This is a genomic window from Ferribacterium limneticum (genome assembly GCF_020510565.1).
GTDB classification, from domain to species: Bacteria; Pseudomonadota; Gammaproteobacteria; order Burkholderiales; family Rhodocyclaceae; genus Azonexus; species Azonexus limneticus_B.
Genome location: NZ_CP075189.1, coordinates 567,645 through 682,987, shown reverse-complemented (window position 1 = coordinate 682,987; position 115,343 = coordinate 567,645). Strand labels below are relative to the sequence as shown.

105 protein-coding genes and 1 tRNA gene (2 of these 106 cut by a window edge) are annotated in these 115,343 nt (G+C 58.8%); 42 read left to right on the top strand and 64 right to left on the bottom strand.

Annotated elements, in window-relative coordinates; translation table 11 throughout:
• Positions 1-1,173 carry the 5' end (the start) of a hybrid sensor histidine kinase/response regulator gene (locus tag KI610_RS03255; RefSeq protein ID WP_226497259.1) on the bottom strand. The gene continues 1,986 nt to the left of window position 1, outside the view, so the window shows 1,173 of its 3,159 coding nt (coding positions 1-1,173); it begins with the start codon at positions 1,171-1,173; the stop codon falls past the left edge of the window.
• 228 nt (positions 1,174-1,401) lie between these two features.
• Between KI610_RS03255 and KI610_RS03250 the strand changes: the two genes are divergently transcribed.
• The 6 genes from KI610_RS03250 to KI610_RS03225 all read left to right on the top strand — a co-directional run bounded on the left by KI610_RS03250 (position 1,402) and on the right by KI610_RS03225 (position 6,798).
• Entirely contained in the window at positions 1,402-1,989 is a 588-nt protein-coding gene (locus tag KI610_RS03250; protein WP_226497258.1) for a hypothetical protein, read from the top strand.
• Between the two features lie 8 nt (positions 1,990-1,997).
• Positions 1,998-3,146, top strand: coding sequence for an efflux RND transporter periplasmic adaptor subunit (locus tag KI610_RS03245; RefSeq protein ID WP_226497257.1), 1,149 nt, complete (start codon positions 1,998-2,000; stop codon positions 3,144-3,146).
• Positions 3,147-3,150: 4 nt separating this feature from the next.
• A complete protein-coding gene (locus KI610_RS03240) occupies positions 3,151-3,864 on the top strand; it encodes an ABC transporter ATP-binding protein (protein ID WP_226497256.1) in 714 nt (237 codons plus the stop codon).
• Positions 3,865-3,892: 28 nt separating this feature from the next.
• A complete protein-coding gene (locus KI610_RS03235; protein ID WP_226497255.1) occupies positions 3,893-5,101 on the top strand; it encodes an ABC transporter permease in 1,209 nt (402 codons plus the stop codon).
• 2 nt (positions 5,102-5,103) lie between these two features.
• A complete protein-coding gene (locus tag KI610_RS03230) occupies positions 5,104-6,303 on the top strand; it encodes an ABC transporter permease (RefSeq protein WP_226497254.1) in 1,200 nt (399 codons plus the stop codon).
• 69 nt (positions 6,304-6,372) lie between these two features.
• Entirely contained in the window at positions 6,373-6,798 is a 426-nt protein-coding gene (locus KI610_RS03225) for a MaoC family dehydratase (protein ID WP_226497253.1), read from the top strand.
• 107 nt (positions 6,799-6,905) lie between these two features.
• Here KI610_RS03225 and KI610_RS03220 read toward each other — a convergent pair whose 3' ends face one another.
• Positions 6,906-7,955 (bottom strand): pseudouridine synthase, encoded by a 1,050-nt coding sequence (locus KI610_RS03220; RefSeq protein WP_226497252.1) that lies wholly within the window; start codon positions 7,953-7,955, stop codon positions 6,906-6,908.
• Between the two features lie 131 nt (positions 7,956-8,086).
• Entirely contained in the window at positions 8,087-8,431 is a 345-nt protein-coding gene (locus KI610_RS03215; protein ID WP_226401668.1) for an FKBP-type peptidyl-prolyl cis-trans isomerase, read from the bottom strand.
• 130 nt (positions 8,432-8,561) lie between these two features.
• Here KI610_RS03215 and rplU point away from each other — a divergent pair, with 130 nt between their 5' ends.
• The 4 genes from rplU to proB all read left to right on the top strand — a co-directional run bounded on the left by rplU (position 8,562) and on the right by proB (position 11,419).
• Positions 8,562-8,873, top strand: coding sequence for a 50S ribosomal protein L21 (gene rplU / locus KI610_RS03210; protein WP_117609584.1), 312 nt, complete (start codon positions 8,562-8,564; stop codon positions 8,871-8,873).
• A gap of 17 nt (positions 8,874-8,890) precedes the next feature.
• Complete coding sequence (rpmA, locus tag KI610_RS03205) at positions 8,891-9,154, top strand: 50S ribosomal protein L27 (RefSeq protein ID WP_117609585.1); 264 nt, start codon at positions 8,891-8,893, stop codon at positions 9,152-9,154.
• A gap of 67 nt (positions 9,155-9,221) precedes the next feature.
• Positions 9,222-10,298 carry an Obg family GTPase CgtA gene (gene cgtA, locus KI610_RS03200; protein WP_226497251.1) on the top strand — a complete coding sequence of 359 codons (1,077 nt, stop codon included), beginning with the start codon at positions 9,222-9,224 and terminating at the stop codon, positions 10,296-10,298.
• On the top strand, positions 10,298-11,419 hold the full coding sequence (proB, locus tag KI610_RS03195; RefSeq protein WP_226497250.1) for a glutamate 5-kinase: 1,122 nt from the start codon (positions 10,298-10,300) through the stop codon (positions 11,417-11,419). The genes cgtA and proB overlap by 1 nt, the downstream gene beginning before the upstream one ends.
• Before the next feature lie 70 nt (positions 11,420-11,489).
• Here the strand turns inward: proB and KI610_RS03190 are convergent, their stop codons facing one another.
• Positions 11,490-12,104, bottom strand: coding sequence for an OmpW/AlkL family protein (locus KI610_RS03190; RefSeq protein ID WP_226497249.1), 615 nt, complete (start codon positions 12,102-12,104; stop codon positions 11,490-11,492).
• Between the two features lie 299 nt (positions 12,105-12,403).
• On the opposite strand from KI610_RS03190, the gene KI610_RS03185 reads away from it, so the two are divergent.
• A complete protein-coding gene (locus KI610_RS03185; protein WP_226497248.1) occupies positions 12,404-14,551 on the top strand; it encodes an O-linked N-acetylglucosamine transferase, SPINDLY family protein in 2,148 nt (715 codons plus the stop codon).
• Between the two features lie 384 nt (positions 14,552-14,935).
• Here the strand turns inward: KI610_RS03185 and KI610_RS03180 are convergent, their stop codons facing one another.
• The 5 genes from KI610_RS03180 to KI610_RS03160 all read right to left on the bottom strand — a co-directional run bounded on the left by KI610_RS03180 (position 14,936) and on the right by KI610_RS03160 (position 20,747).
• Positions 14,936-16,018, bottom strand: a complete 1,083-nt coding sequence (locus KI610_RS03180; protein ID WP_226497247.1) for a porin — start codon at positions 16,016-16,018, stop codon at positions 14,936-14,938.
• 173 nt (positions 16,019-16,191) lie between these two features.
• The gene (trpC, locus tag KI610_RS03175; RefSeq protein ID WP_226497246.1) at positions 16,192-16,980 is read right to left on the bottom strand and encodes an indole-3-glycerol phosphate synthase TrpC; all 789 of its coding nucleotides are present in this window, start codon (positions 16,978-16,980) and stop codon (positions 16,192-16,194) included.
• The gene (trpD, locus tag KI610_RS03170) at positions 16,977-18,005 is read right to left on the bottom strand and encodes an anthranilate phosphoribosyltransferase (protein ID WP_226497245.1); all 1,029 of its coding nucleotides are present in this window, start codon (positions 18,003-18,005) and stop codon (positions 16,977-16,979) included. The genes trpC and trpD overlap by 4 nt, the downstream gene beginning before the upstream one ends.
• Positions 18,002-18,574 carry an aminodeoxychorismate/anthranilate synthase component II gene (locus tag KI610_RS03165; protein WP_226497244.1) on the bottom strand — a complete coding sequence of 191 codons (573 nt, stop codon included), beginning with the start codon at positions 18,572-18,574 and terminating at the stop codon, positions 18,002-18,004. Before KI610_RS03165 ends, trpD begins: the two co-directional genes overlap by 4 nt.
• A 187-nt stretch (positions 18,575-18,761) precedes the next feature.
• Complete coding sequence (locus KI610_RS03160) at positions 18,762-20,747, bottom strand: O-linked N-acetylglucosamine transferase, SPINDLY family protein (RefSeq protein ID WP_226497243.1); 1,986 nt, start codon at positions 20,745-20,747, stop codon at positions 18,762-18,764.
• A 191-nt stretch (positions 20,748-20,938) separates the two neighbouring features.
• Here KI610_RS03160 and KI610_RS03155 point away from each other — a divergent pair, with 191 nt between their 5' ends.
• The 8 genes from KI610_RS03155 to KI610_RS03120 all read left to right on the top strand — a co-directional run bounded on the left by KI610_RS03155 (position 20,939) and on the right by KI610_RS03120 (position 30,822).
• Positions 20,939-21,949, top strand: a complete 1,011-nt coding sequence (locus tag KI610_RS03155) for a glycosyltransferase family 2 protein (RefSeq protein ID WP_226497242.1) — start codon at positions 20,939-20,941, stop codon at positions 21,947-21,949.
• Positions 21,946-23,409, top strand: coding sequence for a glycosyltransferase family 39 protein (locus tag KI610_RS03150; RefSeq protein WP_226497241.1), 1,464 nt, complete (start codon positions 21,946-21,948; stop codon positions 23,407-23,409). The genes KI610_RS03155 and KI610_RS03150 overlap by 4 nt, the downstream gene beginning before the upstream one ends.
• Positions 23,390-24,079 (top strand): phosphatase PAP2 family protein, encoded by a 690-nt coding sequence (locus KI610_RS03145; protein ID WP_226497240.1) that lies wholly within the window; start codon positions 23,390-23,392, stop codon positions 24,077-24,079. The genes KI610_RS03150 and KI610_RS03145 overlap by 20 nt, the downstream gene beginning before the upstream one ends.
• A gap of 299 nt (positions 24,080-24,378) precedes the next feature.
• Positions 24,379-25,803, top strand: coding sequence for an aspartate ammonia-lyase (aspA, locus tag KI610_RS03140; protein ID WP_226497239.1), 1,425 nt, complete (start codon positions 24,379-24,381; stop codon positions 25,801-25,803).
• A 299-nt stretch (positions 25,804-26,102) separates the two neighbouring features.
• Positions 26,103-27,401 (top strand): dicarboxylate/amino acid:cation symporter, encoded by a 1,299-nt coding sequence (locus KI610_RS03135; protein WP_226497238.1) that lies wholly within the window; start codon positions 26,103-26,105, stop codon positions 27,399-27,401.
• Positions 27,402-27,489: 88 nt separating this feature from the next.
• Positions 27,490-28,245, top strand: a complete 756-nt coding sequence (locus KI610_RS03130) for a sulfite exporter TauE/SafE family protein (protein ID WP_226497237.1) — start codon at positions 27,490-27,492, stop codon at positions 28,243-28,245.
• Between the two features lie 204 nt (positions 28,246-28,449).
• Complete coding sequence (locus KI610_RS03125) at positions 28,450-29,511, top strand: asparaginase (protein WP_226497236.1); 1,062 nt, start codon at positions 28,450-28,452, stop codon at positions 29,509-29,511.
• A gap of 135 nt (positions 29,512-29,646) precedes the next feature.
• Positions 29,647-30,822, top strand: a complete 1,176-nt coding sequence (locus KI610_RS03120) for a porin (protein WP_226497235.1) — start codon at positions 29,647-29,649, stop codon at positions 30,820-30,822.
• A gap of 95 nt (positions 30,823-30,917) precedes the next feature.
• Here the strand turns inward: KI610_RS03120 and KI610_RS03115 are convergent, their stop codons facing one another.
• From KI610_RS03115 to rpe, 13 genes are all read right to left on the bottom strand, one after another.
• Positions 30,918-31,583 carry a hypothetical protein gene (locus KI610_RS03115; RefSeq protein ID WP_226497234.1) on the bottom strand — a complete coding sequence of 222 codons (666 nt, stop codon included), beginning with the start codon at positions 31,581-31,583 and terminating at the stop codon, positions 30,918-30,920.
• Positions 31,584-31,652: 69 nt separating this feature from the next.
• Positions 31,653-31,994 carry a type II toxin-antitoxin system RelE/ParE family toxin gene (locus KI610_RS03110; RefSeq protein ID WP_226497233.1) on the bottom strand — a complete coding sequence of 114 codons (342 nt, stop codon included), beginning with the start codon at positions 31,992-31,994 and terminating at the stop codon, positions 31,653-31,655.
• The gene (locus tag KI610_RS03105; protein ID WP_226497232.1) at positions 31,994-32,269 is read right to left on the bottom strand and encodes a type II toxin-antitoxin system Phd/YefM family antitoxin; all 276 of its coding nucleotides are present in this window, start codon (positions 32,267-32,269) and stop codon (positions 31,994-31,996) included. Before KI610_RS03105 ends, KI610_RS03110 begins: the two co-directional genes overlap by 1 nt.
• A 169-nt stretch (positions 32,270-32,438) precedes the next feature.
• Complete coding sequence (locus KI610_RS03100; RefSeq protein WP_226497231.1) at positions 32,439-33,758, bottom strand: sigma-54-dependent transcriptional regulator; 1,320 nt, start codon at positions 33,756-33,758, stop codon at positions 32,439-32,441.
• Entirely contained in the window at positions 33,755-35,680 is a 1,926-nt protein-coding gene (locus KI610_RS03095) for a sensor histidine kinase (protein WP_226497230.1), read from the bottom strand. The genes KI610_RS03100 and KI610_RS03095 overlap by 4 nt, the downstream gene beginning before the upstream one ends.
• 78 nt (positions 35,681-35,758) lie before the next feature.
• Complete coding sequence (locus KI610_RS03090; RefSeq protein WP_226401722.1) at positions 35,759-36,403, bottom strand: MarC family NAAT transporter; 645 nt, start codon at positions 36,401-36,403, stop codon at positions 35,759-35,761.
• A 20-nt stretch (positions 36,404-36,423) separates the two neighbouring features.
• The gene (locus KI610_RS03085) at positions 36,424-37,152 is read right to left on the bottom strand and encodes an amino acid ABC transporter ATP-binding protein (RefSeq protein WP_226497229.1); all 729 of its coding nucleotides are present in this window, start codon (positions 37,150-37,152) and stop codon (positions 36,424-36,426) included.
• Between the two features lie 22 nt (positions 37,153-37,174).
• On the bottom strand, positions 37,175-37,858 hold the full coding sequence (gltK, locus tag KI610_RS03080) for a glutamate/aspartate ABC transporter permease GltK (RefSeq protein ID WP_226497228.1): 684 nt from the start codon (positions 37,856-37,858) through the stop codon (positions 37,175-37,177).
• The gene (locus KI610_RS03075; RefSeq protein ID WP_226497227.1) at positions 37,858-38,595 is read right to left on the bottom strand and encodes an amino acid ABC transporter permease; all 738 of its coding nucleotides are present in this window, start codon (positions 38,593-38,595) and stop codon (positions 37,858-37,860) included. Before KI610_RS03075 ends, gltK begins: the two co-directional genes overlap by 1 nt.
• Before the next feature lie 64 nt (positions 38,596-38,659).
• On the bottom strand, positions 38,660-39,559 hold the full coding sequence (locus KI610_RS03070) for a glutamate/aspartate ABC transporter substrate-binding protein (RefSeq protein ID WP_226497226.1): 900 nt from the start codon (positions 39,557-39,559) through the stop codon (positions 38,660-38,662).
• Positions 39,560-39,824: 265 nt separating this feature from the next.
• Positions 39,825-41,300 (bottom strand): anthranilate synthase component I, encoded by a 1,476-nt coding sequence (gene trpE / locus KI610_RS03065; RefSeq protein WP_226497225.1) that lies wholly within the window; start codon positions 41,298-41,300, stop codon positions 39,825-39,827.
• 122 nt (positions 41,301-41,422) lie between these two features.
• Positions 41,423-42,103 (bottom strand): phosphoglycolate phosphatase, encoded by a 681-nt coding sequence (locus tag KI610_RS03060; RefSeq protein WP_226497224.1) that lies wholly within the window; start codon positions 42,101-42,103, stop codon positions 41,423-41,425.
• The gene (gene rpe, locus KI610_RS03055) at positions 42,103-42,804 is read right to left on the bottom strand and encodes a ribulose-phosphate 3-epimerase (protein WP_226497223.1); all 702 of its coding nucleotides are present in this window, start codon (positions 42,802-42,804) and stop codon (positions 42,103-42,105) included. Before rpe ends, KI610_RS03060 begins: the two co-directional genes overlap by 1 nt.
• Before the next feature lie 40 nt (positions 42,805-42,844).
• Here rpe and apaG point away from each other — a divergent pair, with 40 nt between their 5' ends.
• Together apaG and KI610_RS03045 are read left to right on the top strand one after the other, a co-directional pair.
• Positions 42,845-43,228, top strand: a complete 384-nt coding sequence (apaG, locus tag KI610_RS03050) for a Co2+/Mg2+ efflux protein ApaG (protein ID WP_226497222.1) — start codon at positions 42,845-42,847, stop codon at positions 43,226-43,228.
• Positions 43,225-43,818, top strand: coding sequence for a class I SAM-dependent methyltransferase (locus tag KI610_RS03045; protein WP_226497221.1), 594 nt, complete (start codon positions 43,225-43,227; stop codon positions 43,816-43,818). Before apaG ends, KI610_RS03045 begins: the two co-directional genes overlap by 4 nt.
• Here KI610_RS03045 and ydiK read toward each other — a convergent pair.
• The 4 genes from ydiK to KI610_RS03025 all read right to left on the bottom strand — a co-directional run bounded on the left by ydiK (position 43,768) and on the right by KI610_RS03025 (position 49,943).
• On the bottom strand, positions 43,768-44,904 hold the full coding sequence (gene ydiK, locus KI610_RS03040; protein WP_226497220.1) for an AI-2E family transporter YdiK: 1,137 nt from the start codon (positions 44,902-44,904) through the stop codon (positions 43,768-43,770). The genes KI610_RS03045 and ydiK overlap by 51 nt on opposite strands.
• Before the next feature lie 23 nt (positions 44,905-44,927).
• On the bottom strand, positions 44,928-46,154 hold the full coding sequence (gene argJ, locus KI610_RS03035; protein ID WP_226497219.1) for a bifunctional glutamate N-acetyltransferase/amino-acid acetyltransferase ArgJ: 1,227 nt from the start codon (positions 46,152-46,154) through the stop codon (positions 44,928-44,930).
• A 60-nt stretch (positions 46,155-46,214) separates the two neighbouring features.
• Complete coding sequence (secA, locus tag KI610_RS03030; protein ID WP_226497218.1) at positions 46,215-48,923, bottom strand: preprotein translocase subunit SecA; 2,709 nt, start codon at positions 48,921-48,923, stop codon at positions 46,215-46,217.
• Positions 48,924-49,022: 99 nt separating this feature from the next.
• Entirely contained in the window at positions 49,023-49,943 is a 921-nt protein-coding gene (locus KI610_RS03025; protein ID WP_226497217.1) for a M23 family metallopeptidase, read from the bottom strand.
• A gap of 10 nt (positions 49,944-49,953) precedes the next feature.
• Between KI610_RS03025 and KI610_RS03020 the strand changes: the two genes are divergently transcribed.
• The gene (locus tag KI610_RS03020; RefSeq protein ID WP_226497216.1) at positions 49,954-50,388 is read left to right on the top strand and encodes a DciA family protein; all 435 of its coding nucleotides are present in this window, start codon (positions 49,954-49,956) and stop codon (positions 50,386-50,388) included.
• Here the strand turns inward: KI610_RS03020 and KI610_RS03015 are convergent.
• From KI610_RS03015 to KI610_RS02890, 26 genes are all read right to left on the bottom strand, one after another.
• Positions 50,375-50,563 (bottom strand): hypothetical protein, encoded by a 189-nt coding sequence (locus KI610_RS03015; protein ID WP_226497215.1) that lies wholly within the window; start codon positions 50,561-50,563, stop codon positions 50,375-50,377. The genes KI610_RS03020 and KI610_RS03015 overlap by 14 nt on opposite strands.
• Before the next feature lie 6 nt (positions 50,564-50,569).
• On the bottom strand, positions 50,570-51,487 hold the full coding sequence (gene lpxC / locus KI610_RS03010) for a UDP-3-O-acyl-N-acetylglucosamine deacetylase (protein WP_226497214.1): 918 nt from the start codon (positions 51,485-51,487) through the stop codon (positions 50,570-50,572).
• An 83-nt stretch (positions 51,488-51,570) separates the two neighbouring features.
• Positions 51,571-52,752, bottom strand: coding sequence for a cell division protein FtsZ (gene ftsZ, locus KI610_RS03005; protein ID WP_226497213.1), 1,182 nt, complete (start codon positions 52,750-52,752; stop codon positions 51,571-51,573).
• A 38-nt stretch (positions 52,753-52,790) separates the two neighbouring features.
• The gene (gene ftsA / locus KI610_RS03000; protein WP_226497212.1) at positions 52,791-54,020 is read right to left on the bottom strand and encodes a cell division protein FtsA; all 1,230 of its coding nucleotides are present in this window, start codon (positions 54,018-54,020) and stop codon (positions 52,791-52,793) included.
• 4 nt (positions 54,021-54,024) lie between these two features.
• A complete protein-coding gene (locus tag KI610_RS02995) occupies positions 54,025-54,765 on the bottom strand; it encodes a cell division protein FtsQ/DivIB (protein WP_226497211.1) in 741 nt (246 codons plus the stop codon).
• Positions 54,766-54,773: 8 nt separating this feature from the next.
• A complete protein-coding gene (locus KI610_RS02990) occupies positions 54,774-55,679 on the bottom strand; it encodes a D-alanine--D-alanine ligase (protein ID WP_226497210.1) in 906 nt (301 codons plus the stop codon).
• A gap of 57 nt (positions 55,680-55,736) precedes the next feature.
• On the bottom strand, positions 55,737-57,128 hold the full coding sequence (gene murC, locus KI610_RS02985; RefSeq protein ID WP_226497209.1) for a UDP-N-acetylmuramate--L-alanine ligase: 1,392 nt from the start codon (positions 57,126-57,128) through the stop codon (positions 55,737-55,739).
• Positions 57,125-58,183 carry an undecaprenyldiphospho-muramoylpentapeptide beta-N-acetylglucosaminyltransferase gene (gene murG / locus KI610_RS02980; protein WP_226497208.1) on the bottom strand — a complete coding sequence of 353 codons (1,059 nt, stop codon included), beginning with the start codon at positions 58,181-58,183 and terminating at the stop codon, positions 57,125-57,127. The genes murC and murG overlap by 4 nt, the downstream gene beginning before the upstream one ends.
• Positions 58,180-59,343, bottom strand: coding sequence for a putative lipid II flippase FtsW (gene ftsW, locus KI610_RS02975; protein WP_226497207.1), 1,164 nt, complete (start codon positions 59,341-59,343; stop codon positions 58,180-58,182). The genes murG and ftsW overlap by 4 nt, the downstream gene beginning before the upstream one ends.
• Positions 59,340-60,692 (bottom strand): UDP-N-acetylmuramoyl-L-alanine--D-glutamate ligase, encoded by a 1,353-nt coding sequence (gene murD, locus KI610_RS02970; RefSeq protein WP_226497206.1) that lies wholly within the window; start codon positions 60,690-60,692, stop codon positions 59,340-59,342. The genes ftsW and murD overlap by 4 nt, the downstream gene beginning before the upstream one ends.
• A complete protein-coding gene (mraY, locus tag KI610_RS02965) occupies positions 60,692-61,795 on the bottom strand; it encodes a phospho-N-acetylmuramoyl-pentapeptide-transferase (RefSeq protein ID WP_226497205.1) in 1,104 nt (367 codons plus the stop codon). Before mraY ends, murD begins: the two co-directional genes overlap by 1 nt.
• Positions 61,795-63,162 (bottom strand): UDP-N-acetylmuramoyl-tripeptide--D-alanyl-D-alanine ligase, encoded by a 1,368-nt coding sequence (locus tag KI610_RS02960; protein WP_226497204.1) that lies wholly within the window; start codon positions 63,160-63,162, stop codon positions 61,795-61,797. Before KI610_RS02960 ends, mraY begins: the two co-directional genes overlap by 1 nt.
• Positions 63,159-64,646 (bottom strand): UDP-N-acetylmuramoyl-L-alanyl-D-glutamate--2,6-diaminopimelate ligase, encoded by a 1,488-nt coding sequence (locus tag KI610_RS02955; RefSeq protein WP_226497203.1) that lies wholly within the window; start codon positions 64,644-64,646, stop codon positions 63,159-63,161. The genes KI610_RS02960 and KI610_RS02955 overlap by 4 nt, the downstream gene beginning before the upstream one ends.
• Positions 64,643-66,391: a peptidoglycan D,D-transpeptidase FtsI family protein gene (locus tag KI610_RS02950; RefSeq protein WP_226497202.1), complete on the bottom strand. Its 1,749-nt coding sequence runs from the start codon at positions 66,389-66,391 to the stop codon at positions 64,643-64,645. Before KI610_RS02950 ends, KI610_RS02955 begins: the two co-directional genes overlap by 4 nt.
• Positions 66,391-66,648, bottom strand: coding sequence for a cell division protein FtsL (gene ftsL / locus KI610_RS02945; protein WP_226497201.1), 258 nt, complete (start codon positions 66,646-66,648; stop codon positions 66,391-66,393). The genes KI610_RS02950 and ftsL overlap by 1 nt, the downstream gene beginning before the upstream one ends.
• Complete coding sequence (gene rsmH / locus KI610_RS02940) at positions 66,648-67,574, bottom strand: 16S rRNA (cytosine(1402)-N(4))-methyltransferase RsmH (protein ID WP_226497200.1); 927 nt, start codon at positions 67,572-67,574, stop codon at positions 66,648-66,650. The genes ftsL and rsmH overlap by 1 nt, the downstream gene beginning before the upstream one ends.
• Complete coding sequence (gene mraZ, locus KI610_RS02935; protein ID WP_226401794.1) at positions 67,571-68,017, bottom strand: division/cell wall cluster transcriptional repressor MraZ; 447 nt, start codon at positions 68,015-68,017, stop codon at positions 67,571-67,573. Before mraZ ends, rsmH begins: the two co-directional genes overlap by 4 nt.
• A gap of 306 nt (positions 68,018-68,323) precedes the next feature.
• Positions 68,324-70,231 (bottom strand): diguanylate cyclase, encoded by a 1,908-nt coding sequence (locus KI610_RS02930; RefSeq protein ID WP_226497199.1) that lies wholly within the window; start codon positions 70,229-70,231, stop codon positions 68,324-68,326.
• Between the two features lie 135 nt (positions 70,232-70,366).
• Positions 70,367-71,071: a DsbC family protein gene (locus tag KI610_RS02925; RefSeq protein WP_226497198.1), complete on the bottom strand. Its 705-nt coding sequence runs from the start codon at positions 71,069-71,071 to the stop codon at positions 70,367-70,369.
• A 9-nt stretch (positions 71,072-71,080) separates the two neighbouring features.
• Complete coding sequence (locus KI610_RS02920) at positions 71,081-72,244, bottom strand: UbiH/UbiF family hydroxylase (RefSeq protein WP_226497197.1); 1,164 nt, start codon at positions 72,242-72,244, stop codon at positions 71,081-71,083.
• Positions 72,245-72,284: 40 nt separating this feature from the next.
• On the bottom strand, positions 72,285-72,572 hold the full coding sequence (locus tag KI610_RS02915; protein ID WP_226497196.1) for a hypothetical protein: 288 nt from the start codon (positions 72,570-72,572) through the stop codon (positions 72,285-72,287).
• Positions 72,573-72,704: 132 nt separating this feature from the next.
• Positions 72,705-73,004 carry an HU family DNA-binding protein gene (locus KI610_RS02910; RefSeq protein WP_226401804.1) on the bottom strand — a complete coding sequence of 100 codons (300 nt, stop codon included), beginning with the start codon at positions 73,002-73,004 and terminating at the stop codon, positions 72,705-72,707.
• Positions 73,005-73,228: 224 nt separating this feature from the next.
• A complete protein-coding gene (locus KI610_RS02905) occupies positions 73,229-73,876 on the bottom strand; it encodes a NapC/NirT family cytochrome c (RefSeq protein ID WP_226498501.1) in 648 nt (215 codons plus the stop codon).
• Positions 73,876-74,319, bottom strand: a complete 444-nt coding sequence (locus tag KI610_RS02900; RefSeq protein ID WP_226497195.1) for a nitrate reductase cytochrome c-type subunit — start codon at positions 74,317-74,319, stop codon at positions 73,876-73,878. The genes KI610_RS02905 and KI610_RS02900 overlap by 1 nt, the downstream gene beginning before the upstream one ends.
• Positions 74,320-74,405: 86 nt before the next feature.
• The gene (gene napA, locus KI610_RS02895; protein ID WP_226497194.1) at positions 74,406-76,919 is read right to left on the bottom strand and encodes a nitrate reductase catalytic subunit NapA; all 2,514 of its coding nucleotides are present in this window, start codon (positions 76,917-76,919) and stop codon (positions 74,406-74,408) included.
• Complete coding sequence (locus KI610_RS02890; protein ID WP_226497193.1) at positions 76,916-77,242, bottom strand: chaperone NapD; 327 nt, start codon at positions 77,240-77,242, stop codon at positions 76,916-76,918. Before KI610_RS02890 ends, napA begins: the two co-directional genes overlap by 4 nt.
• Positions 77,243-77,460: 218 nt before the next feature.
• Here KI610_RS02890 and ahpC point away from each other — a divergent pair, with 218 nt between their 5' ends.
• Positions 77,461-78,024, top strand: a complete 564-nt coding sequence (ahpC, locus tag KI610_RS02885) for an alkyl hydroperoxide reductase subunit C (protein WP_226497192.1) — start codon at positions 77,461-77,463, stop codon at positions 78,022-78,024.
• Between the two features lie 121 nt (positions 78,025-78,145).
• Positions 78,146-79,711: an alkyl hydroperoxide reductase subunit F gene (gene ahpF, locus KI610_RS02880; RefSeq protein WP_226497191.1), complete on the top strand. Its 1,566-nt coding sequence runs from the start codon at positions 78,146-78,148 to the stop codon at positions 79,709-79,711.
• Positions 79,712-79,798: 87 nt separating this feature from the next.
• Here ahpF and KI610_RS02875 read toward each other — a convergent pair whose 3' ends face one another.
• The 6 genes from KI610_RS02875 to KI610_RS02850 form a co-directional block, all read right to left on the bottom strand.
• Positions 79,799-81,286, bottom strand: a complete 1,488-nt coding sequence (locus KI610_RS02875; protein WP_226497190.1) for an ArnT family glycosyltransferase — start codon at positions 81,284-81,286, stop codon at positions 79,799-79,801.
• A 21-nt stretch (positions 81,287-81,307) separates the two neighbouring features.
• Positions 81,308-81,907 carry a hypothetical protein gene (locus tag KI610_RS02870; RefSeq protein WP_226497189.1) on the bottom strand — a complete coding sequence of 200 codons (600 nt, stop codon included), beginning with the start codon at positions 81,905-81,907 and terminating at the stop codon, positions 81,308-81,310.
• A complete protein-coding gene (locus KI610_RS02865; protein ID WP_226498500.1) occupies positions 81,904-82,281 on the bottom strand; it encodes a GtrA family protein in 378 nt (125 codons plus the stop codon). Before KI610_RS02865 ends, KI610_RS02870 begins: the two co-directional genes overlap by 4 nt.
• Positions 82,274-83,227, bottom strand: a complete 954-nt coding sequence (locus KI610_RS02860) for a glycosyltransferase (RefSeq protein ID WP_226497188.1) — start codon at positions 83,225-83,227, stop codon at positions 82,274-82,276. Before KI610_RS02860 ends, KI610_RS02865 begins: the two co-directional genes overlap by 8 nt.
• Positions 83,224-84,207 (bottom strand): UDP-glucuronic acid decarboxylase family protein, encoded by a 984-nt coding sequence (locus tag KI610_RS02855; RefSeq protein WP_226497187.1) that lies wholly within the window; start codon positions 84,205-84,207, stop codon positions 83,224-83,226. The genes KI610_RS02860 and KI610_RS02855 overlap by 4 nt, the downstream gene beginning before the upstream one ends.
• A gap of 430 nt (positions 84,208-84,637) precedes the next feature.
• Positions 84,638-84,865: a hypothetical protein gene (locus KI610_RS02850; protein ID WP_226497186.1), complete on the bottom strand. Its 228-nt coding sequence runs from the start codon at positions 84,863-84,865 to the stop codon at positions 84,638-84,640.
• A gap of 556 nt (positions 84,866-85,421) precedes the next feature.
• Here KI610_RS02850 and KI610_RS02845 point away from each other — a divergent pair.
• The 8 genes from KI610_RS02845 (at position 85,422) to KI610_RS02810 (ending at position 98,932) form a co-directional block, all read left to right on the top strand.
• Positions 85,422-85,799, top strand: coding sequence for a hypothetical protein (locus tag KI610_RS02845; RefSeq protein ID WP_226497185.1), 378 nt, complete (start codon positions 85,422-85,424; stop codon positions 85,797-85,799).
• Positions 85,800-86,036: 237 nt separating this feature from the next.
• On the top strand, positions 86,037-87,161 hold the full coding sequence (locus KI610_RS02840) for a PIN domain-containing protein (RefSeq protein ID WP_226497184.1): 1,125 nt from the start codon (positions 86,037-86,039) through the stop codon (positions 87,159-87,161).
• 167 nt (positions 87,162-87,328) lie between these two features.
• Positions 87,329-88,222, top strand: a complete 894-nt coding sequence (locus KI610_RS02835) for a helix-turn-helix transcriptional regulator (protein ID WP_226497183.1) — start codon at positions 87,329-87,331, stop codon at positions 88,220-88,222.
• A complete protein-coding gene (locus KI610_RS02830; protein WP_226497182.1) occupies positions 88,219-94,536 on the top strand; it encodes a DUF4011 domain-containing protein in 6,318 nt (2,105 codons plus the stop codon). The genes KI610_RS02835 and KI610_RS02830 overlap by 4 nt, the downstream gene beginning before the upstream one ends.
• Positions 94,537-94,888: 352 nt before the next feature.
• A complete protein-coding gene (locus tag KI610_RS02825; protein ID WP_226497181.1) occupies positions 94,889-96,214 on the top strand; it encodes an HAD domain-containing protein in 1,326 nt (441 codons plus the stop codon).
• The gene (locus KI610_RS02820; RefSeq protein WP_226497180.1) at positions 96,211-97,113 is read left to right on the top strand and encodes a bacteriophage abortive infection AbiH family protein; all 903 of its coding nucleotides are present in this window, start codon (positions 96,211-96,213) and stop codon (positions 97,111-97,113) included. Before KI610_RS02825 ends, KI610_RS02820 begins: the two co-directional genes overlap by 4 nt.
• 137 nt (positions 97,114-97,250) lie before the next feature.
• Positions 97,251-97,850, top strand: a complete 600-nt coding sequence (locus tag KI610_RS02815; RefSeq protein ID WP_226497179.1) for a hypothetical protein — start codon at positions 97,251-97,253, stop codon at positions 97,848-97,850.
• Complete coding sequence (locus tag KI610_RS02810; protein WP_226497178.1) at positions 97,847-98,932, top strand: helix-turn-helix domain-containing protein; 1,086 nt, start codon at positions 97,847-97,849, stop codon at positions 98,930-98,932. Before KI610_RS02815 ends, KI610_RS02810 begins: the two co-directional genes overlap by 4 nt.
• Positions 98,933-99,144: 212 nt before the next feature.
• Here the strand turns inward: KI610_RS02810 and KI610_RS02805 are convergent, their stop codons facing one another.
• On the bottom strand, positions 99,145-99,984 hold the full coding sequence (locus tag KI610_RS02805) for a DUF6694 family lipoprotein (RefSeq protein ID WP_226497177.1): 840 nt from the start codon (positions 99,982-99,984) through the stop codon (positions 99,145-99,147).
• Between the two features lie 368 nt (positions 99,985-100,352).
• Here KI610_RS02805 and KI610_RS02800 point away from each other — a divergent pair, with 368 nt between their 5' ends.
• Positions 100,353-100,523 (top strand): helix-turn-helix transcriptional regulator, encoded by a 171-nt coding sequence (locus KI610_RS02800; RefSeq protein WP_404827458.1) that lies wholly within the window; start codon positions 100,353-100,355, stop codon positions 100,521-100,523.
• 5 nt (positions 100,524-100,528) lie between these two features.
• Here the strand turns inward: KI610_RS02800 and KI610_RS02795 are convergent, their stop codons facing one another.
• The 3 genes from KI610_RS02795 to KI610_RS02785 form a co-directional block, all read right to left on the bottom strand.
• Positions 100,529-101,449, bottom strand: coding sequence for a recombination directionality factor (locus tag KI610_RS02795; RefSeq protein WP_226497175.1), 921 nt, complete (start codon positions 101,447-101,449; stop codon positions 100,529-100,531).
• A 73-nt stretch (positions 101,450-101,522) separates the two neighbouring features.
• Complete coding sequence (locus tag KI610_RS02790) at positions 101,523-102,530, bottom strand: YqaJ viral recombinase family nuclease (RefSeq protein WP_226497174.1); 1,008 nt, start codon at positions 102,528-102,530, stop codon at positions 101,523-101,525.
• Positions 102,531-102,617: 87 nt separating this feature from the next.
• Complete coding sequence (locus tag KI610_RS02785; RefSeq protein WP_226497173.1) at positions 102,618-103,844, bottom strand: DUF932 domain-containing protein; 1,227 nt, start codon at positions 103,842-103,844, stop codon at positions 102,618-102,620.
• An 826-nt stretch (positions 103,845-104,670) separates the two neighbouring features.
• Between KI610_RS02785 and KI610_RS02780 the strand changes: the two genes are divergently transcribed.
• The 3 genes from KI610_RS02780 (at position 104,671) to KI610_RS02770 (ending at position 107,373) form a co-directional block, all read left to right on the top strand.
• Positions 104,671-105,039, top strand: coding sequence for a helix-turn-helix transcriptional regulator (locus tag KI610_RS02780; protein WP_226497172.1), 369 nt, complete (start codon positions 104,671-104,673; stop codon positions 105,037-105,039).
• A gap of 103 nt (positions 105,040-105,142) precedes the next feature.
• On the top strand, positions 105,143-106,270 hold the full coding sequence (locus KI610_RS02775; protein ID WP_226497171.1) for a hypothetical protein: 1,128 nt from the start codon (positions 105,143-105,145) through the stop codon (positions 106,268-106,270).
• 14 nt (positions 106,271-106,284) lie between these two features.
• Positions 106,285-107,373, top strand: coding sequence for a hypothetical protein (locus KI610_RS02770; protein ID WP_226497170.1), 1,089 nt, complete (start codon positions 106,285-106,287; stop codon positions 107,371-107,373).
• Positions 107,374-107,416: 43 nt separating this feature from the next.
• On the opposite strand, the gene KI610_RS02765 is transcribed toward KI610_RS02770, so the two are convergent.
• Both KI610_RS02765 and KI610_RS02760 read right to left on the bottom strand, forming a co-directional pair.
• On the bottom strand, positions 107,417-108,697 hold the full coding sequence (locus tag KI610_RS02765; protein ID WP_226497169.1) for a tyrosine-type recombinase/integrase: 1,281 nt from the start codon (positions 108,695-108,697) through the stop codon (positions 107,417-107,419).
• A 145-nt stretch (positions 108,698-108,842) separates the two neighbouring features.
• Positions 108,843-108,919, bottom strand: a tRNA-Met gene (locus KI610_RS02760).
• A gap of 130 nt (positions 108,920-109,049) precedes the next feature.
• Here KI610_RS02760 and miaB point away from each other — a divergent pair.
• From miaB to KI610_RS20060, 6 genes are all read left to right on the top strand, one after another.
• Positions 109,050-110,387: a tRNA (N6-isopentenyl adenosine(37)-C2)-methylthiotransferase MiaB gene (gene miaB / locus KI610_RS02755; RefSeq protein ID WP_226497168.1), complete on the top strand. Its 1,338-nt coding sequence runs from the start codon at positions 109,050-109,052 to the stop codon at positions 110,385-110,387.
• The gene (locus tag KI610_RS02750) at positions 110,368-111,384 is read left to right on the top strand and encodes a PhoH family protein (protein WP_226497167.1); all 1,017 of its coding nucleotides are present in this window, start codon (positions 110,368-110,370) and stop codon (positions 111,382-111,384) included. Before miaB ends, KI610_RS02750 begins: the two co-directional genes overlap by 20 nt.
• Positions 111,356-111,805, top strand: coding sequence for an rRNA maturation RNase YbeY (ybeY, locus tag KI610_RS02745; RefSeq protein WP_226497166.1), 450 nt, complete (start codon positions 111,356-111,358; stop codon positions 111,803-111,805). Before KI610_RS02750 ends, ybeY begins: the two co-directional genes overlap by 29 nt.
• A gap of 5 nt (positions 111,806-111,810) precedes the next feature.
• Positions 111,811-112,662, top strand: a complete 852-nt coding sequence (locus KI610_RS02740) for an HlyC/CorC family transporter (protein ID WP_226497165.1) — start codon at positions 111,811-111,813, stop codon at positions 112,660-112,662.
• 10 nt (positions 112,663-112,672) lie between these two features.
• A complete protein-coding gene (gene lnt, locus KI610_RS02735; RefSeq protein ID WP_226497164.1) occupies positions 112,673-114,115 on the top strand; it encodes an apolipoprotein N-acyltransferase in 1,443 nt (480 codons plus the stop codon).
• A 189-nt stretch (positions 114,116-114,304) separates the two neighbouring features.
• Positions 114,305-115,343 carry the start of a methyl-accepting chemotaxis protein gene (locus KI610_RS20060; protein WP_319004202.1) on the top strand. The gene runs 1,184 nt beyond the window's last position, so 1,039 of the gene's 2,223 nt are visible here — the first part of the coding sequence; the start codon lies at positions 114,305-114,307; the stop codon falls past the right edge of the window.

Below are 115,343 nucleotides of genomic sequence, written 5' to 3'. Positions count from 1 at the left end.
CTTGCCGGCTTCGATTTTCGAAAAGTCGAGGACGTCGTTCAAAATCCCGAGCAGCGAGCGGGCTGCCGTGTGAATCTTGGAAACATAGTCGTGCTGCCTTGGCGGCAGGCCGGACTTGAGGGCCAGGTAGGCCATGCCAAGAATCGCATTCATCGGCGTCCGGATTTCATGGCTCATGTTGGCCAGGAAAATGGATTTTGCTTCGGCCGCCACTTCAGCCCGCGCCCGGGCCTGACGCAAGGAGCGCTGGACCAGTTCGCGTTGTGCGATGTCAGCCTCGATGGCCGCCGCCATGCTGTCGATGGTCGCGGCCAGGGCCTGGACCTCCTCAACCCCCTTGAGGTCACCGACGCGCTCGCTGAATGACTTTTCGGCCAGCGCCGTTGCCGTCCGGTGCAAGGCAGTCAGGGGTGCCAACAGATGCCTTTTCAGGTAGCCATAACTGAGCACCATGACGACGCCGGCAGCAAGCAGCAGGAGCAGAGCGGCAACGATCCAGCGCAGCAGATGCTCGCCGGCCCGCCCCAGATTTTTTGTCGTTCGCTGGTCAACCTGGTTGGTCAGCTCATCGACCGCGATAGCCAATTCGGCCCGCAGCTTCAAATAGCGCGCCTCATGCAGCAAGGCGTTGGCAAAATCGTGCTGCGGCTCTGCCTCCGATACAAATTCGCGTTTTACCGGATCATACAAACCCTGCGTCGCAGCAAAGGCAATCTGCTCGACTTGCTTCATCTGGTCGGTGATCTGAAATACCCGGCGGAGGACAGTCACCTCTCCCGCGTCGAATCCAAGCAGACTGGTCCGCTCGGCCAGCGCGACACCGGCACCAGTGGGGGGCGGCACATAGGCCATCGTTCCGCCGATGACCTGCTCCCAGAAGGTTTCCGGTACGGAATCCGGGGCTTTCTTCGTACCCTCGCGGATGGCCAGAATGTCGTAGTAATAAATAAGGTAGCGCGGATTGGCCGTACTAACGTAGGAGCTGACCAGCCGGCTGAGCAAATCGACCTCGTGGCGCACCGAGCCCATGAGCGCCATCGAATCCTGGCGATGCTTTGTCGCATCACGGGCGTCGTCGTACGCCGAGAGCGCACCCAGCGTCGCGCCGGCGATCAGGGCAAGCACCCCGGCCAGTGCGATCAATACGCTGAAAAAGGCTTTCCGCAGGTTCATTTAAACAAAACGCAACGAGGCAGCACGGCCCCCTTCGCAAATCCGGAAGCGAAGGCAACAACGAAAGCCTCTGAATGCCCTCCCTGCGTATATTTTTCCAATTTGCATCATATTCCAGTTTGCATATATTTTGGCATTTCGATTCCCTGCTCTGCATGCTTCGATTGGCCAAAGGCGGGCTATCATTCAGAATAGCGACATTCCCCCTCCCCTTAAGCCTTAAGGTCCATGGACAATCTGATCAAGGACACTGCAACGCTGGAGCTCTTCTGCTGGCTCGAACCGGGCGCCGAGCTGCCGGGCTGGGACATTCTCAAGGGCAGCCCCTTCGGCGGCACACTGGCTTCCCCCGAAGGCGGGGCGCCGACGCCCGGCGACCAGTTGCTGTCGGTGCAGAATTATTTTGCCGAATACCATCTTGAGTATTTCCGGCAACGTCGCTACAACCATTTCCCGAGCCGCCTGCATGCCCTGCTCCAGTTCGCCACGCGGACCGATGCGACGACCTTCCGCATCAAGCACCCACAAAAGGTCTTCGGCAAGAACCTGGCTTGCTCGCGCACCAAGGGCGCCTACATCTGCTCCTTCCATGACGCCAGCTGGCTCGACTATCTGCGCCTGCCGCACAGCCTGTCGCTCAGCGCCCTCGACGAAGTGGCCGACCACTACTGGTCGGGCCGCACCGTCGAAGAAATCGGCCTGACTTTCATGAATGAGCCGTGGCAGGAACCGCCGGTCATCGAGGCGCTTTACCAGGGCGCCCTCGAGCCAGTCTGGGGCCACGAACAATCCGGCTGGCTGCCCGGGTTTCGATAGGAAATACCATGCGTCGCATCGCCATCATCCTTGCCGTCATCGTCATCATCGGCCTTGGCCTGTTCTTTTTCACCCGCCCGAAACCGATCCCGGTGGTGCTCAAGGAGGTGGCCGAAGGCAAGGTCGAGGCAACACTGGCCAACACCCGGGCCGGGACCGTCGAGGCCTGCCAGCGTACCAAGCTGTCGACGATCATCGGCGGGCGCATCGAATACCTTGGCGTCAAGGAAGGCGACAAGGTCAAGAAGGGGCAGTTGCTGCTCAAGTTGTGGAACGACGACCAGCAGGCGCAAAGCGCGCTGGCTCAGGCGCAGATCACGCTGAGCGCCAAACGCAGCGAAGAAGCTTGCATTGCTGCGGTCAACGCCGAAAAAGAGGCAAAACGGCAATCCGAGCTGCGCGTCAAAGGTTTCGTTTCGACGAGCAAGGAGGAAGCGGCGCGCACCGACGCCGAGGTTCGCCGCGCCGCCTGCACGACGGCCAAGGCTGACGTTGCCCAGGCCGAAGCCAAGTTCAGGGCAACCCGTGTCGAGCAAGGCCGTGTCGCGCTCTACGCACCGTTCGATGGCATCGTCGCCAAGATCGTCGGTGAACTCGGTGAATACTCGACGCCCTCGCCGCCGGGCGTACCGACGCCACCGGCCATCGACCTGATCGACGATTCCTGCCTCTACGTCAAGGCGCCGATGGACGAGGTCGATGCGCCGAAGATCCAGGTCGGCCAGCCGGTACGTATCACGCTCGATGCCCTGCCCGGCAAAATACTGCCCGGCAAGGTGCGCCGGGTGGCGCCCTATGTTTCCGCCGTCGAAAAGCAGGCGCGAACGGTCGACATCGAGGTCGATTTCGAAAAACCGGCCGAGGCTGGCAAGCTGCTCGTCGGCTACAGCGCCGACGTCGAGATCATCCTCTCCGGCCGCGACCAGGTGCTGCGCATCCCGACCGCCGCCATTCAGGAAGGTGGCAAGGTGCTGGTTTTCAACGCCGATAGCGGCAAGCTCGAAGAACGACTGATCAAGGCTGGCCTGGCCAACTGGGAATACACCGAGATTCTCGAAGGGCTGAGTGCCGGTGAGCGCATCGTTACTTCGCTCGACAAGGAAGGCGTCAAGGCCGGCGCCAAGGTGACGCCGGACGAAAAAACCAAGGCGAACTAGGCGCATGCCGCTGATCGAACTCTCCAGAATCGAACGTCGCTTCCTGCTCGGCGACACCACGGTCAACGCGCTGGCCGGGCTCAATTTGCAAATCGAGGCCGGCGAATACGTTGCCGTGATGGGGCCTTCCGGTTCCGGCAAATCGACGCTGCTCAATCTCCTCGGCCTGCTCGACCGGCCGAACGAAGGCACCTACCAGCTCGAAGGCCGCGACGTGACAACCCTGTCGCCCGACGAGCAGGCGACCGTACGCAGCACACGCATCGGCTTCGTTTTCCAGAGCTTTCACCTCGTGCCACGGCTGACGGCTGCAGAGAACATCGCGCTACCGATGACGCTGGCCGGCATCCCGGCGGCCGAGCGCAACAAGCGCGTCGCCCAGGCGCTCAAGGATTTCGGCCTGGAAAACCGCGCCGACCACAAACCCGACCAGCTTTCCGGCGGCCAGCGCCAGCGCGTCGCCATCGCCCGCGCCACGATCATGCAGCCGGCGCTGATCCTGGCCGACGAGCCGACCGGCAATCTCGACCGCCATACCGGCGAAGAGGTGGTCAACCTGCTCGAAGCGCTCAATGCCAAGGGCGTCACGCTGATCGTCGTCACCCACGACCAGGGCATGGGGGCCCGCGCCCGGCGCCAGTTGGTCATGGAGGATGGACGGTTGAAAGCCGACTCACGCGCCGCCAACATTTCAAATTTGGCCGAAATTTCCGGTTGACCGTGGGAATGTCCTTTTTCGCTCACTCATGCGCCTAGCCGACACCCTGCGCTTCGCCCGCGACGCCGCCACCGGCTACCCGATGCGCACAACGCTCTCGGTGCTCGCCATGTCGATCGGCGTCGCCGCCGTCGTCATCCTGACCGCCCTCGGCGACGGCGCACGGCGCTATGTCGTCGGCCAGTTTTCCTCGCTCGGCACCAACCTGATCATCGTCCTGCCCGGCCGCTCGGGCACCGGCGGCTTCAACCCGGCGAATGCCATCACCAGCACGCCACGCGACCTGACCATCGACGACGCCGGCAGTCTGCGTCGCCTGCCCGGCGCCCGCCGCGTCGCCCCGCTTGCCGTCGGCACCTCGGAAATCAACTACGGCGGCAAGCTGCGCGAAGTCATGGTCGCCGGCTCGACGGCCGAGTTCATCCCGATCCGCAATTTCGAAATCGCCCAGGGCCAAGGGCTGCCGGAAGAAGACTGGAACCGCGGCTCGTCGGTCGCCGTGATCGGCGCCAAGATTCGTGAGGAAATGTTCGGCGCCAACCCGGCCATCGGCCAACTCGTCCGCGTCGGAGATCGCCGGCTGCGCGTCGTCGGCGTGCTCAAATCGACCGGTCAGGGGCTGGGCATGAATACCGACGAACTGGTCATCGTGCCCGTTTCGCTGGCACAGGCCATGTTCAACTCCAACACCCTGTTCCGTATCATGATCGAGGCCAACAGCCGCGATGCCATCCCCGGCACCAAGGATCAGGTCATGGAAACGCTCAAGCAGCGCCACCGCGGCGAAGAGGACGTCACGGTCATCACCCAGGATGCCGTGCTGGCCACCTTCGACAAACTGCTCGGTGCACTGACTCTGGCGGTGGCGGGCATCGCCGCGATCAGCCTGGCCGTGGCCGGCATTCTCGTGATGAACGTCATGCTCGTCGCCGTCACCCAGCGCACCGGCGAAATCGGTCTGCTCAAGGCGCTCGGCGCCACGTCACGGACCATCCGCCTGGCCTTTCTGGCGGAAGCGGCGATGCTGTCGGCCGTCGGTGCGCTGGTCGGCTACCTGCTCGGCCAGCTTGGTGCCTTCGCGCTGCGCCAGTTTTTCCCGGTCTTCCCGGCCTACCCGCCCGACTGGGCGGTCATCGCCGGCCTGAGCACGGCACTCGCCACCGGCCTCATCTTCGGCGTCATGCCGGCCCGCCGCGCCGCCCGGCTCGATCCGGTGCAGGCGCTCATGAAGCACTAGCCATGCTCGCCGCCGATTCCCTCCAACTCGCCGTCCGCGCCATCACCGCCCAGCGCCTGCGCAGCTTCCTGACCCTGCTCGGCATCGCCGTCGGCATCGCCGCGGTCATTTTGCTCACTTCGATCGGCGAGGGCATCCACCGCTTCGTGCTCGGCGAGTTCACCCAGTTCGGCACCAACGTCATCGCCGTCGCCCCGGGCAAAACCAAAACCGGCGGTTCGCCGTCCGGTCTGCCGTCGAGCGCCCGGCCGCTATCGCTCGACGACGCCAAGTCCCTCGAACGCCTGCCGCACATCGTCGCCGTGACGCCCAACGTGCGCGGCAACGCCGAAGTCGAAGGCAACGGCCGGACACGGCGGACGCTAATCTACGGCGTCAATTCCAAATTACCGCTTATTTACCGGTCGACCGTGCAAAGCGGCCAGTTCCTGCCGGCCGACGATGAGGGCAGCGCGCGGGCCTTCGTCGTCCTCGGCTCCAAACTCAAAACCGAGTTGTTCGGCAGCGAAAACCCGCTCGGCCAGCGCCTGCGCGTCGGTGGCCTGCATTTCCGGATCATCGGCGTGCTGGCGCCGAAGGGGCAGTTCCTCGGCATCGACCTCGACGACACCGCTTTCGTGCCGACCGCCCGCGCCCAGGAGTTGTTCAACCGCGAAGGCGTCGATGAAATCAACATCGCCGCCGAGGAAGGCATCCCCTCGGCCCTCGTCGCCAGCCGCGTCAAGACGCACCTGATCGACCGCCACGGCCGCGAGGATTTCACCATCGTGACGCAGGAAGAGATGTTGAAAACGCTGTCCAACATCCTCAATGTCCTGACCATGGCCGTCGGTGCCCTCGGCGGCATTTCGCTGCTGGTCGGCGGCGTCGGCATCGTCACCATCATGACCATCGCCGTCACCGAACGGACCGGCGAGATCGGCCTGCTCGTCGCCCTCGGCGCACCACGCCGGACCATCCTCGCCCTCTTTCTCGGCGAGGCCGTGGCGCTCTCGGCGCTCGGCGGGCTATTCGGGCTGATCCTCGGCATTGGCCTCGCCCAGCTCATCCACTTGGCCCTGCCCGCCCTGCCGGTGCACACGCCGCTCAGTTTCGTCCTGCTCGCCGAAGGTATCGCCATCACCATCGGCCTCGCTGCCGGCGTATTGCCGGCCCGTAACGCGGCCCGGCTCGACCCGGTCGAAGCCCTGCGTACCGAGTAAACGACACCATACGCTAACGTATGTTAGAGTCCCGTTTTCGCTATCAATAACCCCACAAGGAGCCCCGCCATGACGACGTATTACATCGACCAGCTCGAACCCGGCATGTCCGCCAGCACGTCCAAGACCGTTACCGAAGCCGACATCATCCTGTTCGCCGGCATCTCGACCGATGTCAATCCGGCCCACCTCGACGAGGAATACGCCAAGACCACCATATTCGGCACGCGCATCGCCCACGGCATGCTGTCTGCCGGCTTCATCTCCGCCACCCTGGCCAACAAGCTGCCCGGCGCCGGCACCATCTACCTGTCGCAAACGCTCAAGTTCAAGGCCCCGGTCAAGCCGGGCGACACCGTGACAGCCACCGTCACCGTCCGCGAAGTCAACGTCGCCAAGAACCGCGTGATTCTCGACACCGTATGCACCGTCGCCGGCAAGACCGTCATCGAAGGCGAATGCCTGATGATGCCGCCGGTTCGCCCCGCCGCCTGATCGCGCTGAGTTTCATAAAAAACGCCGGCCCGGTAAAACCCGGCCGGCGTTTTGTTTTTCAGCGGCTGACCGGGAATCCCACGGTCAACCGGAAAAAACAGCCAAAATCAAAAAGCCTCATCCGGGCGCAAAAAGCGCCATTGGCCCATGGGCAGATCACCCAACCTGATCCGGCCAATCCGCACCCGCTTCAAGCCAATGACGTGCAAGCCGACCAGTTCGCACATGCGGCGAATCTGACGCTTCTTGCCTTCCTTCAGGATGAAATGCAGCTGGTCTTCATTCAACTGTTTGATCCAAGCCGGCTTCAAAGGCTTGCCATCGAGTTCCAGACCATGACGTAGCAGATCGAGTCCGCCCTTGATCATCTCGCCTGAAACGCGAACGAGATACTCCTTCTCCGCGTCGCTATCCTCGCCAATCAGGCGCTTGGCCACCCGGCCATCGCTGGTCAGCACCAGCAAGCCCGTCGAATCGATGTCCAGCCGACCGGCCGGCGCCAGACCGCGCAACATCCACGGCTTGAACTCCGGGCCAATCGAATTGAGCGCCTGATTTTCGGCCGTAATCAGCGTCACCGCCGGCACACAGTCCGGCTCCGGCTGGCCAGAAACATAGCCCACCGGCTTGTGCAACAGGATGGTCACGGCTTTAGCCTGATCCTTCTTGGCATCCTGCGTCACCGTGATCTCGGACGATTGCGGATCAACAATACGCGTACCGAGTTCGCTGACCTGTTCGCCATTGACGAAGACCCAGCCCCGCTCGATCCACAAATCGGCCTCGCGCCGCGAACACATGCCACGCTCCGACATCACCTTGGACAAACGCACACCTTCCGGCGTCGGGCCTTCACGGACGACCGCCACCTTAGGCGCTGAGGCTGGTCTGGCCGCACGTTCCGGACGATCCGTCTTGCGCGCCCAAGCCGACTTCGGCTCCGATGAGGCGACACGCTCAACCGGCGCCGCCTTCGGCACCGACGGCTTCCTCAACGACGAACCGCCCCGCAACGGTAACTTGCCCCACTCCCGCGGCACGGAACGACGAACGCTCAGCGTGCCGGTCGGATCGACCGGCTTTTCCTCAGCCACTGGCGTCTCGACGACTGGCGCTGGCCGCCTAGCCTTCACTGGCGCAGCCTCGGCCGATTTCATTTTTGGCCGATTTTCCCGGTTCACCGTGGGATCAGGCTTTGCATCCCGGGTTTTCGCAACCGGCTTCGCCTCAGCCTCGGGCGCTACCGCCTCCGGCTGGCGCCATTTGCCCCAAGGATCGTCGGAACCGCTCATCGCAGACCGAGGAGTTCAACCTCGAAAACCAGCGTTGCATTCGGCGGAATGACGCCGCCAGCGCCGCGTGCGCCGTAGCCGAGTTCCGGCGGAATGGTCAGCTTGCGCGTGCCGCCGATCTTCATGCCCTGGACGCCCTCGTCCCAGCCGCCGATAACCTGGCGCATGCCGAGCGAAAACTCGAACGGGTCGTTGCGATCCTTGCTCGAATCGAACTTGCTGCCATTGGTCAGCCAGCCCGTGTAATGCACGATGACCTGCTGGCCGGCCTTGGCCTCGGCGCCTTCGCCGACAACGGTATCTTCATAGACCAGCCCGGAGGCGGTAGTGATTTCAGCCATGGGAACTCCTTTTTTTCGAAGGCAATAAGTTTACCACAGCACCACGACAAGGCTTTGACTTCTCAACGAATTTCCGTATAATGCGCGGTTCTTTGTAGCACCCTTTAGATTTATTTTCGGAGTCCAACCCATGTATGCGGTCATAAAAACCGGCGGTAAGCAGTATCGCGTTACCAATGGTCTAAAACTTAAAGTAGAACAGATACCGGCAGACGTTGGCGCAGAAGTTACTCTCGACCAGGTCCTCATGGCAGGCGAAGGCGAGTCGGTAAAGATCGGCGCTCCCTTCCTTGCTGGCGCCACCGTCAAGGCCACCGTGATTTCCCACGGCCGCCACGACAAGGTCAAGATCTTCAAGATGCGTCGTCGTAAGCACTACCAGAAGCATCAAGGCCATCGTCAGAACTACACCGAATTGCGCATCGACGCGATCGCGGCCTAAGTTCAAGGAGCTAATAAATGGCACACAAGAAAGCAGGCGGTAGTTCACGTAACGGCCGCGACTCACAAGCCCAACGACTGGGCGTCAAGCGCTACGGCGGTCAATTCATCCTGGCTGGCAACATCATCGTTCGCCAGCGCGGCACCGAATTCCACCCGGGCGACAACGTCGGCTGCGGCAAGGATCACACCCTGTTCGCACTCAAGGATGGCGTTGTTCAGTTCTCCATCAAGGGCTTGAAAAAGCGCCGCGTGGTGACCATCGTTCCGGCTGCCGAATAAATCGGCCAAGCGGAAGCAAAAGCCCCGTCCGCTGGATGGGGCTTTTTAGTTTGTAGAGGCGGAAATAATGAAATTTATCGACGAAGCGAAAATCTACGTCAAGGCTGGCGACGGCGGTAACGGCGCGGCCACTTTCCGCCGCGAAAAATACATCCCGATGGGTGGCCCGAACGGCGGCGATGGCGGCCGTGGCGGCAGCATCTACGTTGTCGCCGACTGCAACATCAACACGCTGGTCGACTACCGCTACACCCGCAAATTCATCGGCAAGCGCGGTGAAAACGGCGGCGGCGCCGACTGCTACGGCGCCGGCGGCGACGACATCATCCTGCGCATGCCCGTCGGCACGGTCATTTCCGACCTCAACACCGGCGAAATCCTGGCCGACCTCGACGTCAACGAGAAAAAAGTCCTGATCGCCAAAGGCGGCAAGGGCGGCCTCGGCAACATCCACTTCAAGTCCTCGACCAACCGCGCCCCGCGCCAGAAAACCAATGGCGACCAGGGCGAAGAGCACGAACTGACGCTCGAACTGCGCGTCCTCGCCGACGTCGGCCTGCTCGGCCTGCCCAACGCCGGCAAGAGCACGCTGATCCGCGCCGTCTCCTCTGCCCGCCCGAAAGTCGCCGACTACCCGTTCACGACGCTCCACCCGAACCTCGGCGTCGTCCGCGTCGATGCCGAAAAAAGCTTCGTCATGGCCGACGTGCCGGGCCTCATCGAAGGCGCCGCCGACGGCGCCGGCCTCGGCATCCGCTTCCTCAAGCACCTGCAGCGCACACGCATCCTGCTCCACCTCGTCGACCTCGCCCCCATCGACCCGGACTCCAACCCGGTCCGCGACGCCAAGGCCATCGTCGGCGAACTGCTCAAGCACGACCCGGCGCTGGCCGACAAGCCGCGCTGGCTGGTCCTCAACAAGCTCGACCTGATCCCCGAAGAAGACCGCGAAAAAACCGTCAAGGACTTCCTCAAAGCCTACAAGAAGGCCACGAAATACGACGGCCCGGTTTTCCCGATCACCGCCATCAGCGGGGAAGGCACCAAGCCTTTGATTTATGCCATCCACGAAGCGCTGGAACAGATGGCACGCCCGGAAATTCCGGACGACGACGATGAAGAAGAAATCAGCACGGAAGAATGATGAGCAAGACCCGCCTCGCCAACGCAAAACGCCTCGTCGTCAAAGTCGGCTCGGCGCTCGTTACCAACAACGGCGCCGGCCTCGACCTCGCCGCCATTGAAGACTGGGCCCGACAGATCGCCGTCCTACGCGCCCAAGGCAAGGAAGTCGTCATGGTTTCCTCCGGCGCCATCGCCTGCGGCATGCAACGCCTCGGCTGGGCCAAACGCCCGAAGAGCGTGCACGAACTGCAAGCCGCCGCCGCCGTCGGCCAGATGGGCCTGGCGCAGGTCTATGAAGGCGCTTTCGCCAAACACGGCCTGCACACCGCGCAGATCCTGCTCACCCACGACGACCTCGCCGACCGCAAGCGCTACCTCAACGCCCGCTCGACGATGACCACGCTGCTCGAACTCGGCGTCGTCCCGATCATCAACGAAAACGATACCGTCGTCACCGACGAAATCAAATTCGGCGACAACGACACGCTGGGCGCGCTGGTCGCCAACCTGATCGAAGCCGACGCCCTGATCATCCTGACCGACCAGATCGGCCTGTTCACCGCCGACCCACGCAAGGACCCCAAAGCCACGCTGATCAGCGAAGCCACGGCCGGCGACGAGTCGCTCGAAGCCATGGCCGGCGGTGCCGGGACGCGGATCGGCACCGGCGGCATGATCACCAAGGTCATCGCCGCCAAACGCGCCGCCCGCAGCGGCGCCCACACCGCCATCGCCAGCGGCCGCGAGATCAACCCGATCATCCGCCTGGCCGCCGGCGAACCAGTCGGCACCCTGCTCGTATCGCAAACCCAACCCCTCGCCGCCCGCAAGCAATGGCTGGCCGACCACCTGCAACTGGCTGGCCGCCTGCACCTCGACGATGGTGCGGTCAACGCCCTGAAAGCCGGAAAAAGCCTGTTGCCCATCGGCGTCATCGCCGCCGAAGGCGAATTCGAACGCGGCTCGGCCGTCGCCTGCATCAGCCCGGATGGCCACGAAGTCGCCCGCGGGCTATGCAACTACGGCAGCGGCGAAGCCCGCCTGATAACGCGCAAATCAACGGCAGAAATTGAAGCGATCCTTGGCTATGTCGATGAACCGGAATTCATCCACCGCGACAACCTGATTTTGTTCGCCTGAGCAGCAGAACGACAGGCGAAAAAGCAAAACGGGCGCCAAGGCGCCCGTTTTGCTTGCCAGGAAACAGCAATCAGAAACGATAGGAAACACCTGCACCGGCCGTGATTGGGCTCAGATTCAGCGTTCCAAGTTTAGTGGCTCCAATATTCACATCAGTTTCCATCTGGATGTATTTGACGTCGACGTTGAGGCCCCAGTTCTTATTGAACATGTAATCGAAACCTACCTGACCAGCCAGACCAACACTCGACTTTTCAACTGAAGCACCAAGTGCAATATTGTCACGGCTCATGAAAATTGTGTAGTTCACACCTAGTCCAACATACGGCTTGAAGGCGCCGAGATCGGTAAAGTGATACTGAACAAGCAGTGATGGCGGCAGGGCCTTGATCTTGCCAATATGGCCGAGCGCTGCGGCGTTGATATCCACCGTTTGCGGATAGGTCAGGACCAGTTCAGCTGCGATATTCTTGGTGAAGAAATAGCTCAGATCCAACTCGGGAATCCAGCGGCTGTCTGCTTCAATATTACCAACGACCGTGTTGAGGCCATCTTTCTGACCATTGTCGAAGAGCACATCGACAGCACGCACGCGAACCATGAACGAGCCATCCTGAGCCTGTGCAACAGCAGACGAAAGCACGCCAGCGGCAATCAGAGCAGCAACCAGAATCTTCTTAGCCATTTATTACTCCCTATCATCGTCATGAAAAGGAGCATGCTATTACCATCGGAACTAGTCATTTTGACCTAGGTCAATAACCTTACTATTACCACGGTTATATCGAATGACAGACATCCCACCATCCAAACATTGCTTTACTTTAAGCCAGCGCAACTCGCGGTAAACTCTGCGCTGCAAACGCAACAAACAAAATCGCAACAAATCGCATGCAGGATTTCTTCCATCTAGCATTACGATCCTCCAAGGAGACTCATCTATGAACCCTGCTGCAAATACAGCCCACATTAGAGGTTTGATAAATGGTCAGTTCTGAATCCGATTTCGAAAAAGCGAAAGAATTATTTCTGCTTGGCTTAAATGCCTTTGAAAATGAAAATTATCGAGATGCGGAACAATTTTTCCTTGGTTCATTAAAATTTATTCCAGCGAGGATATCAACTTTAACCAACTTAGCCGCAACGCTAATCAAACTTAAAAAGTATCAAACCGCACAGGAATACTGTTTAAGTGCAATCGAACTTGACCCGACAAACCCAGAAGCCTGGATGAATCTGGGAATAGTATGCCACCATCTAAAAAGGTATAGCGAGGCGCTCGCCAATTACGATAAGGCGCTGGCGCTCAAGCCAGACAATGCTGAGGCGCACAACAACCGCGGCATTGTTCTTAAAGAACTCAGACGACTACACGAAGCACTCGCGAATTGCGAAAAGGCACTGGCGCTCAAGCCAGACTACGCCGAGGCGTATAACAACCGTGGTGTTGTCCTTAAGGAACTGAGACGTCCGGACGAGGCGCTCACCAATTACGAAAAGGCACTGGCACTCAGGCCAGACTATGCCGAGGCGTACAACAACCGTGGCACAGCCCTTAAGGACCTCAGACTTCTGGACGACGCGCTAGCAAGTTACGACAAGGCAATAGCGCTGAAGCCTGACTACGTTGAGGCATACAACAACCGCGGCAACGCGCTCGTTGATCTAAAACGCTTGGATGAAGCGCTCTCCACGTACGACAAGGCATTGGAACTCAAGCCAGATTATGAATTTCTTGCTGGTTCGAGGCTCCACCTCAGGATGAAGTTTTGTAACTGGGGAAACTTTTCGGTAGAGGTCGACCGCTTGCTTAAAGGAGTTCTAGAGGGGAAGCCGGTTACGCAGCCGTTCGAATTATTGGGCGCGGCCGATTCGCCAGAACTACACCTGAAGGCATCCCAAATCTACGCAACCTACCAACTGAAGCGACAAGAAGTACTCGGCCCAATTACACAACCACGGTCACCGGACGGCAAAATTCGCATTGGCTACTACTCCGCAGATTTTCATAACCACGCCACCGCCTACTTAATGGCTGAGTTGTTTGAGGAGCACGATCCATCCCGGTTCGAATTGTACGGCTTCACATTCGGACCGCATTCAGACGATGAAATGCGTCAGAGGCTTGTTGCTGCATTTGATTACTTCTTCGAAGTTGGAGATATTAGCGATTGCGAAGTAGCGAAGCTATCGCGCGAATTAGGCATCGATATCGCTGTTGATCTCAAGGGATACACTCAGGATTCGCGAACAGGAATTTTCGCTGAGCGTGCCGCCCCCATTCAGGTTAACTACCTCGGATACCCCGGCACGATGGGCTCCGGCTATTTCGACTACGTTATTGCGGACAAGACTGTCATTCCGATGGAACGGCGAGCCGACTTTTCCGAAAAGGTCGCTTATCTACCAAATAGCTATCAAGTAAACGACTCCAAGCGCAGGATTTCCGACAGGCAGTTCAGCAAGCATGAACTCGGTCTTCCGGACAAAGGGTTCGTATTCTGTTGTTTCAACAACAACTTCAAGATCCTTCCTGCAACGTTTGATAGCTGGATGCGCATCCTAAAGGCTATCGATGGCAGTGTACTTTGGCTATTGGAAGATAACTCCATTGCTGCTGCAAATCTACGTAATGAGGCGGGAAAAAGAGGAGTAGACAGCAACCGACTTATTTTCGCCAAGCGGATGCCGCTCGACGAGCACCTGGCGCGGCACCGTTACGCCGACCTATTCATCGATACACTCCCCTACAACGCGCACACAACAACCAGCGATGCTTTGTGGGCAGGGCTGCCAGTATTGACGTGTACGGGCAAGTCCTTTGCCAGCCGTGTCGCAGCGAGCCTGCTCAACGCCATTGATTTGCCTGACCTCATCACGCATAAGCAGGAAGAATTTGAGGCCAAGGCCATCGAACTAGCCACGTACCCTGACAAACTTGAAAAGGTCAAGAGCAAGCTTGAGCTCAATCGACTGACGACTCCTTTGTTTGACACAAAGACGTTCACCAAACATATCGAAACTGCATACCTGGCGATGAACGATCGCTATCAGGCAGGATTACCGCCAGATGTGATTGAGGTGCCAAATTTTCATGTGGCAAAGATACGACATGACCAGCCAATGTCTTGAGAAATCCATTTTGAAGGTCGCATCTTCGCAATGCTTGGCAAATAGCTCCAACCAGACCCTTCTGTCAGCCAGCGCAAAATAAGGCTGAATACAGTATTCCTGGTGAGGGACCGAAACTAGCTGAGATTAGCCAAAGGAACATTATTGCCGGTCATCACGAGCACTGATTTACCCAATGACCGGTTATCGCTCTATCGGGGCTCTGCCTTACATGCAGGATCGCTTCAACTCGCAACTACTGCGGCTGTGTATTAACCACCTCTGAATTTATTTTCCAACCAATGCAGATACATTCAGCGTTTGTTGAAGCGAAGCGAAAAAATCTGGAACAAAAAAACGGGAGCCGAAGCTCCCGTTTTTTGTTTCCAACTGGATTTAACCAGATTAGAAGGAGTGACGCAGACCAACAGCGAAGGTGTTGGTGTCAGCTGCGTAAGGATTTGCACCGGTACCGGTAATCGTATTGCGGTTCGTATCGTTTTGCACGCGCTTGGCAACCACACCAGCGTAAGCGGTCGTACGCTTGGACAGCGAGTAGGTAGCGGCAACGGTAGCAGCAGCAACGTTGTCTTCAGCAGCCGTAGACTTCACGCCGGTGTGAGCGTATTCGGCGATGAGGCCAACCTTCGCGCCAACCGGAACGGTCGCGGAAACAACCCACATGCTGTCCGCACCCAGGGTGAGGGCTTCAGACTTTGCACGCTGGTAAGCAGCTTGCAGCTTGACGACCGAGAAGTCGTAACCGGCACGCAGACCCCATTCCTTGACGTTGTTGTTGGCACCATCCAGGGTAACCTTGGTGTAGATCGCACCAGCGGTGATCGGGCCGTTGGCGTAGCTAGCCGACAGCAGATCGCCGTGAGCATCGGTGGTACCGGTCGTGCCAGCGGCCTCGGTCACGCGAGCGTGGTTGTAAGCAACGGTCACACCACCGAAGGACGGCGAGATGTAGGCAAGAGCGTTGGACTGACGGCCACCATAGAGAGCGGAAACCAGGTGGGTAGCAGAGGAGGCTTGGAGGCCACCGATACCAACGTTGGCAGCGCCGAGGGCAGAAGAACCACCCAGAGCGGAAGCGGCGACCGTGAAGTCAAGACCGGTCGTTTGCAGGTGACCGGCAACAGCCGTACCGAAGCCGCCGGTCAGGCCGACGAATTGTTGACGAGCAACTGCGGAAGAGGTGGTGCTGTAACCGATCGGGTTGGAACCGTCGATACCCAGACCGTATTCCAGAACGAACAGAGCCTTCAGGCCGTTGCCCAGATCTTCAACGCCCTTGAAACCAATGCGCGAGGTCGAAAGGGTGCCGGAATTGACGTTGAACTGGGTTTGACCGTTGGTGCTACCCAGACGGGTAGTAGCAGAAACGGAAGCATCAGCAATACCGTAGATGGTGACGTTGGTTTGGGCGAAAGCGGCGGTAGAAGCCAGACCAGCGATGGCCAGAGCAATAATCTTCTTTTGCATCAGAAAATCTCCTTAGTGGTTAGTTTTTAATCCAGCAATAAAACCGAATTAAGCTTTACCTCTCGGATCGAGAAGTTAGCATCGATTGTCGCAAAGAGCGAAACGCCCTAGCAACCGGTGATTGGCATGTTGGGAGGCTTCTCTAAAGTTATGTTGTTTTGACGCAACACAAATCAGGCAAACAGCCTTGCCAACTCGGAACCCGGCTCCGGCGCACGCATGAAGGCTTCGCCGACAAGGAAGGCCTGGACGTTGTTGTTGCGCATCAGGGCGACGTCTTCCGGGGCGAGGATGCCGCTTTCGGTGACGACGATCTTGTCGGCGGGGATGCGCGACAGCAGTCCCAGGGTTGTCTCGAGCGTGACGTCGAAGGTGCGCAGGTTGCGGTTGTTGATGCCGAGGAGTGGGGTTTTTAGTTGCAGGGCGGCGTCGAGTTCTTCGCCGTTGTGCACTTCGACGAGCACGGCCATACCGTAGGCGTTTGCTTGAGCTTCAAGGGCTTGCATTTCGGACAGCGTCAGCGCGGCGGCTATGAGCAGGATGGCGTCGGCGCCCATGGCGCGGGCTTCGGCGACCTGATAGGCGTCAACCATGAAGTCTTTGCGCAGCACAGGCAGCTCGCAGGCGGCGCGGGCGGCTTGCAGGTATTTGGGGCAGCCTTGGAAGTATTGGCGATCGGTCAGCACCGACAGGCAGGCGGCGCCGTGTTGCTCGTAGCTGCGGGCGATGTCGGCGGGGTGAAAGTCCGGGCGGATGACGCCTTTGGAGGGGCTGGCCTTTTTGATTTCGGCGATTATTCCCGGTTGACCGTGGGAGAGCTTGTCGCGGATGGCGCCGACGAAATCGCGCGGCGCAGGCTGGGCGGCAGCTTCGGCTTCGACGATGGCGAGCGGCTTGACGGCCAGCGCGGTAGCGATTTCTTCATGCTTGGTGGCGATGATTTTGTTGAGGATGTCGCTCATTTTGCTGCCAACTTCTGGGTGCTCTCGACGAACTGCGCGAGCTTGGCGCGGGCTGCGCCGCTGGCGATGGCTTCGCGGGCCTTGGCGATGCCGTCGCCGATGCTGTCGGCGACGTTGGCTACGTAGAGCGCGGCGCCGGCATTGAGGCAAACGATTTCGCGGGCGGCGCCCGGTTTGTTGTCGAGGGCGCCGAGCATGACTGCCATGGATTCTGCGGCGCTACCGACGCGCAGGTTACGCAGGGACATCATTTGCAGACCGAAGTCTTCGGGGTGTACTTCGTATTCGGTGACTTCGCCGTTTCTCAGCTCACCGACCAAAGTGGCGGCACCGAGGGAGATTTCGTCGAGATTGTCGCGGCCGTGTACGACGAGGACGCGTTCGGCGCCGAGGCGCTGCATGACGCGCACCTGAATGCCGACGAGGTCGGGGTGAAAGACGCCCATCAGGGTGTTGGGCGCACCGGCCGGGTTGGTCAGCGGGCCAAGGATGTTGAACAGCGTGCGCACGCCCATTTCACGACGAACCGGGGCAACGTGCTTCATGGCGCTGTGGTGATTGGGGGCGAACATGAAGCCGATGCCACACAGTTCAACGCAGGCAGCGACCTGCTCGGGCGACAGCATGATGTTGGCGCCGAGCGCTTCGAGCACGTCGGCGCTGCCGGAGCTGGACGAAACGCTGCGTCCGCCGTGCTTGGCGACTTTGGCGCCAGCGGCGGCGGCAACGAAGATGGAGGTGGTCGAGATATTGAAACTGTGGGCCGAATCGCCGCCCGTGCCGACGATATCGACGAAGCGGTTGTCGTAGGGCACCTTGACCGGCGTCGCCAGTTCGCGCATGACGCTGGCGGCAGCAGCGATTTCGCCGATGGTTTCCTTCTTGACGCGCAGGCCGGTGATGATGGCGGCGATCATGACCGGCGAAACTTCGCCACTCATGATCTGGCGCATCAGGGAAACCATTTCGTCATGGAAAATTTCGCGGTGTTCGATGACACGCTGGAGGGCGGCTTGCGGGGTCATTTCTTGTGTTCGTCCAGAAAGTTCTTGAGCAGATCGTGACCGCGTTCGGTCAGGATGGATTCGGGGTGGAACTGCACGCCTTCGACGGCCAGCGTCTTGTGGCGGACGCCCATGATCTCGCCGTCGTCGGTCCAGGCCGTGATCTCCAGACAATCGGGCAGCGATTCGCGCTCGATGGCCAGCGAGTGGTAGCGCGTGCAGGTCAGCGGGTTGGGCAGGCCCTTGAAGACGCCGACATCCTTGTGATGCACCGGCGACACCTTGCCATGCATGAGTTGCTTGGCGTGCACGATCTTGCCGCCAAAGGCTTCGCCGATGGACTGGTGGCCGAGGCAAACGCCAAGTAGCGGAATCTTGCCGGCGAATGCGCGGATGGCTGCCAGCGAGATGCCGGCCTGGGCCGGGGCGCAGGGGCCGGGCGAAATAACCAGGTATTCGGGCTTAAGGCAGGCGATTTCGTCGAGCGTGATGGTGTCGTTGCGGTAAACCTTCACGTCCTGCCCAAGCTCGCCGAAGTACTGGACGATGTTGTAGGTGAAGCTGTCGTAGTTGTCGATCATCAGCAGCATAAAGCAGCTATCCTTTTGTTTTACGAGGCCTCGCCCCCGGATTTTCGGGCAAATCCACCGAGCCACCCCTTGTTGTTCGGGCGCTCCGCTGCCGACGGTCCAGAAGCGTATTCTGAAAAAAGCTATTGTCGCCCAGATCTGCCTTGACTGAAACCATTGCCCAAGGCGCCAAACCAACACGAACTAATCACTGCACAAAAATGTGCGCTGGCGGCAAATCCGAATGAAAGCGCTCGTGCATCTCGACATAAGCCGCTTCAATATGTGTAGCAAATAGCCTGGAATCGAACAGCGGCTCGGAATTTCTATTTTGCGCAAGTTTTTCCTTTATGGCGGCAAGCCGTACGGAATCACCGGCCAGTTCAACGGCCATATTTTCATAGTCCTGCTGTGTGGGCGCTATGAGTTCCGGCAAACCGATGGCATTAAGGAGACTGGCCGCGACCCGGGATGCAAACGAAGCTCCAGGGCAGGTCAATACAGGCAAGCCCGCCCAAAGCGCATCGCTCGTTGTCGTATGGGCGTTGTAGGGCAATGTATCCAGAAAGAGGTCAGCCATACCGATACGCGCCAGATGCTTGGGTAACGGTAAATGCTCAGCAAAGATCAGGCGACAAGGATCGACACCATGCGATGCCGCCTCTTTGCGGAGATTACCTACGGCATCTGCGTTGGCCTGAAAAAGCCACAACACCGAATCGGCAACCCGGTTCAGGATGCGCATCCAGCCGGCAAAGGTGCGCGGAGTAATCTTGTAGTTGTTGTTAAAACAGGCAAAGACAAAACCAGATGCAGGCAAACCCAACGCCTCACGGGTAAAGATTTGGGGAGAAGTTTGTCGCTTGGCATCGTTCACTTGGTAGCTATTGGGCAGATAGACAATCTTCTCCGAGTAGAAAGGCTGGCTCTCAGTCGGAATAAGCGTTTGGTCGGCAACGATGTAGTCCATGAAATCCACGCCCATCGTTCCAGGAAAACCAAGATAGCTCACTTGCACAGGGGCCGCACGACAGGCAAATATTCCGGGTCTGCTATCCTGGGTGCACCCCTTGAGATCAACGGCGATATCGATGCCCATTTCCCTGGAAAGAAGTGCTACCTCCCGGTCTGTACGATGGCTGACGTCGATGAAGCGATCAAAAGCAGCCGATAACCTTTGGCGCATTGTGTCCTTGCTATCAGGGCCGAACGAGAATGCAACGAGTTCGAATTTGCTTTTGTCGTGCAACTCGAAAAGCTCGGCCATCAAATAAGCTGTGGCGTGCTCGTGAAAATCGGCAGAGTAGTATCCGATGCGAATTCGGTCGCGGCGCGCCTGCCTCGAAATAGGTCCCAAGCGTAACGCTTCGGAGCGTTGATTCAATGCAAAAATCTCTGCTGCCTTGCGAAGTAGCGCCAAATCTGCGGTGAGCGCCAAGACTGAAAACGGGTTGACAACTTTCCTGTTCTCACCAAGTTGCTGCTCAAGCTTCGCCAGACTCTCGTCAAAGCCCGCCCAGTCGCAAATATGCATTCTGGAATGCATCATATCGCCCAACACAAAGTCGGCCAGGGGACCCAGCGCCAAACTCCTGGCAAAAGAATCGGCTGCATCCTTGTAGCGTTTTTGTTCCAGCTGAATCAACCCCAGACTGCTCCACGCCTTGCAATAGCCAGGTTCAAGATCTATCGCCCTGCGGGCAGCCTTCTCGGCAAGCTCATGCCGCTTTCGAAGGTTCTGTAGACCACTCAGATTCACATAAAGCGCTGCCAGATCGGGCTGAAGCTCAATGGCTTTCCTGAACGATGCTTCTGCCTCATCGAGGCGCCCCCGCATCTGATGCAGCATCCCCATATTGGAGTGTGCATACACGAACCCCGGCGCAAGGAACAGGGCGCGATTGAGACATCGCTCTGCGTCACGGAGTGCCCCCAACTCTAGCAGTTGCAGCCCAACGCTATTCTGTGCATCCGGGTTGTCGCGGGTAAGGGCATCTGTTTTTTTCAGTGCATTCAGAGCTTGTTCCTGCAGCCCCTGTCCTCGATAAGCGATGCCCAAGTTGTACCAGGCCTCGGGTAATTTGGACGACAGGCTGATAGCCCGCCGACACCAGTCGACAGCGTTACCGTATTGACCATTGGCATTGGCGGCACTGGCAGCACCGATGTACTGAGCAATAAACTGCTTGGACATAAATAGTGATTTTCCAGCTAAGGGTAGTGTGTTACGTCTTGACGACGCATCTACTGCCACGGGCAATTACTCGAGGCAGGCTGTTGATTCATTGCCAATTTTGCAAACGCGGGATTCTATATTAAAGCGGCTGTGCGGCTTCCTTGGGGTGCTTTTGGATTAAAATGCGCCCTTTCCCGCCGGACCAAGCCATGAGCGCCGAACTTTCGATTCCCCCACACAGCCTTTCCATCGTCGTCCCCTTCTACAACGAGGAAGACAACATCGCGCCGCTGGTCAAGCGCGTGCATGAGGCGCTGGTCGGTTACGACTATCCGTGGGAGCTGGTGCTGGTCGATGACGGCAGCAGCGATGCGACGGTGGATCGCGCCGTGCAGTGTTCGCGCGAATACGGGCCACACGTTCGCGTCGTCGAACTGACGCGCAATTTCAAGCAGACGGCGGCCATGCAGGCTGGTATCGACGCGGCGCGTGGCGATGTGATCGTGACCATGGATGGCGATTTGCAGAACGATCCGATCGACATTCCGCGCATGGTTGCCCGGCTCATCAACGAAGACCTCGACCTCGTCGCCGGCTGGCGTCAGAACCGTCAGGACGGCCTGTTCCTGCGCAAGATTCCGTCGAAGATTGCCAACAAGCTGATCGCCCGGATGACCGGCGTGCATCTGCGCGATTACGGCTGCAGTCTCAAGGCCTTCCGTGGCAGTGTGATCAAGAGCGTGCGCCTGTACGGCGAAATGCACCGTTTCATTCCGGCCTGGCTGGCCACAGTCACCACGCCGCGCCGCATCGCGCAGGAGCCGACAACCCACCACGCGCGCACGGCTGGCGTGTCGAAGTACGGCATTTCGCGCACTTTCCGGGTCATTCTCGATTTGATCGCGGTCTATTTTTTCATGCGCTTCCGCGCTCGTCCCGGTCACTTCTTCGGCGGCATCGGCCTTGGCCTGACTGCCCTTTCTGGTCTGATCATGACCTGGCTGGCCTGGGTCAAGTTCGGCCTCGGTGAAAACATCGGCGGCCGTCCGCTGCTCATCGTCGGCATCGGCACGCTGATTGCCGGCATCCACTTCATCACGACCGGCGTGCTGTCTGAGCTGCTGGCCCGCATCTACTTCGAATCCGGCACCATCCGCTCCTACTCGGCGCGCCCGGAACGCGATCTGGCGGCTGACGAAGGCTGGCACAAGTCGGCGTGAGCCTTTCCACGGTCAACCGGAAAAACAGCGTAAAACTGCTGTTTGGCCTGACGGCCGCCCTGCTTGCCTGGCGCTTCTGGCTACTGCCCAATCTCGGCATCACGCTCTACGTCGATGAAGCGCAATACTGGACCTGGGCGCAGCATCTGGATTGGGGCTATTTCTCCAAGCCGCCCGGCGTCGCGGCGCTGATCTGGCTATCCACCGCGCTGTTCGGCGACGGGCTGGTCGGCGTCAAGGCGCTGTCCATGCTCTGCTATCCGCTGGCCGCTGCCGCGTGCTGGGCGATTGCCCGCCGGCTCTACGACGAGCGCGTTGCCTTCTGGTCGGCCATTGCAGTTTTAACGCTGCCGATTTTTTCCTGGCTCGGCCTGTTCGTTTCGACCGATGCGCTGCTCACGCTGTTCTGGGCGCTGGCGCTGTGGGCATTCCTGCGCGCGCTGGACAGCGATTCGTGGGGCGACTGGCTGTTGCTCGGGCTGGTCTGCGGCCTCGGCCTGCTCTCCAAATACACGATGGCGGCGTGGCTGGGCGCTGCTTTCCTGTTCCTGCTCGCCTTTCATCGGCCACGGCTGGCCTCGGCCAAGCCCTGGCTGGCGGTCGGCCTGGCACTGCTCATTCTGTCGCCAAACATCGTCTGGAATTTCACCCACGATTTCCCGACGCTCAAGCACACGGCAGACATCACGTTGAACCGTCAATCCGGCGGCGGGCTGGCCTCGCTCGGCGAATTCTGGGCGGCGCAGTGGATCGCCTTCGGCCCGGTGCTCGGCAGCGTTTTCGTTCTGCTCCTCGTCCGTGTTCGCGAAAGCTGGCGCGACGACCGGACCCGGCTCCTGCTCTGGTTTGCGCTGCCGCTGTGGATCGTCGTCTCGGCGCAGGCCATGAAGAGCAGCGCCAATGCCAACTGGGCGGCGCCTGCCTTTGCGCCGGCCGTCATCGCCGCCGTCGCCTGGCTGCTGCAGCGCGAAAAGAAAAAGTGGCTGATCGGCGGCCTGACGATCAATCTATTGTTCGTCGGGCTGGTCTTTCACTGGCCGCAGGTGATTGCTACGGTCAACCCGGAAAAACAGGCAAAATTGAACCCGTTCAAACGCGCCATGGGCTGGGATGAACTGGGTCGCCAGCTCAAGCCCGTCGTCCAGGCTCACCCGAACGCCGTTCTCGTCGCCGACAACCGCACCCTGCTCGCCCATATGCTTTACGAACTGCGCGACCTCAAGCCGGCCGCCGCGAGCTGGAACCCGTCCGGCATCGCCAGCGACCATTACAAGCTGACCACCGACCTGCGCCCCTACCTCGGCAAGGATGCGCTCCTGATCACCGACACCGCGCCAGGCGCCGATTTCGCCCCGCGCTTCGCCCGCATCGAAAAACTGGCCACGCTGAAAGCGCCGCTCGACGCGACGAACAGCCGCGACATGGATGTTTACCTGCTGCATGACTTCAAGGGCTATTGAGCTTCGCGTCGCCGGCGTCGTGTTTGCGCTGCTGGCGGTGCTCTTCGTCGGGTTTCCGGAGATCGACCTGGCTGCCAGCCGGGTTTTCTACCACGACGGCAAATGGGCGTTTTCCGGCGGCAACTGGCCGCTGTTCGAACTGCTCTACCGCGGCACGCCGCGTGTCGGACAGGCGTTGCTCGTCATCCTCGCCGGCGGCCTGCTGCTGGGCACCATCAAACGCCTGAGCTGGCTGCATGCCCGGCGGACGACCTTCGGTTTCCTGCTCGCTGCGGCGCTGCTCGGACCGGTGCTACTCGTCGATGCCACGCTCAAGGATGGCTGGCACCGGGCTCGCCCGGCGACGGTGGCTGAATTCAACGGCCCGTTAAAATTCACCCCGGCCTTCGTGCCGACCGACCAGTGCCCGAAGAATTGCTCCTTCGTCAGCGGCCATGTCGCCACCGCCGCCTTCGTCATGGCCTTTGGCTGGCTGGGTGCGCCGGCGGTACGGCGACGCTGGCTGCTGGCCAGCCTCGCCACCGCCACGCTGCTTGCCGTGGTGCGCATGACCGCAGGCGGACACTTCCTGTCCGACACGATCTTCGCGTGGTTCGCGACCTATTTCAGCCTGTGGCTGACGGAATGGGCGTTCCGGCGGCTGAAGTGGCTACCGCCGAGCGATAAATGAGCATTCCCACGGTCAACCGGAAATAACGCCCAAAAACAAAAACCGCCGAAACCGGCGGTTTTTTGTTTTTGGGTCGCGTGCGATCAATCGACGCAAATATCGAGTCCCCTCCCTTCGGAAATCCGAACGCCCGCCCTGCCGAAACCTCGGAAATCCGGCACCCCCGCATTGCCCCCCGAAAAAAACCATTAAAAATCAGTACCCGGCAGATCAATTTCCGCTGGCATGACACGTGCAAAGACAAGGCAATGGACGGCACGCCAGCCGGACCAACTACAACACCGAACCGGAGAGACAACATGACCCAACAACCAACCCACCGCCTCGAACACGACCTGCTCGGCGACCGCCAAGTCCCGGCCGAGGCCTATTACGGCGTGCACACCCTGCGTGCCCTGGAAAACTTCGACATCACCGGCATCTCCATCACAGTCTACCCGGACCTCATTCGCGCCCTGGCCCAGATCAAGAAGGCTGCCGCCCAGGCCAACCGCCAGCTCGGCCTGCTCGATGCCAAACGCGCCGACGCCATCGCCGCCGCCTGCCGCGAAGTCATCGACGGCCAGTGGCACGACCAGTTCGTCGTCGACGTCATCCAGGGCGGTGCCGGCACCTCGACCAACATGAACGCCAACGAGGTGATCGCCAACCGGGCGCTCGAAATCCTCGGCCACGCTCGCGGCGAGTACCAGCACCTGCACCCGAACGAGCACGTGAACATGAGCCAGTCGACCAACGACGTCTATCCGACAGCGCTCAAGCTCGCCACCTACGTCGGCATCTTCCGCCTCGTCGAGGCCATGGCCTATCTGCGCCGCGCCTTTGAGCGCAAGGCCGAAGAATTCGCCGATGTGCTCAAGATGGGCCGCACCCAGTTGCAGGACGCCGTGCCGATGACCCTCGGCCAGGAGTTCTCGACCTACGCCGTGATGCTCGGCGAAGACGAGGAACGCCTCCGCGAAGCCGCCCTGCTCATCCGCGAAATGAACCTCGGTGCCACCGCCATCGGCACCGGCATCAACGCCCATCCGGACTACGCCGCCATCGTCTGCCGCAAGCTGGTCGAGATCAGCGGCATCCCGGTCCTCACCGCCCCCAACCTGATCGAGGCGACACAGGATTGCGGCAGCTTCGTGCAGCTATCCGGCGTCCTCAAGCGTGTCGCCGTCAAGCTGTCCAAGGTCTGCAACGACCTGCGCCTGCTCTCCTCCGGTCCACGCGCCGGTTTCGGCGAAATCAACCTGCCGCCGCGCCAGGCCGGCTCGTCGATCATGCCGGGCAAGGTCAATCCGGTGATCCCGGAAGTGGTCAACCAGATCGCCTTCGAAGTCATCGGCAACGACACCACCGTGACTTTCGCCGCCGAGGCCGGCCAGCTGCAGCTCAACGCCTTCGAGCCGATCATCGCCCACAGCCTGTTCAAGAGCGTGCTGCACCTGCGCAAGGGCTGCAAGACGCTGGCCGACCATTGCGTAGACGGCATCACCGCCAACCGCGAAACGCTGCGCGCCAGCGTCGAGCACTCGATCGGCATCGTCACCGCGCTCAACCCGTACATCGGTTACGCCAACGCTACCGAAATCGCTGCCGAAGCCCACCTGAGCGGGCGCGGCGTCGCCGAGATCGTTCTCGAACGCAAGCTCATGAGCTCCGAGCAACTGGCCGACGTGCTGCGTCCTGAAGTGCTGACCAAGCCGCAAATGATCCTGCCGCGGGCGGCGTAAGAGGCTGTTCTTGATCCTCGGAAAGTCACGAACCCAGGCTACGGTTTTGATTGAAAAGTCCGCAAACCCCTCCCGGCCTCCCCTTTTCAGGGGAGGAGCAAACCAAACCGCGCGCAATCAGGCTCCCTCCCCTGACAAGGGGAGGGCTGGGGATAAGCAGAGACTTGGCCGCCACTTCTTGGCGGCTTAGTCGGGTGCTTAGTGGATTCATCAGGGGTTTGGATGACCGACAAAAGATCGCAAACGACCTCCAAGCAAGCCCTTCATTCAATGCACACAACAAGGAAACCATCATGAAAATGAACCGGTTAACCACCCTGATCATGATCGCCATGGTGCTCGGCGTCATCGTCGGCTACGCCTGCAACACCATGGCCGGCGGCCCGGCCGCCGCCAAGGAAATCGCCGGCTACTTCGGCATCCTGACCGACATCTTCCTGCGCCTGATCAAGATGATCATCGCCCCACTCGTCTTCGCCACCCTGGTCGTCGGCCTGGCCGGCATGGGCGATTCGAAGACGGTTGGCCGGATCGGCGCCAAGGCGCTTGGCTGGTTCGTCGCCGCCTCGCTATGCTCGCTGGCGCTCGGCCTGGTCTTCGCCAACCTGCTGCAACCCGGCGCCAATCTGGGCGTGCCGTTACCCGAGCTGGGCAGCGCCGTCGGTCTGAAAACCAGCGCGCTGAACCTCAAGGATTTCATCACCCACGTCTTCCCGAAGAATTTCTTCGAGGCGATGGCGGCCAATGAAATCCTGCAGATCCTCGTCTTCGCCGTCTTCTTTGGTCTGGCGCTCGGCCACCTGCACAATCAGGCGGCGCGCAGCCTGGTGAACACGATGGAAGAAGTCGTGCACGTCATGCTCAAGGTCACCGACTACGTCATGCGCTTCGCCCCGATCGGCGTTTTCGGCGCCGTCGCCGGCATCATCACGACGCAGGGCCTGGGCATGCTGGTCGTCTTCGGCAAGCTGCTGGCCAGCTTCTACATCGCCCTCGCCGTGCTCTGGCTGGTGCTCATCGCGGCCGGTTACTTCGTGCTCGGCAAGGAAGTCTTCCGCCTGCTCAATCTGGTGCGCAGCCCGATGTTGCTCGGCTTCTCGACCGCCAGCAGCGAATCGGCCTACCCCAAGCTGATGGAGCAGCTCGAGAAATTCGGCGTCAAGGACCGCATCACCGGCTTCGTGCTGCCGCTCGGCTACTCCTTCAACCTCGACGGCTCGATGCTCTACTGCGCCTTCGCCGCGCTGTTCATCGGCCAGGCTTACGGCATCGAACTGAGCCTGGGGACACAGATCACCATGCTGCTGGTCCTCATGATCTCGAGCAAAGGCGTGGCCGGCGTGCCACGTTCGTCGCTGGTCGTCGTCGCCGCCGTGCTGCCGATGTTCGGGCTGCCCGAGGCCGGCCTGCTACTGATCCTCGGCATCGACCACTTCCTCGACATGGGGCGCACGGCGACCAACGTACTCGGCAACGCCATCGCCACCGCCGTCGTCGCCAAGTGGGAACAGGCCATCGACCCAGTGGACGAGTCCCTCGCTGATGTCGATGACGCGCTACCAGTAGCCGGCGAGGACGCCGTGCCAGTCACCGCCTAACCATCCCTCCTCAGGGTTCGGCCGCCCCCGCGCCGAACCCTCTTGCTTGACCCGGTGCCCCCGCACCGGGTCTTTTTTTGAGTTCATCATGCCTATCGACTGGTTCATTCTCGCCCCCGCTGCCTTCTTTGCCGGCATGGTCGATGCCGTGGTCGGCGGTGGCGGCCTGATCCAGATCCCGGTGCTGCTCTCCGCCTTTCCTCAGACTGGCATCCCGACCCTGTTCGGCACCAACAAGGTATCGAGCATCGCCGGCACCGGCGCCTCGCTATGGCGCTACGCCCGTGCCGTGCGCATCCCGTGGCGCCTGGTGCTGCCTGCCACCGCCGCCGCGCTGCTCGGCGCCTGGCTGGGCGCCGCCGTGGTCGCCTGGATCCCGCGCGAGGCGATGCGACCGCTGGTCGTCGCCATGATGCTGGCCGTCGCCATCTACACCTTCCTGCGCAAAAACCTCGGCCACGTCGAGACGCACGCGCCACGCCCCGGCGACCGCTGGCGCGGCGCGCTGTTCGGGCTGGTCATCGGTTTCTACGACGGTTTCTTCGGGCCGGGTACGGGCAGCTTCCTGATCTTCGGCTTCGTCCGCGTCTTTGGCCTCGATTTCATTCGCGCCTCGGCCAGCGCCAAGGTCGTCAATTTGGCCACCAACGTCTCGGCGATCGGCTTCTTTGCCAGCCACGGCCCCATCCTGTGGGCCGTCGGCCTGACCATGGCGGCCTGCAACCTGGCCGGCGCCTACGTCGGCACCCACCTCGCGCTGAAACACGGCGCCGGCTTCATCCGCAAGGCTTTCCTCGGCGTGGTCAGCGTGCTGATCGTCAAGCAGCTGGTTGAAATCTTCTGAGACAGCGGCTTGCCTATCGAAAAACCGATGGCCAGCGTCGGCCAAGCCTCGACATTCCGTCAAAAACACCGGGCACCACAAAACCATTCCCCAACAAATCAATCACATATAAACAAACAGCATCCCCCAAACATCTGGCATGACCCGTGCTGATTAACAAGCACGAAACCAACCCCGGGTTTCTTCAATGCACAAGGAGATTCAATGAACCGCTTCCTCGCCCGCTGCGCGCTGATCGCCGTAGCCTTCTGTCAGGCGCTACCCGCCTTCGCCGACAAGCCAAATGTCGTCATCCTCGCTACCGGCGGCACCATCGCCGGGGCCGGGGCCGATGTTGCCAAGAGCGCCACCTATCAAGCCGCCAAGGTACCGGTCGATAAATTGATCGCCGGCATTCCGACCCTCGCCGACGTCGCCCAGGTCCGCGGCGAACAGGTCTTCCAGATCGCCTCCGAAAGCTTCACCAACGAGCACCTCGTCACCCTCGGCAAGCGCGTCGCCGCACTCGCCAAGCAGGGCGACGTCGACGGCATCGTCGTCACCCACGGCACCGACACGCTTGAAGAAACCGCCTACTTCCTGAACCTCGTCGTCCATACCGACAAGCCCATCGTCGTCGTTGGCTCGATGCGCCCGGGCACGGCCATGTCGGCCGACGGCATGCTCAACCTGTCGAACGCGGTGAGCGTCGCCGCCAGCCCGGATGCGCGCGGCAAGGGCGTGCTGGTCACGATGAACGACGAACTGAACAGCGGTCGCGACGTCTCCAAGATGATCAACATCAAGACCGAAGCCTTCAAGAGCCCGTGGGGCGCGCTCGGCATGGTGGTCGAGGGCAAGAACTACTGGTTCCGCCTGCCGGCCAAGCGCCATACGGTCAACTCGGAATTCGACATCGAAAAGATCAGCACCCTGGCCCCGGTTGAAATCGCCTACGGTCACGGCAACGTCAGCGACACCGCCTATCGTGCGCTGGCCGACAAGGGTGCCAAAGCGATCATCCACGCCGGCACCGGCAACGGTTCGGTCGCCGCCCGCGTCGTTCCCGGCCTGCGCGAACTGCGTGCCAAGGGCGTCCAGATCATCCGTTCCTCGCACGTCAATGCCGGCGGCTTCGTGCTGCGCAATGCCGAGCAGCCGGACGACCAGTACGACTGGGTCGTCGCCCACGACCTCAACCCGCAGAAGGCCCGCATCCTGGCCGCCGTTGCTCTGACCAAGACCAACGACAGCAAGGAACTCCAGCGCATTTTCTGGGAATACTGAGCCAGCGCAGTTTGACTAGCTAAACCACCGGCGGGCCCTGCTGCCCGCCCGGCTCCCCCCGTTTCAGACAAGACACCGATGCCGCATCGCAGATGCCGGCAGGGACCCACTTTTTCTCGAATCAAGGATCGCACCATGAAAAAACTCGTACTCGCCATGACTGCCGCCGGCCTCTGCTCGGCGTTCGCACCCGCCCAGGCCGGTGAACTGGACGACATGAAGGCCGCCATGCAAAAAATGCAGGAGCGCATCGCCCAGCTTGAAGCCCAGGCCAAGGAAGCCCCGCGCGCCGCACCGGACAGCAAGGCGCCGGTCCTCTCCAACTCTTCGCTCGGCGCCAACGCTAATGTCACGGTCTACGGCAAACTCGACCTTTTCACCGAATACAACAGCGGCGGCGGCAAGGGCGACCGCCTGTCGCTTGAATCCGGCGGCCTCAACGGCACCCGCCTCGGCGTCAAGGGCGGCGCCGACATCACGGAAGGCGTCCGCGGCGTCTTCCAACTGGAAAGCGGCATCTTCCTCAACAAGGGCACGCTGGCCCAGGGCGGACGCCTGCTCGGTCGCCAGGCCTACGCCGGCATCGAAGGCAAATACGGGCGCCTGACCGCCGGCCGCCAGTACTCGCCGGTCTACAACGCCATCATCAATTACGACGCCTACGAGCAGGGTTACGGCTCGCCGACCACCGACGGCAACGTCAGCACCGGCTCCACCCGCTTCGACAACTCGCTGGTCTATGCCACGCCGAAATTCAAGGGGCTGAGCGCCAATGTCATGCTGGCGCTGGGCGGCGAAACCGGTAAGTCATCGGACGCCATGGCCATCGCCGTCAATTACGAAAATGGCCCCTTCGACATGAGCGTCGCCTACCAGGACGACGACCATGCGAGCAGCGCGACAGCAAAAACCGAAAACGCCTTCATCGGCGTCGGCTACCAGATCATGAAAACCAAGCTGCTGGCCGGCTACGGCCATGCCGTGACGACGCCGGATGCTGGCCTCAAGACAACGCGCCATGAATGGATGGTCGGCAGCCGCACGGCCGTGACCGGCACCGGCAAGCTGCTGCTCTCCTACGGCGAAGGCAAGACCGAGAACAGCAACCCCGACAACAAGGGCAGCGTCGCCACCATCGGCTGGTTAGAAAGCATTGGCGCCCAATCCGCCGTCTATGCCATCTTCTCCGCCCACAAGAACAGCGCCGGCTCGGCCCTGGTCCCGATGGGCACCAGTTCGGCCGGCAACTACACGGTCAATCCGGGCGATTCAGCTTACGGGCTGGCGCTGGGTTATCAGTACTGGTTCTAAGCTAGAGACCCGGGACGGTAATCGCCGTCCCGGGGAGTTGTATGTATTTGGATGCAGGACATTTTGAAAAGAGAACACTCAGTCTGCTGGAAAGGTTAGTCAAGGTATTTGACGAGAGTGGAATGGTTGTCTTTCCAATGCCCCTTGGGATGAGCGACAACCATTTGAACTTTAGAGAGTCGGTCTGGGCTGCGATTGAAGAACCATTTATTGAGTTTTTCCAGCGCCTCATGGTACTCAAGGGGAGTAAACGTCGTTGTAGCCCCCAAAGTCAGGTCGAGCCCAGAATTTTGTCGCTCCACCAAACGACGAGGGATCTTCTCTGGCGAAGAAAAAAGTATTGGGACAGTTACCAATTGGTGTTCTTCAGCAGTAGCTGTCTCCAACTCCGACTTCGCATGGGCCAAAGAGTTTCTTACGCGAATCAACGACATCAGCCGTTGATATACAAAGTGCTGTTTGTTGATCGAGTAGTTTCCTTCTGTTAGTACGGATACTAAGACGCCAAGCTTTTTGGGTAATGACAGAGTGACCATTGCATCGGCAACCTCCTGTCCGTGCGTCTTTAATGAATGGCAAAACAGTGCATCATTTAGTTTTGCCTCCAGGTATGCCGCACATGTAAGGACATATGGAATGACCAATGATTCAGGGGCATCCAGTGATATGTAGTGCTCGCGAAACTTATTTAGAACATGCCCAAGAGGAGTGCTCTTGATCTCAATAAGTGCAAACTGCTTTGATGTGCTTTGGGCGCTCATTTTGTGAAGGGGCTGGATGATAATGGATAGGCCACGACTGCATTTGTTTCTGTAGCCGGACACTCCTGGTCAAGCACCGAAAAACCTGCGAGCTAGTGCCGACTGCATGTCGCGACGACCATCGATGATCAGGTAGATGACGACCTGGCCGCCGACAACGCGGTAGATAACCCGGTACGGCTTGAAAGCGGTCTGGCGGTACTCAGTGATGCCCAGCGCCGCCAACTCCTTGGGATAGCTGCCCCGCTCAGGGAAATGCGCCAGGCCATCGACGACCTCCATCAACTGATCAAGAACGTAGTTGGCGTTGGCTACGCAGTCGAACTCGGCGATGTAGTCATGGATGGATTCCAAATCCTGTTCCGCCGCCCGAGTGAGCAGAACCTCGTAGCGATGCGGCTTGCCTGGCATCAGTCAGGCGTCCGCTTATTGCGCAGGCGCGCCACTACGTCGGCGACCGGCTTGACTCGCCCCGCTTCGACGTCTTGATTGCCCAGCGCCAAAATCTTGAGCAGTGCCAACGTTTCCTGGGTTTCTTCATAGGACGCGACATCCTGCAGCACGGCCTTGGCTTCGCCGTTTTGGGTGATGACCAAAGGCTCGCGCTGTTCGGACAAATGCGCCAGCACCTCGGCGGCGTTCGCCTTGAGGTAGCTGATCGGCTTGACTTGGGATGAATAGCGCATGGGTTTTTCCTTGGGTGACAGAGGACTTAATATAGTCTTTTTACAGTCCTTGAACAACATTCTGATCAATCCCGAATGCCACGGTCAACCGGAAAAAACGGCCAAAATTGAAATCCTGTCGGCGGCAATTGCCGCCGACTCACCACTGCGCTTCAACCAAATTCGCCGCTCAGATCAACCCGTATTTCTTGAGCTTGTCATGCAGCGTGGTGCGGGCGATTTTGAGGGCTTCGCTGGTGCGGGCGATGTTGCCTTCCTGGCGGGTGAATTCGTCGGCGACGAGGCCGCGTTCGTAGTTTTCGACGGCTTCGGTCAGCGATTGGGCGGCGCCGCTGCCGGTGGCCATGGCGTCGCGGCCGATGCCGAGGGCGTGGCAGTCGGCGGCGTTGCGCAGTTCGCGGATGTTGCCCGGCCAGTCTTGCGCCATGAGGCGGCGCAGGTATTCAGAGGTGAGCGGGGGCGGCGGGCGGTTGTAGCGTTTGGCGGCGTGGAGCAGGAATTCGTCGTAGAGAGCCGGGATGTCTTCGCGCCGTTCGCGCAGCGGGGGCAGTTCGATGCGCACGACGTTGAGGCGGTAGTAGAGGTCGGCGCGGAATTTTCCGTGGTCGGAAAGCAGCTTGAGGTCTTCCTTGCTGGCGGCGACGACGCGACAGGAGACGGGGATTTGCTGGTTCGAGCCGAGGCGTTCGATAACCCTTTCCTGCAGGACGCGGAGCAGCTTGATCTGCATGTTGACCGGCATCGATTCGACTTCGTCGAGGAAGAGCGTGCCGCCGCTGGCGTACTCGATCTTGCCGATGCGGCGTTTCTGGGCGCCGGTGAAGGCGCCCGGCTCGTGGCCGAAGAGTTCGCTGTCGAGCAGGTTGTCGGACATGCCGCCGCAATTGAGCGCGACGTAATTCTGCTGGCCGGGATGGCTGAGGTCGTGCAGGCAGCGGGCGACCATTTCCTTGCCGGTGCCGGTTTCGCCGAAGATCAGCACGTCGACCGCGGCCCCGGCGACATCGAGGATCAGCTGGCGGACCTTGGCCATTTGCGGCGAACGGCCGATGAGGCGCGATTCGAGGCTGTCGCGATGGTCGAGCCGGCGGCGCAGGGCGTCGACTTCGAGGACGAGTTCGCGCTTTTCCAGCGCCCGGCGAACGACGTCGACCAGATCGCTGGTCGAGAACGGTTTCTGCATGAAGTCGTAGGCGCCGCTGCGCATGGCCTCGACGGCCAGCGTGACGTCGCCGTGACCGGTGATGATGATGACCGGCAGGTCGGCGTCGAGCTCGACAACCCAGCGCAGGAGCGCCATGCCGTCGATGCCGGGCAAGCGCATGTCGGTGACGACGATGCCCGGGTAGCCGGCGCGCAGGCGGCGCTGCGCTTCTTCGGCCGAGTCCACGGCATCGACGGTGATGCCGGCCAGTTGCATGGCCTGCTCGCAGCCGAGGCGGACATTGGGGTCGTCTTCGACAAGCAGGACGGAGAGTTCGGGCTTCATGACAACCCCTTTTCGGGCGAGGTGGTGGCCGGCGGCACGGCCGGCAGCAGGATGACGAAACGGGCGCCGCCGCCGGGCGCCGGGCCGGCCAGCAGGTCGCCGCCGAAATCGCGCAGGATGTCGCGCGAAATGGTCAGGCCAAGGCCGAGGCCTTCGCCCGGCTGCTTGGTGGTGAAGAAGGGTTCGAACAGGTGTTCGAGCGCTTTTTCGGTGAAGCCGAAGCCGCTGTCGCTGACGGCCAGGGCAAGCTGGCCGGAGCTGGCGCGGTCGGCGCTGAACGTCAGGCGACGTTCCGGCTCGTCGGCCATGGCGTCGATGGCGTTGCCGATCAGATTGACCAGCACCTGTTGCAGGCGGTTCTGGTCGCACCAGGCGATTTCCGATTTTGGGCCAAAATTCCGGTTGACCGTGACATTCATCTTTTTCAGCCGGGCGTCGAACAGGAACAGCGCCGCATCGACCGCCTGCGCCACGTCGACCGCCACCGAGACGGCCGGCGACTTGCGGGCGAAAGTCTTGAGCGGCGTGATGATGCCGCCGGCCTGCTCGGCCAGCTGGCCGACGATGCCAAGATTCTTTTCGGCCGTGGCGAGGTCGCCGCGATGCATGAATTCGACGGCATTGGCCGACAGGGTGCGGATGGCGCCGAGCGGCTGGCTGAGTTCATGGGTGATGCCGGTCGCCATCTGGCCGAGCACGGCGAGCTTGGCGGCCTGGACCAGTTCGTCCTGGGCGGCGCGCAGGGTCTGTTCGGCGCGCTGGCGTTCGGCGACTTCGCGTTGCAAGCCGGTGACGGCTTCGGAGAGGTCGGCGGTGCGCGCCGCGACATTGCGTTCCAGTTCCTGGTTGGCCTGTTCGAGCATGGCGCGCGCCTCCTCGCGACCGCGGGCGAGGCGCCGGCGCTGACTGAGGAAGGCCAGCCAGAGCAGGAAACAGCCGATGGCCGCGGCGGCCAGTGCGGCGTGGGTCGAGGCCTGGACGAAAACCGGACGCAGGTCGGAAAAAACGACGATGCGCCAGGCCGTTCCCGGCAGGTGGCGGCTCAGGGCGAGGTAGGACTTGGCGCCCTGCAGCGGGCCGGGATCGGGCTTGAGCTGGCGCGACAGGCGGACAACGGTGCCCTCCTGCGCGGCGTCGATGGCGATGTCGAGCGAAGTGACGCCGAGCGGCTGGCCGGCGAACTGCTCCTGGCTGATGCGCGCCAGCACGGCCGGGTTTTGCGGCTGCAGCGTGGCGTAGCGCCATTCGGGTGGCGAGGCGAGGAGCACGATGCCGTTGGCGTCGACGATCAGGGCCGGCGCCTCCTGGCCGAGCCAGCGCCGCTCCAGCTCGTGCAGGCTGGATTTGACGACGGCGACGCCGATCACCTTCCAGTCCTGCTGTTCGTCGCGGATGGGCAGCGCGAAGAAATAGCCCGGCTCCTGGCGCACGTTGTCGACGGCGTAATGTCGGCCCGGCGTCCCGGCGACGGCGTCGCGAAACAGCGGGATATTGGAAAGATCGGCGCCGAGCAGGTTGTCGGAGAATATCCAGTCGCTCGAAGCGACGACCCGCCCGCTGGTGTCGAGCACGAAAATCGCCGGCCCGCCGAGATGGTCGTTGAGTTTTTGCAGGAAGCGGTTGGCCGTGGCCTGCAGCGCATCGCGTCGCTCGGCCGGGGCGCGCAGCAGGGCCAGAACGTCCGGATTGAGCTCGACGGCGCTGGGGATCGAGGCGTGCCGCGTCACTTCGCTGTCGATGGCGGCAGCCAGAATATCGAGCTGGTGGCTGGCCTCGTCACGCATCTGGTTGAAGCCCTGCTTCTCGGAAGCCCGGTAGGCAAACAGCGCAGTGACCAGGATCAGCACCAGCACTGCCGCCACCCCGAGCACGCGATGGGGCTTGGTCAGGGAGATCGGGATGGGCTGGCGGGCGTCGGGCATGATCAGATCGGGAATGAGTGCTTCATTGTAAGTTGGGAAACCTCCCAAACGCGGCGGCAGGCGAGCGATTCGGCACGCTCAGATACCGGCCATGAAACTGCGGATGCCCGAACCGACGAACTGGACGCCGATGCAAATGAGCAGGAATCCGGTCAGGCGGGCGACGACATTGATGCCCTCCGCCCCCAGCCGGCGCGACGCCCAGCGCGCCGAACGCAGGACCAGCCAGATCAGCAGGCAGGTCGCGGCGATGCTCGCTACCGTCGCCGCATAGGCCGTCAAACGCTGCATGCCGCCGGTCAGTTCGGCGATCTCGCTGGAAATCCCGATCACCGTGGCCAGCGCCCCCGGACCTGCAATGCCCGGCATGGCCAGCGGAAAGAAGGCGAAGCTGCCGCTGCCGCCGACCAGCGCCGCGTCGCTCGTGCCGAACAGCATGCGGTAGCCGATCAGCGCCACGGTCAGGCCGCCGGCGATGCGCAGGGCGCCGAAGGAAATGCCGAAAGCCTCGAGGATGAAGACGCCGGCGAACAATCCCACGGTCAACAGCAAAAAACCGTAAAAACAGGCCTGCCGCGCTTCCCGGGAGGCGACACCAAGCTCGACATCGGTCGCCAGCGTGAGGAAGACGGGAATCTTCGAGAGCGGGTTGGTGATCGTCGCCAGGCTGACCAGTCCGCCGAGGAAGAAGCTGATCGCCAGCCGGTTCAGGCTATCGTCCATGGGCGGCTGACTCGTGGTGCTCAGTGATGCAGGATCTTGGCGAGGAAGTTCTGCGCCCGCTGCGAACGCGGATTGGCGAAGAAGGTTTCCTTGCTGTCGTCCTCGACGATGGCGCCCTGGTCCATGAAGATCACCCGGCTGGCGACGCGCTTGGCGAAGCCCATTTCGTGCGTCACGCACATCATGGTCATGCCTTCCTGGGCCAGTTCGGTCATGACGTCGAGCACTTCATTGACCATTTCCGGATCGAGCGCCGAGGTCGGCTCGTCGAACAGCATGCAGATCGGGTCCATGGCCAGCGCCCGGGCGATCGCCACGCGCTGTTGCTGGCCGCCGGAAAGTTGCCCGGGGAACTTGTCGGCCTGCGCCTTGAGGCCGACGCGGTCGAGCAGCTTGAGGCCCTTGTCCATCGCCTCGTCCTGACTGCGCTTGAGCACCTTGACCTGGGCGATGGCCAGGTTCTGGGTGATGCTCATGTGCGGGAACAGCTCGAAATTTTGAAAGACCATGCCGACCTGGGCGCGTAGCTTGGACAGGTTGGTCTTCGGGTCGCCGACCGAAATGCCGTTGACGACGATTTCGCCGGCCTGGAAGGGCTCGAGGCCATTGACGCACTTGATCAGCGTCGATTTGCCCGAGCCGGACGGGCCGCAGACGACGATGACCTCGCCCTTGCTGACCGAGGTGGTGCAATCCTTGAGCACCTGGAAGCTGCCGTAATGCTTGCTGACGTTGGCAATCTTGATCATGGGAATCTCCTGGCGGCGGCCATCAGGCCGGGTGGTATTTTTTCTGGAGGCGCTTCACGATCTGCGAAGCGGAGAAGCAGATGACGAAATAGACGGCACCGGCAAAGAGCAGCAGCTCGACCAGCCGGCCATCGCGGTCGCCGACCTTGTAGGCGGCACCGAAGAAGTCGGCGAGGGCCGAGACATAGACCAGCGAGGTGTCCTGGAAGAGGATGATGGCCTGCGTCAGGAGCAGCGGCACCATGTTGCGGAAGGCCTGCGGCAGCACGACGAGGCGCATGGCCTGGGCGTAGTTCATGCCGAGTGCCGAGGCGGCGGCAATCTGCCCCTTCGGCACACTCTGGATGCCGGCGCGGATGATCTCGGAGTAATAGGCCGCTTCGAACAGGGCAAAACCGGCCATGGCCGAAGACAAACGCAAGTCCGTCCCCTTCGGAATGTTGAATAGCTGCCCGACAAATTCCGGCACGATCAGGAAGAACCAGAGCAGCACCATGACCAGCGGCACAGCGCGGAACAGGTTGACGTAGCCGGCGGCGAACCACGACAGCGGCTTGACCGACGACAGCCGCATCATGGCGAGCAGGGTGCCCCAGACGATGCCGATGATCACCGCCTGGGCGGTGATGACCAGCGAAATCTTCATGCCGTCCCAGAGGAAGGGCAAGGCGCCGGGGATGGAGGACCAGTCGAATTCGTAAGTCATTATTTGCCTCCGATATAGCCGGGCACGGCGATGCGCTTCTCGAAGCGGTGCATCAGGGTCATCACGGTGACGTTGATGATGATGTAGGACAGCGTCACGGCAATGAAGGACTCGTAGGGCTGCGCCGTGTAATCGACCAGCTGGCGGCCCTGAGCGGCCAGTTCAAGGAGGCCGATAGTCGAGCAGACGGCGGAGTTCTTAAAGATGTTGAGAAACTCCGAAGTCAGCGGCGGCACGACGAGGCGGAAGGCCATCGGCAGCATCACGAAACGGTAGGTCTGCGGCAAGGTCAGGCCGAGGGCCAGACCGGCGTTCTTCTGGCCTCGGGGCAGCGAATTGATGCCAGCGCGCACCTGCTCGGCGACGCGGGCGCTGGTGAACAGGCCGAGGCAGACCATCGAGGCAAGAAACTGCTGGAACACCGGGTTGGATTGCTTGTAGGCATTGCCGATACTGGCCGGCAAGAGTTCGGGCAGCACGAAATACCAGATGAACAGTTGCACGAGCAACGGCACGTTGCGGAACAGCTCGACGTACGCGGTGGCGATGCCGGCCAGCGTCTTGTTCGGCACCGTGCGCAGAACGCCGACCAGCGCGCCGAGCAGCAGCGCCACAACCCAGGCGCTCAGGGACAGCGCGATGGTCATTTTGAAGCCGGTGATCATCCAGCCCAGATAGGTGTCGTCCCCGCTCGCACTTGGCTGCAGGAAGATACCCCAGTTCCATTGGTAACCCATGACGGTCTCCTCGAGGAGTTTTGATTGCCCCCTCCCCCGCGGGCGGGAGAGGGGCCGGGGAGACTTATTCGAAAGCCTTGTCGTTCGGTGCCTTGAAGGCGGCCTTCATTTCGTCCGAGAGCGGCATGTTGAGGTTCAGGCCCTTGGGCGGAATCGGATTGAGGAACCACTTGGTGTAGATTTTCTCGGCGTCGCCCGAGGTCAGGGCCTTGGTCAGCGCGGCATCGACCACTTTCTTGAAGCCCGGGTCGTCCTTGCGCAGCATGCAGCCGTAGGCCTCCTTCGACTGGGCGGTGCCGGTGACGATCCAGTCGCCCGGCTTGCGCGCCTTGGCCATTTCGCCGTAGAGCAGCGCGTCATCCATCATGAAGGCGACGGCGCGGCCGGTTTCGAGGGTCAGGAAAGCTTCGCCGTGATCCTTGGCGGAGATGACTTTCATGCCCATATTCTTGTCTTCGTTCATCTTGCGGATCAGGCGCTCGGAGGTGGTGCCGGCGGTGGTCACCACGTTCTTGCCAGCGAGATCGGCGAAGTCCTTGATGCCGGAATCCTTCTTGGTCATCAGGCGGGTGCCGATGACGAAAATGCTCGTCGAGAAACCAACCTGCTTCTGGCGTTCGAGGTTGTTTGTGGTCGAGCCGCACTCGATGTCGACCGTGCCATTCTGGATCAGCGTGATGCGATTGGCCGAGGTCACCGGCATCAGGCGGGTATCGACCTTGGCCAGCTTGAGTTCGCTCTTGATGCTATCGACGACCTTGAGCATCAGTTCATGCGAGTAGCCGATGACCTGCTGCTTGTCGTCGTAATACGAAAACGGAATTGACGATTCACGATGACCCAGCGTGATGCTGCCGGTTTCCTTGATCTTTTTGAGAGTGGCGGATTCCTGGGCGTGGGCCGGCAAAGCGGCAGCGGAGCTCAGGGCGGTGGCAAGTGCGGCAGCAATGGCAAATCGGTTCATGTTGTCTCCTGGTTTTGAAGAAGCCGTTCCCCGGCTCCGTTGGCGTTTACTACGCAGCTAGCGTGCCAGCAAAAACGACGGCACACAAAATCACAAAACAATGATTTATAAAGCATTTTCTCACACAGGGCACACCAGAATATCGGAATTCCGACACCTGACGGGAAGCCCCCTCGGAATTCCGACATCTCGACCGACTCAAGCGGTGGACACAAAAAAGCCGCCCATGTTCAGGCGGCTCTTCTAGCGTGGCTGACAGCGGCGATCAATCGACCCGCGTATCGAGCCCCTGCTCGGCCAGTTCGGCGGCGCGCAGCACGGCGCGAGCCTTGTTCTGGGTTTCGATCCATTCCGAATGCGGGTCGGAGTCTGCAACGATGCCGGCACCGGCCTGAACATAAAGCTGCTTGTTCTTGACGACGGCCGTGCGAATGGCGATGGCGATGTCCATGTCGCCATGGAAGCCGAGGTAGCCGACGGCACCGGCGTAGATGCCGCGCTTGACCGGCTCGAGCTCATCGATGATTTCCATGGCCCGCACCTTCGGCGCGCCGGACACGGTGCCGGCCGGGAAGGTGGCCTTCAGCACGTCGAGCGCATCGAGCCCCGGTTGCAGGCGGCCTTCGACGTTGGAAACGATGTGCATGACGTGCGAGTAGCGCTCGACGATCATGTTTTCGGTAAGCTTGACGGTGCCAACTTTGGCGACGCGGCCGCAGTCGTTGCGGCCGAGGTCGAGCAGTTGCGTGTGTTCGGCGCGCTCCTTTTCGTCGGCCAGCAGTTCGGCGGCCAGCGCGGCATCCTCTTCCGGCGAGGCACCGCGTTTGCGCGTACCGGCAATCGGCCGCACGGTAACGCGGTCGCCTTCGAGGCGGACGAGAATTTCCGGCGAGGCGCCGACAACATGAAAATCCTCGAAATCGAAGTAGAACATGTAGGGCGACGGATTTAGGCTGCGCAGGGTGCGGTAAAGCGCCAGCGGGCTGGCGCCGAAAGGCTTGGTCATGCGCTGCGACAGCACGACCTGCATGACGTCGCCTTCGGTGATGTAGTCCTTGGCCTTGAGCACGGCTTTCTTGAACGCGGCTTCGCCGAAAACCGAGACAGCCGGCTCGGAATGCACCGGCTTTTCGCTCGGGATGACGACCGGCATGCGCAGCTTGGCGAGCAGTTCCATGAGCCGCGCCCGCGCCTTCTGGTAGGCGGCAGGAAAGCCGGGTTCGGCGAAGACGACCAGCGTCAGCTTGCCGGACAGGTTGTCGACGACGGCGATTTCTTCGGAGAGCAGCAGGCCGATGTCGGGCGTGCCGATGTCGTCCGGCTTGTGGGTGCGCGTCAGCTTGGTTTCGACGTAGCGGATGGTGTCGTAGCCGAAGCAGCCGACCAGGCCACCGCAGAAGCGCGGCAGACCGGCCTGTGGCGCGGCGCGGAAGCGCTCCATGAATTTGCCGATGAATTCGAGCGGGTTGGTGTCGTCCTCGCGCTCGGCCACCCGGTTGCCGGTCAGCACCATGACCTGGTGGCCATTGACGACGATGCGCGTCTGGGCGGCGAGGCCGATGATCGAGTAGCGGCCGAAACGCTCGCCGCCCTGCACCGATTCGAGCAGGTAGGTGTAGGGCGCGTTGGCCAGTTTGAGGTAGATCGACAGCGGCGTGTCGAGGTCGGCAAACGTTTCCAGCGTAACGGGAATACGGTTGTAGCCTTGCGCGGCGAGCGCGTTGAATTCGGTTTCAGTCATGGGGAAGCCTCGAAAATGACAGGGTGTTGCGGTCTGGAGCGTTGCGCCGCGAGGGCGCGCGAAAGGAGATCAGGGGCGCCAGCGACGCCAACCTTGCCATTCGTTCCAGAGTTGCAGAGTCGTCATTTGTGTTTGAGGTCTTGAAAAGTGAGTGCTTGCCGGTAGGCGACAAGCAAATCGGATACTAGCGCATCGCAATCTGCGCTGTCCACCGGCTTGCCTTCGTTGTAACCGTAGGGCACGCAGAAGGTTGGCGAACCGGCGGCGCGGGCCGACAGGATGTCGTTTTCCGAGTCGCCGATATGCAGATTGCGGTCCGGCCGCACGTTGAACAGGCGGCAGGCGTGCAGGATGGGCTCGGGGTGCGGCTTCTTGTGGGCAGTCGTATCGCCGGAAACAACCACGTCGAAATAGTCGGCCAGCCCCATGCGGTCGAGCAGTTGCTCGGTGAACATGCCCGGCTTGTTGGTGACGACGCCCATCTTGAGGCCGCTGGCTTTCCAGGCATCCAGACCGTCGAGAACACCTTCGTAAATTTGGCAAAATTTCCCGTTGACCGTGGAATAGTGGCGTTTGAAGGATTCGATGGCGGCGTGCAGTTGCTCATCCGTCGGCGGATGCTCGTGCGTCAGGCAGCGCTCGACGAGGACCGCCATGCCCTTGCCAACGAAGCTGTGCACCTCAGCCTGCGACCGCGGCGGGGCGCCGACTTCGTCGAGCATCAGGCGACAGGCCTCGGCCAGATCGGCGACGGTGTCGAGCAGCGTGCCGTCGAGGTCAAAAGTTACGGATTCGAAGTGCATCAGACTTTCCCCAGTTCCGCGCGCAAGGCGCCGATGATCGAATCGTAGCGATGCGGGTCGCTGTCCTTTCCTGCCCCATAGACGGCTGAGCCGGCGACGAAGGCGTCAACACCGGCGCGGGCGATCTCGGCGATGTTGGCGGTGTTTACGCCGCCGTCGATTTCCAGACGGATGCGCCGGCCGCTTTCCTTTTCATAGGCGTCGAGCTTGGCCCGCGCCTGCTTCGCCTTGGCCAGCGTGCCGGGAATGAATTTCTGGCCGCCGAAGCCGGGGTTCACGCTCATGAGCAGGATGACATCGATCTTGTCGAGGACATAATCCATGTAATCGAGCGGGGTCGCCGGATTGAAGACCAGCCCGCCTTTACAGCCGGCTTCACGAATCAGCGACAGGCTGCGGTCGACGTGATCCGATGCTTCCGGGTGAAAAGTGATGATATTGGCCCCGGCCTTGGCAAAATCGGGGATGATGCGATCTACCGGCTTGACCATCAGATGCACATCGATCGGCGCCGTGGTGCACGGGCGAATCGCCTCGCACACCAAGGGCCCGATGGTCAGGTTGGGAACATAATGGTTGTCCATCACGTCGAAGTGAATCCAGTCGGCGCCCGAGGCAATGACGTTGGCCACCTCTTCGCCCAATTTGGCGAAATTGGCGGACAGAATGCTCGGCGCGATGACGTAATCTTTGGCTGACATGATGTTTCCCTGAACAAAAACAGATAGACGAAATTATCCCATGCCCGACACCGACAAGTACCAAATCGAAATTCACCCCATGCCGCAGTACATCGCTGAGCAGTCCGACCCGGAAAATGACCGCTACATCTTTGCCTACACGATCACTATCAAGAACGTCGGCAGCGTGCCGGCCCAGCTCGTCTCGCGGCACTGGATCATCACTGACGGCAACAACGAGGTGCAGGAAGTGCGCGGCCTCGGCGTCGTCGGCAAGCAGCCGCTGCTGCAGCCGGGCGAGAGCTTTCAATACACCAGCGGCTCATCGCTGACGACGGCGATCGGCACGATGAAAGGCACTTACCAGATGGTGGCCGAGGACGGCACGCATTTCGAAGCCGAAATCCCCGAATTCGTCCTGGCCAGCCCGCGCGCCCTGCATTGAGCCTCAAGCACAGCTATACGCTGATCGCCCCGTTCTACGACGCGGCGATTGCCCGGGCCACGCATGCCGCCCGGGCGCGCAGCCTGTCGGCTCTGCCGAAGGAGGCCGGAAAAGTGCTGCTGGCCGGCGTCGGCACCGGGCTAGACCTGCCCCACCTGCCGCCGCAACACCATTACGTCGGCCTCGACTTCAATCAGGCCATGCTGCGCCGCGCCCTGCCCCGGGCCAGCCACGTCGATTTCGCGCCGGTGCAGGGCGACGCCCAGTGCCTGCCGTTTGCCGACGCTTCATTCGACTGCGCGGTTTTGCACCTGATTCTGGCTGTCGTGCCGCAACCGGCACATTGCTTTGCGGAGATCGAACGCGTCCTCAAACCCGGCGGGCTGGTGCTCGTTTTCGACAAGTTTTTGCGCCGGGGGCAGCCTGCCATTCTGCGCCGGCTGATCAACCCGCTGGTAAGCCGGGTGGCGACCCGTCTCGATGTGGTTTTTGAAGATTTACTCAGCGAAACCTCCAGCCTGGTGCTGGAGCATGACCAGTCAGCCCTGGTCGGCGGCTGGTTCCGGATGATCAGGCTCAGGAAGCTCTGAAGGTGGCGGCACGGGCGGCACCTCCGGTTCGTCCTTGCCCAGTGCGTCCTCGATCCAGGCCAATGTCAGGGTGTAGGTGACGGCCAGCACGACCGGGCCAACAAAGATGCCGATCAGCCCGAAACTCAACATGCCGCCAATAACGCCGGCGAAAATCAGCAGCAGCGGCAGATCGGCACCGCGCCGGATGAGCATCGGGCGCAGGAAGTTGTCGAGATTGCCGACAATCAGGCTCCAGATCAGCAAACCCGTCGCCCAGCCTGTATCGCCGGTCCAGTACATCCAGCCGGCGGCCGGCAGCAAAATCAGCAAGGGCCCAACCTGGGCGATGCACAGCATGAGCATGACGGCAGAGAGCAGCGAGGCGAACGGCACGCCAGCGACGGCCAGCCCGATACCGCCGAGCACGGTCTGCACGATGGCCGTGACGCCAACCCCGAGCGCCACGCCACGAATCGCCTGACCGGCCAGAATGATAGAGTTTTCGCCACGCTCGCCGGCCAGCCGGCGGCCAAAACGCCGCGCCATGCGCGCCCCGGTTTCTCCGCTGGAATAGAGAATGGCGGCAATCGTCACGACCAGCAGAAACTGGATCAGCATGCCACCGACACCACCGACCTGAGCGAGCACCCACTTTCCCGTATCGGCCGCATAGGGCGTCACCTTGGCGACAATGCCAGTGGCACCTGCCGCATCGAGCTGCGCCCATCCTGCAGCAATGCGCTCACCAACCAGCGGTACCGCTTTGACCCAGGTCGGCGGCGGCGGAAGGCCGTTGGCAGCAAACGATTTGCCTGCTGCGGTCAACTGCTCGGAATGGTCAAAAATGGTGTCGATCGCCAGCCATAGCGGCAAGACAAGCAGAAGCAACATGGCCAGCGACATGATCGCCACCGCCGGCCCACGCCGATTGCCCAGCCGCGCTTCCAGCGACCTGAACAGCGGCCAGGTGGCGACCACGATCATCACCGCCCAGACGGTTGCCGCCAGGAATGGCAGCAAGACCCAGACCGACAGGCCGATCAGCCCGAGGATGCAGAGGATGGCCAGCGTATTGCGGGCCAGGTCGCGGCGGATTTCAGTCATTTTGTTTCGATTCCGAAAAGGAATCAGCTGCGGTAGTCGGCGTTGATCTTGACGTAATCGTAGGAAAAATCGCAGGTGTAGACGCTGGCTTTGGCAGCGCCGCGGCCAAGATCAACGCGCACCGTGATTTCAGCCTGCGCCATGACGCGGGCGCCGTCCTCTTCCTTGTAGGCTGCCGCCCGGCCGCCCTGTTCGGCGACCAGAACGTCATCAAGCCAGACCTTGACGCCATCGACGTCGAGATCGGCGATGCCGGCGTAGCCGACGGCCGCCAGAATGCGGCCGAGATTGGGGTCGGAGGCGAAGAAGGCCGTCTTGACCAGCGGCGAGTGGCCGATGGCGTAGCCGACCTTGCGACACTCTTCGATATCCTTGCCACCCTGGACGGCCACGGTGATGAACTTGGTAGCACCCTCGCCGTCACGCACGATGGCCTGGGCCAGTTCGACCGAGACGGCGATGATCGCCGCCTTGACCTCGGCCCAGCCGGCATCGCTTTCAGCGGCGAAGCTGGCGCCGGACTGGCCGGTGGCGATCATCACGTAGGAATCGTTGGTCGACGTATCGCCATCGACGGTGATGCAGTTGAACGAGGCATCGGCCGCTTCCTTGACCAACTTGTCGAGCAGGGGCTGGGCGATACCGGCGTCGGTGGCGAGGAAACCGAGCATGGTCGCCATGTTCGGCCTGATCATGCCGGCGCCCTTGGAGACTCCCGAAATAGTCACTTTTTTCCCGTTGACCGTAACAATCCGCGAAGCGGCCTTGGCGACCGTATCGGTGGTCATGATGCCGTGCGCCGCAGCATGCCAGTTATCGGCCTTGAGGTCGGCGAACACCGCCGGCAAGCCGGCCTTGATCCGATCCACCGGCAAGAGCTCGAGAATGACGCCGGTCGAGAAAGGCAGCACCTGCCCGGCCGAAACACCGAGCAATTCGCCGACCGCATCGCAGGTTTCCTGCGCCGCCTGACGCCCCGGCTCGCCGGTCCCGGCGTTGGCGATGCCAGTATTGACTACCAGCGCACGGATTTCATTGCCGGCCGCCAGATGCTTGCGGCAAATCTGCACCGGCGCGGCGCAGAAACGGTTCTGCGTAAATACGCCGGCAACGGTGCAACCTGCATCGAGCGCGACGAGCGTCAGGTCGCGACGGTTTTTCTTGCGGATTTCGGCCTCGGCGACACCGAGACGAACCCCGGCAACCGGGAAAAGTTGATCGGCAGCGGGGGTAGCGTAATTGACAGGCATTCTCATGGCTCCAAAAGCATCAAGGCACCTCGCGGGTGCCTTGGGGGGAATCAGCAAAAATCAGGACAGTTTTCCGTGGCAGTGCTTGTATTTCTTGCCCGAACCGCAGGGACAGGGATCGTTGCGCCCAACCTTCGGCCCGCTATCGGCCGGCTGTTGTGGCTGCGCCTCGTCAGCATCACCCAGCGCCTCGTCAAAACCGGCATGTTGATACTGGACGTTCTGCACATCGGCGTGCGGGGCGGTTTCCTCAACGTCTTCCGGGGTGCGGATCTGCACGGTGAAGACGATGCGGGTAACTTCCTTGCGCACGAGGTCGAGCAGACCTTCGAACAACTCGAAGGCTTCGCGCTTGTACTCCTGCTTCGGGTTCTTCTGGGCGTAACCGCGCAGATGGATGCCCTGACGCAGATGGTCGAGCGCCGCCAGATGTTCGCGCCAATGGCTGTCGAGGCTCTGCAACATGACATTGCGCTCGAACTGCTGGAAGTTGGTCGCGCCGACCAGTTCAACCTTGGCCCGATAGGCTTCGTCGGCTTCCTTGGTGATACGGGCGAGGATTTCCTCGTCGGACAGCGTCGGCTCATCCTTGAACCACTGGGCAACCGCGGCATTGATCTGCAGCTCGGTGGCCAAAGCGCTCTCTAGCCCTTCCATGTCCCACTGCTCCTCGACCGATTCGGCCGGCACGTAGGTGCGGAAGACATCGGCGATGACGCTCTGGCGCATGGCGGTGATGGTTTCGGAAATATCGTCCGTTTCCAGCAGTTCATTGCGCTGCTGGTAGATCACCTTGCGCTGGTCGTTGGAGACATCGTCGTACTCCAGCAACTGCTTGCGAATGTCGAAGTTGCGGGCTTCGACCTTGCGCTGTGCGGATTCCAGCGAGCGTGTGACGAGCGGATGCTCGATCGCTTCGCCTTCCGGCATTTTGAGCTTGTCCATGATGGCGCGCAGACGCTCGCCGGCAAAGATGCGCAACAACGGATCATCGAGCGACAGATAGAAACGCGAGGAACCGGCATCGCCCTGACGACCGGCCCGGCCGCGCAACTGGTTGTCGATACGGCGCGATTCGTGACGCTCGGAGCCGATGATATGCAGACCACCAGAGGCCAGCACGGCATTGTGCACTTCCTGCCACTCAGCCTTCATCGCGGCAGCTTTCTGCTCCCGTTCGGCAACCGGCAGCGACTCGTCATCACGAATGGCCGCGAGCGGCTTCTCGATATTGCCGCCAAGCACGATGTCGGTACCGCGACCAGCCATGTTGGTGGCGATGGTGACCATCCCCGGTCGACCGGCCTGGACGACGATTTCCGCTTCGCGGGCATGCTGCTTGGCGTTCAGGACCTGATGCGGCAGCTTTTCCTTGTCGAGCAGACCGGAAAGCAGTTCGGAAGCCTCGATCGAGGTCGTCCCGACCAGCACCGGCTGGCCGCGTTTGGCGCAATCCTTGATGTCGGCAATGATCGCCGTGTGCTTCTCGTCGGCGGTCTTGTAGACCAGATCGTTCATGTCCTTGCGGACCATCGGCCGATGAGTCGGGATGACCACCGTTTCGAGACCGTAGATCTGGTGGAATTCGTAAGCTTCGGTATCGGCCGTGCCGGTCATGCCGGCCAGCTTGTTGTACATGCGGAAGTAATTCTGGAAGGTGATCGAGGCCAGCGTCTGGTTCTCGGCCTGGATTTTCACGCCTTCCTTGGCTTCGACGGCCTGATGCAGGCCATCGGACCAGCGGCGCCCCGTCATCAAGCGACCGGTAAATTCGTCGACAATGACCACTTCGTCGTTCTGCACGACGTAATGCTGGTCCTTGTGGAAGAGGGTCATGCCGCGCAAGGCGGCATTGAGGTGGTGCATCAGCGTGATGTTGGCGGCGTCGTAAAGGCTGGTGCCTTCCTTGAGCAAGCCATGTTCGGCCAGCAACTGCTCAGCGTGCTCGTAACCGGCTTCCGACAGGTGAACCTGATGGCCCTTCTCGTCAACCCAGTAATCGCCCGCGTCTGCTTCTTCCATCGCCCGCGTCAGGTTGGGAACGACGTCCTTCATGCGCAGATAGAGATCAGTGTGGTCTTCGGCCTGTCCGGAAATGATCAGCGGCGTGCGGGCTTCGTCGATCAGGATCGAGTCAACCTCGTCGACGATGGCGAAGTTCAGCGTGCGCTGCACGCGCTCGCCGGCCGTATAGACCATGTTGTCACGCAGGTAATCAAAGCCGAATTCGTTGTTGGTGCCGTAGGTGATGTCGGCGGCGTAGGCGGCCTGCTTGGCCTCGTGATCCATCTGCGACAGATTGACACCAACGGTCAGACCGAGGAAACGGTGCAGTCGCCCCATCCAGTCAGAGTCGCGGGTGGCCAGGTAGTCATTGACCGTAATGACGTGGACGCCCTTGCCGGAAATCGCGTTGAGGTAGGCCGGCAGCGTACCGACCAGCGTCTTGCCTTCACCGGTGCGCATTTCGGCGATTTTACCGTCATGCAGCACCATGCCGCCGATCATCTGAACATCGAAGTGACGCATGCCGAGAGCGCGGACGCCGGCTTCGCGAACTACCGCAAAAGCCTCCGGCAGCAGCGCGTCAAGCGATTCGCCGTTGGCGTGGCGCTGGCGGAACTCGTCCGTCTTGGCGCGCAATGCCTCATCGCTGAGTGCCTGCATGGCCGGTTCAAACGCATTGATGCGCTTGACTGCCTGAGAATATTGTTTGATCAGCCGGTCGTTGCGGCTGCCGAAAATCTTTTTGAGTAGGCCGGATATCATCGCGATGGAATAGTGTTTGCGCAGTGCGGCAAAACGACGATTCTAACACGCCCCCATGACCCGATGATGACGACCTAAATCAAGGGGACTCGTGACAACTTAACGGCGCTTGACCAAGGCGTATTCGTCACCCTGCTTGAGAAAGTGGGCCGGATTCTGGGCAACGCCCAGCATGCGAACCTCAAAATGCAGATGTGGGCCGGTCGACCGCCCGGTCGTGCCAACGGCACCAATCTGGCTGCCGCGCTTGATCAGACTGCCGGCCAGAACATCCATGCGCGAAAGATGAGCATAGCGGGAAGTCAGCCCCTCGCCATGATCGACTTCGATCAGATTGCCGTATTCGGGATGATAAGCCGCCGACAGGACGACGCCGTCAGCTGCGACAACAACCGGCGTGCCGGTCTCGGCAGAAAAATCCATGCCTTCGTGCATCGAACGCAGGCCGGCAATCGGATCGTTGCGATGACCGAACGGCGACCCTAGGGCAGCATTCTTGACAGGCAAGATCGTTGGCAACAGACGGTCCTTGACCCGCTTTTCAAGCAGCTTGAATTCTAGGAAAGCAAGGTCATCGCTACGCTGCTCGACCTGACCGGCCAGTCGATCGATCTCACGCTGGAGCTCTATGGCCGACATCGGTGCAGCAACATATGGCCCGCCCTGACCAAGCTTGACCACTTCGGCCACCGGCGGCCGCTTGATCCCGACCAATCCGGACATACGCTCACCCAAAGAGTCGAGCTGCATGACCTTGCCCTGCAATTCACCCAGCTTGGTTGCCATCAACTGTAGATTGTTGTTGAGATGCTCCCGCGTCTTCGTTGTCTCCTGCTGCTGCAAGGACAGCATGAGGTCCTCGACCAGTGGCAGACGCAGGTGCACCGACAGCCACGAGAACAGCGCCGAGGTCGAAAACACCAGCGCCACGAAGACGAACAGCGCCATCACCAGATGCCGGGGCATAATGGTGATTGTTCTCGCCGCCTTCAGGTGGCGCGAAACCAGAATAATCTGCATGGAACCTCCAATGTACAAAGGGCCTGAGCACTATCTCGACAAGGACGCCGCCGCCAGCAGGGTCATGGCCCACGCCCGGTTGTTGCTCAAGCTCTCGCGTCGCTTCGAAGCGGTCGCCCCGGCAGGGCTGCGCCACTCGGCTCACGTTGCCAATTACAAGTTGGGGACAATCATTATCCACGCCGATAACGGCGCGGTCGCTGCCAAGATTCGCCAGTTGAGTCAGCGCCTAAGCAACGAGTTATCGAAAGGAGGGGCGGAGTGTAGCGGCATCGAGGTAAAAGTACAACCCCGCCAAATTCCTTCCCAATCAACAAGTTCGACTCAAAAGCCGCTCTCCGACAAGGCAATCGGCATACTGCAATCAACCACCGAAAAGCTACCGGAAGGCCCGCTCAGGAAGGCTCTGGACAATCTGCTGAAGCGCGCCGCTAGAGTGGAATGATCGCCAGGCGCTCGACAAACATCAGCGCAAAAACAACCAGCGCGAAAACGATGCCGTACTTCAAAAGGCGCCAGCTCAGCGCAAGGTAGTAGCGGTTGCCGGTAAAGGTGTAGATAAGCAGGCTGGCGCCAATGCCGATCACAAGAATGGCTGCCAGCAGACGTAGCAGCCACATAGCGGTTTAGGCCGCCGCTTGAGCTAACCAGCGGGTCACGCCACTCGGGGCGTGCTCGGCTTCTTCGAAGGTAGCGATTTCCCAGCAGTCCTGTTGTTCGAGCAGAGCACGGGCCAGCTGGTTGTTCATGGCATGGCCGCCCTTGTGCGACGAATAAGCGGCGAGCAGCGGATGACCAAGCAGGTAGAGGTCGCCAATGGCGTCGAGAATCTTGTGTTTGACGAACTCGTCACCGTAGCGCAGACCGTCCTGATTGAGGACGCGGAACTCGTCGAGAACAATCGCGTTTTCCAGGCCGCCACCGAGGGCGAGGCCGTTTTCACGCAGGTATTCGACTTCCTGCATGAAGCCGAAGGTTCGGGCGCGCGAAACTTCGCGGGTATAGGACTGCTCGGCAAAATCGATTTCCGCCCTTTGGGCTGACTTGTCGATGGCCGGATGGTTGAAAACGATGGAAAACGTCAGTTTATAACCGTCGTAAGGCTCAAAACGCGCCCACTTGTCACCATCGCGAACTTCGATGGGCTTGGTGACGCGAATGAATTTCTTGGCAGCGTTCTGTTCCTCGATGCCAGCGGACTGGATCAGAAAAACAAACGGTGCAGCCGAACCGTCGAGGATGGGCACTTCCGGCGCATCCAGATCGATCCAGGCATTGTCGATGCCGAGGCCGGCGAGGGCCGACATCAGGTGTTCGATGGTACCAACCTTGACTCCGTCCTTTTCGAGACAGGAGCACATGCGCGTATCGCCGACCATGAAAGCCTTGGCGGGGATATCGAGCGGCTCGGGGAGGTCCACGCGACGGAAGACGATGCCGGTGTCCGGAGCTGCCGGGCGCAGGGTCATGTTGACCTTGACACCGCCGTGCAGGCCGACGCCGGAGGCGCGAATGACTGTCTTCAACGTGCGTTGCTTGAGCATGCTAAGTGCTTGAATGATTGGGGAAGGTGACGGATTGTAACACAAGCCGTCACCACCCTTTTTCAGAGAGAGTTTTTGTTACATCAATCCGCCTGCTTGCGCAGGAAAGCCGGAATGTCGTAACGGTCGACACCGCTGTTGGCCAAAGCCTCGACGGTGACGTTGCGCTTGCGGACGACAGCCGGGACATCAGCCATCTGGTTGTAGTCGATGGCCGGGCCATTGGAAAAGGCGACGGCATCGCTGGTCCCGGTAGCCTGAACCAGAACCGGCTGGGTAAACACTTCCGGCTGGCGGGCACGGGCGGCGGCAACCTGGCCGAGACCGGTGGCGACGACAGTGACGCGCAGGGCATCGCCCATCAGCTCGTCATAAACAGCACCGAAGATGATGTGAGCGTCTTCGGCAGCAAAGGCCTTGACGGTGTTCATCACTTCGTTGACTTCCTTCATCTTGAGGCCGCCCTTGGAGGCGGTGATGTTGACCAGCACGCCACGGGCGCCGGACAGGTTGATGCCTTCGAGAAGCGGCGAAGCGACGGCCTGCTCGGCGGCGATACGGGCGCGATCAACACCGGCGGCAGCGGAGGAACCCATCATGGCGCGGCCCATTTCACCCATGACGGTGCGGACGTCTTCGAAGTCGACGTTGACCAGACCCGGGTAGGTAATGATTTCGGCGATTCCGCCAACGGCATTTTTCAGCACGTCGTCGGCGGCGCGGAAGCAATCGTCCACATCGGCGTCGTCGCCCATGACTTCCATGAGCTTGTCGTTGAGGATGACGATCAGTGAATCGACATGCTTGGAGAATTCGGCGATGCCGGCTTCGGCCGACTTCATGCGCTTGTTGCCTTCGAAGCTGAACGGCTTGGTGACCACACCAACAGTCAGGATGCCCATTTCGCGGGCGATTTCGGCGACTACCGGGGCGGCGCCGGTGCCCGTGCCGCCACCCATGCCGGCCGTGATGAAGGCCATGTGGGCACCTTCGAGCGAAGCGCGAATTTCTTCGCGGTGTGCATCGGCCGCTGCCTGGCCGGCTTCCGGCTTGGCACCGGCGCCGAGACCGGTCTTGCCGAGCGACAGCTTGCTCGATGCGGCATTGCGGCTGAGCGCCTGGGCATCGGTGTTGGCGGCGATGAATTCAACGCCGCTGACGCCTTCGCGAATCATGTGCTCGATGGCATTGCCACCAGCACCACCCACGCCGAATACCTTGATGATGGTACCGGCATCTTCGTCTTTCTCGATGATCTCAAACATGATGACTACCTCCTCTGAAAAAACTGTTCAACAACAAATCAAAAATTCTTGGCAAACCACGACTTCATGCCGTCGAAGACGTCCTTGAAGCCCTGCTTTTCCTGGATCTTCTGGCCGCGTTTGCGCTGGGCCTGGGCTTCGAGCAGCAGGCCGTAAGCGGTCGAGAAGCGCGGGCTTTGCACGACGTCGGCCAGGCTGCCGGTGTATTTCGGGTTGCCGAGGCGAACCGGCATGTGAAAGAGCTCCTCGCCCAACTCGACCATGCCGGGCATGACGCTGGCGCCGCCGGTCAGGACGATGCCGGACGACAGCACTTCCTCGAAACCGGCGCGGCGCAGCTCGTTCTGGATCAACTCATAGAGCTCCTCGACGCGCGGCTGGATGACGTCGGCCAGGGCGCGGCGGCTCAGCTTGCGACTCGGCCGGTCATCGACACCGGCAACATCGAGGTTCTCGCTCACGTCAGCCAGTTGCGACAGGGCGCAGCCGTACTTGCACTTGATGTCTTCGGCTTCGCGCGTCGGCGTGCGCAGCGCCATGGCGATGTCGTTGGTGACCTGGTCGCCGGCAATGGGAATCACCGAGGTGTGGCGGATGGCGCCCTGCGTCCACACGGCGATGTCGGTCGTACCGCCGCCGATGTCGATCAGGCAAACGCCAAGGTCCTTTTCGTCCTCGGAGAGCACGGCGTAGCTGGAGGCCAGCGGCTGCAGTACGAGGTCGTTCACTTCCAGACCGCAGCGGCGGACGCACTTGACGATGTTCTGGGCGGCCGAGACGGCGCCGGTGACGATGTGCGTCTTCACTTCGAGGCGCATGCCGCTCATGCCGATCGGCTCGCGGATGCCGTCCTGGCCGTCGATAACGAATTCCTGGGTGAGAATGTGCAGGATTTCCTGATCAGCCGGGATCGGCATTGCCTTGGCGGTTTCGATGACGCGCTCGACGTCGGTCTGGGTGACTTCCTTGTCCTTGATCGCCACCATGCCGTTCGAGTTGAAGCTCTTGATGTGGCTGCCGGCGATGCCGGTATAGACGTTGGTCACCTTGCAGTCGGCCATCAGCTCGACTTCCTGGACGACCCGGCTGATGGTGTGCACGGTGTCCTCGATGTTCACCACGACGCCCTTCTTGAGACCGCGCGAATCCTGCGAGCCCATGCCGATGACGTTCAGATGGCCTTCCTGGTTGATCTCGGCGACCAGCGCGACGATCTTCGACGTCCCGATATCGAGACCGACGACCAGATCCTTGTTGTCCCTGCTCATATGCTTACTTTCCCTTCCCCTCGCCCGCCATTCGCATGGCGAAACCATTCGGATACCGCAAATCCACGACCGCCGGCCGGACCGCCTGCCTGGCGACCGTTTCCGGATAAATTTCCAAAAAGCGCTGCAGACGCACACCGACTGGCGCCTTCGGCTGTTCCCGACCGATGTCCACCAACATGCCGTTTTGCAATTTGAGCTGCCAGGCCAGACGCGGTGACAGCGTGACCTGGACCGGCTTTTCGCCGACCGTTCCGAACGAACCGACAAACTCGCTGTAATGTTTCAAGACTTCCTGCGCCGTTCCGTTCGGCCCGAAAAGCAGCGGCAAGTTGGTCGCTTCGCTCTCCGGCAGACCGGCGGCAAATACCTCGCCGTAGCTGTTGACCAATTCGCCGCGCCCCTCGCCCCAGCGCGCCACCGGTTTGTGCTCCTCGATCCGGATTTCGAGACGGTCCGGCCACTGGCGACGCACATCGACCTTGCGTACCCAGGGCAGCTTCTCGAGCGAACCGCGCACCTGTTCCAGATTCAGGCTGAAGAAATTGCCTTTCAGCGAGCCCGGCAACACCTGTTCCACCTCGCCCCGCTTGGTGTGCGGCAGCGGCTCGGCAAACACCACATGCTTGACCGGCAGCGACGGTACGCGCACCAGCCAGACCGCGCCGGCGGCCAGCAACGCCGCCGCGGCGACCAGCATGAGCAGGTCGGCGATGGCGTTGAGCAGGTGCGGTTTGTTCCACATTCATTGGCTCAGTCGTTGGTAGCGAGTTCGAGGACACGGCGGACCAGCGTCGGGTAGTCCATGCCATTGACGCGGGCGGCCATCGGCACCAGCGAATGGTCGGTCATGCCGGGCGCGGTATTCACTTCGAGGAAGTAATGCTTGCCGTCCTCGTCCATCAGGAAATCGACCCGGCCCCAGCCACGGCCGCCGAGGACGCGGAAAGCTTCGAGCGCGCCCTTGCGGATTTCCATTTCCTTGGCTTCCGGCAGGCCGCACGGGCACAGATATTGGGTGTCGTCGCGGTTGTACTTGGCTTCGTAGTCGTACCACTCGGTGGCCGGCTCGATCTTGATGATCGGCATGGCTTCGTCGCCGATGATGCCGACCGTGTATTCGCCGCCGAGCACGCCTTTTTCGGCGATGACCAGCGGATCAAACTTGGCCGCTGCTTCGTAGGCGGCCTTGAGCGCGCCGCGTTCCTTGACCTTGGTGATGCCAATCGACGAGCCTTCGTGCGCCGGCTTGACGAAGAGCGGCAGGCCGAGTTCTTCCTCGATGTCGGCAAAGTCGGAATCGGCCGTGAGCAGCGCATATTCGGGAATGGCCAGGCCGGCCGCCTGCCACATCAGCTTGGTGCGGAACTTGTCCATGGCCAGCGCCGAGGCAAGGACGCCGGAGCCGGTGTAGGGGATGTGCATGACTTCGAGGGCGCCCTGAATCGTGCCGTCTTCGCCATGGCGACCGTGCAGTGCGATGAAGGCGCGGTCGTAGCCCTTGAGGGCATCGAGCGGCTGCGAGGCCGGGTCGAAGGCGTGGGCGTCGATACCCTGCCCTTGCAGGGCGGCCAGCACGCGCGAACCGCTGTTCAACGAAACTTCACGCTCGGCGGAGGTTCCACCAAACAGGACGGCGACTTTGCCGAAATCAGACATGCTTTGCTCCAGACTGCATTTCAATTTTGGGCATTTTTTCCGGTTGACCGTAGGAACTCATATCTGCCCTGCCACTTTCCCGGGAACCGCACCAATCGAGCCGGCCCCCATGCACAACACCACGTCGCCAGCGCGGGCGACATCCATGATCGTTTGCGGCATGGCCGCGATGTCTTCGACGAAAACCGGCTCGACCTTGCCGCCGACGCGCAGGGCGCGGGCTAGCGAACGGCCGTCGGCAGCGACGATGGGCGCTTCGCCGGCGGCGTAGATTTCGGCCAGTAACAGCGCGTCGACCGTGCTCAGCACCTTGACGAAGTCTTCGAAGCAATCACGCGTCCGCGTGTAGCGGTGCGGCTGGAAGGCCAGCACCAGACGACGGCCGGGGAAAGCACCACGGGCGGCGGCCAGCGTGGCGGCCATTTCGACCGGGTGATGGCCGTAGTCATCGACCAGCGTGAAGCTGCCGCCAGCCGGCAAGGCGACTTCACCGTAGCGCTGGAAGCGGCGACCAACGCCCTTGAACTCGGCCAGCGCCTTGACGATGGCGGCGTCGGAAACCTGCACTTCGGTGGCCACGGCGATGGCGGCCAGAGCGTTGAGGACGTTATGCAGGCCCGGCGTGTTGAGCGAAATCGACAGCCGCGAGGTCGAGCCATTGACCCGGACGCAGTCGAAGCGCATCCGGCCATCCTCGGCGACGATGTTCTCAGCGTAGAAATTGTTCTCCGGCGACAGGCCGTAGGTGATGATCTGCTTCGGCACGCGCGGCATGATGTCGCGCACATTGGCGTCGTCGCCGCAAAGCACGGCCACGCCGTAAAACGGCAGGCGATTGAGAAATTCGACGAAGGCCGACTTCAGACGCTCGAAGTCATGGCCATAGGTTTCCATGTGGTCGGCGTCGATGTTGGTGACGACCGAAATGACCGGCGACAGGAAGAGGAAGGAGGCGTCAGACTCATCGGCCTCGGCCACGAGAAAATCGCCGCTGCCGAGACGGGCGTTGGCACCGGCCGCATTGAGGCGACCGCCGATGACGAAAGTCGGATCGATGCCGCCTTCGGCCAGGATGCTGGCGACCAGACTGGTGGTGGTGGTCTTGCCGTGCGTCCCGGCGATGGCGATGCCATGCTTGAGGCGCATCAGTTCGGCCAGCATCTGGGCGCGCGGCACGACCGGGATCTTCTTTTCGCGGGCGGCGACGACTTCCGGGTTGTCGGCCTTGACGGCGGTCGAGGTAACGACGGCATCGGCCCCGGCGATGTTTTCGGCGGCGTGGCCGATCATGACCTTGATGCCCTCGCCTTCGAGGCGACGCGTCGTGGCACTGGCCGCCAGATCGGAGCCGCTCACCGTGTAGTCGAGGTGGACCAGCACTTCGGCGATGCCGCTCATGCCCGAACCGCCGACGCCGACGAAGTGGATGTGTTTGACTTTATGTTTCATTTCGCGCTCTCTGCACAAATAGTCGCCACTTCTTCGGTGGCATCGGGCTTGGCCAGACTGCGGGCCTTTTCAGCCATTTCCAGCAGTTGACCGCGGGAATAGTTGCGGATCAGCGCGATGGATTCCGGCGTTAATTCGGTTTGCGGCAAAAGGAAGGCGCCGCCAACATTGACCAGGAATTTGGCGTTGCCGGTCTGGTGGTCATCGACCGCATGCGGGAAGGGCACCAGGATGCTCGCCACGCCGGTGGCGGCCAGTTCGGCCACGGTCAGCGCACCGGCCCGACAGATGACCAGATCAGCCCATTCGTAGGCACCAGCCATGTCTTCGATGAAGGAAACGCAATGGGCCTGGACGCCGACCGCGGCGTAATTGGCCTTGAGCGCCTCGATATGCTTTTCGCCGGCCTGATGGACGATCTGCGGTTGTTCGGATTCAGCCAGCAGGGCCATGCCCTTGGGCACCATTTCGTTAAGCGCCTGGGCACCGAGACTGCCGCCAATGACCAGCACGCGCAGGGCGCCGGTGTGCTCGGCAAAACGCTCGGCCGGCGGGGCGATCTTGGCGATTTCCGGACGCACCGGATTGCCGGCCCAGATGCCTTTGTTCAGGACATCCGGGAAGCCGGTCACGACGCGGTCGGCCACACCAGCCAGGACGCGATTAGCCAGCCCGGCCACCGAATTCTGTTCATGGACGACCAGCGGCTTGCCGAGCAACACGGCCATCATGCCGCCCGGGAAGGTGATGTAGCCGCCCATGCCGAGCACAACATCAGGCTGCACCTGACGGATGGCTTTCTGCGCCTGCCAGAAACCCTTGAGCAGATTAACCGGCAGCAGCAGCTTGCGCAGGATGCCCTTGCCGCGCAGGGCGGCGAACTTCAAATTAACCATCTCGAAGCCGTGCTGTGGCACCAGACGGGCTTCCATGCCCTCCGGATTGCCCAGCCAGACAACACGCCAGCCGGCATCGCGCATCGAGTGAGCAACGGCCAGCGCCGGAAATATGTGGCCGCCGGTGCCGCCGGCCATGATCATGATCGTCTTGCTCATAGCTTGCCTCCGCGCATCAATTGGCGATTCTCCCAATCCACCCGGAGGAGGATGGCGAGCGCCACGCAGTTGGCGAAAACGCCCGAACCGCCGAAGCTCATGAGCGGCAGGGTCAGGCCCTTGGTCGGCAGCAGGCCCATGTTGACGCCCATGTTGATGAAGGACTGGACGCCGAACCAGATGCCCATGCCCATGGCGACGAGCGCCGGGTAGAGGCGGTCAAGCTGCACGCACTGGCGGCCGATGGCGAAAGCGCGCTGAACGAGCAGGGCGAACAGCGCGATGATCGCCACAACGCCGAAGAAGCCCAGCTCTTCGGCGATCACGGCGAGCAGGAAGTCGGTGTGCGCTTCCGGCAGGTAGAACAGTTTTTCGACACTGGCGCCAAGGCCGACGCCGAACAGTTCGCCGCGGCCGAAGGCGATCAGCGAATGCGACAGCTGGTAACCGCGGCCGTAGGCATCGGCCCACGGGTCCATGAAGCCGAACACGCGGTCGCGCCGGTAGGGCGAGACGATGATCATGATCGCGAAGGCGATGAGCAGGCCGACGATGAGCAGCGCGAACAACCGCGCCTTGAGGCCGCCGAGGAAGAGGATACCCATGGCGATCGAGATGATGACGACCAGAGCGCCGAAGTCCGGCTCCTTGAGCAGCAGCATACCGACCACGGCCATGGCCCCGAACATCGGCAGGAAGGCCTGCTTGAGGTCATGCATGACATTGATCTTGCGCACCGTGTAGTCGGCGGCGTAGAGCACGGCGAACAGCTTCATGAGTTCGGACGGCTGCAGGTTGGCAAAGCCAAGCGACAGCCAGCGGCGGGCGCCATTGACATCGCGGCCGATGCCGGGGATCAGCACGAGCGCCAGCAGGGCGACGCCGATCATGAACAGGTAGGGCGCGTTCTTCTGCCACAGCGAGAGCGGCACCTGGAAAGTGACGGCGGCGGCGACCAGACCGATGCACAGGAAGATGCCGTGGCGGACCAGGTAGTAGGCCGGCTGATGGCCGGTGAAACGGCCGCCTTCGGCGATGGCAATCGAAGCTGAATAGACCATAACCAGCCCCGAAAAAAGCAGGATCAGCACGCTCCACAGCAGGGCGTAGTCGATCTCGGCCACTTGCCGGCGCGGGGAATCGAGGGCGCCGATCATCATGCTGACAACCCCTTCACCGCATCAATGAAGGCCTGGGCGCGGTGGGCGTAATTCTTGTACATGTCGAGGCTGGCACAGGCTGGCGAGAGCAGGACGCAATCGCCCGACTTGGCCTGGGCAGCAAGCCAACGCACGGCGGCTTCCATGTCGCCGAGGATGCGGGTCGGCACGCCGCTGCCTTCGAGGGCCATACCGATGGCGGCGGCATCTCGGCCGATCAGGGCGACGGCGCGGCCGTGTATTTCGAGAGCGGGCTTGAGCGGTGAGAAATCCTGTCCCTTGCCGTCACCACCGAGGACGATGGCGACCTTGCGGCCCATGCCTTCGATTGCGGCCAGCGTGGCACCGACGTTGGTGCCCTTGGAGTCGTCGACATAAAGCACGCCGTCGATTTCAGCGACGGTTTCGACGCGATGCGGCAAGCCGGCGAAAGACTTGAGCGGTTCGACCAAGCCAGCCGGTGCGACGCCAATCGCCTCGCACAGGGCCAGCGCGGCCATGGCATTGGCGGCGTTATGCAGGCCGGACAGCTTGAGGTCGGCCAGCGCGACGAGCTTTTCCTTGCCGCGATGGATTGCCCCGTCGGCAAAACCGTAATCGACGCCGCGCGGCGCGGCGTTCAGGCCGAAAGTCACCATCGTGCGGCCGCAGCGGCCGTTGGCCATCGACCAGTCGTCGTCACGGTTCAGGACCATGACGCCCTTGCCCTGGAAAACGCGCGACTTGGCGGCGGCGTAATTGGCCAGGCTGCCTTCATAACGGTCGAGGTGATCTTCCGAGACGTTGAGCACGGTGGCGGCTGCGGCGTTCAGGTGGTGCGTCGTTTCGAGCTGGAAGCTCGACAGTTCGACGACCCAGACCTGCGGCAAAGCGCCGGCATCCTGCGCATCCATGAGCGCATCGAGGGCCGACGGCGAGATGTTGCCGCAGGCGATGGCCGGAACACCGGCGCCGTTGAGCAGATGGGCGGTCAGCGCCGTCGTGGTCGTCTTGCCGTTGCTGCCGGTGATGGCGATGACCTTCGAGCCCGGCACCTGCTCGCGCACGCCGACGGCGAACAATTCGATTTCTGACACTATTTTCCGGTCGACCGTGGCAATCACCGGTGTCGCCTTGGCGACGCCTGGCGACAGCGCGACGAGATCGGCGCTGGCAAACGGTGCTTCAACAAACGGCCCGGCGATCAGTTCGGCGCCCGGGGCAACACGCTGCAGCGCTTCAACGTTCGGCGGGTTGTCGCGCGAATCGGCGACGCGGACCAGCGCGCCCTGGCGATGCAGCCACTTGGCCATCGCCAGTCCGGACTCACCGAGTCCGACAACCAGAACGCGTTTGCCGCGAAGTTCCATCAGCGCAACTTCAACGAGGACAGCCCGACTAGCACGAGCATGATGGTGATGATCCAGAAGCGGACGACGACCTGCGTCTCCTTCCAGCCCGATTGTTCGAAGTGGTGGTGCAAGGGCGCCATGCGCAGGATGCGGCGGCCCTCGCCGAATTTCTTCTTGGTGTATTTGAAGTAGCTGACCTGCAGCATGACCGACAGGGTTTCGACGACGAAGACGCCGCCCATGATCAGCAGGACGATTTCCTGACGCAGGATGACGGCGACGGTGCCGAGCGCCGCGCCGAGCGACAGCGCGCCGACGTCACCCATGAACACTTCGGCCGGGTAAGCGTTGAACCACAGGAAGCCGAGCCCCGCCCCGGCAATGGCGCCGAGCAGGATGCACAACTCGCCCGCCCCCGGCACGTAGGGAATGAGCAGGTACTTGGCGAGCCCGGCGTGGCCGGTGACGTAGGCGAAGATGGCGAAGGCGCCGGCGATCATGACGGTCGGCATGATGGCGAGGCCGTCGAGGCCGTCGGTCAGATTGACCGCGTTGCTGGTGCCGACGATGACGAAGTAGGTCAGCGTGATGAAACCGACGATGCCGAGCGGGTAGGCGATGGTCTTGAAGAAGGGCACGATCAGTTCGGTCTGCGCCCCCGACTTGGCCGAGTAGGCGAGGAAGAGCGCGGCTCCGAGGCCGAGCACCGATTGCCAGAAGAATTTCCACCGACTGGCCAGGCCATTCGGGTCACGATAAACGACCTTTTTCCAGTCGTCGTACCAGCCGACGATGCCAAAACCGAGCGTAACGACGAGCACCGTCCACACGTACTTGTTGCTCAGGTCACCCCACAACAGCGTCGTGATGCCGATCGAGATCAGGATCAGCACACCGCCCATGGTCGGCGTGCCGGATTTGACGAGATGGGTTTGCGGTCCGTCGGTGCGCACTGCCTGACCGATCTTCTTGGCGGCCAGCCAGCGGATGACGCCGGGGCCGGCGGCAAACGAGATAAGCAGTGCCGTCAGCGTCGCCAGCACGGTACGCAGCGTGATGTAGTTAAAGACGTTGAAGAAGCGAACGTCCTGGGCGAGCCATTGGGCAAGAGCCAGCAGCATCAGTGTTTCTCCTCGGCGGCCGGCGCGGCCAGCGCATCGACCACACGTTCCATTTTCATAAAGCGCGAGCCCTTGACCAGCACTGTGGTTTCCGGGCCCAATTCCTTGTCGACCGCAGCAATCAGCTTTTCGATGTTGCAGAAATGCCGGGCCCCTTCGCCGAAGTTGCGGACGGCCAGTTGCGAGGCATCGCCGAGGGCAAACAAACGGTCGATGCCCTGGCTCTTGGCATAGCCGCCGATTTCGTCGTGGTACTGGCCGCTGGCCTCGCCGATTTCGCCCATGTCACCGAGCACGAAGAGCTTGCGACCGATGGTGGCGGCCAGCACGTCGATGCCGGCGCGGACCGAATCGGGGTTGGCGTTATAGGTGTCGTCGAGAATTTCGGCGCCCTTGTTGCCGGCCCGCCGCTGCAGACGGCCCTTGACCCCCGAGAAAGCCTCCAGACCTGCCGCCACGGCGGCCATCGGCACGCCGGCCGCAAGACAGGCAGCGGCAGCGGCGACGGCGTTGCGGGCATTGTGGCGACCGGGGATATGCAGCGTGATCGCTGCTTCGCCTTCCGGCGCGGTCAGTTCGATGGCGATTTCCAGACCGTGCTGGCGCACGGTGCCGCGCACATCAGCGGCGTGGTCGATAGCGAAAGTCCGCACGGCATGCGGCGCGGCCTGGCTGCACCAGAAACTTGCGTAGGCATCGTCGGCGTTGATCACGGCGATGCCGTTCGGCTGCAGGCCAGCGAAAATGCTGCCCTTTTCGCGCGCCACTTCATCGAGGTCGCCCATGCCTTCGAGGTGGGCGCGCTGAGCGTTGGTGACCAGCGCCACGGTCGGCGCGCCAATCGGCGCCAGATAGGCGATTTCGCCGGGATGATTCATGCCCATCTCGATGACGGCGGCACGATGCGAGAGACGCAGGCCGAGCAGGGTCAGCGGCAGGCCGATATCGTTGTTGAGGTTGCCGCGCGTGGACAACACGGCGGCGCCAAAGGCGGCCTTGAGAATCGCAGCGACCATTTCCTTGGTCGTCGTCTTGCCGTTTGAGCCGGTCACGGCAATCACCGGCAGCGTGAACTGGGCGCGCCAGGCGGCGGCGAAACGGCCGAGGGCGAGACGGGTGTCATCGACAACAACGGCGGACACGCCTGCCGGCACCTTGCTTTCATCGGCGACGAGCAGGGCGACGGCGCCCGCCGCCACGGCCTGATCGAGAAAATCATGGGCGTCGAAACGTTCGCCGCTCAGGGCGATGAACAACTGGCCTTCGGCGACAGTACGTGTGTCGGTCGACACGCCGGTGATATCGACGTCGCCGCCGATCAGACGGCCATGGGTCGCCTGGGCGACCTGTGAGAGCAGCCACTTCATGCTGCCTCCTCCTTGTGATTGGTTCGACGCAGGGCCAGGGCGGCGGCAGCCTGCTCGATGTCGGAAAAATGGTGACGAACACCGGAAATTTCCTGATAGGTTTCGTGGCCCTTGCCGGCAAGCAAGACGACGTCACTGACGTCAGCCTCGCCGATGACGCGCTCGATGGCGACGGCGCGATCGGCTTCGACCTCGGCCAGCTTCATGCCGGCGACGATGGCGTCGATGATGGCCTGCGGCTGCTCACTGCGCGGATTGTCGCTGGTGACCAGCACGCGGTCGGCCAGGCGTTCGGCTAATGCGCCCATCAGCGGGCGCTTGCCGGGATCGCGGTCGCCACCGCAGCCGAAGACGACGACCAGTTTGCCGCCGCGCGACTCGGCGACGGGGCGCAGGGCGACGAGGGCGTTTTCCAGGGCATCGGGGGTATGCGAGTAATCGACGACGACGAGCGGTTCGCCCTGGCCGCCAAGGCATTCCATGCGGCCCGGCGGTGCCGTCAGTTCGGACAGGCGACGCGCCACTTCGGAAGCCTGCACGCCAGCGTCGTGCAGCACGGCGGCGATGGCGAGCAGGTTGGAGATGTTGTAGCGACCGACCAGAACGGTTTCGACGGTAGCCCGGCCATTCGGCAGGACCAGGCTGAAACGCTGACCGAACGGGGTGTCGACGAGGTTTTCGGCGCGCACCAGCGCCGGATAATCGCGCCGCTGTTCGCCGATGGCGTAGCCGAGAATGCGCATGGCCGTCGTTTCGCGCGACAGCAGGCGACCGAACTCGTCGTCGAGATTGATGATCGCCGTGCGCAGACGCGGCCAGTGGAAGAGCTTTTTCTTGGCCTCGGCGTAGGCATCCATCGTGCCGTGGTAGTCGAGGTGGTCGCGCGTCATGTTGGTGAACACGGCGACATCGACGCGGGCGCCGTTCATCCGGCCCTCTTCGATGCCGATCGAGCTGGCCTCAAGGGCGCAGGCGGCCGCACCAGCGGCACGGAAGCCGGCCAGATAGCGCATCAGAGTCGTCGCTTCCGGCGTCGTGAAACCGGTTTCGGTCAGCGCTTCGGGGAAGCCGGCGCCGAGCGTGCCGATGATGGCGCAGGGTTTCGGGTAGGCATGGGCCAGGCACTGGCTGATCGTCGTTTTGCCGTTGGTGCCGGTGATGGCGATCAACGACAACCCTTCGCTCGGATGGCCATAGACGGTGTGGGCGAGCGGGCCGGCCAGCGGGCGTAGGGCATCGACCGGCAGGTTTGCTACGGTCAACCCGAAATTTTGCCCAAAATTGAAATCGCCACCCGGCTGCCAGAAGACGGCCACGGCGCCACGTTCCAGCGCATCGGCGATGTAGCGACGGCCATCGGCCAGATCGCCCGGATAAGCCAGGAAGAGATCGCCCGGCTGGACCTGACGGCTGTCGTCAGCAACGCCGGTCGGTGTGACGCCCATGGCTTCGAGGCGGTCGAGAAGTTGGCGCGGACTGCTCACAGCTTGCCCTTTCCGCTCGATGCATCGGCCACCTGGATCGGCGCATCCGGCGGCACGCCAAGCGTGCGCAAGGCACCGCCGACGATCTGCGAAAAAGCCGGACCAGCCACGTCGCCGCCGTAGTGGGCGCCGCCGGTCGGCTCGTCAATCATCACGGCGACGACCAGACGTGGATCGCTGATCGGCGCGATGCCGACGAAGGAAGCGACGTATTTGCGGGCATAAACACCGCCTTCGATCTTGTAGGCCGTCCCCGTCTTGCCGCCGACGCGATAGCCGGCAACGCGCGCCTTGGGCGCCGTGCCTTCGGGCTGAACGGCCATTTCGAGCATGATGCGCAATTCACGCATGGTCTGCGGCGAGAAGACGCGGACACCATGCGGCGGCGCGTCGTCGATCCTGGTCAGCGACAGCGGCATAAGTTCGCCGTCGTGGGCAAAAACCGTGTAGGCCCGGGCTAGCTGCACCAGGCTGACCGCAATGCCGTGACCGTAGGACATCGTCGCCTGCTCGATCGGCCGCCAGTTCTTCCACGGCCGCAGGCGGCCATTGACCTCGCCCGGGAAACCGAGATTCGGCATCTGACCGAAGCCGATGCTGTCGAACATTTCCCACATCTCTTTCGGCGGGAAACCCAGCGCAATCTTGGCCGTACCGACGTTGGAGGATTTCTGGATGACCTCGGCGACGCTCAGGGCACCATGCGGATGGGCATCGGAAATGGTCGCGCTGCCGATCGTCATCCGGCCCGGTGCGCAATTGATGATCGTGTCGAAACGAACCTTGCCTTTTTCCAGCGCCAGCGCCGCCGTAAACGGCTTCATCACCGACCCCGGCTCGAAAGTGTCGGTAATCGCGCGATTGCGCAATTGCGCCCCGGACAGGCGCTCGCGGTTGTTCGGGTTGTAAGTCGGCCAGTTGGCCAGGGCGAGGATTTCGCCGGTCCGCGCATCGATGACGATGGCGCCGCCAGCCTTGGCATTGTTGGCCTCGACCGCCGCCTTGAGCTGACTGAAAGCGAGGTACTGAATCTTCGAGTCGAGCGCCAGACGGACATCCTTGCCATCTTGCGGCGGCTTGGTCGCGCCGACGTCCTCGACGATATTGCCGCGCCGATCACGAATCACCGTGCGACTGCCCGGACGGCCAAGCAGGCTGTTCTGGAAAGCCAGCTCGACGCCTTCCAGACCCTTGTCGTCCACGCCGGTAAAACCAACGATGTGCGCCGTCATGTCGCCGGTCGGGTAAAAGCGGCGATATTCCTTTTCCTGATGCACGCCGGGGAATTTCTGGGCGCCGATGCGATCAGCCGTCTCCGGCGAAACCTGACGCTTGACGAAGGTAAAAGTCTTTTCCGAGGCGATCTTGCCGTCGAGCTCGCGCACGTTCATGTCGAGCATGCCGGCCAGCTGGCGCTTCTGCTCGCCGTTCATCGTCCGCGCATCGGCGGGAATCGCCCAGATCGTCTTCATCGGCGTCGACACGGCCAGCATGTCGCCGTTGCGATCGACGATCTTGCCGCGCGAGGCGGAAATCTCAATGTCGCGCAGATAGCGCGAATCACCCTTTTGCTGCAGGAAGTCATTATTGATGACCTGCAAATAGAAGCCGCGCGCCACGAGGGCCAGAAAGGCCGCCATTAGCAGCAGCCCCACGGTGCGCGAACGCCAGCCCTGCAAGGCTAGTTGCAGCACCGGGCTTTCGGTAAAACGGTGACCGCGTTGCGGGCGACGACGCACGACCATCAGCGCGCCCCCTTGGGAACTGCCGAATTCGGCGTCACCATGTGCAGACGCTCGCGAGCGATCTTTTCGATCCGTGGATGGTTGGCCCAGGTCGACATCTCGAGCTGCAATTGGCCGTATTCGACATCAAGCTGGCGCGCCCGCTCCTGCTCCGTCTCTAGCGCTTGGAACAGCTTGCGCGCCCGGTGCTGGGAGGTCACCACACCAAGGGCGCAAAAGACGACGATCATGAGAAGGATCACATTGAAACGCAGCATTACAGTTTTTCAGCCACGCGCATGACGGCGCTGCGCGCCCGCGGATTGGCACTGACTTCCGCCGCGGAGGGCTTGAAGGGCTTGCCGACCAGGCGCAGCTTCGGCTTCGGCAGCTGGTCAGCCCGTAGCGGCAAACCCTTGGGCAGATCATCGGCAACCGACTCGTTGCGCATGAAATTCTTGACGATGCGGTCTTCGAGCGAGTGAAAACAGATCACGACCAGTCGGCCACCCGGCTTCAGCAAGCCGAGCGCCTGCGGCAGGGCTATCTCCAGCTGGCGGAGTTCTTGATTGATATGAATCCGTAGAGCTTGAAAGCTGCGCGTCGCCGGGTCCTGCCCTGGCTCACGGGTGCGCACGGTCTCGCGTACGAGGGCCGCGAACTGACCTGTTGTGACAATAGGTTGTTCGACCCGAGCAGCCACAACCTTCTTTGCAATCTGGAAAGCAAACCGTTCTTCGCCATAATTTCTAATGACCTCCGTGATGTCTCTTATCTCGGCCCGCGCCAGCCACTCGGCCGCCGTCTCGCCCTGCGTCGTATCCATACGCATATCGAGCGGCGCGTCGTAACGAAAGCTGAAGCCGCGCTCCCCGTCGTCGATTTGCGGCGACGACACCCCTACATCAAACAAAACCCCATCAACATCACTTACACCAGCCTCGTCCGCCGCCTCGGCCAGTTCGCCGAAAGCGCGGTGCACGAGCAAAAACCGGGAATCATCGATAGCCGCACCCGCGGCAATTGCCTGCGGGTCACGGTCGACCGCCACCAAGCGGCCTTTTTCATTCAGCGCGGAAAGAATCCGGCGGCTATGGCCACCGCGCCCGAAGGTGGCGTCAACGTAGATGCCGTCGGCTTTGATCGCCAGCGCATCCACCGCCTCCTCGAGCAGTACCGTCACATGGGCGGCACCGCGGGTCACAGGACAAGATCCCCGAAGCCCGGCGGCAAATCTCCGGACAGTGCTTCGGCAGCCAGGTCGTTTTGCTGTTTCCAGCCCGCCTCGCTCCAGATTTCGAAATGCGTCCCCATACCGACCAGATAGACGGTCTTTTCGAACTTGGCGTACTCACGCAACTCTGGCGCGACCAAGATGCGGCCAGCAGAATCCAGTTCTTCGGTACGGGCATTACCGACCAGCACACGCTTGATCGAGGCCGAACGCGGATCAAGGCTTGAGGCCTTGAGGATCTGCTCGCGGATCGGCTGCCAGGCCGGCGACGGGTAAAGCAGCAGGCAGCGATGCGGATGCGCCGTCAGGACCAGGGCGCCCTCACTGGCGGCGAGCAGGGACTCACGGTGTCTTGCCGGTATGGCAAGCCGTCCCTTCGCATCCAGATTTAGTGCCGCCGCGCCTTCGAACATCTCTCGTCTCGCCCCCGTTTACCCACTTTTCAACACGTTTTCCCACTTTAGAACAACAACACTGCTCAGTCAAGCGAGAAATTGGGATTTTTTCTTACGCAACAAGGACTTACGGTTATTTTTCGCGACAGATTTTGAGAAAAATTATCCTTAAAAATCAATGCAAGAACATTGACACTTAAAGTGACTTATCAGGAGTTGAGGCAAATCAAAAACATTCCCGGGCAACGCATGCCGACGTGGTAAAAAGTGGAATGTGCGCGGCGAAGAAGCCACCGATCCGGCATTTAGCCGGCCACCGCAGAATCAGGCGGAAAAGACGGAAACCTGGTTACGGCCTTCGCGCTTGGCCCGATAGAGCGCCTGATCGGCGCAGCGGGTCAGGTCGTCCGGTGTTTTGCCGTGCTCGGGATAGGCCGCCACCCCGAGGGAAATGGTAAATGTGATATGGAAGTTGCCAAGGGCAACGGACAACTCCTCGATCGCCTGTCGCCAGGCTTCGGCCCGCTGGATAGCCGTCTCCAGCGGCATATTGGGCAGCAGGATAAGGAATTCCTCACCACCATAACGACAGGCCACGTCTTCCGTCCGGACATCGGCCAGCAAAGTCGTCGCCAGCATGCGCAAGGCCTCATCACCCACCTGATGGCCGTAGGTGTCGTTAACCCGCTTGAAATAATCGATATCGAGCATGACCAGCGCCAGCGGATTCCCTTCCCGACGCGCCCGGGAAACCTCGCGCTCGAGCGTTTCATCGAGATAGCGCCGGTTGTACAGTCCAGTCAGGCTGTCGCGCACGGCCAGTTCCTGCAGCGCCACCTGCAAGCGACCGATTTCCTCGATCCGTGCATGCAGTTGCCGGTTGGTTTCGCGCAAAGCCAGTTCGGCCGCCTTGCGTTCGCTGACATTGCGGGTGATACCGAGAATGGTATGGGCGACGCCATCGGCATCCTGTAGATAACTCGAAACCACCTCGGTTGAAATAACCTCGCCATCCTTGCAAACCTGTTCCAGTTCACTGACCACGACACTCGCCGCCTTGTCACCCGCCGCCATGCGCCGCAAGCGCTGGTCAATATCCCGGGCCAGCCGCGAAGCCGACTCCGGGGTCAGGCGAGCGTCGATCGACTGGCCGACCACATCCTCGGGCAAATAGCCGCACATGTCGGTAATCGAGGGACTGACGTAGGTGTAGCGCCGTGACGGAATATCGAGCGTCCAGATAACGTCATGGCTATTTTCCGCCAGCATGCGATAGCGGGCCTCGCTTTGCGACAACTTTCTGGCAATCACCTCCTCTTCGTTCTCCGCACGAAGCAAGCGAATCAGGACGAGGGACAGGGACAAAAAAAGCAAGAGCGCCGACACAGCAGCAACCCAAAGGGTCTGGCGCCACTCAGCCAGGTAATCATCGACCGCCAGGCCACCAGCAACATACAAGGGATAGTCCGCAATCCGCTGAAATGCATAAACCCGCTCAAACCCTTCGAGTGCAGCCGGCAAGCGCATCGTGCCCAGCTTTTCTCCGGACTCGATCCGCCGCTGCAGCGGATTATTCGCCAGCACCTGATTAACCTGATCTGTAACGGCCGGTCGCCGCAGAATCTGCCGCCCATCATCGGCCCGCCAGATCGCAACAACGCCCTTTGTGCCAACGTTGATCGTCTCGAATATCTTCGCCAGAACATCCAGATCAAGCGGCGCCGCCACCAATCCAAGCAAACCACCATCAGCATTAAGTACCGGCTGGATAACAAACAGGAATGTGCGCCCAGACAGCTTGTCGGCAATCACTTCAGAAAAATAAAGGCCATTGCCGGACTGTGCCGCTGGCGCCTTGAAATAACTGCGATCAGCAAATCCCGGAGACTGCAGCGCGACGCCGGAAGCGTAGAGGAGGGTGCCCGCAGCATCCATGACCCGAAAACCGCTCACTTCCGGAAATTGTCCGGAAAAGAGCTCCAGTTCATTGACAACACTTTCCCGGTAGCGCCCGACCGCTGCTGGCTTGAAAGCATCCCGGGGCAATGAGGCGGCAAGGTGTTCAAGGTTGCCCTGGAGGCGCCGCATCGCTGCGGCAAGGCGAGCCTCCAACAGGGAGGTAACACCGAGGGCGTCGGAGGGGGCTTTCCGTTCCGCCTCGCGCCGCCCTTCGTTGAGCAAAAATGCCAGCAACAGGGCGACACCCAGCCAGGTAAAGACGAAAAACAGCACCAGCCGAACACGTGCTCCGAACGCACGGCTGATCATTTGTCCGGAGGTGGATATGCCCATTCAGGAATCATGCCTTCGGAATGGGCGAATCACAATAGGCGCCGAGAGTGCGCCGAGTATCACTGCCCGTGGGTACTACTTGACCTGACCGAGTTTCTGCTCGATGCGGGCCAACGGTATTGCGCCGGGAACCCGCTCGCCATCAGCAAAGAACATGGTCGGCGTACCAGTGATATTGAGCTTGCGGCCAAATTCCTGATTTTTGGTCACGGCGGAGGTATCACAATCTTCGCGACCGCTCGGAGCCTTGCCGTCGACCATCCAGTCGTTCCATGCCTTGGCTCGATCGCCGGAACACCAGATCTGCTTGGACTTGCGCACCGAGTCTTCGGAAAGAATGGGCAGCAGGAAGGTATAGACCGTCACATTTTCCAGCTTCAACAACTCCTTGGCCAAACGCTTGCAATAGCCGCAATTGGGATCTTCGAAGGTGGCCAGCACGCGCTTGCCGTCGCCGCGCACTTGCTTGATGGCGCGATCCAGCGGCAAATCGCCAAACCTGATCGCCGTAAGCTTTTTCATGCGCTCATCGGTGACGTTTTTCATCGTTTTAGCGTCAATCAACTGACCGCCGACCACGATGGCTGACATTTTTTCGTCGGTGTAGAAAATATTGCCGTCGGCGTAGACTTCGTAAAGTCCAAGGTAACCGGATTTCGTGACGCTTTCGACCTTGGTGCCGAGCTTGGCCTCCATTTGCTTGCGGATATCGGCTTCGTCAGCCACGGCATTCAGACAAAATGCCATCGCCAAAGCCATCGGCAACAATTTTTTCAACATGCGATTCTCCTAAAGGGCGCCGAGAGCATACCGCACCAAGGCATTTTTAATTAAGGGCAGGCCGTTGGTCAGATTCATCCCAAGATTTCGTAACGGACGCAATCCTGGCGGCGAATTTTTGAACAAGCGCCGCAAACTGTCTGTGGTTGTCTGCATCAACATGGTTTCCTCGCGTCGTGCGCGCTGATAACGCTGCAGGAAACGCTCCTGACCGATATCGTGCCATGGTTGTGTTGCTGCCAGTTGACCGGCCAGCGTCATGGCATCCTGAAAGCCAAGATTGATACCATGGCCGGACAAGGGATGAATTCCATGCGCAGCATCACCGACCAGAGCCAGGCGTGGCGCGACTGTTTGCGGCACGCGCATCAAGCGCAAGGGGAAAGCCGCCGGAGCCGTAAGCAACTCGAGCTTGCCCAGCACCAGACTCCCGGCCTCGGCGACTCTCTCGCAAAGCAGTTCAGAAGACAAAGAACAGAGTTCATCAGCATGGCCATCGGGCGTAGACCACACGATGGAAATGCGATTTCCCGGCAAGGGAAGATAGGCCAGCACGCCATCGTCACGAAACCACTGGAACGCCGTGTTGTTGTGCGGTTTTTCCGTGGCGAAATTGGCGACCAGGCCTTTTTCTCCATAGGGCGTATTTACTGCAACAAGGCCTGCAGTCTGCCGCACCCAGGAATCGCGACCATCCGCCCCAACCAGGAGGCGGGCCGACAACACCGTGCCATCGCTCAGATGAAGGACTGCAGCATCCTGGCGAAACTCCAGGCCGTCCGGCCGAGCCGGACAAAACAGCGTCAGATTGCCTTGGCGCTTGGCGCTTTCCCAGAACTCGCAAGCCATCTGCGACGACTCTAGAATCCAGCCCAATTCGGAAACGCCGGTTTCGAACGCGGAAAAATCCAGCCTGCCGCCACCATCGCCTTGGATTTGCATGGCGCGGATCGGCGCCATTCTTGATGCATCCAGATGACGCCAAGCCCCGATCGATTCAAGAAACGCGACATTGGCCGGGCTGATCGCGTAGATACGCGAATCCCAGCCATCGGAAAGATGCGGAGGATTGTTCTCGACGAGCGCGATACGCAAGCGGGTGTCGCGCAAGGCCAAGGCCAGGCTGGCGCCGGCCAGCCCTCCGCCAACGATGATCAGATCAAACTGCTGCATGACGGCGATTATGCCGTTTCAGGAGAATGAAACAAGCAGATCAGGCGGGAGTGCCACCACCACCGCCGGTTTGCGGCTTGTTCTGGCGCGGCCGGCGATTGTTGTTGGTGCGTGGACGATGCTTCTTTTGCTGCTGGCCAAGGCCGCCGCCGGTGCCGGCATTGCCGCCCGGCTTACCATGCTGCATGTTGCTGCGGCCAGGATTGCCACCAAGCGGCTCGTTGCTGGAAACACGGTTACCGGGAGCGAGCTGGATTTCCAGCTCGATGATTTCGTCCCACTGCTCGTCGGTTCGATCACGCTCGGGGATCGAAAGTAGGTCACGCAAGCGGCGACGCGTATCAGGCGGCGGGGCTACCGTAACGGGAGCTTCAGGGGGATTTTCTGGATTCTGATTGGTCATTGCAACTTAAAAAAGCGGAGCCCGTCGAAGACGAACCCCGCATTCGTTAACACCGGATTACTTCTTTTTGGCGGCGGTCTTCTTGGCGGCGACCGATGCCTTGAAAGCCGTACCAGCAGTAAATTTCGGAACCGTAGTAGCGGGAATTTTCAGCGTAGCGCCGGTTTTTGGATTCTTGCCGGTGCGCGCTGCGCGCTTTGCGGACTTGAACGTGCCGAAACCAACGAGTGTAACAGACTCCCCTGCGGTCACGGTCTTGACTACCGCGCCGATGATGGCCGACAGCGCCTTGTCGGCAGCAGCCTTGGTTATACCAGCTTCTTTTGCAGCAACTTCGACCAGCTCGGATTTATTCATCTAAGTGCCTCCTAGTTACCTATCAATGTTTAAGAAAACTGGCCGTCGGAACGGCAGCACGACAAAAGTAGCATACCTTTTTGAATAAGTGTTGCCCCGAGAGCGCCTATTTGCAGGCGATTGCGTGAATATTTGTAATTTCCATACGCCAAACAACCCTTTTGGCCACAAAAGAACAAACCCGGCACTCGGCCGGGTTTGTCTTGATGCCATCGGCAAAGGGATTATTTGGCCGCTGGCTTCTCTTCTTCCTTGGCTGGCTCTGCCGGTTTTTCGCCGTGCGAGATAGCCACTGCACCGTCGTTCTGCTTGCCAATGTGCTGGTCGATTGCCGGCAACTGGTGGGCAATGCCCTTGTGGCAGTCGATACAGGTCTTACCCTCGGTGAAGGCTTGCGGATGCTGCTTGGCAGCACGGTTGCCCTGCTCGGTGTAATCCATGTAGTCGTAGCGATGGCAGTTGCGGCATTCCTGCGAGTCGTTCGCCTTCATGCGTCTCCACTCGTTCTGGGCGAGCTGGGCGCGCTTGGCATTGAACTTCTCAGGCGTATCGATGGTGCCCAAAACCTTGTGCAGCACTTCGTTGGAAGCCTGGATCTTGCGGATCATCTTCGGGCCCCACTCCTTGGGCACGTGACAATCCGGGCAGGTGGCACGCACGCCGGTGCGGTTCGTGTAGTGGACCGTGTTCTGGTATTCGCGGAAAACGTTCTCCTCCATCTCGTGGCATGAGATACAGAACGATTCCTTGTTGGTCGCCTCGAGCGCCCAGTTGAAGCCACCCCAGAAAACGATACCGGCAGCAAACAGGCCAAATACGGTGACCAGCCCGATGCGCTTGACCCATGCGGGCGTGAATTTATCGAGACTCATCATTCCCCCTTCTTGGCAGCCGGCTTATAGGTATTGGCGACGAGCGGCTTGGCGTCGAACTGCGGCACGTGGCACTGCATGCAGAAATAACGGCGTGGCGAAATATTCGACTGCTTCTTGTCTTCGCGGTCGAGATAGTGCGACTTGGCGACCTTCGTCGCGCCGGTTTCCTCGGCCCGTTCCTTCGAGTGGCAGTCCATGCACTTGTTGAAATTCTGCGTGATGTTGTAGCCCTTGATGCTGTGCGGTATCAGCGGCGGCTGCTTCTGGAAGTTGCGCGGAATGATGTCCTGATCCTTCTCCGGCCGGAACATATCGACCTTGGCATTCCCCTCGATCGACTCGATGCCGATCTCATTCACTCGCAATTCCTGCGCGCTGACGCCGCCAACTCCCCCCAGGAGCATGCCGGCGGCCAGGGCCAGTGCAGTGATCAATCTCATATTCATTACCTCCGATGAGCGTCTGGAGCCGGAGCTCCATTCGCTTTTTGGCTCATTTTTCCGGTTGACCGTGGAATCCGGCCTTATCAGGCCCGAGTAACCTTGACGGCGCATTTCTTGTAATCCGTTTCCTTCGAAATCGGACAGGTCGCATCCAACGTCAATTTATTGACCAGACGACCGGCATCGAAGAACGGGATGAAGACCAGACCACGCGGTGGCTTGTTGCGGCCACGCGTCTCGACGCGCAGCTGGATTTCACCACGCCGCGAAGCCACCTTGACCTCCATGCCGCGCTGCAAGCCACGCGCCTTGGCGTCATCCGGGTGCATAAAGAGAACAGCATCCGGGAAGGCTTTGTACAGCTCGGGAACCCGGCGGGTCATGGTGCCGGTGTGCCAGTGCTCGAGGACGCGCCCGGTGGATAACCAGAGGTCGAATTCCTTGTCCGGCGACTCGGCGGGCGGCTGGTAGGGCAGCGCGAAAATAATTGCCTTGCCGTCCTTGTGGCCGTAGAACTTAACTCCCTCGCCCTTCTTGACGTAGGAGTCGTAGCCCTCGCGGAAACGCCACAGCGTTTCCTTGCCGCCCACCACCGGCCAGCGCAGACCGCGAGCCTGATGATAGGTATCGAAGGGGGCCAGATCGTGGCCATGGCCGCGACCAAACGAGGCATATTCCTCGAACAGGCCCTTCTGGACGTAATAGCCGAAGTGCTTGGACTCGTCGTTATCGAAGCCGGCAGCGGTTTCGTTGGTCTTGTACTTGTTGACCACGCCATTGGCAAAGAGCGCGTCATACATCGTCTTGCCTTTCAGCTTGGGCGCCTTGGCCAGCAACTCGGCCGGCCAGACCTCTTCCATCTTGAAACGCTTGGCAAATTCCATGACCTGCCAAAGATCGGAGCGGGCCTCGCCCGGCGCCTTGACCTGCTGACGCCAGAACTGGGTACGCCGCTCGGCGTTGCCGTAGGCGCCTTCCTTTTCGACCCACATGGCGGTCGGCAGGATAAGGTCGGCGGCCATCGCCGAGACCGTCGGATACGGGTCGGAGACGACGATGAAGTTCTCCGGCTTGCGCCAGCCCGGGTAGAGCTCTTCGTTGATGTTCGGACCGGCCTGCATGTTGTTGTTGCACTGCTGCCAGTAGAAATTGACCTTGCCATCCTTGAGGGCACGGGCCATGGCCACGGCGTGGAGGCCGACCTTGTCGGGGATCGTGCCTTCCGGCAGTTGCCACAGCTCTTCGGTGTGCTTCCGATGCTCGGGATTGGTGACGACCATGTCGGCCGGCAGGCGATGCGAGAAGGTACCAACTTCACGCGCCGTACCGCAGGCGGACGGCTGGCCGGTCAGCGAGAACGGGCTGTTGCCCGGCTCGGAAATCTTGCCGGTCAGCAGGTGGATGTTGTAGCAGAGGTTGTTGGCCCAGGTACCACGGGTGTGCTGGTTGAAGCCCATGGTCCAGAAGGAAACGATCTTGACCTTGGGATCAGCATACAGCTCGGCCAGGGCCTTGAGATCCTTCTCGGCAACGCCGGACAGCTTGGAGACTTTCTCGGCGGTGTATTCGGAAACGAATTTCTTGAACTCGTCGAAGGTAATCGCCTCGGACTTACCGGTATCGCCCTTCGGCTTGCCATCGGCACCGGGGTAGCCGTTGCTCGTCGCATCCTTTTCCAGCGCATGCGTCGGACGCAGGCCGTAGCCGATGTCGGTGGCGCTCTTCTTGAAATTGATGTTCTTGTCGACGAAAGCCTGGTTCACCTTGCCGGTCTGGATGATGTAGTTGGCGATGTAATTGAGGATCGCCAAGTCCGTCTGGGGCTTGAAGATCATCGGGATGTCGGCCAGCTCGTAGGAGCGATGCTCGAAGGTCGACAGCACCGCGACCTTGACGCCCTTGTTCGACAGCTTGCGGTCGGTGATGCGCGTCCACAGGATCGGGTGCATCTCGGCCATGTTCGAGCCCCACAGCACGAAGGCGTCGGCGTGCTCGATGTCGTCGTAGCAGCCCATCGGCTCGTCGATACCGAAGGTGCGCATGAAGCCGGCAACGGCAGAGGCCATGCAGTGGCGGGCGTTGGGATCGAGGTTGTTGGTGCGGAAGCCAGCCTTCATGAGCTTGGCGGCGGCGTAGCCTTCCCACACCGTCCACTGGCCCGAGCCGAACATGGCCAGGCCGTTTGGCCCCTTGGCCTTGAGCGTCGCCTTTGCCTTCTCTTCCATGATGTCGAAAGCCTGTTTCCAGGAAATCGGCGCGAACTCGCCATTCTTGTCGTACTTGCCGTCCTTCATGCGCAACAGCGGCGTCTTCAGACGATCAGCGCCGTACATGATCTTGGACAGGAAATAGCCCTTGATGCAGTTCAGACCCCGATTGACCGGTGCATCAGGATCGCCCTGGGTGGCCACCACGCGGCCTTCCTGCGTCCCGACCAGAACACCACAACCGGTGCCGCAGAAACGGCAGGCTGCCTTGTCCCAGCGGATCTCGTCCTTGCCCTGGGCCACGGCCGTACCGGGCGCGGACAAGCCTGCCGCTGACATGGCCGCCGCAGCTGCGTTGGCCTTGATAAAATCGCGTCGATTGAGCTTCACGCCTCTACCTCCTCGGTATCTACTGATTCGTCGTCGCTATATTGATAAACCATGGCCACCGATGCGACGCCGGGTACACCATGCAGGGCTACATATTTATCAGCAGCCGAGTTCGTGTCGTCATCCTCCAGAGTAACGACCACCTTACCCTCCGGACTCCGGGCATGAATATCCACCCCGGGCATCAGGAGAAGTGCTTCGCACGCTTCATACAGGCGTTCCGGAGCGATGTACAAAATGGCGCTGGAAATATTCATCCGGCCGACCTCCTCAAGCTTTGGCAGCCCAATGCCGCCATGGCAGGCAATGATCCCGATCCGCACCGGGACTTCAATTGATGTGCATCAATTCCATACTGCCGGAAGGGCCGGAATAGTGCCAATGGAAAGAATGACTAGTACCTTTTGACTAGCGACCGAACGGACATATCACAATAGCCAAGACCTATCACTGATATTTGACCAATCAATTAGCCTGATCAAACAACAGCCACTAATATGGCGTTGTGTTCAATTTCCAACACCCACTCAGGAGAAAACAAATGTCGCTCATCAACACCCAGGTTCAACCGTTCAAGGCCCAGGCTTTCCACAACGGCAAGTTCATCGAAGTCACCGAAGCCAGCCTCAAGGGCAAATGGTCCGTCGTGATTTTCATGCCGGCTGCCTTCACCTTCAACTGCCCGACCGAAATCGAAGATGCCGCCAACAACTACGCCGAATTCCAGAAGGCCGGCACCGAGGTGTATATCGTCACCACCGACACCCACTTCTCGCACAAGGTCTGGCACGAAACCTCGCCGGCCGTTGGCAAGGCCCAGTTCCCGCTGGTCGGCGACCCGACGCACGCCCTGACCCGTGCCTTCGACGTGCATATCGACTCCGAAGGCCTGGCCCTGCGCGGCACCTTCGTCATCAACCCGGACGGCGTCATCAAGACCGTTGAAATCCACTCCAACGAAATCGCCCGCGACATTTCCGAGACCCTGCGCAAGCTGAAGGCCGCTCAGTACACCGCCTCGCACCCGAACGAAGTCTGCCCGGCCAAGTGGAAGGAAGGCGAAAAGACCTTGGCTCCGTCGCTGGACCTCGTTGGCAAGATCTAATTAACTAGCCGCAAACCGGATTGGGCGGCAAATGCCGCCCAATCATTTGGATTTCAGCGCTTTTTTCCGGTTGACCGTGGCAATCGAAAAAACCAGTGAAATTCAGCACAGGGAGAACAACATGCTCGACAGCAACATCAAGGCCCAACTCGCGGCCTATCTCGAAAAATTGCAACGCCCGATCGAACTCGTCGCCTCGCTCGACGACAGCGCCAAGGCCCAGGAAATGCGTGGCCTGCTGATCGACATCGCCGAACTCTCGCCCAAAGTCAGCCTGCGCGAAAACGGCACCGCCGCCTTGCGCCCATCCTTCGCCATCGGCCTGCCCGGCGAAGCGCCGCGCATCACCTTCGCCGGTATCCCGATGGGCCACGAATTCACCTCGCTCGTCCTCGCCCTCTTGCAGACCGGCGGCCACCCGCCCAAGGTGGAACAGTCGGTCATCGAACAGATTAAAGCCCTGCCCGGCAGCTTCAATTTCGAAACCTACATTTCGCTGTCCTGCCACAACTGCCCTGACGTCGTGCAGGCGCTCAACCTCATGGCCGTCCTCAACCCCGGCGTGACGAGCACGATGATCGACGGCGCCATGTTCCAGGACGTGGTCAACGCACGCCAGATCATGGCCGTGCCGACCACCTACCTGAACGGCGAAGAATTCGGCGCCGGCCGGATGCTCATTGAGGAAATCCTCGCCAAGGTCGACACCGGCGCCGCTGTCCGTGCCGCCGAGGCACTGGGCCAGAAGGAAGCGTTCGACGTCCTCGTCGTCGGCGGCGGGCCAGCTGGCGCAGCGGCAGCGGTTTACGCCGCCCGCAAAGGCATCCGCACCGGCATCCTGGCCGAGCGCTTCGGCGGTCAGGTCATGGACACGCTAGGCATCGAAAACTTCATATCGGTCAGCCATACCGAAGGACCGAAGCTGGTCGCTGCGCTGGAACAGCACGTCAAGGATTACGAAGTCGACATCATGACCCTGCAACGCGCCGCCAAACTCGTGCCGGCCAGCGAAGCCGGCGGCCTGGTTGAAATCCAGCTCGAAAACGGTGCCTCGCTCAAATCGAAATCGGTCATCCTCGCCACCGGCGCCCGCTGGCGCGAAATGAACGTGCCCGGCGAACAGGAATACAAGGCCAAGGGCGTCTGCTTCTGCCCGCACTGCGACGGCCCGCTCTTCAAGGGCAAGCGCGTTGCCGTCATCGGCGGCGGCAACTCCGGCGTCGAAGCCGCCATCGACCTGGCCGGCATCGTTGCCCACGTCACGCTACTTGAGTTCGCCGACACCCTGCGCGCCGATGCCGTCCTGCAGAAGAAGCTCTACAGCCTGCCCAACGTCACCGTCATCAAATCAGCGCAAACCACTGAAGTCACCGGCGACGGCCAGAAGGTCAACGGCATCACCTACAAGGATCGCGTGACGGAAGAGATCAGGCACGTCGAACTCGAAGGCATCTTCGTCCAGATCGGCCTGCTGCCCAACACCGACTGGCTCAAGGGCACGCTCAACCTGAGCCGCTTCGGCGAAATCGAAATCGACGCCAAGGGCCAAACCAACGTACCCGGCGTCTTCGCTGCCGGCGACTGCACCACAGTGCCCTACAAGCAGATCATCATCGCCATGGGCGCCGGTGCCACCGCCTCGCTCAGCGCCTTCGATCACCTGATCCGTAGCTCGGCGCCGGCCTGAAACTCAGCGTAGGCAAAGCCCGAAGCACCGAAACGAAAACTCGCTGCCCTACCCGGTCACTCGTCAGAGTTTACTGACGAACGCTGATCAAGGGAGCGAGTTTTCTGCTTTGGTTTTCAAGCGAAAAATCTCAAATGATTCATTCGAAAAGACGGAACTAATGGTTTCATCAGATAGGAGCGCTTGCGTTTCTAGCATCCCGATTTGGTGAGTCTGATTATTCCTATCAATTACCAAAAGATCGCCCCGTGGCAACTCGACGACATTATCTACCCTTATGGAAGACCGCCCGGTAAAAAGTCTCATAACCCTAGGCTTTCGAAATACAACAATATCCCCCTCTAAAGTGTTATGCGCAATAAAAGCAAACATTTCAACGGCCTGCTCGGTATAGGGGCCCTGCGGAATAACACGACCGCTCATTTGGCTCTGGTAAACCGCGTATGCAGTACTCACCGCAAAGATAAAAGCCAATCCTGCAAGAGGCAACATATACCATTTACCAACAGAGGGAATTGACAGGGCAAAGCTCCTCAATCCGATAATCAAGAAATAAATATAAATCGGTATTATCGGAAAAATGAACCTCAAACCTTCCTGGTATGGCCAAGCAACATATAAGACAATAGTCAGGAATAAATACAAAAGCATAGCGACTGACTCCCGCCATGCACTTCGGATAGCCGCAACAACAACGGGAATCGTAAGTATATAAATAACAAAACCGAGCTGTAACCGCCACGCATTGGGAGAGAAAAACTCCTTGAGAAGTTCAGCGTAGTAGATGAAGTTATGCAGCAGAAACCATAGGCTGATTTTGCTCAGATGACTGAAGTGCGACGATTGCCCATCAGGCAAAAACAAGGAGGCAATCGCTACCGTAAGGAAAAAAACGACCACGGGTATGCTGGCAATCAGTCTCCGCTCAAAAGCAGAACTCCCGATTTTCTTCTGCGAACCAAGTACGCCCATGACGGCATACACGAGAACAAGCAAGGCCCCGTTTGTCCGAACAAGAAAGGCAGCCCCGATCACAGCGCCGAGAATTAACCTAAAGACAAATTCGCGCTTTAGGCTGCGACTGCAATTCAGACGACTGAGCATAACGATACTCAGCGTAGAAAAATACAGGAATGGAACGTCTGACAGGATGTTGTCACCGAACAGCAACATAGCCGGATTAAATGCGAACAAAGCAACGAATACAACAAGCTCCGCCGGCTTGAGCAAAGGCTTGAAGCCAAACCATAGCGTTACCAAAAACAGCAGATAGAAAAACAAACCCACCGCCTTGAAGGCAAACAAACTCATTCCAAATACCGAATAAACCGGCGCCAACAGCAGAGGGAAACCCCACGGATATGCGACGGGCCCCACCGGACTTGATGACTGGTTCACGGTGAATGCGTTCCGAACCACGAATTCGTCTGCAGAACCATTTACGATGCTGGTCGCCTGCATGATATAGGCTGCAAAGTCACCGCCCCAGTTATGCCCGTCCGACCAGAGCCCGGCATAAAGTCCGCCGCAAGCCACTATCAAGAAGAGACACCACCCGCTATCAGGCTTACCCATGTTTTTGGACGAACAAAGCATCTATTGGCATCGGTAATCGGGGCTATCAGTGCTTTCCCTGAATGGGTCCACCAATTCGTCGCTATACGCCCCCATCAAAAGACGTTGTCTCGGCAACAGATTCTGGCGGAAGAAGCGGCTGAAGCGCACTACCGATGCCCCCTTTGGTGTCAGCTTTACGCACCCTGCCTTGAGATTGATCGTCCCGGACTCGAGCTGCTCGGTAAGCCGCACCTCAACCAGATGGTGCTCACGCAGATACTCTTCAGTAAAAACCCGGGCAAAAGCGTCCTGCCGAATCCCGCCTCCCCGCTGCTCAAGCTTTTCCAAAATGTAGATGGACAGCGAGCGGTCAATCACAGTCGGAAGAGAAATCGCAAGCGAATAGCCCAGCGTGAGCCAGAGCAAGACCGAGAGAAACTTCTCAAATTTCGTGAGGCTCTTGAAAAACCCCGACCAGAACAAGATCACTGCGGCAACCATCGTGGCCAGCGCGGTATCGCCAAGGGCTGAGTAGAACACCACATCAACCTTGAGATTACGCACACTGAGTACGTAGAAAGCTACCGTCGCCAGGAACCAGAGCGCCGTGCCGGCAAGGAATTGAAACCCCTTCCTCACTTGAATACCAAACGCCGGTTACCGCTGAAACTGAGCAAAACCTGAAGCGCCGTAGCCAGGACCAATCCAATCCTGTAATTGACTCCGCCAATGTCGGTTACCAGCGCCATAACACCTGCATGCAGCAAAGCAATTACCCCATAAAGCGCGACGAATTTTGCGGCCTGCTCGTGAAGCGGATCACGATGCCGCCTGAAAACATAGTATTTCGAGCCAATGAACGAAGTCGTTATTCCAATGCAAGCCGCCAACAAATTCGCCAAGCTGGCCGATGGCATGTCAAAGCCCTCTATCGCGACACTCAGCACAGAAAAATGGACGAGGGTGGAAAATGCACCATTAATGGCATAGCGAGCAGTTTCCCCTCTAATCATTGGAAACACGGTGCTCCATGATTTTTTCAATGAAATCCTGGTAACAGACCTTCGTTGCCACATTCCCTGCGCGCATAACCCCGACCAGCATCAGCGTCATCAGCGTCAACGCGCCTGTTTGCATGAGTATCAGTGTCATTAGACCGAGCGCAACAGAGAACCATCCCGGTGTCGAATAGCCCGTAAGCTTGAGTGCAATAGCGGAAACGATCCCCAGAACCGTAATGACCCCGACGCCCGCGCAACTCACGCCGACCCTAACCAGAACATCCTCGGCGAACACCATCATGGCCTTGAATCCATGAAGTACGAGGCCAACAAAGTTCATTTTCGATTGCCCCGCGTAACGCGGACCACGAGCTATGGACGTCACTGCAATCCTGAGCTTGGAAGAAATCGCCGTGGCTGCTGCGTGTATCTGCAACTCCTGCATCGAGGCCAAGCGCCTAACCGCATGGGGCTTGAGCGCCATGAAGTTGCCAAAGCCAATCTGCTTACCGGTCATCACACGAAACATGAGCCGATACAAAACATAGAAAGCCTTGAACCGGAAGGTCTCAACCCGGCTTCTACGGGCGGCAACAGCCATATCGACCCGCTCATCACGCAGCTCGTCAAGCAGGTCCTTTATGCTCCCGGGTAAGTCTTCACCATCTGAATCCATGACAACAACGGTTTGCCCTTCCTGAACAATTTGCGCCACATACCCAAGGCCAATGGCGATTGCTCGCTGATGCCCAACATTACGCACAAGCCGCAGGATCGCTCCATCAACCTTGGCACGCTCAAGAACCTCCACGGTCAGCGGCTCCCTGACCGAACCATCATCCACTGCCAAAACAAAGAGCGTCGCCCCGTACAACGCCCGAAGTTCACGAAAAAGGCGCTCAGCAACATCGCGATCTTCGTAGACCGGCGTAACGACGATCAGCTTGTGCGCACTCATTTACCGTGACTCAACAGCTGGTCGAAATATTCAATGGTCCGACGAAGGCCATCCTCGAGACAAACGGAAGGCTGCCAATCGTTTAGATGTTTGCGCGCCAGGGAAATATCCGGCTTGCGCTGCATGGGATCATCCACCGGCAAGGGGAGGAAGATGATCTTTGCACTGGCCCCCGTCAATTCAATCACGATTTCTGCGAGTTGCCGGATAGTGCATTCGCACGGGCTTCCCAGGTTGATCGGCCCAGGCAGGCCCGGCTCGCCGTTCGCTCCGGAAGGCATGTCCATAAACCGGATAAAACCCTCGATGAGGTCATCCACATAACAAAAACTGCGCGTCTGCCGACCATCGCCACACAGCGTAATGTCCTCTCCCCTCAGTGCCTGGACGATGAAATTACTCACCACTCGACCATCGTTGGGATGCATGCGAGGACCGTAGGTATTGAAAATGCGCGCAACACGGATATCGAGTCGGTGTTGTCGATGGTAGTCGAAGAACAAGGTTTCGGCGCAGCGCTTGCCTTCGTCATAGCAACTACGCGGCCCGATTGGATTTACGTTCCCCCTGTAACTCTCGGTCTGCGGGTGCTCGACAGGGTCGCCGTACACCTCGCTCGTACTCGCCTGAAAGATACGGGCTTTCAGACGCTTGGCCAGACCCAGCATGTTAATGGCGCCATGTACGCTGGTCTTGGTCGTTTGTACCGGATCATGCTGATAATGAATCGGACTCGCCGGGCAAGCCAGGTTATAGATCTGATCAACCTCGATATAGAGCGGAAACGTAACGTCGTGGCGTATGAATTCGAAACGAGGATGGCCGTGCAGATGGTCGATATTGCGCTTGGTGCCGGTAAAAAGGTTATCTGCGCAAACCACTTCGTCCCCACGTGCGATCAGGCGGTCGATCAGGTGCGAACCGAGAAACCCAGCACCACCAGTAACCAATATTTTTTTACGTGAATCCAAGTAGCGCATTTTTCAGACCAAACCAGGTAGTCAATAATTTTTCACGCCGTCAGCGCAAAGTAGTCGTCTTTGAGCTACCAGCACACGCCTTTGCCCCCCGCCAAACCACCGAAACATACGGAAGTAACAGATGACACTTGCAAAGGGAGAACCTTTTCAACGCCAATACTGCACGAAGCAATATTGACGAACGTGATAATTATCACGATTCTGCGCACTGCTGTCTTTTAGTCGAAAGTCATACACCATAATCCCGGAGACGCGACAACCTTATTCCCCAAGCATTCTCACTCCCATCCAGCACGCAGAGCATGCAGCAGAAGGCGATACCGGAGCAATCCGATCAACGCTCCTTTTCAAGCACCACGCACCAATACCGTGCACCAATGCTTAGCCCTTTGTCGACAAGGCAACAGACGACAGACAAGCCCAAGCCACATCAAACCAGAATGCGCGGATTCGCCGCCCCGCCGGAAAGACTGGCAAAGCGCGACGGCAAATCGCCTGGCAGGCAATAGCCGAACAAAAGCTCCTCGGCATCGAGCAAAGAAGCCCCCGTCGACAGCACATACTCCGAAACGCCGGCAAATGCGGCCAAACGCATCCAGAACATGGCCTCTTCAGTCAAGCTCGGACTGGCATTAAATGAGTTCGGAAAATCATGCATGACGCACCTCGCTTTCCAACAAGACGAAACCACGAGGTAGTACTAGCAATATTCGGCCCAGAATCAGGGGCAAAAAAAACCCGCCGACGAATCGGCGGGTTTTTCGTATGACTGGTGGGATGGGCGGAACACAACTGCATCACTACAGCCTTTGCCATTTATAGGAAAAACATAGTTGTGAATTTATTGTTACCCGTCGCTTTACCCGTTTTAAAACGAGCTGGGGCAATCACTCACTCGAAATACACCTGAAAACGACCACCGGATATAGAAAAAAACATTGCCGCAAACTTAGTTATCGATGCAGCCAAAGCTGCGTCGTGTATCAGAGGCGCTCTCAATCTTCTCGTATCCTCGCAGTGTCTATAATTTCCCAGAGTACCAACGAGCGATGCTCGCCTGCCGCCTTGATACCCGTCCAGCAAGTTGACTCATGACCATCCATTTATTGCTGAGCAGACACATGGATTGTAAGAGTCTGTTGAAGTAATGTTGCGACAATTTGGCATTCCGCGATGGTCCTAAAGTTTTATCTTTGAGCAAAGGAGGCAAAGAGATGGTCAAGCGCATGACGGGTGACTGGGTGCGTTTCCGCGAGCTGCCCAACTTAATGGAGCGCGATTTGCATTGGGCCGGCGAAACGCAGACCGGTGCTTACTGGGAAAATATGGAGACGGTTTGGCGTGTCGCGCTTGAGAGCTTGCAGGCAGCACAGGCTCAAGGGAAACAGTACGTGCTCTTTACGCATGGCTGGTCTACGTCGCGCGTTGGAAAGACGACATCTCGTTCCCAAGTGCGAAAGTTAATGGCCAGCAAGGAAGCCACGCCGTACATTCTGCGGAGCCAATGCATCCAGCACGACAGTGTATTTGTGGCAGCGATTCGCCCGCTTGCTCCGGAAGCACTCTCAGGTATGCCTCGGCCAACGGACTAAGCTAGCCTCCAAGTACGACCATAGTGACGGCTGGACCAACCTTGCGCAGGCCTGTACTCTGGCCATCCAGCAGTTGCCCGATGAGGTCAGCAATTCAAGGGCGATATAGCTTCAAGACGTTAAGGAAGCTGCTGATCGGTTCCGAATTGTTCAAAGTATTTGATGAACCCTTGACTAGCAGCGCGTTCAGGACGCTCCACAAAGTCCGACAAGTCAACAAGCACAAAGAGGAATGCGATGCCGAAATATAACCTTTTGATCGACACTAACATCTACCGAAAGTGTCCAGGTCGCGACGATTTGGCCTTCAAGGCACTAGAAAGGCTTTGCAAGGAAGGAGTGTTAAAGCTCTATCTACCTTATGTCGTTGAGCGCGAGTTCCAGACACAGCAGATTGATGTCTATAAAAAGGAGTTTGACCTAGTTTCGAAAGGGATCGATGGGCTCTTGCGAAAGAAGCAGGCACCAAAACAAATGCGCCAAATTGAGACAATCAAAACCAAATTAGATGCTATCAAGGAGCCTACTCTAGCTCAAGTAAATGCCGCCTTGCCGAAATGGATTGAGTCGATAGGAGGTAGCAAGCTGCCACTCACCAAAAAAGATGCCCAGGCAGCAATGGAGGCCTATTTTTTGGGCAAGCCTCCATTGACGGTTGCCAAGGAACGCGAGGACATCCCTGACGCCTTTATTTTCCAAAACATCTCTCAACTGGCTCGTAATCACGTTCCACTTGTTGTTATTGCTGAGGATGGAAAAGTTTTCAACGCATCAGCTGCCTTAGATGGCGTTCGCGCCTACAAAAGCCTCGCTGAGTTCATCGAATTGCCTGACATACAGGATGAGATCCTAGAACTCGATGTGGTAGATAACCTTTCTGCACTTCGCGTTGCATTCAAGAATCAGGAGAGCGAAAGTGGCGAGGTTGCTTATTTGATGGAGCACCATGTCGGACAAAAGCTCTACGGAAGGACGGTCCATTCCCGAACAATCCCAGACGACAACAACGAAGGGACCATCACCTCATACTGGCATCCAACCGATCTAGCGCTGGACTACGACGAGTTGCATTATTTCGGCAACGGCGAATTTGGGCTTCCGTTTAAGTTCGATATGACTGTCTCCATCACGTACTACATTTTTAAATCCGATTTCTACCTGATGGATGAGGAAAAAATGCCAAGCGTTTCGGACCACAACGACCACTACTTCGAGGCCGAGTCAGAAATCGATATTCATGTTGAAGGGTTGGTGAAGCTGTCGATTGATCCTGCCTTGGTGAAAGAGGTATCAGCAGAAGTGATTGAGGAAAATCTTGAAGCCTCCATCGATTCAATCGACAACGTTACCGTTATTGAATAAGCAGAAATGATTGACTTGCTTGATCAGCCGATTTCACTAAACATCCCCTAGGACTGAAGTTCAAGCCATATGGCTTAAGAACATGCATAGATCAACATCATCATTTTGATTATTGTGCACTGTTCATTCTGGTATGATTTCGTTCTACTCATAGCGAATGGCTGTCGATGGAACCCAGTCACAAGGGAAGCTCGGAATCCCGGTTCTCGCAAGCGCAGCGCGAGCGATTGGCCTATCTCGAACTTCGGCTGTATTTCTTCGGTGAGTTACAGCGTGCAGACTTGGAAGCTCGATTCGGGATTGCACCAGCCGCAGCGACACGAGACCTTAACTCATACCGAGCTCTTGCCCCCCAGAATCTGAGCTATGACAGCAGCCAGAAGGCTTACGTCCCTTTAGCCCAGTTCAAACCGCTGTTCCAATTTTCGCCCGAGCGCATCTTGGCCTGGCTGCTCCAAGGTTTTGGGGATGGACTAGATCTCAGGATTCGCAAAGCGATTCCATGCGAAGGGCCGAGTCAATTGATAGCCCCTGATTTTCAGGTTTTAGCTATCTTGACCCGAGCAATACTGAACAAGCGCCCGGTTCAGGTGACCTATCTTTCCCTATCCTCGGGCCCGAGCAAACGAGTAATCGTTCCTGTCGCACTGGCAGACAACGGTCTACGCTGGCATGTCCGTGCCTACGACCGTAACCGAAACCGATTCTCAGATTTCGTTCTGACCCGGATCACCAAAGCCAAGTCGCTTGATGAGAAATCCGACGAATCAGAACAATTGGGGGCGGATGCTCAATGGGCACGCCTTGTTGATCTTGAGATCGCCCCGCATCCGGGGATTGCATTCCCTGAAGCCATCGAAGCCGACTACGGCATGCGCGATGGCCATTTACGACTTCAAATGCGAGCAGCACTGGTTGGGTATGCGCTCAACCGTTGGAACGTGGACTGTTCGCCGAACCATTCCCTCGACTCCAGCCGACATCACCTTTGGCTGAGAAACCAAGAAACGCTGTACGGAGTAGAGAGCGCATCTCTTGCTCCGGGGAGAGAAAAACAATGAAGAACTCTGACTCCAACTCCATTGAGTACGAAGCAACCCCGGTTGCCAGCGACACTCAGGAGATTTTCAGCGGTGGCTTAAACATCGCCATGGCGCTACAGAAGCTTCGTGCGCGGCTGCTGGATCTCTCTACCCGCAATCGATTGCTCAACTTCAAGCATCCCAAGGGTCGCTCGATGCAGTACGTAGCGGTCAAGAACATGGACGTGCTATTTGATCGGATTCTGGATGGTCGGCAAGCACTGCTGCTGCCAGTCCCAGAACCGGACCCTAAGTACATCCCTGTTGGTACAGCGAAGCCTGATGCCAAGGAGCAGGCCAAGTTTGAGGGCATCAGCACATCATTCGATCTGGCCGAGCCAATTCAGGACAAACACCCCGGCCCCAAGGGAACCATCATCCAGACCCTGCTCTACCCCGCAGATCTGGAAAAGCAGGCTCGCAAGATCTCGACGGAAGCTCGTACGGTCATCGAAGAAACCGGCTCGAACATGCTCTATCTCGTGTTCGGCTTCCTTGAGTTTTACGACTCAGATGCGTCAGAAAAGCCGCTGCTGGCACCGCTTTTGTCTGTTCCCGTCAGCCTGACCAAAGGCAATATCGATCCTGATACCCATGTCTATAACTACTCCCTGTCCTACACAGGTGAAGACGTTGCCGAGAATTACACGCTGCGCGAGAAACTGAAGCAGGATTTCAGGCTCAACCTGCCAGAGCTTGGCGAAGATGAATGTCCCGAGGAGTATTTCAGGGCTATCCAGGATACGGTGAGCAAGAAAGCCAGATGGCGTGTTCGCCGTCAGCTATCTCTTGCGATGCTGGCCTTCGGCAAGTTGGCTATCTGGGCCGATCTCGATCCGAATAAATGGCCTGATCTGCTTAAAAACGATCTACTGAAAAATCTGTTTGAAGGCGGAGGTGGCTCCGGTGACGGTAACGATCCGCTGATGGCAGAAGACTATGAGATCGATGGCCACGCAAAGGCTGATCTCCCCATCATCTATGACGCGGACTCATCACAGCACAGTGCGCTGATTGATGCTCTTGATGGGAAGAACATGGTGATCAACGGGCCTCCTGGAACAGGCAAATCCCAGACCATTACCAACATCATTGCCGCAGCCCTTCAGGCCGGGAAGAAAGTCCTTTTCGTCTCGGAAAAGCTCGCAGCTCTTGAGGTTGTTCGCCATCGCTTGGATAGAGCCAATCTCGGTCACTTCTGCCTTGAACTGCACAGCCACAAAACGCAGAAAAAGAAGCTGCTTGAGGATATCCAGGCGCGAATTGATGAAAAATTCACGCCGCAAAATCATCTTGCCGCGAAGCTAGCCGTACTCATCGAGCAGAAGAAAACGCTGCAACGGCACGCTGAGATCATGGGCTTGCAGGTGGCAAACAAGCTTGGATTGACTGTAGCAGAGGTGTTCTGGGCAGCCGAGCGTCCCCGGCAAGAACTTGGTGACCTAGACGACCGAATGCATGGCTTGGCAATAAAAGGTGCTTGGGACATGGACCATGGCGCCTACGAAGTACGTCGTGCCGTGCTCAACGATGTCGGTGAAAAGTATCGAAGCATGGGTGGCTTTGGTCGCCATCACCCGTGGTGGGGCTTCTGGCCGAACCAATTAACGCCAGGCGATGAGCGAGACGCTGGAGATATCGCATCCAAGGCGCTGGGCTTTGCTCAGAACCTGACCGTTTCGGCAGAGGCCATTCAATCGCTGGGCAAGGATGGGGACGAACTCTCTATCGTTGAGATCATCGCTATCGCAGATGCGGCAGAGAACCTTCCTGAGCCTCCTGCAAAGCTGATTGCAGATCAACTTCCAGTCCTGTTTGACCATACCCTTGCTGACAAGCCCAGCCATCAAGCGTTGGCCACCATCATCAAGCTCATCAATGATATCCGTACCGCCCGTGCCATTCAGCGCAAAACGCTGTTGAGTGGAGCGAATCCACGTGAGGCTGAACTAAAACTTGCTGAAGAAACTGCCTTCGCCAAGATTGGCGCTCATCAGATTTTGAAACCAGAGGCACTTGATCAGAAAATCAGTGAACTGAAGCTGCTGCTCAGGAAGCTGCGCGACAAGACCGACGATTTCTCAGAACAGGTTGAAGACCTCAAACCAAAATTCGAAGCCGTTGGCCCCAATGCGATCAACGCAGTCTCCCAGGCTATCACCAAGCTTTCGGCCTACCCGATCTCAGAAACGCCACTCTCTTACCTGCGCTCCCGTGAGCATGCACTGGCCGATATAGCAGCAATATTGAATCAGGCACTAGGCGTCGTGACCGAAAAGGCGGCCAAGTGGCACATTCCGTTTGATGGGTCTGTTGAAGCCGTCAGAGACTTGGCGAACCCAATTGGCCTTGCTGACCTGATCCCTACTGCCGAGGCCGACGAAGCCACCATTGCAGAGTCCAAACAATGGGTGACTTCGCCCTTTGCCAACCGCACGATTGATGACATCGAGCAAAACCTGAGTGCCTTGCGCGGTCTCATCAACGATATCGAGAAGGCACACGAAACCCTGACGAAGTGCGCCCAAGAAACTGGGCAAGCATTCGATGGCACGACCACCTCTGTTTCCGAGTTAATTTGCGTCTCTACTGTTGCAAGCCGTGCCCCAGAAGAACTGCTCTCCTATCGAAAAAAGCAATACGAGCATACGCGCCATCCTGAGGTGCTGAAGAAAGCCAAGGATGACCATGGCCGTGAAGCATCGGGGCGACGCGAGCTTGGTGACTCCTACTTCCTTGATGCGCTGCCGGGCACCGATGAACTGAAGTGGGCTGCCCGCATTTTCCGTGAAGGCGACAGCTTCTTCAACATCTTCAAGGGTGACTGGCGCAAAGCCAAGAAGCTCTACAAGAGCATTGCTCAGGTCAAGAGTAAGCACAGCGCCGATACGCTGATGAAGGAATGTCTGAAAATTGCCGAATGGCAGGAGCACCGCCAGACATTCCTTGGAAACAAAGATTACTCGGACTGGCTGGGCGAGCTATTTAACGGGGTCGATACTGACTTCGAGAAGATTGATCGTCTGGCTGCATGGTATCGCGAGAGCCAGGAAGCTTTGATCTCCTGCGGCTCACTTGCTGACCGGTTTGACCTCACAGGTCTGGATCATCGGAAAATTGGTCAATTGTCGGCCAGAACCAAATCGATTGAGGCTTCGGCGCAAGCACTGAATGGCCTTGAAGAGGCTCTTGCCAGCCTGCTCCCGCAATCAGCAAATCCGCGTGACCACCTGAAAACAGGGGGTTGGAACAGCTACCTTGAAGGTCTCAAGCAACAAGTTGAGCACGTTCAATCGCTTCTCAACTTCTTCAAGACCAAGGCACGAGGATCTGTCTCTCCCCAACGTACATTGGAGCTACTGGAAGCAAAACGCGATCTGGCCAATGCCAACCAGGAACTGGAAACGCTCATCCACGGGGGCGATAGCATTGCTCAAGCCGCAGGACCAGAGTTCGCAGATCTTGCCGCATTGAGTTCGCGTCCCTGGCAGGAGCGGATTGAAGCCGTGCAAAGCCTTTCAACACAACTCGGCACACTGGCCGGGCTGCTGGATCGCTTCGTTGATGAGTCGACCTCACCTAAGACAGCCATTCGACTCTTGAACTCGAAAATTGCTGTTGATCATGCCGTTGAAGCCTTCTCTGAAATCCTCTCGAAGGTAAAACCCACGAGCTGGGACGGCTATATCCAGTTGGCGAGAAATCTGGAGGAGCGTGTTGAATCTCTGCTTGGACAGCTTGAGTCGTTCGCCGAAGTTGATCACACTGCATCGAGCGTAATCAAGGCAATCGAAGCAAAGGTCGCTGCCGACTCTAAGGATGAACTGCTGCTAACCGATCCGGATATCCAACGTTATTTCGGCCTGGTTCTGGACTCTGAAAGCACTGATCTTGAGGCGCTGGATTCAACATGGAACTGGGGGAGCGCAATTGCCAACAGCGCCCTGCCCCGTTTTATCAAGTTCGCCATCATCAACGAAGGCCCACAAACACTTACCTTCCTCAGAAAGCGTGCTTCTGCTGGCCAAGAGGCGTATCACGCCGCACGCACCACGCTAGAAACCTTGAGTCAGTTTGGTCGTTTGGACTGGTCAGAATGGCTGCGTCAAACCGCTGCCGGAGACGACGAACGCCCGGCCAACTTTGAGGCACGGATCAAGGCAGCAGTTGATGCTGCTGATGACGTGTTGTCCTGGGCAAGATACTTCGACACCAAACGCAATTGCGATGATCGTGGACTGTCTGGATTTGTTCAGTTACTTGAACAGGGACAGTTGCCTCCAGAAGCACTTCCCACCGCTTTCGAACGTGTTTTCTACGCTTCGATCGGAAAGGAAATTTATCGCCAACACAACGAACTCGCGGGCTTCTCAGGGCAAACCCACGACAAGCTGCGGGCTGATTTCATGGCGCTCGACAAGGAGATCATCAAGATCAACGGTCTGCGTATTGCCCATGAAATAGACAAGAACAAAGTCGTTCCATCAGGCACCACCGGCATCAAGGCATCTGACCAATCCGAGATGTATTTGCTGCGGCGTGAACTTGGAAAGATGAAGAAACATATCCCAATTCGTCAGTTGGTTAAACGTGCCGGTCGGGCACTCCAAGCACTGAAACCTTGCTTCATGATGGGGCCGTTGTCTGTTGCTCAGTACCTCGAACCCGGCTCACTAGACTTCGATCTGGTCGTGATGGACGAAGCATCCCAGCTACGCCCTGAAGACGCTCTGGGTGCGGTTGCGCGTGGCAAGCAACTAATCGTTGTGGGAGACCCCAAGCAGTTGCCGCCGACCTCCTTCTTCGACCGAATGGCAGATAGTGCTGACGACGATGAAAGTGAAGAGACGCCTGCTGCGCTGGATGGCTCCGAAAGCATTCTCGATATCTGCCAACAACTCTTCAGCCCGGTTCGCACGCTGCGCTGGCACTATCGCTCGCAACATGAGTCCCTTATTGCCTTCTCGAACTTCCACTTCTACAAAAGCAGCCTGGTTGTCTTCCCGTCGCCCTATGTGCGCGGCAAGAACCTTGGTGTGTCCTGGCGTTATGTGAAAGAAGGCTCCTACAAGGATCGTCGCAACATCCCGGAAGCCGCCCGGATTGTCGATGCTGTCGTTGAGCACATCCTAAAATCGCCTAAAGAATCGTTGGGTGTTGTTTCTCTCAATCAGACGCAACGAGATCTGATTCAGGACTTGCTGGAGAAGAAACTGAAGTCCTTCGACGAAGGTGATCGTTTCCTTGCTGACTGGGAAGAGAAAGGACTGCCTTTCTTCGTGAAGAATCTTGAAAACGTCCAAGGTGATGAGCGCGACGTTATCTTCATCTCCACTACCTACGGAAAGGCACCAGGCACAGACAAGGTTCGTCAAAACTTCGGCCCGATAAGCAGGCCGGATGGTTGGCGTCGCCTAAACGTTCTGTTCACTCGCTCCCGTCGTCGCTTGGTCCTCTTCTCCTCAATGCAGCCTGAGGACATTGTGATTGATGAGAAATCGCCTGCCGGCACAAAAGCACTGCGCGATTACCTCGATTTCGCAAAGCGTGGCGTGCTGGTAGCAACCGACTACCTGGATCGAGAGCCTGATAGCGACTTTGAAATCTCTGTCGCCAACGTACTAACGTCGCAGGGATACGAGGTCAAGCCTCAACTCGGCGTAGCCAACTTCTTCATTGATATGGCCGTTCGCAATCCTGACAGGCCAGGCGAGTTCATTGCTGGTATCGAATGCGATGGAGCCACTTATCATAGCTCAGCATCTGCTCGTGATCGTGACCGCATCCGTCAGGAGATCCTAGAGTCCCTTGGCTGGCGTGGCCGTATCTGGCGCATTTGGTCAGCCGACTGGTTCTACAACCCAAGACAGGAAACCAAGCGCCTGATCGAGTTTCTTGAAGAGCGCCGTCGCCTTTCCAGCCTTGAAGCTCCAGCCTTCTCCGAAGAAACGGAGCTTGAAGAAGAGTATGACGATGTCCAGGTTGAGGCGCCAGTAATCCAACCACCGATTGTTGAGGTCGTGGAACCAGATGAAAGGGAAGCTGACGATGCCTTCGTTGATGTCGGCAACGTTGTCACCTACTGCTTCATCGACAAGCCACAAGAGCGCCACACAATTCATATCGTTGAGGGGCATTCGACCGCCACTGGAACGATTGGTGAAGATACACCGCTGGCAATTGCCCTCCTCGGCCTTGAGGTTGGGGAGGTCGGAATCATGGTAGTCGAGGGCCGCGCTGATCGGAAGGTTCGCGTACTGAAGATAGAGGAAGAAGCTGTATCGGAAAACTGATGCTCTCGGCGGCGAATGAGAGTTTAGATACCTACCCTCGCCCTTAAAACGTAATTACTTACCTGCATATTTGACCACCAGGAACTCGCGTGTGATTCAACTCTAATACTTGGGAAGGAAGCCTTAGCATTCCGATATGTCGTCCGCGTACCTAAATCATCGCATTCCGTTTGCTCTTGGCCCAGATGGACAAGCTGCCTCCATCCTTGATGTTCCTAGAGGACTGGCCTGCAAATGCACGTGTCCTTGCTGCAAAGCCCCTCTTGTCGCCTACCAAGGTGATCGCCGACTGAAAATTTGGTACTTCGGTCATGCCGCTGGCACTAGTTGCGCAGGAGCGCTTGAGTCTGCGTTGCATCTCGCAGTTAAAACAATCATCGAACAGGAGAAGCGCCTGCTACTTCCCACTTGCGACGTCATTCGATACCCCGATGATTGTCAGTCAGAATTAAAATGGGAATCAGAAGGGTTTGTTGCACCGCCTTATCGATACACAACCTTAGTAAGCAACTATCGCAGCTGGATCGAACGCTTTGGTGCGGGCCTGGCAACGGTACCCGAATCTCCGCAAATGGCAGAGTTTGACCAGGTATTGGTTGAGCAATGGGAAGGTGATTTACGCCCAGACTTAATCGGGATCAAGGGTGATCGGCGCTTGTACATTGAGGTCGCCGTAACCCACAGAATTGACGCAAAGAAACTGAATCGAATCCGAACACGGCAGACCGCGGCCATAGAAATTCTGGTGCCACGAACTGCGACGTCATGGGATGAGCTGCGAGAGCTGGTGCTGAACCAGAGCAACGGGAAACAATGGGCCTTCAGTCCGCGAGCAGAGTCAATTGCTGAAGCCGATTACCAAGACAAGGAGCCAATTCGAAAGGCTCGGCGCGATGCTGAAGCAAAACGATCAGCAGATGCCGCAAGACGTGCGCAGGAGGTACAGGCATGGCGGGATGAACGTAAGCGGAGAGAGGTCGAAACAGCGGCGCAGTTCGCGGAAAAACAGGAACTTGCGGCCAAGATTCAAGCAGCAGAAGCCAAGTTAGCTGCGGAACGTGCTGCCGAATTCCGAAAGGTCCAAGCTGCGGCACGTGCAGCCACTATAAAGTGGGAAGCAGAGCAGGCAGCGGAGAGACAAAAGAGTGAAGCTGAGGAAGAGGCCAAGCAGCGGCTGTTGGATGCCGAAGAGGCTGTACGTCGTGAAACTGCTATTGTCGCCTTGCGAGAAGGCCATCCTTCGCCAAACTTACCGCTAAATGGATTTGTACTATTCCTTGATCTAGATAGCGCGCTACAGCCTAAAGAGCGCGGCTTTATAGATCGGCTACGCTGCATAGCCGACGCACTTCGAGATACGCTTTGCGACATTGTCGTCACTTCTGAAATTCGTCACGATCACTCGGCGTATGAAATAGCACAATTGCTCACTCCACTAGGAGGGCGGCATGTTGGAGTGACACCGATTCTTGACCCTTCAGATCCTTACGGGAACCGCGCTAAAGAAATTGAAAGCTGGGAAAAAGCCAATCCAGGGATACGCAGCGTGGTGATAGATGGTTCTAGCGGCGGATTTGGCAATCGGCATGTACTCGACGTTTCCATTCGTACCGGACTAACCGACTGGGATGCTGATGAACTCCGGCAATATCTTCGAAAAAACCGAAGGTCACTGTGAAAAATCGCCACTTATACATTATCGGCAACGGCTTCGATCTGTGGCACGGGATTCCCTCTAGATACAGGGAATTCAAATCATATTTAGAAGAACACGACCGAGATTTGCTCCATACGGTTGAAGACTACCTACCAGCCGGGAAGGATTGGAGTGATCTAGAGTCTTCGCTTGCAGGAATCGACGTAGACCGCATCATTGATGATCTGGGGCATTTCATGTCCTCCTATGGAGCGGATGATTGGAGCGACTCGGGTCACAATGATTTCCAGTATGAGGTCGAACGCACTGTCCAAATGCTTTCGAGTGAGCTCCGGAAACAATTTGCCGCGTGGATACGACAACTCTCCATCCCAACGCCGATGACAGCACCTCAGTGCCTGAAAACGATCAATTCAGCAGCCAACTTCTTATCTTTCAACTACACCTCTACTCTCCAGATCCTTTACGGAGTCGCTGACGATCGCATTCTGCACATACATGGGAGATCTGACATCCATGACAGTGATCTCATCTTGGGGCATGCCTGGAACCCCATGGAACGACGATCTCTTAACGATAGAAACGACATTGAAGACATAGATACTCGGCTAATGGAAGCGCACGATATCCTCGATGAGTATTTCGCAAACACATTTAAGCCTTCGACACGGTTGATTCAAGACTACCGTTCGTTTTTTGAGCAGCAGGCAGAGATTCAAATTGTGTCAGTACTTGGGCACTCACTTATGCCAGTCGACGCACCGTACTTCGCTGCACTTCTCGCAGGAGGAAAACTTACCGACGCTCAATGGCAATTGGCTGTTCTCCCAGAAGATGACTTGGAAGAAAGAATCTCACTCCTTCAGGATTTAGGGGTGAATGAGACCAAAATCACCACTATATTTTGGTCTGAGATCTAGAGCACATCACCTTCAGTCGAGGTTGACGGGCGAAACAATCAAGGCACGTAGCTCCAAAAACAATTTAAATATTTTTTCCTTGTTGACGAAATATAAAAAATGCACATAATACGTTGACGTTTTTCGGAGATTGCACAATGCAACGTTCTAGATCTAACCTGCCTTCGGCCCTCAAAGAGGAATACTTGACCCTTGTCGCCAGCTGGTTCCTTGAAGAGTGGTATGCGACAGAAGATGATCTCGTGCGTGATACGGACACACCGTACACCATTGGCACGACTCGCTTTGGCCGCCAGAAACAGCGGATCAGCAACGAATATGTGTCTCGTCGCCATTCGTGGCTTCGCGTTGAAAACAATGGCCTGGATATTGTCTTCTCTGTAAACGGAATCCCCTGTCGCTTCAGTAACGACAATGCGGATGCACCGAAAAAGCGTGCTGTATTGGAAGTTCATCCCTTCCAAATGAGCCTGATTGAAGAAGCAGCCCCAGGCGAGGCTGCGCGATTCGTTTTCGTCATCGACCAAGGTTTTGGCGAAATTGAAGAGCCACACGTCCTGCTTCTGGGATTCTCTGCCTCTGGACAGGAAGCCTGCCGCTGGCGTTCGGGCGGTATTCTGCGCAAGCTTGGTGATGCCAAGAAAACCATGCCAGCGCCGGTCGAGATTCAAAAGCCGGTTATTACGCCGAAGCGGCGTGACCAGGATGATGATGCAGCAGCATCTGCTGGAGCATGACTCCGATCCTCGGATCAAATATTCGACTTGCCCGTCTCTTTAACGGTTATTCGCTCAACGAGTTGGGCGATTTGCTGGGCAAGTCGAAGCAATACTTAAGTCGCGTAGAGACAGGAGCAGAGCCTGTCTCTGCTGCGTTTGAGCAAGCCTTGGTCGAATCACTAGGAGTCTTGCCTGAGTTCCTGCGGAACGTGGACCCGATGCCCCTCACGGAAGAACAATGTCACTTCCGAAAGCAGCTGACAACGAAAGTTGCACTACGCCAATATGCTCGTGCGCGTGGCGAAATGCTGAAGCGCCTTGTGTGTGTCCTAGATGAATATCTGAATCTTCCAGAGCACAGCATTGCTGAGGCTGACCCATCCTCTGAAGAGGCGATTGAACGAGGAGCAGAACGCTGCCGAGTAAATTGGGGATTAGGCATGGGGCCGATCAGCAACGTTACGCGAGTCGCTGAAAATGCAGGTGCAGTAGTGATGCGCGTAAATGGCCTGGCTAATGAAGTGGACGCAGTCTCGTTCGCGACTCGTCGTCCTGTAATCGCCCTAAATGGTGCGGGGAGATCAGCATGCCGTGCGCGTTTTGGTATTGCTCATGAACTTGGCCATTTTGCACTTCATTGCGGCGTCCTGACGGGTGACCGACTGACAGAAACCCAGGCCAATCGCTTTGCAAGCGCCTTTCTCCTTCCTCGTGCCTCTTTTCTGGCAGAGAGTCATCTGGCATTGCGCCGTTCACGATTGAACTGGGATGGACTGAGTGAACTGAAGTTGCGCTGGGGCGTTTCAAAGGCAGCACTACTTTACCGAGGTCGGCAATTGGGGATTTTTAGTGATGATCAAGTTCGAGCGGGCTACATCACTCTGAATCGCCATGGAGAGGCGGTAACAGAGGACGAAGACTCAATGATGCCGCTCGAAACGCCAGAGGTTGTATCCGATGGCCTGCAGGTGATGAATGAACAACTTGGCGTCCCACTTTCCGCTGTGGCTCGCAAGATGGGCGTTCAGCCACGGTTGCTAGATAATTTACTTGGAAATGAAACTCAAAATAGCCATGCCAGCGTTGTAAATCTCTTCTGATAGAAGCTCATACGGTAATGTCTAAATCGATTGGCTCAGCTCCTCAATAGCTGCTATAGGAGCGATAGAAGGAAGCTTCGACTGTCTCGCTGCCACTTGTTGCCAAAAAAATCATCAAGAAAAAATACGACCCACAATGCATGAAGAGGCTCAAAGCCTCTTCATGCATTTCATTAGTGATCGCTTAACAAAACATGAGCTACAACAGTGGATCATTCAAACTTCATGCTCTTCAATTCGTCCAACTGCTTTTTTGCTGACTCAACACCGTCTGTATAGGACGTCTTCGTTTCTTCAGTCAACGGTGAAAGACCAGCAGACTGGCCGTTGACCTCCGTACAGTGATAATGCAATGGTGCAACAGCGACCAATTTGCCGAAGTAAGTTGGGCTTGGATCTTCAAATCGTCCGATAACTGACTCAACAGCACTCGACTTTCCTAGACCAATAGGGGCGTCAGTTTCAAAGCTGACCCGCTGACTATCAACAGCATTGGCATTCTCAGGTGAGCGCTCAAACGTCAGCTGCAACTGACCACTCTCAATGTTGCAGCCCGAGTTATTTGTCACCGTAATTTTGATCTTGTGGTCAAAATATTTCTGCCGATCCTCCGGCTTTGAGACACCAATTACTTGGTAGCTCTCACGACCAACAGATACCTTTTTGAATTCCAAATCCTGAGCAACGGCATCATCCAGAAGCTTCTGCCTGCTCACTAGCTGGTCGTTCATGTCAGCGATGGCACGATCATTCTTTACCTTTCGCTCCGCATTCGCTATCTGATGTATTTCGGTGGCAGACTTTCCATCCAGGCTTTTGAGAACCTGCATATTGATTTCTGCAACGCTATCGCCAGTACTCAACCCTTTCATTGCCAGTAGGTTTGCAATCCCGAGGTCAGCCCTGAAGCCATCTCGCTTCTCTTTCGGCAAACTTTCCAGTATTGCTTGCACAGACTTCTCAAATGACTGTTTATCTGAACCGTCTATTTTCGGATCACCACAGCCAGTCAATGAGACAGCAATGGCGAGAGTGATAAAGACCTTCTTCATTTCCTGCTCCATAAAATTGAGCTCCCTTCGTGCTTCAATGCCAGAAAGGCTTAACTTGCCTCGGCACGTTGCCATTTCAGGATCTACGTTGAAATCAAGCTGATAATTGGCCTTGCTGTTTCATCCACCGCCCGTAAGCGGATACAAATACTACCGAGCAAGCACCAGCAACAAATGCAATGGCATACGAAGCCAGGGTTTCTAATGGTGATTGGTTCAACACACGTTATTCCCTAATAAATGGGTCGTAAATGCCGTGGTCGTGAAAGCATCATAACGTCACGATTCTTGGCATGGCAAGGGTTTCAGCAAAACTCGATTCGAACCAAGACCTCGTAAAATTAGGCGTGGTCATACGCGCACGGCGTATGGCGCTCGCCCTTTCTCAAGAGGCCTTAGCCGACTATGCCGAGATTGATCGTTCGCATATGGGGAAGATCGAACGGGGCGAACGTAACGTCACGTTCCTGAACATTTTGCGGATCGCAAAGGCAGTTCAATGCAAGCCGTCCGATCTGTTCATTGAAGCGGGGCTCTGATCTCGTTACGCCTGTTCGACCAAGGCAAGTGCTTTGGCTTCGAGCTTCTGGTTCAAGCTTGTGGCTGGCGTCCTTGAATCGGCCTGACGGGAAGTCAGTGATCGTTCTGCCGTAGCGCTCTCCTGGACTTCGGAAAAGAATTCCTCGACGACCGCGCCGCTATCTTCCTCGCTGTCCTCGAAAGCACCGTTGCCTAGACCTTGTCGGGCTACGTCATCCAGAGCCGCCTGGTTGAAACCAGCCATCTGTCTGGCCTCGTCCAGCCGTTTTGCCTCCCCCAGTGCTTCCTCGACAGACAGGCCACTGCGCACGGTGATGTCCACGTAGTAGATCGGCGTGCCATGGCTCTGCCGCGTCGATTTGCCGCGCAACCTCAGTTCCAGCGGCAAGCAGGACAGCCGATCACCCGAAATGGCCTGAAAGTACTGCAAGCGCGCCGCCAGCGTACGGATGCTGTTGAACCCTGTCGTCCGGAACACGAAACTTCCCAGTGGATCGTCGTCAGCCAGCGCAACGTTCAAGCGGCCATAGGGTTTGCAACCACCATTTTTCGCCAACGAACAGCCATCCGGGGACGGACAGGGTAGCGACTTGATGCCATCCTCGGACTGACGTTTGGAGGTTTCTCCGTTGCCAACGCACAAAGGCCTGCCCGTATTACGGTCGAACAAGCTGTACTCAGCCCGGAAATTCAGAACCGGATCGTTGAACAGCAGCCGGATCGGAATGCTGCGTATTTTTCCGCCCTGCTCCTTGCGCAGGCCTTCATCGTGAGGATGGACCAGCCAGCCATCCTTGTTTTGCACCTGGCTAGTGATGGTGAATTGGTCGTCCTTTTCCGGCAGACGCTTGCCAGCTTTTTCGACGACCTTCCCGATGGAAATCCGACCTAGGATTGGCGGAGTGATAGCAAGACCCTTCAACATAATTTGTGGCTCCTGTAAAAATCACCGATTGCTTACGCTGACCAAGGTCGGCGTGAGCATTCGGTGATTTGAATCAAACGATGAGAAAGCGCCGACTGCCTGGTTTCGTAGCGGCGTAGCGCTGTTGCAGATCGGGTAGGTCCTTGAGCAGTCGCGTCATATCCATAACCACGATGTCTTTGGACTTCTTCCAGGTAACGCTGCCGGTGTCGAAATCAGCCCGACTGGCATCCCCCATGACTTGCTGCAAGGTCTGCTTGAGCTGGGCTTCAAGCTTTTCCTGCTCGGCAATCGACTGACGTACGGCTACCAGGTCGGCAAAGCAGGCCGACAGGTTCCGTTCATCCTTGAAGTCCAAGGTTTGGCCTTTGTCTTCGGGATATAGGCAGCGCAATGCGGTATCAGCCGAGTCGGAGCCATCGGCCGGTGGTGGCGTATCGGTTTCAACGAAGTGCCAGAACTGCCGCTCCAGTTCGATCAGGCGAGCAATCAGGGATTCGTCACGTTCAATACGATGGATTTCCAGATGCTGTCCACCCAACAACACTGCTACATCAGCAGCTTGTTTGCCTGTGACTGCCAACTGGTGATGGACCTGCAACTGGACATACTCAGGGACGCCATCCTTCCAGAGACGAACGCCATTGATACCGGCGGTTTTGCATTCTAGGATCTGGACATCTGGTGCGCCCGTGACTTCTCGGTCGATATTGGCCAGCATCCACGGCAGAGCCGGATCAGGGTGCTGCAACACGGCATTGATGCGCCGTACCCGATTGCCGGTGCGCTTGGTATAGTGGGCTGCAACGATGGGCTCCAAGATGTTCCCCCAATACATTGGGCTTTCCTCATCGTGCGGATCGGCCTTGGGCAATCCACCATCACGGCCCGTTTTAATGAGCCACAATTCGAGTGGCGACTGATAGGGATTAAGCCCGCAGGCTGACGCTGCGTCAGAACTACCTATCCCTTGCTTGCGAACGGCTAGCCAGTCTTCACGGGGAAGTTCCTTGGTATTGACCAGCTTGAGTGCCGGACGATTCTTGATCGGACTGGCATTGGGTACGGCTTGAGATTGCATGTTGATTTCCTTCCTGAAATGCAAAATACCCAGTCAGCCATAAGCTGAACTGGGCATTTGCTGGGGATAAAAGGGTGAAACAGTGATTCAGGAGACGAGTTGCAGAGCGGTATCGAGGGCTCGCTGTTTGATAACAGCGCCTTGCCCAAACCACGCGGAATCCATGCGGTACTCCGTGCTGCGGGCACGGCGTTCGTGATCCACATATTCCGTCACGGCGTTGAGTAACCCCCACGCGCTGCACTTGGCTGCATCTAGCTCAGCTCCTTTGCCTTGTCCGTCATAGAGCGCCTGGACGCGTTTCAAGGCTCGTTCGTTGGCCAAGCCAGCCGATTCGACATTGCCTGGTTGGACATCGCAAAGCACACGAAGAAAGTAATTCATGGCCTCGTGTGATTTCACCTTGCGTTCGGCCAGGGTGCGCATGCGATACATAAAGCCATCGAATTGGGAAACACAGATGCCGAGTTGCTGCTTGACCGCTTGCGGATCGAAACGAGTGCTGTGTGGCACCTTGATCGCTTGCGTGGCACCGTTGACCGCAATGGTCAGGGTGTTGTTGCAGACGACGCGGATGGTGGTCGGGGTAGCAGTGGTTGCCAAACTACCGTCACAAGAGGTGGCCAACAACAAATAGCCATTGACTTGATCGTTGCCCTTGAGCGCTGTCGATTGACCGGTCTTGGCCAAGGCCCAGAATTTCTTGCCCCCTTTAAGTACACCGGCCGTTTCCAGCTCGTAGCCGGAAACGTCGGTGAGATCACGGTAGAACTCCAGCACCTCGCGGGGCTGCACTACTTGATACCGCTGAGAAACGACCGACAGCGCTTCCTTGGTGTCAGACCGATAGAGCACTTTCTGATCTTCGAAGGAATGAATGCTGCCCAGACTGCCGATGCTGTCAGCCATGAAGCGGACTGGGCTTTCCTTGATCTGCCAGTCCATGCCTGCCTCACGCTGCCAGACTTCGATGGATTGTTTTGCAGGAAGATGATTGCCGAGACCATGCCAGGGTTCGGCGCCGACGTAGGCCATTTGAGAAACGAGGTGTGCCATGGGATTTCCTTTCAGGAAAAGTGGACGTGACAAAGCTGCTGAGAACAAACAGCGGGCAGTCAAAAACAGGAAAAACTGACTAAAAAACGGTGAAGCTAAATGTATGGCTACAGTCGAGACACCGATAATTGCGCAGAACACGCCGATCGATGATCGCGCCCAAACGAGCACCAGCCAGGCTGCCAGTAACACAACCGACCATGCTGCCGACGACAGCGCCAGCAAGACCACCAATGACGGTTCCAGGAAATCCGGCAATCAGGCCAACGATTACGCCTGCCTCTGCGCCAGAAAGAGCACTAGCCCATCCACTAGCAGCGCCAGCAGCACCACCTACGACACTGCCTGCATGCTTAGCAGCGTCACGGGTCACCACACGTCTCGAATTGCAATGCAGACAACGAGTGTTCATACCTAATCTCCAGATGATTGATGAAATATTTCGCAATCGGCGAAGCCATTGCGCACTCCATCTGGTGATATGTAATTCAAATATTTTGGAATCCAGAAAGCGAGGAGGAAACCGCGCAAAACCGCGGATTTTTCCGCTGATTGACCTATACGGACTTGCTCCAGTAGGGCCAATCCATCTGGCTTACAAGGCACTCGCCAAGAATCTGGAAAACTGACGGGCATCCTCAGTAGTGAGTCATTGCATATATAAGAGTGCACTGCTTACCACTGCCCCAGCAGGAAGATAGCCGAACTGATTCAGTAGGAAACGAGACGAAGGAAGCAAAAAATCGCTTGCAAGCTACAAAATCCCCTGATAGATTTGTCGGCGAGGTATTACAAGTGCTGGCAAAAGAAGCCGGGACAACATCAAGCCTGCAACGGCAAATAATGGGTCGCAAAATCCCGCCTCGCACAATCAAGGCTCTGTCCTTGGTCTGGTCGTAAGCCCTTTGGGCCTACCTGATCGGCGCAAATAACGTTTTTTATTCTTAGTTTCGCACTCGCGCTTTTCATCGTGCTGCTCATGCTCGTCTAGAGCCTTGGGCTGTCGATGTTCGCGATGCGTATTCTAATTTTTGCGACCTCGGCACGCAGTGACAAACCTGCGGCTAAATTCGATGGAAAAATCATGAACACTTTACTCATCCGCATGCGCGAACTCAGCAAGATGCTCAATTACGGCGAGTCGACGCTGTACGACAAGATGAACCCAAAATCGCTGTACTACGACCCCGATTTTCCACGCCCCATCGCGCTCTCTAGCTCGCCGCGTGGAGCCAAGGCGTGGCGCATAAGTTCTATTGAGGCCTGGCTGGAGTTACGGGCACAGAAAAGCCTCACGCCGAGCGAATCCTCGTCTTCTCGCAATCCGCATGACAACCGGGATAAGTTCGAAATCCCACCACAATCAAAAACACTCGGAATGCCGGTGGTTAGCGAAAAAACGATTCGGAACAAGGAGACTTCTGGTGCTACGACACAGAAGCCGACTATATAGTGTTTCTGAAACAAAAATAATAACAACCTTTTGAATCAACAACATCGATGAACAAACACAACCAGGTTGGTCACCTACCAACCTGATTAACTATTCGAATACCATGAAAAAATACAGCACCCGAGATGTGGTCAGCGCTATAGCAAGCACGACAACCTATCAATTCAACCGACACGGACATATCGAGCACGACGTCAGCCGTGACTTTGCGACGCACGGCCTCTTGGAAAACATCATTCGCGAGCAGCAATACATCGAGAGCCTGGACGCAAGCAATGGCGTGGCCTTCCAACTGGACCGAGATCGCTCTCGGACCTGGATTTCCAAGGAGCATGCGGCCGGGCATCGTTTTTACCACTTGATTGCAGCTCCCAAACCAAATCCTCCTCTTGCCTATCGATTCGGCGAGGTGTCTGACTTACTGCACGAGGTAGCCGTTGAGCTGAACATCCACCGAGCGATGTTCTCTGGCAATCCCATGGCCGTCGTTGGTATTGATGGCTATCGCGAAGCCGAACTCGCGAATGCTTTTGGTCAGCGAGTCTACGAACGCAAGAAAAATACCGTTTTCAAGGATCGGCTTAACGCCCAGAAACGACGAATTAAACAGGCAAATGCCAAGGCCATGCGCCTCATTGAGCGCTCGATGGACGGACGAAGCCAGTTGCGCTGCGAACGCGTCGAACTGACCTTTGAACGAGAATGGCCCGAGCTTCCGTTGAAGGAGGCGAACAAGCGTTTTCAGCGCTTCCTAGAAGCTCTCTACGACGGGGGATTACCATCTGCGGTGGCTGGCCTGTGGTTTCGCGAGCACCTCTCTGAGACTGGATGGCGTTTCCATTTTGTCTTCCTTATCGATGGCATGCATCCCTCCTCGGCACGAGACCAGGTTGTACAGGAACTTCAAAAGCTTTGGTCACAATCAGCAAAATCCAGAGGGCATACTTTTCCGCTTTTGGCAATGCAAGATCAGCCCAGAACCTGGGGCAGTACCGGGCTGCTGATCTACGTAAAGAGCCAGCTGCTGGACAGCATCGCATTGATGCTCCACCGCGAGCTGCACTTCCGGCTGGATACGCCACCTGAAATGGAGCATTTCGGCACTATAAAACTGGCATCTTCGATGAATACGGAAACTAGTATTCAGGGCTTGAATGGGTGTGTTGCAGGCGTGCAGCATCAAGCGAGTCACATTCCAACCACGCACCTTACGGCCTTGCCGTTGCTATAAATCCGGAGGCTAAAATGAGCAGATACTTGCTGGATGACGAGAATTTTTCCAGAACGGTTTATTCAAACCTATCGGACACGCTATTTAATGATCCTCGCTTGAAAGAGCGTCGCAACCTGCAAAGGCAGTACGCCAGAGCACTGAGCAAGCTCGAATCCTTCGTTGCGGATGCACTGGCAAGCAAAGAGGTGCCTTTTATACCCAAGATGAGTGAAAACTTTGAGAAGGGCTACCATCAATCGACACTGGCACAGAAGCATTTCAGGTCCGTAGCTCAGTCGATCGCCATGATCGGCACTCTCTCTGACAAATACCTGTACAGCGAATACATCGACACATTTCGCCAAGCCTGTTCAAAACTCGGCATTATCGGAAAAACCTTTGATTGGGGCGTTTACAAGGCGCCAGTGCTACCGTGCTTGGAGTTCAATAACCTACCAAATGCAGTGGTCTTCAACGAATTGTGCCGTGAATGCAAGGAAATCTACCGTACGTGCGGATACGCTGCCAAACGAAGCACTAGGATTCGAGATCTAGCCAGGATTTCCGATAACTTTGTTGAATACATGGATTCTGTCTTCCAAGTCACGGATGATATTGTCGTATCAAGGCTCGAACTCTTCTATCTCCCAACGTTGGCAGACTCGATTACGCTTGAGCGGGCCTGCGAAGATCTGAGTCGTCTGGTTGAATACTATCGATGCAACAAAATTTTCCGTCACAAACTCTGCTTTATGGCGAAAATTGAACTCGGGCTCTTGGGTCGGATTCATATCCACCTGATACTCGTGTACGACGGATCAAAGCCTGACTTACCTAATCACATCACGATTGGACGCCGAGTCGGGGCATACTGGAGCGGAACCATTACCAAAAACACCGGTGACTATTGGAACGTGAACGACAAAATTCATGAATTCGAGAGATGGGGCGTATGTGGGATAGGCCCGATCAACATCAATGATCATGCTCGCAGGGAAAACTTCCGGACTCGTGTCGTCCGTTATTTGCTGAAACCAGATCAGTTCGCCAAGCTTAAAACCGGCGATTTACACAAACTGCTTCGTCGTGGCAAACCGCTGATAATACTGATGGCCGCGTAAGCTATTCAAGGGAATTTTCTCGTTCTTTCGCCTTGCCGTTAGATCAGGCAACCTTTGAAGCAGGAATACCGCCGATGCCCTTCTTAAGGCGGTCCTGCTCATCGGCATACCACTGCATCAGCTTCTTGCGCTCTTCATAGTGCGTTGCACGATCATAGGCACCGACTACTGCGTTCTTCTTCCCATGTGCGAGTGCAGCTTCAAGTACAGCTTCATTCCAAAGCAAAGACTCTCCGGCATGAGTGCGAAACACAGCCCTGAATCCATGCGCATCGACAATCTCATGCCCAACAGTTCTCCGAATAGCCTTGAGGATAGCTATGTCGCTGATAGTCGTTGCTTTCGAGCCTCGCTTACTGGGGAACAGATACTCCTTGCTAGCAGTTAGCAGCTTGAGTTCCTTGAGCATGGTGACAGCTTGCAGAGGCAAGGGAATGCGATGCTCCTGGCGAAGCTTCATGCGTTCTGCGGGAATGGTCCAGCATGCCTTATTCAAGTCAAACTCTGACCAGCGTGCATCCCTAGCCTCACCAGGGCGCGTTGCCGTCCAGAGGATGAGGCGGATGCAACAGGCAGTTGCAAATTCACCATGGAACCCATCCAGACGATGGAGAAACCCAGGCATCTCATTCCAAGGCAAGGCCTTCATTTGGCCTTTCTTGTGTTTGGCGAAGACGTTCTTACGCAGCGCTTGGGCTGGGTTATCGCCTTTGAATCGTCCATCAGCTTTGGCCAAATCGAAGACTTCGCCCGCTATCTGCAAGATAAAGCGCAGCATATCGAGGCTACCGCGAGCTTCGATGGGTTTCAGTTCATTCTTGAGTAGCGCCGGCTCAATCCGTCCGATCGGTACGTCACCGAGACAGGTATAGAGATTGGCCTTCAGCGCGCCTTCGATTTTGTTGTAATAGCTAGCTGAAATGCCGTTCCGCTTTTTGATAGAAAGCAGTTCCTCTGCAACGGCCTTGAAGGTAATGGCGGCTTCGGCTGCCTTTCCAAGCTTATCGAGCTTTCGCTCCAAGACTGGATCGGCACCGGATTTCACTCGCCGACGCTCTTCGTTGGCAAGATCTCGCGCTGTCGCCAGATCCACATCGGGATAACTACCGAGTTGTACCGATGATTCCTTGCCGTCCAGTGTAAAGCGGAACTGCCAGTATTTGCTACCGTTGGGTTTGACGACAAGCCGTAGCCCGCCACCGTCGGGAAAAATACGCGCTTTACCCGTTTCGGCTGGTTTTGCCTGCCGAACCTCGACAGCCGTCAATCTTGACTTTACTTGTGCCACAACGATCTCCGAGAAAAAACGGGTAACAAAAATCACGAACAGAATCTATTACCCGTGTTTTTACCCGTTTTTTACCCGGATCACAATGGATGCCTTTGGAGAGTATCGGACATGAAAAAGGCCGGAACCCTTGTATTTACTTGGGTTTCCGGCCTCTATCGGACTACTTTGGAGATATTTTTGGTGGTGATGGGCAGAATTGAACTGCCGACCTGTGGGTTATGAATCCACCGCTCTAACCAACTGAGCTACATCACCACGCTTGAGGGCGCGGATTATAGTTTGCCGGGGGTTGGCGGGTCAACCAAATTTCCGGTCGGTTATAATGGCGAACTTTTGTGCTGCGCGACGACCTAAGCGGCACCCACTGATTTGTGAAGTGTTACCCATGCCCAAGAAATTATTCATCCGCACCTTCGGGTGCCAGATGAATGAGTACGATTCGGACAAGATGGCCGACGTGCTCAATGCCTCCGAGCCGATTGTCAGGACCGACAACGTTGAAGAAGCCGACATCATCCTGTTCAACACCTGTTCGGTGCGCGAGAAGGCGCAGGAGAAGGTTTTCCACGACCTCGGCCGGGTTCGTCACCTGAAGAAGCTGAATCCGAACCTGGTGATCGGCGTTGGCGGTTGCGTTGCCAGCCAGGAGGGCGATGCAATTGTGGCGCGGGCACCTTACGTCGATATCGTCTTCGGGCCGCAGACCTTGCACCGTTTGCCGCAGTTGATGGCTGAGCGGAAGGCCAAGGGCAAGGCGGCGGTCGATATTTCCTTCCCGGAAATCGAGAAGTTCGATTCGATGCCGCCGGCTGAAGTGAAGGGCGCCTCGGCGTTCGTCTCGATCATGGAAGGCTGCTCGAAGTTCTGCACCTTCTGCATTGTGCCTTACACGCGCGGCGGCGAGGTTTCCCGGCCGTTTGAAGATGTGCTGACCGAAGTGGCCGGACTGGCTGCCAATGGCGTCGGCGAAGTGACGTTGCTTGGCCAGAATGTGAACGCCTATCGCGGTGACATGGCCGAGACCGACGAGAAGGCCGATCTGGCGCTGTTGATCGAGTACATCGCCGAAGTGCCGGGCATCGAGCGCATTCGTTACACGACCTCGCATCCGCGCGAAATGACGCAGCGCCTGTTCGACACCTACGCCACCGTGCCGAAACTCGTGTCGCACCTGCATCTGCCCGTTCAGGCCGGTTCTGACCGTGTGCTGGCGGCCATGAAGCGCGGCTACACGACGCTCGAATACAAGTCGATCATCCGCAAACTGCGCGCGGCACGGCCGGACATTTCGCTGTCCTCTGACTTCATCGTCGGCTTCCCCGGCGAGACGGACGAGGATTTCGAGAGGACGATGAAGCTGATCGACGAGGTCGGTTTTGACAGCTCGTTCTCGTTTGTTTACAGCCCGCGTCCGGGCACCCCGGCGCTGGAACTCGATGATTCGACACCGGCCGAGGTCAAATCGGCCCGCCTGTTGCGTTTGCAGAAGCGTATCGACGAACAGGCGCAGGCGATCAGCCAGACGATGGTCGGCAGCATCCAGCGCGTGCTGGTCGAAGGCACGTCGAAGAAGGACGTGCATGAACTGGCCGGGCGTACCGACAACAACCGCATCGTCAATTTCGCTGGCAATCCGCGGCTGATCAACACCTTCGTCGATGTCCGCATCACCTCGTCGCTGTCGCACACGCTGAGAGGCGAAATTGTCATCCGCGAAGACTGATAAGCCGGCGGCGCGGGCCAAGCCTGCTCCCAAGACCAAGCCGGTGGAAATCGCCCTGGCGCCGGTCGAAAACGTCCTGCTTGCCAACCTGTGCGGCCCGCTCGACGAGAACATCCGGCAGATCGAAACGGCCTTCGATGTCGTCATCCGTCGGCGCAATGAACGCTTTTCCGTTTTTGGCGAAAAATCCCGGTTGACCGTGGAAGCGCTCCAGCATTTCTACGGCATGGCGCGCCAGGCGCTGACCGTCGACGAAATCCAGCTCGGCCTGATCGAACTGCTCAATGCGCCGGTGCGCCGCATTTCGCGCCGCGCCGAAGGCCCGGTCGACGGTCCGCAACTGATCACCCGCAAGACCGAACTGCACGGCCGCACGCCGCGCCAGGTCGAGTACCTCAAGCACATCCAGGAACACGACATCACCTTCGGCATCGGCCCGGCCGGCACGGGCAAGACCTATCTTGCCGTCGCTTCCGCCGTCGATGCCTTCGAGCGCGATCTGGTCGAACGCATCATCCTGACCCGGCCGGCGGTCGAAGCCGGCGAACGCCTCGGCTTCCTGCCCGGCGACCTGACGCAGAAGATCGACCCGTATCTGCGCCCGCTCTACGACGCGCTCTACGACCTGATGGGCGCCGACCGCGTCAGCAAGCTCTACGAAAAGCGCGCCATCGAGATCGCGCCGCTCGCCTTCATGCGCGGCCGCACGCTCAACCACGCTTTCATCATCCTCGACGAGGCGCAGAACACGACGCCCGAGCAGATGAAGATGTTCCTGACCCGCATCGGCATCGGCGCCAAGGCCGTAGTCACTGGCGACATCACCCAGATCGACCTGCCCAAGGGCCACAAGAGCGGCCTCAACGAAGCCATCAGCATCCTCAAGGGCGTGCGTGGCCTGGCTTTCACCCATTTCAAGAAGGAAGACGTCGTGCGCCATCCGCTAGTCGCGCGCATCGTCGAAGCCTATGAATCCAACACCAAGCAAACGCCTTAACCTGTCGGTGCAATATGCCTGTAACCGTGAGGGCTTACCCTTGCGGGCGGATTTCGTCAAATGGGCGCGTGCCGGGCTGGTTGGCGGCGGCGAAGTGACGATCCGTCTGGTCGACGCCGACGAAGGCCGGACCTTGAACAACGAGTACCGAGGCAAGGATTACGCAACCAACGTGCTGTCCTTTCCGTATGACACGGAACCGCTGGTGACGGGCGATCTGGTCATCTGCCCGAGTGTCGTGGCGCGTGAGGCGGCCGAGCAGAACAAGCCGCTGACCGCGCATTACGCCCACCTGACGGTGCATGGTATGCTGCATTTACAGGGTTGGGATCACGAAAACGACGATGATGCCCAGGCCATGGAAGACGAAGAAAGGGAGATTCTCGCCGCGCTGGGTTATCCAGACCCGTATGCGGTTTAAACATCATGGACAGTGACAGTAAACCGAGTTTCATTGAACGACTGACTTCCCTGCTGCTGCGCGAACCTGAAGACCGCGAGCAGCTACTGGAAATTCTGCACAGCGCCCACGAGCGCAAACTGATGGACGCCGACGCGCTGACCATCATCGAAGGCGCGCTGGCCGCCGCCGACACCCGCGTTACCGACGTCATGGTGCCACGCGCCCAGATGGACGTCATCGACATCGACGACCCGCTCAACGAGATCATCCCCATCGTCATCGAAACCGCCCATTCGCGCTTCCCGGTGGTCGATGGCGACCGCGACAAGGTGCTTGGCGTGCTGCTTGCCAAGGATTTGTTGCGCCTGCAGATCGAACCGGAATTCAATTTGCGCGACTGGCTGCGCCCGGCCGCCTTCATCCCGGAATCGAAGCGCCTCAATGTGCTGCTCCGCGAATTCCGCGTCTCGCGCAACCACATGGCCATCGTCGTTAACGAATACGGCGGCGTCGCCGGCTTGGTCACCATTGAAGACGTGCTCGAACAGATCGTTGGCGACATCGAGGACGAATACGACTTCGACGAAGCGCACGACAATATCCGCCTCGACGCCTCCGGCCGCTACCGCGTCAAGGCGCACACCGAAGTCGAGGACTTCAACGAAGCCTTCAAGACTGCCTTCTCCAACGAGGAATTCGACACCGTCGGCGGCCTCGTCCTGCACCACCTGGGTTGCGTGCCCAAGCGCAACGAGGTGATGGACATCGACGGCATCCGCTTCCAGGTTCTGCGCGCCGACAGCCGCCGGCTGTACACCCTGCTCGTCACCCCGCCCGCACCCCCCCAAGCCGGTGCTGAAAACGCTGCTGGCTAAAAACAGGGCAATGCGCTACCTGATCGCCACGACCATCGGCGTCGTCGGCGTCGGCTGCTTCGCGCCCTTCGGGTTGTTCTGGCTGGCGCCGCTCGTCTGGCTTGGCCTGTTCGTGCTGCTGCGCGAGGCTGACAGCCCGCGTCAGGGCCTGCTCACCGGCCTGGCTTTCGGCATGGGCTTTTTCCTGACCGGCGTTTCCTGGGTCTTCGTCAGCCTCTCGGTCTTTGGCGGCATGCCGTGGTGGCTGGCCGGGCCGGCTGCCTTCCTGTTCTGCACCGTGATGGCGCTGTTTCCGATGGTCGCCGGCTACGTCTTCAAACGCTGGCAACCGGCGGCATTCTGGCGGCAAGCCCTGCTCTTCGCCGCGCTGATTGCGGCGGCAGACTGGCTCAAAGGCTGGATATTCACGGGTTTCCCTTGGCTCACTGTCGGCTACTCGCAAGCCGCACCCAGCCCGCTGGCCGGCTTCGCGCCGCTGCTCGGCGTGCATGGCCTGTCGCTGCTCGTCGCGCTGAGCGGCGCGCTGCTCGTCCGCTGGCGGGTCGGCGCGCCGTTTGCGGCGCTGCTCGCCATGATCGGTTTCGGCCTGCAGCAGGTGGCGTGGACGACACCAGTTGGCGAGCCGATCAGCGTCGCGCTGGTCCAGGGCAACGTGCCGCAGGAAATGAAATTCCGGCCGGAAGCCTTCTTTCGCACGCTCGACCTGTACCGCGAACTGATCACGCAGAACCCGGCGCAACTGACCGTACTGCCGGAAACGGCCATCCCGGTCTTCATCGACCAGATTCCCGGCGAATACCTCGACGAACTCAAGGCGCTGGCCAAACGCCAGAACGGCGACATCATCTTCGGCACGCTGACCGGCGACGACCGCGGCTATTACAACAGCGCCGTCAGCGTCGGCACCTCGCCGCTGCAGGTTTACAGCAAGAACCATCTGGTCCCCTTCGGCGAATTCATCCCGGCCGGCTTCGCGTGGTTCATGGCCTATGCCAACATCCCCATGTCGTCCTTCACGCGCGGGCCGGAAGTCCAGACACCGCTCGCCGTCGCCGGCCAGCACGTGGCGGCCAACATCTGCTACGAAGACGTCTTCGGCGAAGAGATCATCCGCGCCCTGCCGCAGGCCGGCATCCTGGCCAACCTGTCGAACACCGCGTGGTTCGGCCATTCGCTCGCTCAGCCGCAGCATTTGCAAATTTCCCGGATGCGCGCCGCCGAAACCGGCCGGCCGATGCTGCGCGCCACCAATACCGGGATGACCGCGATCATCGACGCTCAGGGACGCCTCACCGCCACCCTGCCCGCCTTCACGACCGGCGTGCTGCACGGCAACGTCCGCGCCTACGAGGGCATGACGCCCTTTGCCCGCTTCGGAAACGGGCTGGCGCTCGGGCTGATGGCGGCCTTGGCCCTCCTCGGCCTGACCGGAAAGCGCCGGCGCACCGCCTGATCGCGCCGGACAGCGCGGCAAAAATTTCAAAATTGGCCGTTTTTTTCCGGTTGACCGTGGAATCGGTGTAATTCGCGGGCCATTGCGCAAACATTGAGCGAAAAGATTCACTCTATAATTGGGCGCAGAACTCCCGCTCGCTGGCGATTTACTGCTTTCTTCCCACCCCTTCACCCAGGCTGAATGAGCATGCAATTCCTTGAAAATCTGCCGTTGGGCAAATTTCTGCGCTTCATATCCTTGATGGTCTTCGTGGTGCTGCTGATCATCGGCGGCGTCGGCATTGCCGCCTTGCAAAAGGTGTCCTCAGCCGCCTCCTTGATGGGACAGGGCAAGGACGTCGTCGCCGACATCCTGCCGCCGCCGCTTTATGTCATCGAAGCCCAGCTGGTCGCCTACGACATCGCCAGCGCGACGGTTGAGCAGCGTCCGAAACTGATCGAAAAAATTGCTCAGTTGAAGAAAGATTACGACCTTCGCAACAAATTCTGGAGCGAGAGCGATCTCGACGCCGGCGTAAGAGGGAAGTTGCTCGGCGAACAGCGCCGCCAGGCCGACCTGTTCTGGGCCGAACTCGACAAGAACTTCATGCCGGCGGTGGCCGCGCAGGAGCAGGCGGCAATGGACGCGTCGCTCAAGCAGATGCGCCAATACTACGAAGCCCACCGGGCTGGCGTTGAGGAGACCGTCAGCGTGGCCGGCCAGTTTGCCGAAACGTCCATGCAGCAACTGCTGGAGACCAGCCGGAACAGCAGCATTCTGGCGATCATCGCCGGCATTCTGGGCTGTGCGCTGGTCGTGCTCGGCATGAAATCGCTGGCCGCGTCGCTGAATCGGCGGATCGGCGGCGAGCCGTCCGAAGCCGTCGACGTGGCCAACCGCATCGCCCGCGGCGACCTGGGTGGCACGGTCGTCGTTCAGCCGGGCGATTCGGCGAGCATGCTGGCAGCCATGAAGTCGATGCAGGACAGCCTGGGCGGCCTGGTCGATGAAATCCGGCAAATGGTCCATGCGGCGGAAAAGGGCAATCTCGGCAAACGGATTCCCCTGGCCGGAAAACAAGGTTTCGGCCAGGAGATCGCCGCCGCCCTCAACCAGTTGATGGTCGTTACCGACACCAGCCTGCAAGACGTTTCGCGCGTCGCCTCGGCGCTGGCCGCCGGCGATCTTTCGCAAAAAGTGGACGCGGTTTACCCCGGGGCTTTCGGGCAGACGGCCAGCGCCGTCA

Excerpts from the sequence above, each read along its gene's own strand:
- KI610_RS03115 (WP_226497234.1), bottom strand. The coding sequence starts at position 31,583 with ATGAGCGCCCAAAGCACATCAAAGCAGTTTGCACTTATTGAGATCAAG.
- ftsZ (WP_226497213.1), bottom strand. The coding sequence starts at position 52,752 with ATGTTTGAGATCATCGAGAAAGACGAAGATGCCGGTACCATCATCAAG.
- KI610_RS03075 (WP_226497227.1), bottom strand. The coding sequence starts at position 38,595 with ATGGGTTACCAATGGAACTGGGGTATCTTCCTGCAGCCAAGTGCGAGC.
- ahpF (WP_226497191.1), top strand. The coding sequence starts at position 78,146 with ATGCTCGACAGCAACATCAAGGCCCAACTCGCGGCCTATCTCGAAAAA.
- KI610_RS03020 (WP_226497216.1), top strand. The coding sequence starts at position 49,954 with ATGTACAAAGGGCCTGAGCACTATCTCGACAAGGACGCCGCCGCCAGC.
- KI610_RS03025 (WP_226497217.1), bottom strand. The coding sequence starts at position 49,943 with ATGCAGATTATTCTGGTTTCGCGCCACCTGAAGGCGGCGAGAACAATC.
- miaB (WP_226497168.1), top strand. The coding sequence starts at position 109,050 with ATGCCCAAGAAATTATTCATCCGCACCTTCGGGTGCCAGATGAATGAG.
- KI610_RS03215 (WP_226401668.1), bottom strand. The coding sequence starts at position 8,431 with ATGGCTGAAATCACTACCGCCTCCGGGCTGGTCTATGAAGATACCGTT.
- rpe (WP_226497223.1), bottom strand. The coding sequence starts at position 42,804 with ATGTCAGCCAAAGATTACGTCATCGCGCCGAGCATTCTGTCCGCCAAT.
- ahpC (WP_226497192.1), top strand. The coding sequence starts at position 77,461 with ATGTCGCTCATCAACACCCAGGTTCAACCGTTCAAGGCCCAGGCTTTC.
- aspA (WP_226497239.1), top strand. The coding sequence starts at position 24,379 with ATGACCCAACAACCAACCCACCGCCTCGAACACGACCTGCTCGGCGAC.
- KI610_RS03110 (WP_226497233.1), bottom strand. The coding sequence starts at position 31,994 with ATGCCAGGCAAGCCGCATCGCTACGAGGTTCTGCTCACTCGGGCGGCG.
- KI610_RS03015 (WP_226497215.1), bottom strand. The coding sequence starts at position 50,563 with ATGTGGCTGCTACGTCTGCTGGCAGCCATTCTTGTGATCGGCATTGGC.
- KI610_RS02990 (WP_226497210.1), bottom strand. The coding sequence starts at position 55,679 with ATGTCTGATTTCGGCAAAGTCGCCGTCCTGTTTGGTGGAACCTCCGCC.
- KI610_RS03095 (WP_226497230.1), bottom strand. The coding sequence starts at position 35,680 with ATGCCCGACGCCCGCCAGCCCATCCCGATCTCCCTGACCAAGCCCCAT.
- KI610_RS02925 (WP_226497198.1), bottom strand. The coding sequence starts at position 71,071 with ATGTTGAAAAAATTGTTGCCGATGGCTTTGGCGATGGCATTTTGTCTG.
- KI610_RS02770 (WP_226497170.1), top strand. The coding sequence starts at position 106,285 with ATGAGCAGATACTTGCTGGATGACGAGAATTTTTCCAGAACGGTTTAT.
- proB (WP_226497250.1), top strand. The coding sequence starts at position 10,298 with ATGAGCAAGACCCGCCTCGCCAACGCAAAACGCCTCGTCGTCAAAGTC.
- KI610_RS03180 (WP_226497247.1), bottom strand. The coding sequence starts at position 16,018 with ATGCAAAAGAAGATTATTGCTCTGGCCATCGCTGGTCTGGCTTCTACC.
- ydiK (WP_226497220.1), bottom strand. The coding sequence starts at position 44,904 with ATGACTGAAATCCGCCGCGACCTGGCCCGCAATACGCTGGCCATCCTC.
- KI610_RS02775 (WP_226497171.1), top strand. The coding sequence starts at position 105,143 with ATGAAAAAATACAGCACCCGAGATGTGGTCAGCGCTATAGCAAGCACG.
- KI610_RS03130 (WP_226497237.1), top strand. The coding sequence starts at position 27,490 with ATGCCTATCGACTGGTTCATTCTCGCCCCCGCTGCCTTCTTTGCCGGC.
- KI610_RS02835 (WP_226497183.1), top strand. The coding sequence starts at position 87,329 with ATGGAACCCAGTCACAAGGGAAGCTCGGAATCCCGGTTCTCGCAAGCG.
- ftsW (WP_226497207.1), bottom strand. The coding sequence starts at position 59,343 with ATGATGATCGGCGCCCTCGATTCCCCGCGCCGGCAAGTGGCCGAGATC.
- KI610_RS03100 (WP_226497231.1), bottom strand. The coding sequence starts at position 33,758 with ATGAAGCCCGAACTCTCCGTCCTGCTTGTCGAAGACGACCCCAATGTC.
- KI610_RS02920 (WP_226497197.1), bottom strand. The coding sequence starts at position 72,244 with ATGCAGCAGTTTGATCTGATCATCGTTGGCGGAGGGCTGGCCGGCGCC.
- KI610_RS02950 (WP_226497202.1), bottom strand. The coding sequence starts at position 66,391 with ATGGTCGTGCGTCGTCGCCCGCAACGCGGTCACCGTTTTACCGAAAGC.
- trpD (WP_226497245.1), bottom strand. The coding sequence starts at position 18,005 with ATGACCCCGCAAGCCGCCCTCCAGCGTGTCATCGAACACCGCGAAATT.
- KI610_RS03245 (WP_226497257.1), top strand. The coding sequence starts at position 1,998 with ATGCGTCGCATCGCCATCATCCTTGCCGTCATCGTCATCATCGGCCTT.
- KI610_RS03105 (WP_226497232.1), bottom strand. The coding sequence starts at position 32,269 with ATGCGCTATTCATCCCAAGTCAAGCCGATCAGCTACCTCAAGGCGAAC.
- ftsA (WP_226497212.1), bottom strand. The coding sequence starts at position 54,020 with ATGAGCAGGGACAACAAGGATCTGGTCGTCGGTCTCGATATCGGGACG.
- KI610_RS03120 (WP_226497235.1), top strand. The coding sequence starts at position 29,647 with ATGAAAAAACTCGTACTCGCCATGACTGCCGCCGGCCTCTGCTCGGCG.
- KI610_RS03235 (WP_226497255.1), top strand. The coding sequence starts at position 3,893 with ATGCGCCTAGCCGACACCCTGCGCTTCGCCCGCGACGCCGCCACCGGC.
- apaG (WP_226497222.1), top strand. The coding sequence starts at position 42,845 with ATGCCCGACACCGACAAGTACCAAATCGAAATTCACCCCATGCCGCAG.
- KI610_RS02800 (WP_404827458.1), top strand. The coding sequence starts at position 100,353 with ATGGCGCTCGCCCTTTCTCAAGAGGCCTTAGCCGACTATGCCGAGATT.
- murD (WP_226497206.1), bottom strand. The coding sequence starts at position 60,692 with ATGGAACTTCGCGGCAAACGCGTTCTGGTTGTCGGACTCGGTGAGTCC.
- KI610_RS03085 (WP_226497229.1), bottom strand. The coding sequence starts at position 37,152 with ATGATCAAGATTGCCAACGTCAGCAAGCATTACGGCAGCTTCCAGGTG.
- KI610_RS03240 (WP_226497256.1), top strand. The coding sequence starts at position 3,151 with ATGCCGCTGATCGAACTCTCCAGAATCGAACGTCGCTTCCTGCTCGGC.
- KI610_RS03155 (WP_226497242.1), top strand. The coding sequence starts at position 20,939 with ATGAGCGCCGAACTTTCGATTCCCCCACACAGCCTTTCCATCGTCGTC.
- argJ (WP_226497219.1), bottom strand. The coding sequence starts at position 46,154 with ATGCCTGTCAATTACGCTACCCCCGCTGCCGATCAACTTTTCCCGGTT.
- KI610_RS03070 (WP_226497226.1), bottom strand. The coding sequence starts at position 39,559 with ATGAACCGATTTGCCATTGCTGCCGCACTTGCCACCGCCCTGAGCTCC.
- KI610_RS02795 (WP_226497175.1), bottom strand. The coding sequence starts at position 101,449 with ATGTTGAAGGGTCTTGCTATCACTCCGCCAATCCTAGGTCGGATTTCC.
- gltK (WP_226497228.1), bottom strand. The coding sequence starts at position 37,858 with ATGACTTACGAATTCGACTGGTCCTCCATCCCCGGCGCCTTGCCCTTC.
- KI610_RS02910 (WP_226401804.1), bottom strand. The coding sequence starts at position 73,004 with ATGAATAAATCCGAGCTGGTCGAAGTTGCTGCAAAAGAAGCTGGTATA.
- KI610_RS02860 (WP_226497188.1), bottom strand. The coding sequence starts at position 83,227 with ATGAGTGCGCACAAGCTGATCGTCGTTACGCCGGTCTACGAAGATCGC.
- KI610_RS03125 (WP_226497236.1), top strand. The coding sequence starts at position 28,450 with ATGAACCGCTTCCTCGCCCGCTGCGCGCTGATCGCCGTAGCCTTCTGT.
- KI610_RS02865 (WP_226498500.1), bottom strand. The coding sequence starts at position 82,281 with ATGATTAGAGGGGAAACTGCTCGCTATGCCATTAATGGTGCATTTTCC.
- KI610_RS02900 (WP_226497195.1), bottom strand. The coding sequence starts at position 74,319 with ATGAGATTGATCACTGCACTGGCCCTGGCCGCCGGCATGCTCCTGGGG.
- trpC (WP_226497246.1), bottom strand. The coding sequence starts at position 16,980 with ATGAGCGACATCCTCAACAAAATCATCGCCACCAAGCATGAAGAAATC.
- KI610_RS02845 (WP_226497185.1), top strand. The coding sequence starts at position 85,422 with ATGGTCAAGCGCATGACGGGTGACTGGGTGCGTTTCCGCGAGCTGCCC.
- rplU (WP_117609584.1), top strand. The coding sequence starts at position 8,562 with ATGTATGCGGTCATAAAAACCGGCGGTAAGCAGTATCGCGTTACCAAT.
- KI610_RS03190 (WP_226497249.1), bottom strand. The coding sequence starts at position 12,104 with ATGGCTAAGAAGATTCTGGTTGCTGCTCTGATTGCCGCTGGCGTGCTT.
- KI610_RS03250 (WP_226497258.1), top strand. The coding sequence starts at position 1,402 with ATGGACAATCTGATCAAGGACACTGCAACGCTGGAGCTCTTCTGCTGG.
- ftsL (WP_226497201.1), bottom strand. The coding sequence starts at position 66,648 with ATGCTGCGTTTCAATGTGATCCTTCTCATGATCGTCGTCTTTTGCGCC.
- KI610_RS02850 (WP_226497186.1), bottom strand. The coding sequence starts at position 84,865 with ATGCATGATTTTCCGAACTCATTTAATGCCAGTCCGAGCTTGACTGAA.
- KI610_RS03060 (WP_226497224.1), bottom strand. The coding sequence starts at position 42,103 with ATGCACTTCGAATCCGTAACTTTTGACCTCGACGGCACGCTGCTCGAC.
- ybeY (WP_226497166.1), top strand. The coding sequence starts at position 111,356 with ATGAATCCAACACCAAGCAAACGCCTTAACCTGTCGGTGCAATATGCC.
- rpmA (WP_117609585.1), top strand. The coding sequence starts at position 8,891 with ATGGCACACAAGAAAGCAGGCGGTAGTTCACGTAACGGCCGCGACTCA.
- mraZ (WP_226401794.1), bottom strand. The coding sequence starts at position 68,017 with ATGTTCGAAGGCGCGGCGGCACTAAATCTGGATGCGAAGGGACGGCTT.
- lnt (WP_226497164.1), top strand. The coding sequence starts at position 112,673 with ATGCGCTACCTGATCGCCACGACCATCGGCGTCGTCGGCGTCGGCTGC.
- KI610_RS03135 (WP_226497238.1), top strand. The coding sequence starts at position 26,103 with ATGAACCGGTTAACCACCCTGATCATGATCGCCATGGTGCTCGGCGTC.
- secA (WP_226497218.1), bottom strand. The coding sequence starts at position 48,923 with ATGATATCCGGCCTACTCAAAAAGATTTTCGGCAGCCGCAACGACCGG.
- KI610_RS03145 (WP_226497240.1), top strand. The coding sequence starts at position 23,390 with ATGACTTCAAGGGCTATTGAGCTTCGCGTCGCCGGCGTCGTGTTTGCG.
- KI610_RS02905 (WP_226498501.1), bottom strand. The coding sequence starts at position 73,876 with ATGAGTCTCGATAAATTCACGCCCGCATGGGTCAAGCGCATCGGGCTG.
- cgtA (WP_226497251.1), top strand. The coding sequence starts at position 9,222 with ATGAAATTTATCGACGAAGCGAAAATCTACGTCAAGGCTGGCGACGGC.
- KI610_RS02830 (WP_226497182.1), top strand. The coding sequence starts at position 88,219 with ATGAAGAACTCTGACTCCAACTCCATTGAGTACGAAGCAACCCCGGTT.
- KI610_RS03185 (WP_226497248.1), top strand. The coding sequence starts at position 12,404 with ATGGTCAGTTCTGAATCCGATTTCGAAAAAGCGAAAGAATTATTTCTG.
- KI610_RS02740 (WP_226497165.1), top strand. The coding sequence starts at position 111,811 with ATGGACAGTGACAGTAAACCGAGTTTCATTGAACGACTGACTTCCCTG.
- KI610_RS02815 (WP_226497179.1), top strand. The coding sequence starts at position 97,251 with ATGCAACGTTCTAGATCTAACCTGCCTTCGGCCCTCAAAGAGGAATAC.
- KI610_RS02805 (WP_226497177.1), bottom strand. The coding sequence starts at position 99,984 with ATGAAGAAGGTCTTTATCACTCTCGCCATTGCTGTCTCATTGACTGGC.
- lpxC (WP_226497214.1), bottom strand. The coding sequence starts at position 51,487 with ATGCTCAAGCAACGCACGTTGAAGACAGTCATTCGCGCCTCCGGCGTC.
- KI610_RS03160 (WP_226497243.1), bottom strand. The coding sequence starts at position 20,747 with ATGTCCAAGCAGTTTATTGCTCAGTACATCGGTGCTGCCAGTGCCGCC.
- KI610_RS03090 (WP_226401722.1), bottom strand. The coding sequence starts at position 36,403 with ATGGACGATAGCCTGAACCGGCTGGCGATCAGCTTCTTCCTCGGCGGA.
- mraY (WP_226497205.1), bottom strand. The coding sequence starts at position 61,795 with ATGCTGCTGGCTCTTGCCCAATGGCTCGCCCAGGACGTTCGCTTCTTC.
- murG (WP_226497208.1), bottom strand. The coding sequence starts at position 58,183 with ATGAGCAAGACGATCATGATCATGGCCGGCGGCACCGGCGGCCACATA.
- KI610_RS02840 (WP_226497184.1), top strand. The coding sequence starts at position 86,037 with ATGCCGAAATATAACCTTTTGATCGACACTAACATCTACCGAAAGTGT.
- KI610_RS03220 (WP_226497252.1), bottom strand. The coding sequence starts at position 7,955 with ATGAAATCGGCCGAGGCTGCGCCAGTGAAGGCTAGGCGGCCAGCGCCA.
- KI610_RS03165 (WP_226497244.1), bottom strand. The coding sequence starts at position 18,574 with ATGCTGCTGATGATCGACAACTACGACAGCTTCACCTACAACATCGTC.
- KI610_RS02810 (WP_226497178.1), top strand. The coding sequence starts at position 97,847 with ATGACTCCGATCCTCGGATCAAATATTCGACTTGCCCGTCTCTTTAAC.
- KI610_RS02995 (WP_226497211.1), bottom strand. The coding sequence starts at position 54,765 with ATGTGGAACAAACCGCACCTGCTCAACGCCATCGCCGACCTGCTCATG.
- trpE (WP_226497225.1), bottom strand. The coding sequence starts at position 41,300 with ATGACTGAAACCGAATTCAACGCGCTCGCCGCGCAAGGCTACAACCGT.
- KI610_RS02855 (WP_226497187.1), bottom strand. The coding sequence starts at position 84,207 with ATGCGCTACTTGGATTCACGTAAAAAAATATTGGTTACTGGTGGTGCT.
- KI610_RS02790 (WP_226497174.1), bottom strand. The coding sequence starts at position 102,530 with ATGCAATCTCAAGCCGTACCCAATGCCAGTCCGATCAAGAATCGTCCG.
- KI610_RS02960 (WP_226497204.1), bottom strand. The coding sequence starts at position 63,162 with ATGAAGTGGCTGCTCTCACAGGTCGCCCAGGCGACCCATGGCCGTCTG.
- KI610_RS03230 (WP_226497254.1), top strand. The coding sequence starts at position 5,104 with ATGCTCGCCGCCGATTCCCTCCAACTCGCCGTCCGCGCCATCACCGCC.
- murC (WP_226497209.1), bottom strand. The coding sequence starts at position 57,128 with ATGAAACATAAAGTCAAACACATCCACTTCGTCGGCGTCGGCGGTTCG.
- KI610_RS02875 (WP_226497190.1), bottom strand. The coding sequence starts at position 81,286 with ATGGGTAAGCCTGATAGCGGGTGGTGTCTCTTCTTGATAGTGGCTTGC.
- KI610_RS03225 (WP_226497253.1), top strand. The coding sequence starts at position 6,373 with ATGACGACGTATTACATCGACCAGCTCGAACCCGGCATGTCCGCCAGC.
- KI610_RS02780 (WP_226497172.1), top strand. The coding sequence starts at position 104,671 with ATGAACACTTTACTCATCCGCATGCGCGAACTCAGCAAGATGCTCAAT.